The organism is Chryseobacterium indoltheticum (assembly GCF_003815915.1).
In the GTDB taxonomy this organism is placed as follows: domain Bacteria; phylum Bacteroidota; class Bacteroidia; order Flavobacteriales; family Weeksellaceae; genus Chryseobacterium; species Chryseobacterium indoltheticum.
The window spans coordinates 2,594,246-2,709,588 of sequence record NZ_CP033929.1 but is presented as its reverse complement, the minus strand read 5'-3'; the positions used below and the strand labels follow the sequence as shown (position 1 = coordinate 2,709,588).

General features: G+C 33.8%; 108 protein-coding genes (2 of these 108 running past the window's edge). 54 read left to right on the top strand and 54 right to left on the bottom strand.

From position 1 onward, the window contains the following. The 5 genes from EG358_RS12520 to EG358_RS12500 all read right to left on the bottom strand — a co-directional run. Positions 1–188, bottom strand: partial view of a MutS-related protein gene (locus EG358_RS12520; RefSeq protein ID WP_076558589.1) — the 5' end (the start) only. Its footprint begins 1,051 nt before the window's first position; the window shows 188 of its 1,239 coding nt (coding positions 1–188); it begins with the start codon at positions 186–188; its stop codon lies beyond the left edge, outside the window. Between the two features lie 35 nt (positions 189–223). After that, complete coding sequence (locus EG358_RS12515; RefSeq protein ID WP_076558587.1) at positions 224–1,156, bottom strand: NADP-dependent oxidoreductase; 933 nt, start codon at positions 1,154–1,156, stop codon at positions 224–226. A 26-nt stretch (positions 1,157–1,182) separates the two neighbouring features. Further along, complete coding sequence (locus tag EG358_RS12510; RefSeq protein WP_076558585.1) at positions 1,183–1,770, bottom strand: 5'-methylthioadenosine/S-adenosylhomocysteine nucleosidase family protein; 588 nt, start codon at positions 1,768–1,770, stop codon at positions 1,183–1,185. A gap of 12 nt (positions 1,771–1,782) precedes the next feature. Further along, on the bottom strand, positions 1,783–2,481 hold the full coding sequence (locus tag EG358_RS12505; RefSeq protein ID WP_076558825.1) for a DsbA family oxidoreductase: 699 nt from the start codon (positions 2,479–2,481) through the stop codon (positions 1,783–1,785). A gap of 136 nt (positions 2,482–2,617) precedes the next feature. Continuing rightward, positions 2,618–3,784: an MFS transporter gene (locus EG358_RS12500; protein ID WP_076558583.1), complete on the bottom strand. Its 1,167-nt coding sequence runs from the start codon at positions 3,782–3,784 to the stop codon at positions 2,618–2,620. A gap of 154 nt (positions 3,785–3,938) precedes the next feature. On the opposite strand from EG358_RS12500, the gene EG358_RS12495 reads away from it, so the two are divergent. Continuing rightward, entirely contained in the window at positions 3,939–4,334 is a 396-nt protein-coding gene (locus EG358_RS12495; protein WP_076558581.1) for a winged helix-turn-helix transcriptional regulator, read from the top strand. On the opposite strand, the gene EG358_RS12490 is transcribed toward EG358_RS12495, so the two are convergent. Further along, positions 4,331–5,479, bottom strand: coding sequence for an MFS transporter (locus tag EG358_RS12490; protein WP_228421276.1), 1,149 nt, complete (start codon positions 5,477–5,479; stop codon positions 4,331–4,333). The two genes, EG358_RS12495 and EG358_RS12490, sit on opposite strands and share 4 nt — an antisense overlap. Positions 5,480–5,698: 219 nt before the next feature. Here EG358_RS12490 and EG358_RS12485 point away from each other — a divergent pair, with 219 nt between their 5' ends. After that, the gene (locus EG358_RS12485) at positions 5,699–6,742 is read left to right on the top strand and encodes a serine hydrolase domain-containing protein (RefSeq protein ID WP_076558577.1); all 1,044 of its coding nucleotides are present in this window, start codon (positions 5,699–5,701) and stop codon (positions 6,740–6,742) included. 3 nt (positions 6,743–6,745) lie between these two features. Here EG358_RS12485 and EG358_RS12480 read toward each other — a convergent pair whose 3' ends face one another. From EG358_RS12480 to EG358_RS12465, 4 genes are all read right to left on the bottom strand, one after another. Then, complete coding sequence (locus EG358_RS12480; protein WP_076558575.1) at positions 6,746–7,663, bottom strand: helix-turn-helix domain-containing protein; 918 nt, start codon at positions 7,661–7,663, stop codon at positions 6,746–6,748. Between the two features lie 52 nt (positions 7,664–7,715). After that, complete coding sequence (locus tag EG358_RS12475; protein WP_076558573.1) at positions 7,716–8,618, bottom strand: SDR family oxidoreductase; 903 nt, start codon at positions 8,616–8,618, stop codon at positions 7,716–7,718. Positions 8,619–8,719: 101 nt separating this feature from the next. Further along, positions 8,720–9,637, bottom strand: a complete 918-nt coding sequence (locus EG358_RS12470) for a helix-turn-helix domain-containing protein (protein WP_076558571.1) — start codon at positions 9,635–9,637, stop codon at positions 8,720–8,722. Positions 9,638–9,679: 42 nt separating this feature from the next. Continuing rightward, complete coding sequence (locus tag EG358_RS12465; RefSeq protein WP_076558568.1) at positions 9,680–10,519, bottom strand: SDR family NAD(P)-dependent oxidoreductase; 840 nt, start codon at positions 10,517–10,519, stop codon at positions 9,680–9,682. 164 nt (positions 10,520–10,683) lie between these two features. On the opposite strand from EG358_RS12465, the gene EG358_RS12460 reads away from it, so the two are divergent. The 5 genes from EG358_RS12460 to EG358_RS12440 all read left to right on the top strand — a co-directional run bounded on the left by EG358_RS12460 (position 10,684) and on the right by EG358_RS12440 (position 14,369). Then, complete coding sequence (locus tag EG358_RS12460; protein ID WP_083676991.1) at positions 10,684–11,520, top strand: M23 family metallopeptidase; 837 nt, start codon at positions 10,684–10,686, stop codon at positions 11,518–11,520. Positions 11,521–11,533: 13 nt separating this feature from the next. After that, positions 11,534–11,860, top strand: coding sequence for a hypothetical protein (locus tag EG358_RS12455; RefSeq protein ID WP_076558564.1), 327 nt, complete (start codon positions 11,534–11,536; stop codon positions 11,858–11,860). A gap of 86 nt (positions 11,861–11,946) precedes the next feature. After that, positions 11,947–12,297, top strand: a complete 351-nt coding sequence (locus tag EG358_RS12450) for an LptA/OstA family protein (RefSeq protein ID WP_076558562.1) — start codon at positions 11,947–11,949, stop codon at positions 12,295–12,297. A 23-nt stretch (positions 12,298–12,320) separates the two neighbouring features. Then, positions 12,321–13,190 carry a GLPGLI family protein gene (locus EG358_RS12445; RefSeq protein ID WP_076558561.1) on the top strand — a complete coding sequence of 290 codons (870 nt, stop codon included), beginning with the start codon at positions 12,321–12,323 and terminating at the stop codon, positions 13,188–13,190. 165 nt (positions 13,191–13,355) lie between these two features. Then, on the top strand, positions 13,356–14,369 hold the full coding sequence (locus EG358_RS12440; protein WP_076558560.1) for an SDR family NAD(P)-dependent oxidoreductase: 1,014 nt from the start codon (positions 13,356–13,358) through the stop codon (positions 14,367–14,369). A gap of 326 nt (positions 14,370–14,695) precedes the next feature. On the opposite strand, the gene EG358_RS12435 is transcribed toward EG358_RS12440, so the two are convergent. Beyond that, positions 14,696–15,394, bottom strand: a complete 699-nt coding sequence (locus EG358_RS12435) for a DUF6261 family protein (RefSeq protein ID WP_076558558.1) — start codon at positions 15,392–15,394, stop codon at positions 14,696–14,698. A gap of 405 nt (positions 15,395–15,799) precedes the next feature. Between EG358_RS12435 and EG358_RS12430 the strand changes: the two genes are divergently transcribed. Next, positions 15,800–17,227 carry a hypothetical protein gene (locus tag EG358_RS12430; protein WP_076558556.1) on the top strand — a complete coding sequence of 476 codons (1,428 nt, stop codon included), beginning with the start codon at positions 15,800–15,802 and terminating at the stop codon, positions 17,225–17,227. An 84-nt stretch (positions 17,228–17,311) separates the two neighbouring features. On the opposite strand, the gene EG358_RS12425 is transcribed toward EG358_RS12430, so the two are convergent. Beyond that, complete coding sequence (locus EG358_RS12425; protein WP_076558554.1) at positions 17,312–18,733, bottom strand: sugar MFS transporter; 1,422 nt, start codon at positions 18,731–18,733, stop codon at positions 17,312–17,314. A 289-nt stretch (positions 18,734–19,022) separates the two neighbouring features. Between EG358_RS12425 and EG358_RS12420 the strand changes: the two genes are divergently transcribed. Then, complete coding sequence (locus tag EG358_RS12420) at positions 19,023–19,772, top strand: NUDIX hydrolase (RefSeq protein ID WP_076558552.1); 750 nt, start codon at positions 19,023–19,025, stop codon at positions 19,770–19,772. A gap of 266 nt (positions 19,773–20,038) precedes the next feature. Here the strand turns inward: EG358_RS12420 and EG358_RS12415 are convergent, their stop codons facing one another. Continuing rightward, positions 20,039–20,665, bottom strand: coding sequence for a chloramphenicol acetyltransferase (locus EG358_RS12415; protein ID WP_076558550.1), 627 nt, complete (start codon positions 20,663–20,665; stop codon positions 20,039–20,041). Positions 20,666–21,060: 395 nt separating this feature from the next. On the opposite strand from EG358_RS12415, the gene EG358_RS12410 reads away from it, so the two are divergent. The 7 genes from EG358_RS12410 (at position 21,061) to EG358_RS12380 (ending at position 26,148) form a co-directional block, all read left to right on the top strand. Then, positions 21,061–22,044, top strand: a complete 984-nt coding sequence (locus EG358_RS12410) for an aldo/keto reductase (protein WP_076558548.1) — start codon at positions 21,061–21,063, stop codon at positions 22,042–22,044. A 29-nt stretch (positions 22,045–22,073) separates the two neighbouring features. Continuing rightward, on the top strand, positions 22,074–23,195 hold the full coding sequence (locus EG358_RS12405; protein WP_076558546.1) for an aldo/keto reductase: 1,122 nt from the start codon (positions 22,074–22,076) through the stop codon (positions 23,193–23,195). Positions 23,196–23,198: 3 nt separating this feature from the next. Continuing rightward, positions 23,199–23,489 (top strand): DUF3861 domain-containing protein, encoded by a 291-nt coding sequence (locus EG358_RS12400; protein WP_066678299.1) that lies wholly within the window; start codon positions 23,199–23,201, stop codon positions 23,487–23,489. Positions 23,490–23,492: 3 nt separating this feature from the next. After that, positions 23,493–23,888 (top strand): MauE/DoxX family redox-associated membrane protein, encoded by a 396-nt coding sequence (locus EG358_RS12395; protein WP_076558544.1) that lies wholly within the window; start codon positions 23,493–23,495, stop codon positions 23,886–23,888. Between the two features lie 6 nt (positions 23,889–23,894). Next, on the top strand, positions 23,895–24,365 hold the full coding sequence (locus EG358_RS12390; RefSeq protein WP_076558542.1) for a PPC domain-containing DNA-binding protein: 471 nt from the start codon (positions 23,895–23,897) through the stop codon (positions 24,363–24,365). Between the two features lie 114 nt (positions 24,366–24,479). Beyond that, positions 24,480–24,968, top strand: coding sequence for a Crp/Fnr family transcriptional regulator (locus EG358_RS12385; RefSeq protein ID WP_262487801.1), 489 nt, complete (start codon positions 24,480–24,482; stop codon positions 24,966–24,968). 103 nt (positions 24,969–25,071) lie between these two features. Continuing rightward, positions 25,072–26,148 carry an SDR family oxidoreductase gene (locus EG358_RS12380; RefSeq protein WP_076558538.1) on the top strand — a complete coding sequence of 359 codons (1,077 nt, stop codon included), beginning with the start codon at positions 25,072–25,074 and terminating at the stop codon, positions 26,146–26,148. Between the two features lie 279 nt (positions 26,149–26,427). Here EG358_RS12380 and EG358_RS12375 read toward each other — a convergent pair whose 3' ends face one another. Together EG358_RS12375 and EG358_RS12370 are read right to left on the bottom strand one after the other, a co-directional pair. Beyond that, entirely contained in the window at positions 26,428–27,252 is an 825-nt protein-coding gene (locus tag EG358_RS12375; RefSeq protein WP_159436356.1) for a tyrosine-protein phosphatase, read from the bottom strand. A gap of 10 nt (positions 27,253–27,262) precedes the next feature. After that, complete coding sequence (locus tag EG358_RS12370; protein ID WP_076558534.1) at positions 27,263–30,178, bottom strand: TonB-dependent receptor; 2,916 nt, start codon at positions 30,176–30,178, stop codon at positions 27,263–27,265. A gap of 259 nt (positions 30,179–30,437) precedes the next feature. Here EG358_RS12370 and EG358_RS12365 point away from each other — a divergent pair, with 259 nt between their 5' ends. From EG358_RS12365 to pdeM, 5 genes are all read left to right on the top strand, one after another. Continuing rightward, on the top strand, positions 30,438–31,577 hold the full coding sequence (locus tag EG358_RS12365) for a helix-turn-helix domain-containing protein (RefSeq protein ID WP_076558532.1): 1,140 nt from the start codon (positions 30,438–30,440) through the stop codon (positions 31,575–31,577). 80 nt (positions 31,578–31,657) lie between these two features. Continuing rightward, a complete protein-coding gene (locus EG358_RS12360) occupies positions 31,658–32,686 on the top strand; it encodes a ligase-associated DNA damage response exonuclease (RefSeq protein ID WP_076558530.1) in 1,029 nt (342 codons plus the stop codon). 272 nt (positions 32,687–32,958) lie between these two features. Further along, a complete protein-coding gene (locus tag EG358_RS12355) occupies positions 32,959–34,539 on the top strand; it encodes an ATP-dependent DNA ligase (RefSeq protein ID WP_076558528.1) in 1,581 nt (526 codons plus the stop codon). 267 nt (positions 34,540–34,806) lie between these two features. Continuing rightward, positions 34,807–37,209, top strand: a complete 2,403-nt coding sequence (locus EG358_RS12350) for a ligase-associated DNA damage response DEXH box helicase (protein ID WP_076558822.1) — start codon at positions 34,807–34,809, stop codon at positions 37,207–37,209. A 124-nt stretch (positions 37,210–37,333) separates the two neighbouring features. Beyond that, positions 37,334–37,978, top strand: a complete 645-nt coding sequence (gene pdeM, locus EG358_RS12345; RefSeq protein WP_076558526.1) for a ligase-associated DNA damage response endonuclease PdeM — start codon at positions 37,334–37,336, stop codon at positions 37,976–37,978. A gap of 3 nt (positions 37,979–37,981) precedes the next feature. On the opposite strand, the gene EG358_RS12340 is transcribed toward pdeM, so the two are convergent. Continuing rightward, positions 37,982–38,329: a helix-turn-helix domain-containing protein gene (locus EG358_RS12340; protein ID WP_076558524.1), complete on the bottom strand. Its 348-nt coding sequence runs from the start codon at positions 38,327–38,329 to the stop codon at positions 37,982–37,984. A gap of 461 nt (positions 38,330–38,790) precedes the next feature. Here EG358_RS12340 and EG358_RS12335 point away from each other — a divergent pair, with 461 nt between their 5' ends. After that, the gene (locus EG358_RS12335) at positions 38,791–39,384 is read left to right on the top strand and encodes a Crp/Fnr family transcriptional regulator (RefSeq protein WP_076558522.1); all 594 of its coding nucleotides are present in this window, start codon (positions 38,791–38,793) and stop codon (positions 39,382–39,384) included. A gap of 36 nt (positions 39,385–39,420) precedes the next feature. Here EG358_RS12335 and EG358_RS12330 read toward each other — a convergent pair whose 3' ends face one another. The 4 genes from EG358_RS12330 to EG358_RS19670 form a co-directional block, all read right to left on the bottom strand. Next, positions 39,421–39,921, bottom strand: coding sequence for a CinA family protein (locus tag EG358_RS12330; protein ID WP_076558520.1), 501 nt, complete (start codon positions 39,919–39,921; stop codon positions 39,421–39,423). Positions 39,922–40,289: 368 nt separating this feature from the next. Further along, entirely contained in the window at positions 40,290–40,904 is a 615-nt protein-coding gene (locus tag EG358_RS12325) for a Crp/Fnr family transcriptional regulator (RefSeq protein ID WP_228421272.1), read from the bottom strand. Positions 40,905–41,065: 161 nt separating this feature from the next. Beyond that, the gene (locus EG358_RS20040; RefSeq protein WP_076558516.1) at positions 41,066–41,251 is read right to left on the bottom strand and encodes a cyclic nucleotide-binding domain-containing protein; all 186 of its coding nucleotides are present in this window, start codon (positions 41,249–41,251) and stop codon (positions 41,066–41,068) included. After that, a complete protein-coding gene (locus EG358_RS19670) occupies positions 41,248–41,424 on the bottom strand; it encodes a cyclic nucleotide-binding domain-containing protein (RefSeq protein WP_159436355.1) in 177 nt (58 codons plus the stop codon). Before EG358_RS19670 ends, EG358_RS20040 begins: the two co-directional genes overlap by 4 nt. 461 nt (positions 41,425–41,885) lie before the next feature. Between EG358_RS19670 and EG358_RS12315 the strand changes: the two genes are divergently transcribed. Both EG358_RS12315 and EG358_RS12310 read left to right on the top strand, forming a co-directional pair. Next, the gene (locus EG358_RS12315) at positions 41,886–42,392 is read left to right on the top strand and encodes a pyridoxamine 5'-phosphate oxidase family protein (protein ID WP_076558514.1); all 507 of its coding nucleotides are present in this window, start codon (positions 41,886–41,888) and stop codon (positions 42,390–42,392) included. A gap of 36 nt (positions 42,393–42,428) precedes the next feature. Continuing rightward, a complete protein-coding gene (locus EG358_RS12310; protein WP_076558512.1) occupies positions 42,429–42,779 on the top strand; it encodes a hypothetical protein in 351 nt (116 codons plus the stop codon). A gap of 40 nt (positions 42,780–42,819) precedes the next feature. On the opposite strand, the gene EG358_RS12305 is transcribed toward EG358_RS12310, so the two are convergent. The 5 genes from EG358_RS12305 to EG358_RS12285 form a co-directional block, all read right to left on the bottom strand. Then, positions 42,820–43,413: a Crp/Fnr family transcriptional regulator gene (locus EG358_RS12305; protein WP_076558510.1), complete on the bottom strand. Its 594-nt coding sequence runs from the start codon at positions 43,411–43,413 to the stop codon at positions 42,820–42,822. Then, positions 43,410–43,790 carry a bacillithiol system redox-active protein YtxJ gene (gene ytxJ, locus EG358_RS12300; RefSeq protein WP_076558508.1) on the bottom strand — a complete coding sequence of 127 codons (381 nt, stop codon included), beginning with the start codon at positions 43,788–43,790 and terminating at the stop codon, positions 43,410–43,412. The genes EG358_RS12305 and ytxJ overlap by 4 nt, the downstream gene beginning before the upstream one ends. After that, positions 43,787–44,242, bottom strand: a complete 456-nt coding sequence (locus tag EG358_RS12295; protein ID WP_076558820.1) for a DUF1569 domain-containing protein — start codon at positions 44,240–44,242, stop codon at positions 43,787–43,789. Before EG358_RS12295 ends, ytxJ begins: the two co-directional genes overlap by 4 nt. Next, positions 44,239–44,778: a YfiT family bacillithiol transferase gene (locus EG358_RS12290; RefSeq protein ID WP_076558506.1), complete on the bottom strand. Its 540-nt coding sequence runs from the start codon at positions 44,776–44,778 to the stop codon at positions 44,239–44,241. The genes EG358_RS12295 and EG358_RS12290 overlap by 4 nt, the downstream gene beginning before the upstream one ends. A gap of 131 nt (positions 44,779–44,909) precedes the next feature. Continuing rightward, entirely contained in the window at positions 44,910–46,052 is a 1,143-nt protein-coding gene (locus tag EG358_RS12285; protein ID WP_076558504.1) for a DEAD/DEAH box helicase, read from the bottom strand. Positions 46,053–46,297: 245 nt separating this feature from the next. Between EG358_RS12285 and pncA the strand changes: the two genes are divergently transcribed. Then, positions 46,298–46,903 (top strand): bifunctional nicotinamidase/pyrazinamidase, encoded by a 606-nt coding sequence (pncA, locus tag EG358_RS12280; protein ID WP_076558502.1) that lies wholly within the window; start codon positions 46,298–46,300, stop codon positions 46,901–46,903. 76 nt (positions 46,904–46,979) lie between these two features. Here the strand turns inward: pncA and EG358_RS12275 are convergent, their stop codons facing one another. The 3 genes from EG358_RS12275 to pdhA all read right to left on the bottom strand — a co-directional run bounded on the left by EG358_RS12275 (position 46,980) and on the right by pdhA (position 50,687). Further along, positions 46,980–47,825, bottom strand: coding sequence for a GLPGLI family protein (locus tag EG358_RS12275; protein WP_076558500.1), 846 nt, complete (start codon positions 47,823–47,825; stop codon positions 46,980–46,982). 157 nt (positions 47,826–47,982) lie between these two features. Beyond that, positions 47,983–49,599 carry a pyruvate dehydrogenase complex dihydrolipoamide acetyltransferase gene (locus tag EG358_RS12270; protein ID WP_076558498.1) on the bottom strand — a complete coding sequence of 539 codons (1,617 nt, stop codon included), beginning with the start codon at positions 49,597–49,599 and terminating at the stop codon, positions 47,983–47,985. A gap of 86 nt (positions 49,600–49,685) precedes the next feature. Further along, positions 49,686–50,687 carry a pyruvate dehydrogenase (acetyl-transferring) E1 component subunit alpha gene (gene pdhA / locus EG358_RS12265; RefSeq protein WP_076558496.1) on the bottom strand — a complete coding sequence of 334 codons (1,002 nt, stop codon included), beginning with the start codon at positions 50,685–50,687 and terminating at the stop codon, positions 49,686–49,688. Between the two features lie 125 nt (positions 50,688–50,812). Here pdhA and EG358_RS12260 point away from each other — a divergent pair, with 125 nt between their 5' ends. Together EG358_RS12260 and EG358_RS12255 are read left to right on the top strand one after the other, a co-directional pair. Continuing rightward, the gene (locus tag EG358_RS12260) at positions 50,813–51,460 is read left to right on the top strand and encodes a phosphatase PAP2 family protein (RefSeq protein ID WP_076558494.1); all 648 of its coding nucleotides are present in this window, start codon (positions 50,813–50,815) and stop codon (positions 51,458–51,460) included. 51 nt (positions 51,461–51,511) lie between these two features. Then, positions 51,512–51,985, top strand: a complete 474-nt coding sequence (locus EG358_RS12255; RefSeq protein WP_076558489.1) for a BlaI/MecI/CopY family transcriptional regulator — start codon at positions 51,512–51,514, stop codon at positions 51,983–51,985. A 116-nt stretch (positions 51,986–52,101) separates the two neighbouring features. On the opposite strand, the gene EG358_RS12250 is transcribed toward EG358_RS12255, so the two are convergent. Continuing rightward, entirely contained in the window at positions 52,102–52,482 is a 381-nt protein-coding gene (locus EG358_RS12250; protein WP_066680485.1) for an RNA recognition motif domain-containing protein, read from the bottom strand. A 260-nt stretch (positions 52,483–52,742) separates the two neighbouring features. Here EG358_RS12250 and EG358_RS12245 point away from each other — a divergent pair, with 260 nt between their 5' ends. The 3 genes from EG358_RS12245 (at position 52,743) to EG358_RS12235 (ending at position 56,567) form a co-directional block, all read left to right on the top strand. Beyond that, positions 52,743–53,138 carry an acyl-CoA thioesterase gene (locus EG358_RS12245; protein ID WP_076558487.1) on the top strand — a complete coding sequence of 132 codons (396 nt, stop codon included), beginning with the start codon at positions 52,743–52,745 and terminating at the stop codon, positions 53,136–53,138. Further along, on the top strand, positions 53,135–53,695 hold the full coding sequence (locus EG358_RS12240; protein WP_076558485.1) for a helix-turn-helix domain-containing protein: 561 nt from the start codon (positions 53,135–53,137) through the stop codon (positions 53,693–53,695). Before EG358_RS12245 ends, EG358_RS12240 begins: the two co-directional genes overlap by 4 nt. Before the next feature lie 118 nt (positions 53,696–53,813). Then, a complete protein-coding gene (locus tag EG358_RS12235) occupies positions 53,814–56,567 on the top strand; it encodes a heavy metal translocating P-type ATPase (protein WP_076558483.1) in 2,754 nt (917 codons plus the stop codon). A gap of 39 nt (positions 56,568–56,606) precedes the next feature. On the opposite strand, the gene EG358_RS12230 is transcribed toward EG358_RS12235, so the two are convergent. Further along, entirely contained in the window at positions 56,607–57,845 is a 1,239-nt protein-coding gene (locus tag EG358_RS12230; protein WP_076558481.1) for a DUF4331 family protein, read from the bottom strand. A 418-nt stretch (positions 57,846–58,263) separates the two neighbouring features. Here EG358_RS12230 and EG358_RS12225 point away from each other — a divergent pair, with 418 nt between their 5' ends. From EG358_RS12225 to EG358_RS12205, 5 genes are all read left to right on the top strand, one after another. Next, positions 58,264–58,995, top strand: coding sequence for a DUF72 domain-containing protein (locus EG358_RS12225; RefSeq protein ID WP_076558479.1), 732 nt, complete (start codon positions 58,264–58,266; stop codon positions 58,993–58,995). A gap of 114 nt (positions 58,996–59,109) precedes the next feature. Next, positions 59,110–59,973, top strand: coding sequence for a polysaccharide deacetylase family protein (locus EG358_RS12220; RefSeq protein ID WP_076558477.1), 864 nt, complete (start codon positions 59,110–59,112; stop codon positions 59,971–59,973). A gap of 236 nt (positions 59,974–60,209) precedes the next feature. After that, on the top strand, positions 60,210–60,869 hold the full coding sequence (locus EG358_RS12215) for a YggS family pyridoxal phosphate-dependent enzyme (protein ID WP_076558476.1): 660 nt from the start codon (positions 60,210–60,212) through the stop codon (positions 60,867–60,869). A 56-nt stretch (positions 60,870–60,925) separates the two neighbouring features. Beyond that, positions 60,926–62,110 carry a sigma-54-dependent transcriptional regulator gene (locus EG358_RS12210; RefSeq protein ID WP_076558474.1) on the top strand — a complete coding sequence of 395 codons (1,185 nt, stop codon included), beginning with the start codon at positions 60,926–60,928 and terminating at the stop codon, positions 62,108–62,110. Between the two features lie 69 nt (positions 62,111–62,179). Next, positions 62,180–63,544 (top strand): MATE family efflux transporter, encoded by a 1,365-nt coding sequence (locus EG358_RS12205; protein ID WP_076558472.1) that lies wholly within the window; start codon positions 62,180–62,182, stop codon positions 63,542–63,544. Positions 63,545–63,868: 324 nt separating this feature from the next. Here EG358_RS12205 and EG358_RS12200 read toward each other — a convergent pair whose 3' ends face one another. From EG358_RS12200 to EG358_RS12180, 5 genes are all read right to left on the bottom strand, one after another. Beyond that, complete coding sequence (locus EG358_RS12200) at positions 63,869–66,271, bottom strand: prolyl oligopeptidase family serine peptidase (RefSeq protein ID WP_076558470.1); 2,403 nt, start codon at positions 66,269–66,271, stop codon at positions 63,869–63,871. A gap of 164 nt (positions 66,272–66,435) precedes the next feature. Continuing rightward, positions 66,436–67,614 carry an aminotransferase class V-fold PLP-dependent enzyme gene (locus EG358_RS12195; RefSeq protein ID WP_076558469.1) on the bottom strand — a complete coding sequence of 393 codons (1,179 nt, stop codon included), beginning with the start codon at positions 67,612–67,614 and terminating at the stop codon, positions 66,436–66,438. Positions 67,615–67,853: 239 nt separating this feature from the next. Further along, the gene (locus EG358_RS12190) at positions 67,854–68,999 is read right to left on the bottom strand and encodes a hypothetical protein (RefSeq protein ID WP_076558468.1); all 1,146 of its coding nucleotides are present in this window, start codon (positions 68,997–68,999) and stop codon (positions 67,854–67,856) included. Positions 69,000–69,030: 31 nt separating this feature from the next. Next, the gene (locus tag EG358_RS12185; protein ID WP_076558467.1) at positions 69,031–69,924 is read right to left on the bottom strand and encodes a TssN family type VI secretion system protein; all 894 of its coding nucleotides are present in this window, start codon (positions 69,922–69,924) and stop codon (positions 69,031–69,033) included. A gap of 54 nt (positions 69,925–69,978) precedes the next feature. Further along, positions 69,979–70,920, bottom strand: coding sequence for a type VI secretion system baseplate subunit TssG (locus EG358_RS12180; protein WP_076558465.1), 942 nt, complete (start codon positions 70,918–70,920; stop codon positions 69,979–69,981). A 293-nt stretch (positions 70,921–71,213) separates the two neighbouring features. Between EG358_RS12180 and EG358_RS12175 the strand changes: the two genes are divergently transcribed. The 5 genes from EG358_RS12175 to EG358_RS12160 all read left to right on the top strand — a co-directional run bounded on the left by EG358_RS12175 (position 71,214) and on the right by EG358_RS12160 (position 75,320). Beyond that, on the top strand, positions 71,214–72,005 hold the full coding sequence (locus EG358_RS12175) for a S1/P1 nuclease (RefSeq protein ID WP_076558463.1): 792 nt from the start codon (positions 71,214–71,216) through the stop codon (positions 72,003–72,005). 469 nt (positions 72,006–72,474) lie between these two features. Further along, a complete protein-coding gene (locus tag EG358_RS12170) occupies positions 72,475–73,341 on the top strand; it encodes a sigma-70 family RNA polymerase sigma factor (RefSeq protein ID WP_027385416.1) in 867 nt (288 codons plus the stop codon). Positions 73,342–73,542: 201 nt separating this feature from the next. After that, positions 73,543–73,974, top strand: coding sequence for a hypothetical protein (locus EG358_RS12165; RefSeq protein WP_076558461.1), 432 nt, complete (start codon positions 73,543–73,545; stop codon positions 73,972–73,974). Beyond that, on the top strand, positions 73,971–74,120 hold the full coding sequence (locus EG358_RS19665; protein ID WP_159436354.1) for a hypothetical protein: 150 nt from the start codon (positions 73,971–73,973) through the stop codon (positions 74,118–74,120). The genes EG358_RS12165 and EG358_RS19665 overlap by 4 nt, the downstream gene beginning before the upstream one ends. 81 nt (positions 74,121–74,201) lie before the next feature. Next, the gene (locus EG358_RS12160) at positions 74,202–75,320 is read left to right on the top strand and encodes an FAD-dependent monooxygenase (protein WP_076558459.1); all 1,119 of its coding nucleotides are present in this window, start codon (positions 74,202–74,204) and stop codon (positions 75,318–75,320) included. Between the two features lie 32 nt (positions 75,321–75,352). Here the strand turns inward: EG358_RS12160 and EG358_RS12155 are convergent, their stop codons facing one another. The 6 genes from EG358_RS12155 to EG358_RS12130 form a co-directional block, all read right to left on the bottom strand. Beyond that, a complete protein-coding gene (locus EG358_RS12155) occupies positions 75,353–75,826 on the bottom strand; it encodes a DUF3347 domain-containing protein (RefSeq protein WP_076558457.1) in 474 nt (157 codons plus the stop codon). Positions 75,827–75,938: 112 nt separating this feature from the next. Further along, on the bottom strand, positions 75,939–78,167 hold the full coding sequence (locus tag EG358_RS12150) for a TonB-dependent receptor plug domain-containing protein (RefSeq protein ID WP_076558455.1): 2,229 nt from the start codon (positions 78,165–78,167) through the stop codon (positions 75,939–75,941). A gap of 43 nt (positions 78,168–78,210) precedes the next feature. Next, positions 78,211–79,020 (bottom strand): 3-deoxy-8-phosphooctulonate synthase, encoded by an 810-nt coding sequence (gene kdsA / locus EG358_RS12145; RefSeq protein ID WP_076558453.1) that lies wholly within the window; start codon positions 79,018–79,020, stop codon positions 78,211–78,213. Positions 79,021–79,180: 160 nt separating this feature from the next. After that, a complete protein-coding gene (locus tag EG358_RS12140; RefSeq protein WP_076558451.1) occupies positions 79,181–79,705 on the bottom strand; it encodes a DUF1697 domain-containing protein in 525 nt (174 codons plus the stop codon). A 108-nt stretch (positions 79,706–79,813) separates the two neighbouring features. Next, a complete protein-coding gene (locus tag EG358_RS12135; protein WP_076558449.1) occupies positions 79,814–81,304 on the bottom strand; it encodes an LTA synthase family protein in 1,491 nt (496 codons plus the stop codon). Positions 81,305–81,395: 91 nt separating this feature from the next. Further along, entirely contained in the window at positions 81,396–84,881 is a 3,486-nt protein-coding gene (locus tag EG358_RS12130; protein WP_076558447.1) for a glycosyltransferase family 117 protein, read from the bottom strand. A gap of 223 nt (positions 84,882–85,104) precedes the next feature. On the opposite strand from EG358_RS12130, the gene EG358_RS12125 reads away from it, so the two are divergent. The 3 genes from EG358_RS12125 (at position 85,105) to EG358_RS12115 (ending at position 89,956) form a co-directional block, all read left to right on the top strand. Continuing rightward, positions 85,105–86,142 (top strand): PLP-dependent cysteine synthase family protein, encoded by a 1,038-nt coding sequence (locus tag EG358_RS12125; protein WP_076558445.1) that lies wholly within the window; start codon positions 85,105–85,107, stop codon positions 86,140–86,142. Positions 86,143–86,216: 74 nt separating this feature from the next. After that, the gene (locus EG358_RS12120) at positions 86,217–87,479 is read left to right on the top strand and encodes an aminotransferase class I/II-fold pyridoxal phosphate-dependent enzyme (protein WP_076558443.1); all 1,263 of its coding nucleotides are present in this window, start codon (positions 86,217–86,219) and stop codon (positions 87,477–87,479) included. Positions 87,480–87,760: 281 nt separating this feature from the next. After that, on the top strand, positions 87,761–89,956 hold the full coding sequence (locus EG358_RS12115) for a B12-binding domain-containing radical SAM protein (RefSeq protein ID WP_076558441.1): 2,196 nt from the start codon (positions 87,761–87,763) through the stop codon (positions 89,954–89,956). Between the two features lie 200 nt (positions 89,957–90,156). On the opposite strand, the gene EG358_RS12110 is transcribed toward EG358_RS12115, so the two are convergent. The 3 genes from EG358_RS12110 to atpD all read right to left on the bottom strand — a co-directional run bounded on the left by EG358_RS12110 (position 90,157) and on the right by atpD (position 92,943). Beyond that, positions 90,157–90,987: a hypothetical protein gene (locus EG358_RS12110; RefSeq protein ID WP_076558439.1), complete on the bottom strand. Its 831-nt coding sequence runs from the start codon at positions 90,985–90,987 to the stop codon at positions 90,157–90,159. Between the two features lie 80 nt (positions 90,988–91,067). Further along, complete coding sequence (locus EG358_RS12105; RefSeq protein WP_076558437.1) at positions 91,068–91,352, bottom strand: FoF1 ATP synthase subunit delta/epsilon; 285 nt, start codon at positions 91,350–91,352, stop codon at positions 91,068–91,070. A gap of 82 nt (positions 91,353–91,434) precedes the next feature. Beyond that, on the bottom strand, positions 91,435–92,943 hold the full coding sequence (gene atpD / locus EG358_RS12100) for a F0F1 ATP synthase subunit beta (protein WP_076558435.1): 1,509 nt from the start codon (positions 92,941–92,943) through the stop codon (positions 91,435–91,437). Positions 92,944–93,171: 228 nt separating this feature from the next. On the opposite strand from atpD, the gene EG358_RS12095 reads away from it, so the two are divergent. Beyond that, the gene (locus EG358_RS12095) at positions 93,172–94,092 is read left to right on the top strand and encodes a bifunctional riboflavin kinase/FAD synthetase (protein ID WP_076558433.1); all 921 of its coding nucleotides are present in this window, start codon (positions 93,172–93,174) and stop codon (positions 94,090–94,092) included. A gap of 12 nt (positions 94,093–94,104) precedes the next feature. On the opposite strand, the gene EG358_RS12090 is transcribed toward EG358_RS12095, so the two are convergent. The 3 genes from EG358_RS12090 to EG358_RS12080 form a co-directional block, all read right to left on the bottom strand. After that, positions 94,105–94,488 carry a GLPGLI family protein gene (locus EG358_RS12090; protein WP_076558431.1) on the bottom strand — a complete coding sequence of 128 codons (384 nt, stop codon included), beginning with the start codon at positions 94,486–94,488 and terminating at the stop codon, positions 94,105–94,107. Between the two features lie 349 nt (positions 94,489–94,837). After that, on the bottom strand, positions 94,838–95,683 hold the full coding sequence (locus EG358_RS12085; protein WP_076558430.1) for a hypothetical protein: 846 nt from the start codon (positions 95,681–95,683) through the stop codon (positions 94,838–94,840). 230 nt (positions 95,684–95,913) lie between these two features. Beyond that, entirely contained in the window at positions 95,914–96,273 is a 360-nt protein-coding gene (locus EG358_RS12080; protein ID WP_076558428.1) for an MmcQ/YjbR family DNA-binding protein, read from the bottom strand. 173 nt (positions 96,274–96,446) lie between these two features. Here EG358_RS12080 and EG358_RS12075 point away from each other — a divergent pair, with 173 nt between their 5' ends. Further along, on the top strand, positions 96,447–97,103 hold the full coding sequence (locus tag EG358_RS12075) for an NAD(P)H-binding protein (RefSeq protein ID WP_076558426.1): 657 nt from the start codon (positions 96,447–96,449) through the stop codon (positions 97,101–97,103). Positions 97,104–97,750: 647 nt separating this feature from the next. On the opposite strand, the gene EG358_RS12070 is transcribed toward EG358_RS12075, so the two are convergent. Next, positions 97,751–98,902 (bottom strand): pseudouridine synthase, encoded by a 1,152-nt coding sequence (locus tag EG358_RS12070; protein ID WP_228421271.1) that lies wholly within the window; start codon positions 98,900–98,902, stop codon positions 97,751–97,753. A 100-nt stretch (positions 98,903–99,002) separates the two neighbouring features. On the opposite strand from EG358_RS12070, the gene aroB reads away from it, so the two are divergent. Together aroB and EG358_RS12060 are read left to right on the top strand one after the other, a co-directional pair. Continuing rightward, a complete protein-coding gene (aroB, locus tag EG358_RS12065) occupies positions 99,003–100,049 on the top strand; it encodes a 3-dehydroquinate synthase (protein ID WP_076558423.1) in 1,047 nt (348 codons plus the stop codon). A gap of 248 nt (positions 100,050–100,297) precedes the next feature. After that, a complete protein-coding gene (locus EG358_RS12060; RefSeq protein WP_076558421.1) occupies positions 100,298–100,948 on the top strand; it encodes a porin family protein in 651 nt (216 codons plus the stop codon). Positions 100,949–101,027: 79 nt separating this feature from the next. On the opposite strand, the gene purF is transcribed toward EG358_RS12060, so the two are convergent. The 6 genes from purF to EG358_RS12030 all read right to left on the bottom strand — a co-directional run bounded on the left by purF (position 101,028) and on the right by EG358_RS12030 (position 107,102). Then, on the bottom strand, positions 101,028–102,527 hold the full coding sequence (purF, locus tag EG358_RS12055; RefSeq protein ID WP_076558420.1) for an amidophosphoribosyltransferase: 1,500 nt from the start codon (positions 102,525–102,527) through the stop codon (positions 101,028–101,030). A 64-nt stretch (positions 102,528–102,591) separates the two neighbouring features. Continuing rightward, positions 102,592–102,951, bottom strand: coding sequence for a four helix bundle protein (locus tag EG358_RS12050; RefSeq protein ID WP_076558418.1), 360 nt, complete (start codon positions 102,949–102,951; stop codon positions 102,592–102,594). A gap of 37 nt (positions 102,952–102,988) precedes the next feature. Then, the gene (purC, locus tag EG358_RS12045) at positions 102,989–103,711 is read right to left on the bottom strand and encodes a phosphoribosylaminoimidazolesuccinocarboxamide synthase (RefSeq protein ID WP_076558416.1); all 723 of its coding nucleotides are present in this window, start codon (positions 103,709–103,711) and stop codon (positions 102,989–102,991) included. A gap of 68 nt (positions 103,712–103,779) precedes the next feature. Beyond that, positions 103,780–104,475 carry a DUF3307 domain-containing protein gene (locus EG358_RS12040; protein WP_076558414.1) on the bottom strand — a complete coding sequence of 232 codons (696 nt, stop codon included), beginning with the start codon at positions 104,473–104,475 and terminating at the stop codon, positions 103,780–103,782. 2 nt (positions 104,476–104,477) lie between these two features. After that, positions 104,478–105,083 carry a SatD family protein gene (locus EG358_RS12035; protein WP_076558412.1) on the bottom strand — a complete coding sequence of 202 codons (606 nt, stop codon included), beginning with the start codon at positions 105,081–105,083 and terminating at the stop codon, positions 104,478–104,480. 153 nt (positions 105,084–105,236) lie between these two features. Then, positions 105,237–107,102 carry an endonuclease gene (locus EG358_RS12030; RefSeq protein WP_076558410.1) on the bottom strand — a complete coding sequence of 622 codons (1,866 nt, stop codon included), beginning with the start codon at positions 107,100–107,102 and terminating at the stop codon, positions 105,237–105,239. Positions 107,103–107,294: 192 nt separating this feature from the next. On the opposite strand from EG358_RS12030, the gene EG358_RS12025 reads away from it, so the two are divergent. The 7 genes from EG358_RS12025 to thrS all read left to right on the top strand — a co-directional run. Next, on the top strand, positions 107,295–108,434 hold the full coding sequence (locus tag EG358_RS12025; RefSeq protein ID WP_076558408.1) for an acyl-CoA dehydrogenase family protein: 1,140 nt from the start codon (positions 107,295–107,297) through the stop codon (positions 108,432–108,434). A 221-nt stretch (positions 108,435–108,655) separates the two neighbouring features. Beyond that, positions 108,656–111,586, top strand: a complete 2,931-nt coding sequence (locus tag EG358_RS12020; RefSeq protein ID WP_076558405.1) for a zinc-dependent metalloprotease — start codon at positions 108,656–108,658, stop codon at positions 111,584–111,586. A 212-nt stretch (positions 111,587–111,798) separates the two neighbouring features. Next, a complete protein-coding gene (locus EG358_RS12015) occupies positions 111,799–112,266 on the top strand; it encodes a pyrophosphohydrolase domain-containing protein (RefSeq protein WP_076558403.1) in 468 nt (155 codons plus the stop codon). Positions 112,267–112,292: 26 nt separating this feature from the next. Continuing rightward, positions 112,293–112,889: a TlpA family protein disulfide reductase gene (locus EG358_RS12010; protein ID WP_228421270.1), complete on the top strand. Its 597-nt coding sequence runs from the start codon at positions 112,293–112,295 to the stop codon at positions 112,887–112,889. Next, on the top strand, positions 112,886–113,491 hold the full coding sequence (locus tag EG358_RS12005; protein ID WP_076558401.1) for a DUF4230 domain-containing protein: 606 nt from the start codon (positions 112,886–112,888) through the stop codon (positions 113,489–113,491). The genes EG358_RS12010 and EG358_RS12005 overlap by 4 nt, the downstream gene beginning before the upstream one ends. A 12-nt stretch (positions 113,492–113,503) precedes the next feature. Further along, positions 113,504–113,689: a hypothetical protein gene (locus tag EG358_RS12000; RefSeq protein WP_076558398.1), complete on the top strand. Its 186-nt coding sequence runs from the start codon at positions 113,504–113,506 to the stop codon at positions 113,687–113,689. 305 nt (positions 113,690–113,994) lie between these two features. Continuing rightward, positions 113,995–115,343: the 5' portion of a threonine--tRNA ligase gene (gene thrS, locus EG358_RS11995; RefSeq protein ID WP_076558396.1), read on the top strand. Its footprint extends 589 nt past the window's final position; the window shows 1,349 of its 1,938 coding nt (coding positions 1–1,349); its start codon is at positions 113,995–113,997; its stop codon lies beyond the right edge, outside the window.

The following is a 115,343-nucleotide window of genomic DNA, read 5'->3' as shown; positions in this document are numbered from 1 at the left end:
ATATTTTCACTACTCTTATAATCATTGATAAGCTGGAAGTTTTCTAAAAACATCTTCAGCTTTTGCTGAGTGTATAAAGTTTGATTTTTGTTAAAGCTTTTTTGATTGAAAAATGATGCTAAATACTGTTTAGATTTTCTGGTTTGGGTAAAATTAAAATGCGATATTATCTCAGAAATATTTTCCATAATTCATTTGTGTTGATCGATTTAATCTTTTATTTCTAAAAATTTACCACAATTTTCCCTACCGTTCTCCCCTTTTCCAATTCTTCATGAGCATCAGACATTTCTTTGAAGTGATATGTTTTATAAATATGAGGCTTTAAAAATCCTTTTTCTAACAGTTCAGCGAGTTTTTGCATATCATTTCCATCAGATTGAACTATCATTTTAAATCCTTTTCCTTTTACAGAAGCTGCTTTTTCTTCAACATCTTCATTCAAGCCACTTGGAATACTAATCAGAATCCCTCCTTCTTTCAGAACTTTCACAGAATAATCAATATTTTCACCACCGATAGTATCTAAAATAAAATCAAACTTTTCTTCGGAATTTTCCCAATCATAATTTTTATAATCAATATGTTGATCTGCTCCTAAACTCAAAACAAATTCTTTGTTTTTGGCAGATGAAGTTCCAGTTACAGAAGCTCCCAAATATTTTGCGATCTGAACTGCAAAATGCCCGACTCCACCCGATCCTGCATGAATCAAAACGTTTTGACCTTCTTTCAGTTCAGCTTTTTCAATTGCCTGAAAAGCGGTTAACGCTGCTAAACTTGTTGCTGCAGCTTCTTCAAAATTGATGTTTTTTGGTTTAAAAAAAATATGATTTTCAGAAGCAGTGGCAAACTGAGAATAGGCTTTTCCATGTCCGGGAAAATTAATCATTCCAAAAACTTCGTCATTCATTTTAAACTTCGAAGAATTGGTTTCAACTACAATTCCAGATATATCCCAACCTAAAATCAAAGGATTTTCGTCTTTCAATTTTTGAAAAGCTCCTTTGCCTGAACGGGTTTTTACGTCTATTGGATTGATACTTATTGATTTTACTTCAACTAAAACTTCACCTTGTTTAATAGTTGGTTTTTCTATTCCCGTAAGTTTTAAATTTTCTGTTCCGCCTGCATTTTCTAAAATAATTGCTTTCATATTTTAATTTTAGATTGGTTTAAATTTTATACTTCTGTAAATAATATGTGCTTAAATGCTTCTGAAGCAAGATGTACCTGAACCGACCAATCATCTGCTGCATCGCTTCCTGCATCATCCGAAATATATTTTAAACATAGAAAAGGTATGTTTTCCTGCATCGCAATCAACGATAAAGGATAAGCTTCCATATCGATAACATTGTATTCTGTATTGATGTGATTCATCTCAAAACTGTCACCACTTCCACAAATTCCTTCTTTCAGATGATCCATTTTCAGTCCGTTTTCCAAAATTATAGGAATACCTGAAAGTGGAGTCTCAAATTTCTTGAAACCTAAACCTTGGGCATCCATGTCTCTCTGGATAAATTTGGTACAGCAAATTACGTCTCCTTTTTTAAAGCCGTAACCGCCTGCTGAACCAAGATTGACAATCAGTTTTGGTTTTTTTTCGTGAATTGCTTTTGTTAATGCAATGGCTGCATTTACTTTTCCTATTCCGGTAATTGATTTTCGGGTGTGATCAAATACTTTTCCTGCTTCTGAATCTAATGCAAAAACAAAAAGAGTTTCGGAAATTGGATAGCTCAATTCTTTATTTAATGTAATCATGACTATATTATGTTAAATTGAACAACCATCTGCATCACAAGAAAGATTGTTTTGCGTATTATCTTTAAAAGGAACAACCGTTTCTTCGTAAGTTTGTGTCAGGGCATTTTTTAAAACTTCTGCAGGTTGTGCGCCCGACACGCCATATTTACCATTCAAAATAAAAAATGGAACTCCAGAAATCCCATTGTTTCTGGCTTCCAAAATATCCTGATTGATTTCGTAATCAAATTCTTCAGACTGTAAAGATCTTTTTGATTCTTCAGCGTCAATGCCCAAAGAAACGGCCAAAGAAACAAGCGTATCAATGTCGCCCACATTTTTCCCATCCAGAAAATGAGCTTTAAACAACTCCTCCTCCATTTCTGAAGATTTGTTATATTTTTTAGCTAAATGAAGAAGTTTATGAGCAGTAAACGTATTGGTAATCAAAGCTTTTTCGAAATTAAAATCAATTCCTGAAGCTTTTCCCATCTGTATTACCTGATTAGTCATTTGTTTTGCCTGCTCTTCCGGGAAACCTTTTTTCTCTCTGAAATATTCTGCCGTTGTTTTTGTTTCAGAATGCTCTAAAGTTGGGTCAAGCTGAAAGCTCTTCCACTCTACTTTTACTTCATCTTTGAAGGGCAAATTTTCTAAAGCCTGTTCAAAATTTTTCTTTCCAATATAGCAAAACGGACACATCACATCTGACCAGATTTCTATTTTCATATTTTTAAATTTTAATAAATTAATAATAATGATTCTTTTTTTTACCAAGAAAAACATGAGTTAAAAAATTGAATTATCAAAATCATTAGCTTGTCAAAGTTAGCCTATCTGCCGGATTGTAAAAAATTAAGCCGATTTATTCTTTGCATAATTGTAATGTTTTGTGTTTTTTCTCTACTATTTTTCTTAAAATTATCATTAAGAAAGCAAGAACTCCAAAAACAAGACTTATCCAGGGATTATATTCAACGCCTTTATTTACAATCATAAATCCACCTAAAGTCGTTCCTAATGTAACACCTAAATTTCCGAATGATGTAGCGAGACTGTTGGCAAATTCCATAGATTGAGGAACAGACGAAATCATGTAGGTTGAAGCGTTGAGAAAACTCGGAGAATAGAGAAAGCCCCATATTCCGATCACAAGAATATTGGCAACGAAGTTTTCTTCTGAAAAATACAACAAAACAGGTATTAAAATAGTTCCTGAAAGAAAAAAAGCTGTTGTTTTCACGATGCTTTTCCCTAGCATTTTCCCGGCAACCCAATTGGCAAATACTCCGATAATTCCAAATAAAAAGAGCATATAACTTATCATGGTCATATCCATTCCTTTGGCTTTATTAAGGTAATCTGCAAAATAACTGTATGTGGAAAACCATGCTGTGATCATGAAAAAATTCATTGCCGTACTGATAATAAATGTTGGCTGTACTAATATTGTTAACTGACTTCCGTATGATTTCTTTTCTTTTACCGGAATGGGTGGTAATGAAAAGTAAATAACAAATAAAGCAATTAGGCTTACAATTGTCTGAACGATGAATGAAGATTCCCACGAATATAAGCTTGAAAGCCAGGTGGCAAAAGGAACTGTGGTAACCATCGCAATTGCAACACCGCTAAAAACAATACTCATCATTTGATTTTCATATTTTTTATCAACTTTAGATATGGCAACAGACAAAGCGGTAGCAATATAAACCGGCTGCAAAAATGCAGGAAGTATTCTCACAATCATTAAAAGCCAAAAAGGTGGTGATAATGAAGAGACAATTCCTGTAATCAAAAAAATGGAAATTGCTGTGAGCATTACTTTTCTGCGATCGAATCCGGAGGTAAGTAATGTCATGAAAGGTCCGGTAAGGGCAATAATCAAGGCAAAAGCACTTAATAAATATCCGGCTTTGTCGATACTGATTTTGTAATGTTCGGCAATTTGAGGTAAAATTCCTATTACGCCAAACTCGGTTGTAATGACTGCTATAAATCCTAAACATCCTATGTATGCAAACTTCTTCATATAGGTTTTTATTTTTGTAAATCTTTAGTTATAAATTCAGCGATTTCTATTGGCGCCAAGTGTTTCAGGTAAAATTAATGACACAAAATTAATCTGAAACCCTAACTTTGCACTTTACACAGCTAATTGTTTGGTACTAACAAATTTGTAAGTAATGGGAACAAAAAAAGAAAACTCAACGAATAGTATTAATGCTCAATATCTTACGCAAGAATGTGATTTGACGTATGCAGTATGTAAAATCGGTGGCAGATGGAAGCTTTTGATTTTATGTAAACTTGAAAATGGAAAACTGCGTTTCAGTGAAATTCGTAGAAGAATCCCAGGAATAACCGAAAGAATGCTTACCCTTCAGTTGAGAGAAATGGAAAAAGATGGATTGGTCAAAAGAACCGTCTATGCTGAAGTTCCTCCAAGAGTTGATTATGAATTAACAGAAATCGCAGAAGAGCTGGTTCCCATTTGGAAACAACTAGATCAATGGGGGAAAAAGCACAGAGAACTTATTCAGAGCCAAATAGTACCAGTTGAATGTAATCATGAAAATTAAATAATTTTAGATTTTAAACTTACTTTTCTACTGAAAATTATATGTGCAATTAATGCCAGCAATCCCATTGTAATCCCTACAAGACAAACACCTTCCCATTGTGCATATTGCCACGCCAGAGAAGCGAAAAAAGTCCCAAGCGAACCACCAATAAAATAAGAAACCATATAAACAGTATTCAAACGATTTACGGCATTCGTTTTCAATAAGAAATAATTGGTTTGATTCATAATGTGACTAGATTGTACGCCAAGATCAATCAAAATTACGCCGATAATTAATCCCCAATATGTATTTCCTGCAAAATAAGTGAATCCCCAACTTCCGATCAGGATTAAAAGAGCATATAAAATAATACGGTTGATACTCATTTTATTTTGTAAGCTTCCCACTTTTGCGGCTGCCAAAGCTCCTACAGCTCCTGCCAATCCAAAACTTCCTACAACAGAAGCTCCGACCTCAAAAGGCGGTCTTTCCATATGAAAAACCAAGGTTGTGAACAATGCGCACATCGATCCGAATGCCATCGCGCCACGAAAAGATGCCAATTGCAAAACAGGTTGTGTTTTTGCCAATTGCAGTACAGAATTCATCAGTTCAAGATAAGTTCCTTTGAAATTTGGTTGTAATTCCGGAAGCATTTTATACACAAAAACCCAGACCAAAAGCATTAAACCTGCAGCAATTCCAAACATAGATCTCCAGCCCCAAAGTTCACCTACGATTCCACCTACAAAACGGGAAAGTAAAATTCCTAATAACAATCCCGAAACAACCAATCCGATATTGGCTGCTTTGTCTTTTTCTGAAGATAATTCGGCAGCGATGGGAACAAATAATTGAGGAATTACCGAAGTCGTTCCGATCAATAAACTTGCAGCGTACAGCATCCACAATTCTGTGGCAAATGTCATCCACAAAAGTGCAGCGAAAACTAAAACCAGATCAATTAAAATTAATTTTTTCCTTAGAAATTTGTCTCCTAAAGGAACAATTAGCAGTAAACCAAAAGCGTAACCGAGCTGTGTAAGCACAGAGATTTTTCCTGCCGCACTTTCACTCACTGAAAAATCTTTTGCAATAAGTCCCAACAACGGTTGGTTATAATAATTATTGGCAACGACAAGGCCTGAAATAATTGACATTGACCAAATTACAGTTTTGGAAATGCCTGATTGAGTAGAATTGAGCATGAAAATTTAAGTTTGAAAATCTCCTTTAATGAGAAAACTTAAGTAAAGATAGTGATTAACAGATTATTTCTAATAGGTGCGTATTAAAAAAATATTAAATGTAAAAGATTTTAATAGCAATAAAAAACATTCAAAAATGTATATTTGAAATTCTAAAAAATTCACAGAATAATGATTTCAAAAAAGATAATTTCTGCATTTCTTATTTTTTCTTTTACCACCAATATTTTTTCACAAACTCATAAAAACTGGCAAAATAAAATTGACAGTATTATACAGATTGAGACACCTGTACATTTTAACGGAGTCATTCTGATTAATAAAAAGGGGAAAACGGTTTATTCTAAAGCTTTCGGATTTTCAGAAATTGAAAATAAAACTCCGATCAAAATGAATGACCAGTTTGAAATCATGTCAAATACAAAACAAATAACATCTGTTTTAGTTTTAAAAGAAGTGGAAAAAGGAAAAATTAACCTTCACGCTCCTATCAAAAAATATTTACCTTTTTTGAAGCAAACCTGGGCAGATTCTGTAACGGTTCATCAGCTTCTGAATCATACTCACGGAATCGTGGATGTTGAAAAACCATTGGTTTTCAAGCCTGGAACTGATTTTAAATATGGAAATCTTTCGAATATACTTTTGGGAAAAATCGTTGAAAATGTATCCAAAAAAACATACCGAGAATTAGCTGCGAAATTGTTTAAACAACTTAAAATGAATGATACGTTCTGTTATTCTGCATCGGATAAACGGAATCTGGTTTTTGGCTACATCAATAAAGAAAATAAATTTTCGAAAGTAGAAAACTCGATGATCAATGACGAAAATTTACCCGCAGACGGAGTTATTTCTACTGCACATGATTTAGTAATTTGGAATAACCAACTTCATAAAGGTAAAATTTTAAGTGCTGCATCTTATCGATTGATGGTCTCAGAATCTGCAAAATCACAGCACGATGTTTTTGGAAAAGAGAAAATGGGTTATGGTTACAATATCAGAATTGCTGAAACCAATGGAATACAATATCTTGGTCACACAGGATTAGGCGACGGTTTTTCTTCGCTGAATATTTATATTCCCAAAGCAGATTTACATATTATTGTTCTTGAAAATCAGATGAATGATAACAGCGATTTGTTTTATTATACTGAAAAATTAATTAAAGATATTATTTTTGAGACTGAACTTGTAAAGTCTTCCCGCTAAAATTTAATTGAAAGATTTCCTAAATTCTAAAGGCGAAATATCAGTTTTGGATTTAAATAATTTATTAAAAGATTGTGAATGTTCAAAGCCCAATTCGTAAGCAATTTCGCTTACAGTAAGATCGGTTGTTGACAATTTTTCTTTTGCTTTTTCTATCAGTTTTTCGTGAATAATCTGTTGTGTAGTTTGTCCGGTTAATGATTTCAGAAGACTACGCATATATTGAGGCGACATATTCAGCTTTTCTGAGAGAAACTGAACACTTGGCAACACTTGCTCTTTTATATCATCACTTTCAAAATAATCATTAAGAAGATTTTCCAGTTTTTCTAAAAACTGATGATGCGCTTTTTGGCGTGTAATAAACTGACGCTGATAAAAACGTTCAGAATAGTTGAGAAGTGTTTCGAGTTGGGAAATTATAATATTCTGACTGAATTTATCAATATTTGTCTGATATTCCTGCTTGATATTCTCGATAATCTGCTGAATTTTCACTTCTTCATCTTCTGATAAAAACAAAGCTTCATTTACAGAATAATCAAAGAACTCATATTTTTTGATCGCAGAAGCCATGGGTGTATTCCAAAGAAAATCCGGATGAATCATCAGCATCCATCCGGAAGGGTTTTTACCTTGTTCTTCTCTTATTACACTTAAAATTTGATGTGGCGCCATACAAAACATTACACCTTCATCGAAATCATAATCCTGTTGCCCATATCTGTATTTGTGAGTCATATCTCTTTTTACAGAAACCATATAAAAATCAAACATTAAATTTTGTCTGCCAATCACTGAAGTTTCTGCCATATCTTCAAAATTGATCACGCTGATTAATGGATGCTTTGGTTTTGGTAAACCTCGCAAAGTATGAAATTCGGAAATGGTTTTTAATCTTATCGGTTGATTATCAGACATGATTGTAAGTTTTTTAGATTAAATCAAATTTTAAGAATAATAAAGATACAAATTATTGATGTTCATTAAAATAAACTGAACCCTGCAAATCTTCCAGTAACGTTGGATGTTCAGGATTCCAGCCTAACGATCTTTTTGTTTCTTCGCTTGATGTTTTATTATCTAACTTAGCAAAATGCGTAAACCATGAAAAATGTTCTGCTGCTTCTTCAGAATTAAGAGAAACAATTGGAATATTCAATCGATCTGCAATTTGTGTGGCAATTGTTTTAAAAGGAATTCCCTGTTCTGCGACAGCGTGATATCTTGTTCCTTTTTCAAATGGTTTTTCTAAAGCAAAACGGTATAATTTTGCAGCGTCTAATCTGTGAACAGCCGGCCAAAGATTATTTCCATCATTAATAACAGCCGAAACTCCTTTTTCTTTCGCAATTTTAATCAATAACGGAACAAATCCGATTACATCTCCTTTTCCGTGAACAGACGGAGATAATCTTACAACGGCAACTTTTACACCTTTTGCAGCTACAGCATCTGCTGCAATTTCTGTTGCAATTCTTGGATGCGGGTTGTTTGCTGAAAGATCATTTTCTGTGGTAATCCCATCTTTTGAAAAAAGAGCTGTACCGGAAGTAATGATAAAAGGACGATCGGTTCCCACTAAAGTATCACCAATAGTTTCAATCACTTTTTTATCGAAAGCGCACATTTCTTCAAAACGGGTAAAATCGTGGACAAATCCTAAATGGATCACCGCATCTGAAACGGAAGCTCCTGATTTCAGACTTTCAAAATCAGTTAAGTCTCCACGGTGCACTTCTGCGCCCGCTTCAGTTAATTTTTTTGCTGATTCTTCAGATCTCGCTAATCCTAAAACCTGATGACCAGCTGCTAATAATTCCTGTACTACAGCAGTTCCTACGAAACCTGTAGCGCCTGTAACAAATACTTTCATTTTTTGACTATTATTTATGATGCAAAGTTCAGTTTTCATCTGATGATCGATGTATCCAAAAAGTAGTTTGTTGTAGCCGAATAAATTTTAAACTTAAAATTTTAATTAAATGATTTTCTGAATTCTAAAGGTGAAAGATCAGTTTTAGCTTTAAATAATTTACTGAAAGACTGTGAATGCTCAAATCCTAATTCATAAGCAATTTCACTTACAGAAAGTTCGGTTGTAGACAGTTTTTCTTTGGCTTTTTCGATCAGTTTTCCGTGGATGTGCTGCTGTGTTGTCTGTCCGGTAAGAGATTTGAGTAAACTGCTTAAATAATTGGTCGAAATATTTAACTGTTCAGCGATCAATTGCGCACTTGGAAGTCCGTTATTGATGATATTTTCACTTGTAAAATACTCTTCAAGAAAGATTTCAAGTTTATCTAAAATCTGATGATTGGTTTTCTTTCTGGTAATAAACTGCCGCTGATAAAAACGTTCACAATAATTGAGCAAAACTTCAATCTGGGAAATGATGATATTCTGTGTAAACTGATCAATGCCAGACTGATATTCTTGTTTTATACTTTGAAAAATCCCAATCAGGATTTGTTCTTCTTTTTCTGAAAGAAATAAGGCTTCATTTACTTTATATCCGAAAAAATCATAATTGTGAATCTTTTTTGCCAAATCAGTATTCCACAAAAAATCGGGATGAAAAGCTAGAATATAACCGGAAGGTTTCTTCTCTTGACGACTGATGTCTAAACCGACGAGTTGTCTCGGAGCAATAAAAGACACCAATCCGCCATCGTAATCATATTTTCCTTGTCCGTAGGTCATTTTTCCGTGAAGGTCACGTTTCAAACCGATAAAATATAAATCCTGAATCCAGTTAATTTCCGGTTCGTCGATCTGATAATTCACCAGACTGTAATCAACAAGGCTGATTAGAGGATGTTCCGGTTGCGATAATCCTGAAATTTTATGCAGTTCAGATATCGTATCGATGGTGTATAATTTTCTTTTATTCATAATTGAAAAATGAGGCAGCAGAAAACTACTGCCTCTACAAATTTAGTAATCTGTTGATATACTCAGGTTTTTAAATTCTGAAATTTCCTTTTGAAGTGCATCCAATTTATTTCCTGCAAACTGAAACGCATCTGAACCCAACATTAAATGCACTGGCGGATTTTTCACTGAAGCAAGCTCTATCAAAACAGTTGCTGCTTTTTCAGGATCTCCAGGCTGATTTCCGTTGATTTCTTTTTCGTGAACGGTTTGTAGCTGTCTTGCTGCGGTGTATTCTTCAATTTCATTTTCAGGAGTTCCTAATGAACCGCCTGTAAGGAAATTAGTTCGGAAGTATCCGGGATAAACAACGGTTGCATGAAGACCAAACTCTTTTATTTCTGCCGCTAAGGCTTCTGTGAAACCCACAACCGCAAATTTGGTAGAACAGTAAATTCCCCAACCTGCAAAATCTCCCGTTAGTCCGGCAATCGAAGCGATATTAATGATACGTCCGCTTTTCTGAGCTCTTAAATAAGGCATTGCTTTTCTGATGACATTGAGTGAGCCGAAAACATTGGTGTCAAAATTTTTACGGCTTTCCTCATCTGTTAATTCTTCTAAAGTTCCCAACTGACCGTATCCTGCGTTGTTGACAATTACATCGATTTTGCCAAAATTTTCAACGGTTTTCTGGATGGCTTCAGCAACATTGTTTTCATTAATTAAATCCATTTCTAAGGGAAGAAAAGATTCACTTTCAGAATTGACTGCCGTTTTTAGTTCAGCAAGATTTCTTGAAGTTGCGGCTACAGAATATCCTTCATTCAGTAATCTTTTTACTAAGGTTAATCCTAAACCTTTTGACGCTCCGGTTACAAACCATACTTTTTGTGTGTCCATTTTTTGATTGTTTTAATTGATTAATTTCTATACTGCAAAGTTGGAAAATGATGAAAAGACCGATGTGACCGAATCAAAGATTGTTGTAGTCAAAACTAAGATGAGAAAAGTTTAATTTTCAAATATTTGTGATAAAATGTTTATTTTTGATAAAATTCAGCCGCATGAAATTCTCCAAAGTTATTTCTCTTCTTTTATTTTTTTGCTTTTTCTTTTGCAATGCGCAGGAACTTCCAAAGGTGAAATTGAATCAGTTTAGAAATAGTTATAAACAAGATTATCGCAACGATACACTTTTTCTTAAAATTGATAATCCATTGGCTTGCCCTTTGAGAATTAAAATTTTTTCGGACTATTTAAAAAGTAAAAATTTAATTGATGATACTTTGAAAGTGATGGCCTATGAAAATTCTTTTGCTGAAATAAAGATATTCGCTAAAAATATCGATGTTGAAAAATTAGAACTCAATATAAATCAGGCATTTGGTGATAACGATAAAATTATTAAACAAAATAATCTTGCACTCCCCTTTCCGAAAGGTAAAACATACCATATTATGCAATCCAATAAAGGAAGCTTTAGTCACGATAATGATTATAGCAGGTATGCCGTAGATTTTGATATGAAAACCGGTGATACCATCACAAGTGCCGATGATGGTTTTGTAGTTGGTGTTATTAAAGATTATGAATATGGCGGAAACGATAGAAAATGGATTCCTTATGCCAATTACATCACTATTTATCATCCTCACAGCGGGTTATTTACGCAATATGTACATTTAAAAAAAGACGGAAGCCTGGTGAAAGTAGGTGATGCAGTTGAAAGAAATCAACCGATTGGTTTGAGTGGAATGACTGGTTTTGCTTCCGGTGAGCATTTGCATTTTAATGTCTTAATTCCGGAGAAAGGAAAGACTTTAAAGTCAGTTCCGTTCACTTTTGAAAATGATCTTTCTTCACAAAGTTTAAAAAAGAATATGAAAGTGACAAACAAATAATTAATTTAAATCTATGAAAATTACCAAACACATTATCATAAGAATTTTGGCTATAGCAATCCCTTTGCTCTTATTATATTTCTATTCTGAAATGGCTTTCGAAGCCAATCGTCAACGTGAGCATCGTACTGATGCCGGTTTGGGTATTGCATTTCTGCTTGTATTTGTTTTGATTATTCTAATGGTGGGTTTTATTACAGATTCTATTGTCAGGATTTATAAGAAACAATATTCTATTGCTTTGATTAATGTTCCTTTTCTGCTTTTATTTTTAATTCCGGTTTTGTATATCTCTTGTCTTTTTTCGCGTGAAGCTTTTTACTGTCAATGTTTTAGTTAAAAAATTCTTAGAAATCATAAATAATATTAAATTTTCCACAGCATTGAGAATTAAGTGTATTTTCGTTTTTATAAAATTGAATATATATGAAAAGACTTTTTACAATCTCAGGAATTTTCACACTCCTTTTGTTTTCTCAAAATACTTTTGCGCAGGAAGTACAATCTGAACTTACAATGACCTATAAAGGAGATAACATCAAAAAAAATACTCAAGAACGCACAATTATTCTAAACGGAAATGTAATGTTAAAAACAAAAAACATTTCTTTGGTAAATGCTGAAAAAGTAACGATAGACGAGAAAAACAATACGGTTACCATTTACAATCCAAAAGATTTTAAACTACTTTATGCGAAAACGATATCAAAAAAAGGAGAAAGCAACAAAAATATAATCGTATATAATACCAAAGAAGAAAGTATCACCTTTCAATAATTAATTTTAACAAAATTCACAGTATGAAAATAAAATTATCTCTTCTGTTATTAATGATGACAGCCTTATATTTCGCACAATCTAACCAGTTCATTTACGAATACACTTTCAAAATAGATTCACTGAACCGCGATAAATCAGATACTGAAAACATGGTTTTGCAGACTACACCTAAAGGATCGAAATTTTACAGTCAGGTAAAAGCTGTTTATGATTCTACCATGACTGCAGCATTTAAAGATGCACGGACAACGCAGAAGGTGCATTTTGATTTTACGAGTTTGAAGCAAGCTAAAGTAAATACAGAAGTTATAAAAACATATCCTGATTATAAGCGTACTTTGAAAAAAGAAATTAGTTCAAACGACTTATTGATTAATAATGATAAAAAACTTGATTGGAAAATAAGCAACGAAAAATCTAAGGTTTTAGGATATGATGTTCAAAAAGCGACAACAACTTTGTATGGAAGAAAATGGAATGTTTGGTTTGCTCCCGAAATCCCAATTCAGGACGGTCCGCACGAATTTTGTGGTCTTCCGGGTTTAATTGTAAAAGCCGAAGATGCTAAAGGTGACCATAGTTTTACACTTATTGGAACAAGAAAAATAGAAGTGAGTCCGGATGAAATTTTAAATAAAAAAGCAAGGGAAATAGTCATCAACGAAGAAAAATTCAGAAAACTTTGGAGTGATTACAAAAAAGATCCTGCAAAAAATCTGCGACAAACTTCAGGTTCCACAAGTATTTCAGCCCCTGTATCCGTTTCAGCATCAATTACTTTCGATGGTAAAACATATTCTCAGGATGAGATGCTAAAATTAATTGAAAAAGAAAGAAAAGAAGAACTTCAAAAAAACAACAATTTCCTAGAACTCGATTTATACAGATAAAAACATTCGATTTAAATATTATTTCAAAAATAGCACGGACAATAAGTCCGTGTTTTTTGTTTTATAATGAGTAGGTTTAAAATTAATGTCTCCAAAATCCTTATTTGGTGTAAAAATAGATACGTAACAGATAACACTTTGTCTCAATATAAAATATATCACAATATGAAATCACAAAACAGTTTAGAAAAAAGAAGCCTTCGAGGTAAAACTGTCGTAGTCACAGGAGGAACCAGCGGAGTCGGAAGAGCTGCCGTTGAAGCCTTTGCCTTTGAAGGCTGCAATATCGTTATCGCAGCAAGAGGTCAGGAAGCTTTAGATGAAACATTAAATATTTGCAAAGATTTAGGCGTAAATGCCATTGCCGTTTCCACGGATGTTTCAAAAGCTGAAGAGGTAGAAAATCTTGTAAAAGCTGCCGTACAGGAATTTGGAAGAATCGACATCTGGGTTAACAATGCCGGAGTAATGGCAAGTGGAAAATTTGAAGAAATACCGATGGATCTTCACGAGCAGGTCATTAAAACCAATCTTTTCGGATATATGCACGGAGCATATTCGGTTTTACCGCTTTTCAAGGAACAGAATGAGGGAATTCTTATCAATAATGTTTCAATTGGCGGATTTATGCCCGCTCCTTACAGTGCTGTTTATTCGGCAACAAAATTCGGAATCCGTGGAATGATGGAATGTCTTCATGGCGAAATTTCAGATTATCCCGACATTCATATAGCCAATCTTTATCCGCAAATCCAAAGATCTACTGGAAATATGCATTCTGCAAAGTTTTCAGGACTTGATTTTAAAATCCCACCGTTTGCATCAGACCCAAGAGATACCGCTGAAAAAATTGTACAGTTGGCAAAAGAGCCACAGAAAGATCTCTTCCCAGATTTTAGATCACGGGCTTTAGTAAATCTTTACGAGATGTTTCCAAAAATCATTATCAATACCGCTTCAGCAGGAATGCGATTAATGATGAAACTTAAAAATGCTCCATCCGACTCCGGAAATGTACTTGAACCTTCATCAGAACCTCATCAAATTTATGGAGAAACCATTCTTCCTGTTCCCGGAAAGAAAACCAAAATTGCTTTGGTTGCCGGACTTGGATTAGGACTAGCTTTTATGCTACTAAAATCAAGAAAAGCAGATAAAGAAATTTATCTTGAGGATTAATGATCATCCCCGTCAGTTCGAGTAAAATTCTGAAAGAATTTGTATCGAGAACATTACTTACAACCCAAAACGAGAACCTGTTACAGGTTCTTGTTTTTTATTATCAAGTATACGTCTCCGAAAAGCCGTCACTTCGAGTAGCTTTTGCAAAAAAGCGTATCGAGAAGTTTTATGGAAACAGGTTTTGTGCTTCCGTTCATTGATTCTTGATACATCCCTATTGCATCGGCACACTCGAATTGACGTTGGTCTACCTTTATGTAACCACCCCGTCAAAAATTCTTTGAATTTTCGCCATCCCTCCAAAGGACGGAAATTTTTTATGCTTATTGTATGTTATCGTTGGGTTTATTTAGCGTGGAATTTTTTGCAGCTTTTACCAGTTCATTCATATCTGCATACAACAGTCTCCAATCGTGAATGTCTTTCATGGCGGCAATCATGTACAGAAAAGATTTTAAGATTCTCTCGAGATCTCTGCGTATTGCCGATGCATTTTTCATTTGTCTGAGATTGGCATTTGCTCCTGCCTGTTCTGCAAATAACAATTCGAAAGCCTCATGTTTAGCTTTCATTTCATTAAAAGATGGAAGTAATAACAGTGCATTGAGCTTTTGAACATTTTCCGAAGTTTCAAGCTCTTCAATGAGCTTTTTCATCTGTGCGGTTTGGGATGAATAGCTCATTTTGTCAAGATTGAGACTGTAGGTTTTAAAAATCTCAAATAAATCTTCACCAAGATGATAATTGGGCATGTTAGCCATTTTCCGGTATCCGTTCAGGAAGTTTTTTAAGCTTCTGAAAGCAATGTCCCTATTTCTGTCTGCGCCCGCAACATCTCCGCCTCTACCACTGAATGTTTCTTTGGCGTAAACAGCATCGTAACCTGCATAGTTTGTTTTGAGCTCTGTAAGAAGCGGATGGTTGGTAATAACTCCATAAGTACCGGAATCCGATGTATTGATAATACGTTGTGTAAGTGTAGCCAAGTCTTTCGTACTCAGCCTTGTCAATGAAATTTTCATAATCAAGTGTGTTTTTGTTAGAAATTATCTTAAATATTTCAAGTATGAAGATACTCATTTTTTCATTTGAGTAAAACAGTTGGTTTAAACTTTTTGCAGTGTGAAGAAGAGTTTATTCTGGTGAATTAGATATTCTGTAGGTGTGCAGAGGTTTTAAACTATCGGTTTAAAGGTTTTGTGGGTGTACGGAATGCTTGATTTGTTGGTTTATACTTATTGTAGGTTGTGTTTTATTTTAATCTTTAATATGCATATAATATTTTATTTCAGTAGAAATACGGAAGATTTTGAATTTATTAGGATTTATTTTTGGAATTACGGAAATCCGTATTATTTGAAATAAATGATTCTTTATATTCGAATAATATTCTTCTTAGCAAGAAAAAAATAATAAAAAGCATATTTATGAAATTCTCAACTATTTTTAACATAACTCGTGATTTGGATGATAAATGGTTTGATCCAATTTTAAAGCGTGATACAAAATTATTTATAGATCCATTTCTGTTGTTTAAGGCTGAAGATGAATTATTTGGAAAGTCATATGATAATACAATATCTTTTTTTAATAAAGCATTTGAAATAGCAGCTGTTTCTAAAAAAAATAATTCTGACATGAGATACAAACAGCTTCTGAGAATGATGAGTTTTCCTGAGGTTTCTGAAATCTGTTTAGGCTATGCAGAAAGTGATACAGGAGGATCAGGATCTGGTGGTAGTTTTTCTAAAATAATTGTTGATTCTATTTTTGATTCTATTGAAATGGGAGTTACGAATTACAATTTTTTTGAAGAAATAGGATTGTTTAATTTAGGTTTTGGGTGCGATAGAATAAGTGATATGACTGCTACTTTGGTAAAAAAGGAATTAATAGAATACACTCAACGTATTTGCAAAAAACATGGTGTAAAAACAGATATTATAAAAATTAAGCAATATGAATTTAATAATAGATTTAATAGATGGGAGTCTAGAGAAGTCAGCTTACCAATAAATCCATATAATAAAGAAGCTATAATATTAGTACCACAAAAGTTTTTAAGAGAACTTCCAACTATAAATGCTAGTGATTTTTGGGATTACTGTTGGGATAATTTGAATGAAGAAATTAGAGAACAGTATAGTTTAGAAATAAAAGGAAATTTAAAAAAATCAGATTTAATTCAGATTGCCAGACAAAATAGACAATGGGTTAATAATTTTGAAGATTTTTTAAAAAGAACAGGTTCGAATCCATACGATATAGTAAAAGATGCTAGTGGATTATATCAATGGATAAATACTACAGAAGAATTTACTAAAGAGCATCAAATAAAAAATTTAGATGTTATTTCAGATAAAGATTTTGAAAATTTTGTTCATACTGTTGTAAATAATTTTGTTCATTTTTTAGAAAATAATTCGGGATATAAATTGCTTTGGAATGATAATAAAAAACATAAAAAAGAGGAAGCTGTTCAATTAATTTTTTATGGAATTGTTGTTCATTACTGCGAAGCTAATAATATTGATCTGAACAGAGAGGTAAATTTAGGAAGAGGTCCAGTAGATTTCAAATTCAGCAGCGGATATAATAATAAATTTTTAATAGAAATAAAGCAAGCAAATAATTCTAAATTCTGGAATGGCCTTGAAGTTCAACTTGTAAAATATTTGGAAGTTGAAAAAAATAAAAATGGAATATTTATTGCTGTCTGTTACAGTGAAAAAGAATTAAATAATGTATCAAATATTCAAAAAAATGTTGATTTATTAAATAAGAAATTAGGAACAAATATTCATTCTTATGTTATCGATGCAACACCAGAGAAACCTTCAGCCTCGAAATTGTAAAAGTAATTTTTTGATTATAAATTTGATAACAAATAAAAAAAACCTGCTTCAAAGCAGGTTTTTCTATATATAAAATTAAAAATATTAATGTCCAGATTTTGCATCAGCATCTTGTTTCACATGGCTTAAATATTTAGTACAATACGCACCAAAAATTAAGATGGCAATATAACAGAACACAGGAATAATAAATGATTGCTGTACTCCGAAAACATCTGCTAAATAACCCTGGAAAATAGGAACAATCGCACCTCCTAAAATAGCCATTACGACCAATGAAGATCCTTGACTTGTATATTTTCCTAATCCTGAAATAGCGAGTGTATAAATATTAGAGAACATAATCGAGTTGAAAATTCCGATTCCTAAAATGCTGTACATTGCCAGTTCGCCGTGATTTAACATCGCTGAGATCAATAATAAAACGTTGATTCCTGCAAAGATCGATAACGTTCTTGCCGGAGCAGACTTCCCTACAAAGAATGCCACAAAATTTAAAGCAATAAATACCAGGAAGAAACTTATTTGTGAAAACGTAAGATCAACAATGCTGAAGATCACAAGGAAAACCGCAGCTGCCGCTCCCAACATATATAATGCTTTCTTCCCCTGACTGATCGAATGATTTAACGAAATAGCACCTAAGAAGCGCCCGATCATTGCACCACCCCAATATAGAGAAAGATAGTTTTTACTTACTACTTCAGAAAGATTCATGATCTGAGGCTGCTCCAGAAAGCTGATGATAAAACTTCCTACCGCTACTTCCCCACCTACATAACAGAACATCGCAAAAACTCCGAACTTTAAGTGATTAAACTTAAAAGCTCCAAAGCCTTTTTCGATTTCTTCTTCCGCAGTTTGGAAAGATGGCAACTTTACTCTTGAAATCAATAAAGCCACCAATAATAAAATTCCGGCAAAAATTAAATAAGGAATTCTTGTTGCGACAGCAGAGAATGAACCGTCTGCTGCAGAGAAGAATTCAAAAATTAAATGTCCGCCCAAAACCGGAGCGATCGTTGTTCCGAATGCATTGAAAGCCTGCGTCATATTCAATCGGCTTGATGCAGAATCTTCCGAACCTAAAAGCGAAACATAAGCGTTTGCAGTAATCTGAAGAACGGTAAAGCCTAATCCAAGAACAAATAAAGCGCCTAAAAACAATCCGTAAGAAGAGAATGTTGCCGCCGGATAAAATAAAATACATCCGAAAGCTGCAAGAAAAATCCCAAAAAGAATTCCTTTTTTGTAACCTACTTTGTTGATGGGATCTCCGCTTGATGTGGAAACCAAAAAGTAAATTAGCGAACCTATAAAATAAGCTCCAAAGAAACAGAACTGAACTAACATCGATTCGAAAAAGGTCAGTTTGAAAAGCTGTTTCAGGTATGGAATAAGGATGTCATTCATACAGGTGATGAATCCCCACATAAAAAATAAAAGCGTAATGGTAATCAGAGGAATGGTATAATTCCTTTTAGATTTTACTTCATTATTTATCATATACATTAAAATTAAGAGGCTAAGATAATCTCTTTTACTGATAATCTCTTAATTTGAGACAATAATTTTATCTGAGATTATCGCTTTTAAGGATAGCATTAAATAAAATCACTTAATTAAATAATTGATTTTAATTGACTTACACTTATTTTGAGAACAAAAACATCATTGCTTCATTATGAACTTTATTTAAAGATAAAACCAAAAAAACAGCTTGTAAATGGCATTATTAAGTTAATATTAAATTTTAATCTTAAATTTGTCGCAATAAGTATTCACAAATAGTTTTATGGATTCACAACAACAATTTTTAAAGAAATCTGAGGAGGCAAAAGATCTTTTTCTTCCACACCTTTCTGCAGACCCTGTCGTTTTTGGCTTTGATCAAAGTGAATTAAAGGTTCTTCTCCTTCAGATGACCTATAGAAAGCAATGGCTTTTACCAGGCGGTTACGTAAAAAAAGAAGAAGATTTAGACGATGCCGCTAAGCGCGTTTTAAAAGAAAGAGCAGGAATTTCAGATGTATATTTGGAAGAGTTTGCCGTTTTTGGTAAAAATAAAAGAAGCGAAGTTTATTTTGAAGATTTCGATGAATCTCTGTGGCAGAAACAACGTTTTGTTTCTATAGGTTATTATGCGTTATACAATCCCGATAATGCAAATCTTGTTGTGGATGAGCTTAGTGACAAATGTGAATGGGTTTATCTCAGCCAGCTCAAAGACATAGACTTGGCAATGGATCATCGTGAAATTATAGAAAAAGCTTTATTAACGCTTAGAGAAAGAATTTCGTATAAACCGATTGGCTACAATTTGTTACCGGAAAAATTTACACTTTCAGAACTACAGAAACTTTATGAAACTATTTTAGGAAAAGAGCTTAACCGTGGAAATTTCTACAGAAAAATAAAGAATCTCGGTATTCTTAGAAAATTAGACGAGCAACGTCGTGGCGGTGCCCACAAATCTCCTGACCTCTACTCTTTTGATGAAGAAAACTATAAAAAAGCATTAGAAAACGGACTGAATAATTGGTAATAAAATCCTGAGAAATCAGGATTTTTCTTTGTACTTTTTTGAAAATATATTACCGCAAAAGGTTCAAAAGAAATGATTGAAAAATAGAAATTCAAAAGTTTACAAAATCTAAAAAAGACTGAATAGCCAATCGTTTTGCAAGCTTTTGAATAACTCAATCCTAGGACAATCTTTTGATTCTTTTCCGGTTGAAAAAAGAATATATTTTTAGTTTAAAGTATTTTGAACTCTAATCCATAAACAATCAACTAAAAAATCATCAACCGCTATAAGCTTAATTGTCTTTCAAATTCTTCTATATATTTTGCTAAATGAATTCCGTCTGCTAATCCGTGGTGAGCTTCAATAGAGACAGGAAGATACTTTTTGCCATCACGAATACTGAATTTCCCAAATGTAATCTTCGGAATACATTCTTTAGGATCGAAATTGGTAGGATGAAGCAAAGCTGAGAAAGATCTCCATGGGATTGTGGTGTGTCTGATGTGATTAATTGGTAGCACATCATTGCTTATTCCTAAACCAGTAGAATTTTGCACCGATTTAATTTCTTTTTGAAGTCCTTCGTTAAAAGTCTCAAAATCATCAGAATAATGAAAAAATGAAAATCCAAAAGTTCCGTCCGCTCTGCCAATTGTGCTTCCCCCATGTACCTCATCGAATAAAATAATTTGATTGTCAACAATTCTCAATTTCAATTCGTCTACAGAATTTACAGCAACCATCGATTTATGAAGATAATAGGCAAAAAAAGAAATGCCATTTTCTTTGGCTGTGTTGTAAGCTTTGGTACATTCAACTTCTGTTGTAAACCCAAAATACGGGCTCGCCATTTTTGAAAAAAACTCATAATGCTCTTTTCTGTTCCAGCTTTCAATATCTATAATCTTCATTGATTTATTTTTTGCAAATTTCCGTAAGATTTATCAATTCTAAAGTGACTAAAAACAGAAATTTTATATTTTGTGAGAATTGCCTTCATAAAGATATTTTATCTTTCGTCAAATCTTGGCTTGTCTTCTTTAAAGAAAGGGTTTCGCTGTTAACACAGGTGAATACATGTATCCGGAGAAAGGTTCTTCTAAAAAATTAAATAGTTGTCGTCATATTTTATGAAATATAATTTGGTTGATTTTTTGATGTCAAAAAATGTTCGTAATACCCAAAGATTAAGAATAGGATTGAGATTTATGGGATTAAGAGTGTTTTAAAGCTTTTTTAAAAATTTGTAAAGCTTATTCTGCATCTTTCATTATTCAGAATTCATCATAAAAAATAATATACAGCAATGCAATACAGAAAATTAGGAAACAGCGATTTAGAAATTTCAGCAATCACCTTTGGAGCTTGGGCTGCAGGAGGTTGGATGTGGGGAAGTACAGATAGAAATGACGCTATTGAAGCGATAAAAGCTTCTTACGATGTTGGTGTGAGTTCTATTGATACGGCTCCTATTTACGGACAGGGAACAAGTGAAGAAATAGTGGGTGAAGCCATCAAAGGTATTTCACGTGATAAAGTACAGATTCTTACTAAATTCGGAATGCGTTGGGATTTGGCGAAAGGAGATTTTGCAATGCACAGCAAAAATAATGACGGACAAGATATTGATGTCTATAAATATGCAGGGAAAGAGAGCATCATCTATGAATGCGAACAAAGTTTAAAAAGATTAGGCACAGACTACATAGATCTATATCAAATTCACTGGCCCAATTCTACCACGCCGATTGATGAGACTTTTGAAGCCGTTTCAAGATTGATCGATCAGGGAAAGGTTCGTTTTGCCGGAGTTTGTAATTATAATGCTCAGCAAATGGCAGAGGCAGAAAAAACGTTGAATTTAGTTTCCAACCAGATTCCGTTTAGTATGGTTAATCGTGGAATTGAGGAAGAGACAGTTCCTTACTGTATAGATCACAATAAATCTATTTTGGCATACAGTCCTTTAGAAAGAGGTTTGCTGACAGGAAAAATAACTACAGATTACAAATTTCAGGAAGGAGATCATCGAGCAAAACTACCACACTTCCAGCCAGAGTTTATTGAAAAAACAAATCAGCTTTTAGATAAAATAAAACCAATTGCAGAAAATCATAATGCAAGTTTAGGGCAACTTGTTTTAAGATGGACGATAGAAAGACCTGGAATTACTATCGCTTTGGCAGGAGCCAGAAATGCGGAACAGGCTGTACAAAATGCAAAAGCAATTGATATTAGCTTAAGCAAAGAAGAATTGAAAACTATTGACGATCTGGTCAATGCTTTTTAAATTTTAAAATCACCACTCACAATAATAAAATGGAAAGAAGAACTTTCTTAAAAAACAGCGGACTCGCAGCTGCAGGATTAATGGCATCATCTGCCGTTCCTGCTTTTGCATCCCAATTATTAAAAGAAAATAGTATGGAACAATTTGATAATTCAGGGCTTGGAAAAAGATTCAGACCAAAAAATAAATCAGGCTTTGGCGGGGTTGCTTTAGGAAACGGATTTAATGCCAATCCGGATATTGAATGTCTGCAATCCATTGAAGCAGCATGGAACGCCGGAGTTCGTTATTTTGACACTTCGCCTTGGTATGGTTTAGGTCTTAGCGAACACAGAATGGGATTATTTTTGAAAGATAAAAAACGTGACGAATTTACACTCTCCTCAAAAATCGGAAGAATTCTGAAGCCTCACGATGATTTCAAATTAGACGGCTTATGGAAAGGAAAACTCAATTTTTCTTATGACTACGATTATTCTGCTGCAGGAGCCAGAAAAAGTGTAGAAGATAGCTTGCAAAGATTGGGCGTTGCTTCATTAGACATTGTTTTCATTCATGATCTGTCTCCTGATAACAAAGATATGAAAGGCGATTGGGAAAAATATTTCGATATTGCCGCAAAAGGAGCGATGCCCGAATTGATCAAAATGCGTGAAGAAGGTTTGATTAAAGGCTGGGGATTTGGCGTAAACACGATTGAACCTATTTTAAAAGCCATCGAAGTTTCAGATCCCGATGTTTTCTTATCTGCTTGTCAGTATTCATTGATTCATCACAAAGATGATTTGAATAAAGTTTTCCCGAAAGCTGCTGAAAAAGATATTTCAATTGTTGTCGGTGCACCTTTGTGTGCAGGCTTTTTGTCCGGTAAAGACCGTTATTTATATAATGGAGACTTTCCAGCCGGAGTTAAAGAAAAACTAGCGTCTTTACAGCGTGTTGCCAATAATCATAAAGTAGATATAAGAACGGCTGCTCTTCAGTTTGCAGCTGCTCCGGACGTGGTTTCAGGAGTGATTCCGGGAGCTCACACCGTTAAACAGGCTCAGGAAAATGCAGCTTCATTTAAAGTGAAAATTCCTGCAGGTTTCTGGGCAGAATTAAAGAAAGAAAAGTTAATAGAAGAAAATGCACCCGTTCCAAAAGGATAAATTATGGAAAAAAGAAATAATAAATACCAACTTCAACTGAATGAACTGTCTCTTAAAGATGGTTCTTCAGCTGAAAAAAAACTAAGTTTTGAATTTGAAAATCATGATGACCTTTTTAAAATTTTTGAGGTGATAAAATCTAAAAATATTTTTGAGGATGAAAATACCGCAAACGAATTTAGTTTAGGGCTAAAGCTTTTCACAGAAGTGATGCTAAAAAACAAGCAACATCCTTTATTTGAAGACTTGCGACCTGCCATCACAGAATTTATGAAAAAACTGAAAAGTCAGTAAACAATGAAAGATTTTAAAACCATATTTTTCTTTTTAAGACTTCCAATTGCCATTTCGTTAGCAGGACACGGATTGGTAAGATTACCAAAATTACAGACCTTCACCGAAGGAATGGTAAAGTCTATGGAGAAATCGGCAATTCCTGAAGCGTTGATTACCCCTTTCGGATATGTTTTGCCATTCTTAGAAGCGATTATAGGAATTTCTCTTTTAATTGGTTTTAAACCTAAACTAACGATATATTCTGCAATTGCCTTGATGAGTATTTTGATTTTGGGAAGCAGTTCTATTGAAAATTGGTCAGCTATTGAAGCGCAACTACTCCATTGTTTGTATCTGTTTGCGCTTTTGTGGTTTTATTTAAAATACAGTTCTGAAGAAAATCAACCATTAATTTAATAAGCTATGAACGAACGAATTTTAGAAGGCGAATTTTGGACCGCCAAAAAAGTTGAAAACAATTATATTGTTAGTATTAAAGACAAATCTAGCATTTTACAAGCTTTGAATGATTTTGTACTAAATCAGAATATCAAATCTGGTCAGATAACAGGAATTGGTGCGGTAAGTGAAGCAACGTTGAGGTTTTTTGACTTCTCGACGAAAGATTATGTCGATAAGAAGTTTGATGAACAAATGGAAGTTACCAATATTTCAGGAAATGTTTCTGTACTTGACGAAAAACCGTTGCTTCATCTTCACATTACTTTAGGACGACAGGATTATTCTGCAATTGCCGGACATTTGCAAGATGCAAAAATTCGGGGCGCAGGAGAATTCTTTTTCTATCCTTTGGAAACAGCGATATATAAAACTAAAAATGAAGAAGTAGGAATCAATTTGTACAATTTTGAAAAGTCTAACGAGAAACCTTAATTTTGTTTTATATTTTTTCAAATGTTTGACATCCTTATTTCTCATATTCAAAACAAAGTCAGTTTAACTGAAGAAGAAAAAAGTGAACTGCAGTCTTTTTTTTCGGTTAAAAAATTGAAGAAAAAACAATATTTGTTGCAGGAAGGCGATGTTTGTAAATGCCTTTCTTTTGTTAATAAAGGTTTGCTAAAATCTTATTTTACTGATGAAAAAGGTGGTGAAAACATCAATATGTTTGCATTTGAAGGTTGGTGGATTTCAGATTTTAAGAGTTTTATCAATCAGGAAAAAGCGGTTTTGAATATCGATGCAGTTGAAGAAACAGAATTGCTCATGATCACTCTTGAAGATTATGATAAACTAATGCTGAAGATTCCAGTGATGGATCGTTACTTTAGGATTTTATACCAAAATAGTTTGGTGACGAAAGATTATCGTTTAATAGCTTCAAACAGTTATACAGCTGAGGAAAAATATCTTCAGTTAGTTCAAAAAAATCCCGGAATGATCAAAAGAGTCCCACATAATCTGATTGCATCCTATCTTGGTTTGGCTCCGGAAACGATCAGCCGAATTCGTAAGAAAATTTTGTTGAAAGGTTAATGCTTACTGAATGTAAACTTGACTGAGGTCAACCGAAACTCATGATGTAGATCAAGTGTTTTCGCTGGTCACCACCATAATTTTGTAGAAGAAATTTTACATTATGGAAAACAATAAAAATATTGCCTTAGTTGTCGGTGCAACTGGAATTACGGGAAGCAATCTCGCTCAGGAACTTATATCTCAAGGCTGGACAACTTACGGAATATCCAGAAATACAAACACTAATATCGAAAGATTAATCCCGGTAAAAGCTGATTTACTAGACGTACAAAGTTTAGAAACAGCATTGGAAAATATTTCTCCTACTCACATTTTTTTCACAACCTGGATGCGAAATGATACAGAAGAGGAAAACATTCGTGTAAACAGCGCCTTGATTAGAAATCTGTTAAATGTTTTGTCTCCCAAAAAATCTGTAAAACATGTTGCTTTGGTTACAGGATTAAAGCATTATTTAGGACCATTCGAAGCCTATGCAAAGGAAGGAAAATTACCTGAAACTCCTGTGAGAGAAGAGCAACCCAGACTTCCGCTTCCCAATTTTTATTACGCTCAGGAAGATGAGGTTTACTCGGCTTCTGAGAGAGATGGTTTTACCTGGAGCATTCACAGACCGCATACTGTAATTGGCTATGCAGTAGGAAATGCGATGAATATGGGAACTACTTTGGCGGTTAATGCAAGTATTTGCAAAGAAACAGGTAATAAATTTATCTGGCCGGGATCTGCTGCACAATGGAACGGAATTTCTGATGTGACAGACGCAAGAATTTTGGCAAAACAATTGGTTTGGGCATCAACTTCAGAGGAAGCTAAAAATAAAGCATTTAATATCTCAAACGGTGATGTATTTCGCTGGAAATGGCTTTGGAAAAGACTTGCAGATTGGTTTGAAATAGAGGCTGTCGGTTTTGAAAACGAAATTAAACCTCTTGAAAAAGAAATGCAGAACAATCATGAGATCTGGAAAACAATTGCTGAAAAATATGGTTTAATAGAAAACAATTTAGACCGTTTATCTTCAGCGTGGCATACCGATTTAGATTTAGGAAGACCTCTGGAAGTAATGACTGACATGAGCAACAGTAGAAAATCCGGTTTTCTGGAATATCAAAACACGGAAGAATCTTTTATTGATTTGTTTAAAAAATTAAAGCAAGAAAATCTGATTCCTTAGATCGTTAATATAAAAGAGTTGTTGTAAAGCATCTCTTTTTTTTTATTAATAAAGGTTTTTTAGAATGTTGTCCCGACTTTTCGTTAATGATGAATTTTGTACACTCTCATTTATTTTTAGCAAAAATAAGCCATCTCAAATTTGAGACAGCTTATTCTAAATTTAATTCTAACTGATTTCTTATAAATAAATCGTCAATTTTGCTTTGTAAGTCAGCAATGAATTTTGAAAGTAATTTTAAAAATTGACAAGCAAAGCAAATTGACCATTCACAATTGACTATTTTGTATATTTCTGCTTTAAAACAGCAATTTCACGTGGTCCGATTCCAATTTCAACCTGAAAGAAATTTTCTACGCTTCCATATTTTTTGTTGATGGCTCCGAAGAAATTTCTGATGAGTTCAGGTCTCAGTTCCATTTGGGTTTTGATCTCAGCTTCGCTCATTCCTGCCATTTTTGAAAGTCCGGAATACATATTTTTCATGGTAGGATTTTTTGCCAGATAAAAATTGGAAGCAACATAATCATCTTCAATTACCTCTTGCGGAACTCCTAATATTTTCAGGAATAAAGCCGATGCCATTCCCGTTCTGTCACGACCACCTGTACAATGAAAAAGTAAGGCTTCATCGGGCTTTAAAGTCAATAACTGAACGAATAACGATCTGTACCTTTCTCCGAAATAAGGAAGTCCACCTTCTCCGTACATATCAAACAAGAAGTTTTTATCCTTCAAAAATTTCACCATATCCTGAGCAGTCGGAAGGTTGTTGCTTCCTGCAGGACACAAAAGATAATTGGTATTTTGGGGTAAACGATCCTGAGCTTTTTTAGCTTCTTCCACCCCTCTGAAATCGACAACAGTTGTAATTTTTCTGTCTTTGAAAGTTTTCAGATCTTTATCAGAAAGCTTATCGATGGCATCACTTCTGAAAACTTTTCCGAGAACCACTTCTTTTCCGTCAGTAGTTTTATAGCCACCAGTATCTCTGAAGTTATAGGCATTTTCCATTTTTACGACACGTTTCAAACTGTCTTTAATCTGCGCATTTGCAGTTGTTCCAAAGGCAATTACTGCCAATGTAAATACTATTTTTTTCATATAAATTAAATTAAAATATTTGCCAGCGAACTCCCAGTTGCCCTCTGCTTCCGTACCATTCATTTGAGGTAACTCTCTTTTTATTGTCTCCCATATAAAGTCGTAAACTTTCGTTGCTTAAATTATTTAGCTCAACAAAGATTTTAAGCTTTTTAGTAATGTCATAACTTGCAGAAAAGTCAACTGTAAAATTTTTGTCGGACCAGATGTAATATTGCGGACCGAGTTTTTGGTTGATGGTTTCAACTGATTTCCCTCTGTAATTTCCTGCAAGACGAACCATTATTTTGTTGCCTTCGTAATATAAAATGACGTTGAAAAGATTTTTAGATTGGTTGGGAAGTGATGTTTTGTCAAAATACTGTATTCCGTTTGAGTCGGTACGCGGAACCTCAACTTTAGAATCGATGAAGGTATAATTAAACTCAACCCCGAAACCATTCCAAAAACCCGGTAAAAAATCGAGACGTTTGTTGATGCCTGCTTCAAAACCTATTAAGTTTGAATCCTGCAGGTTTTTTGCCTGCGTTATATTGTAGTTTGTTCCGCCAATATTGAGTATAGATGTATCTGAAAATACGATATCCGATATTTTTTTATAAAAAACTCCACCTGAAAGTATCCCGATATTATTGAAATAATATTCACCCATTACATCAAAGTTGTGACTGAAAGTAGGTTTCAAATCCGGATTTCCTCTTGTAATTGTGAAAGGAGTTGAAGTGTTGTCGATACTCGAGCCCGGTGACAAGTCACCAAAATTGGGTCTGATGAAAGATTTTGTATAGGCAAATCTTATGTTTGCTTTTGGCGAAATATTATATCGCAAATGAAGCATCGGAAGAAAGGCGTTGTAATTACTTTCTACAATAGATTCACTGATAACGGTGGTTGCAGGAGTTCCTTCTTTGGTAGCTTTTGAACCGTTCAGAGTCATTCTTGTGGATTCGTTTCTGAAACCTCCAACAATCTTGAATTTATCGCTTGCTTTTATCTCTGCCATCGCATAGGCTGCAAAAACAGATTCTTCACCTGTATAAACGCTTGTTGCATTGGTTTCGGCACTCGAAAAATCTCTGAAACCATTCTGTTGCAAAAATTCTGGAGAAAACATCTGAAAAAGTTGGTCTTTAGTTGGCGGATTCATAATATAAGAATCATAATTTCCGTTCATCCCTCCCAGAAAGGCAGTTCCGCTTGGCGCATCTGTAGTTGCCAATTGTGACAAGGTAAGCAGTGCAGGCGAATTTGGGATCCCCAAAGAAGCTCCCGGAAGGTAAACTGTATTGTATCCGTAAGTACTGGTACGGTCTTTATCACGATATTTAGCTCCTACTTTTATTGAAATATTAGGATTCACATCATATTTTAAATTTACCCGTGCAATTTTATCTCTTTCGTTATTATCTAATTTGGCGATGACCAATTGTGAAAGAAGCAGTTTGTCGGCACTTAGCCTGTCGTTCTGGCTGCTTATATCTGAGCTGTAATCCATATATTCGCCACCAATTCCGTCTGGCGAATCAAATCCCCAATATCGGTTTCCGTCACTGGAAAGATTATTGAATCCGCCGGTTATTTTCTGTCTGAAAGTTGCGATAGGAAGACCTTTGGTAGAATTGGTAGGCGGAGTATCAAGAAAATATTTTGCCTGATAATCGCTTAGCATCCAATCTAAATTTAATTTTGAAGAAAGGCTGTGCTCACCACCCAATTCCATCCCGTAAAGCTCGGTTTGATAATGTGAATATCTGAAATTGTATTGATAACGCTTGTTTGTATAATCTACATACGTTTCATAAACAGGGCGAATGTCATCAAATTTATTAAACATTCCTCTGAAGTAGATTTTGTTGTCTGCATTGAATTTGTATTCCAATCCGCCATTCAGACCAATGGTTCTTCTCGTTCCCATGTACCTTTTCATCATTACCGAATTGATAGATTTTCTTTGGATATCATTTGCTGCGCTTGTATTGTAAGTCACATCAAAAGAATCTGCACCCCATTGTCTGTCCCAAATTGCGCCCGACAAAAGCACGCCCAATTTCTTTTTGAAAAAACGGTCGCCATACACAATTGATGCATTATACGTTCCGTCCTGAGAAAATGTATTGTAACCTCCTGCCCCGCTTACGCTCAATGTTTTCTTTGCGGGAGCAGTTCTTGTAATAAAATTGATACTTCCACCAATCGCATCACCGTCCATATCGGGAGTTATTGCTTTAGAAACCTGCACAAACTGAATCAATTCTGAAGGAACAACATCCAAAACGAAACACCTGTTTCCTAAAACATTTGCGCTTGGTAAACGATTTCCATTGAACAAAGCCGAGGTCCATGCAAAAGGAGTTCCTCTTACCGTTGCCTGGTCGGCTTCACCGTGATATCTTGCAACAGCAACACCTTGAACTCTTTGCACCGCTTCAGCAGCATTTCTGTCCGGCAGCTTTCCGATTGCATCGGCTGCAATGACTTCCATGATGGCGTTGCTGTTCTTTTTAATTTCGTAGGCTTTCGCCTGGGTTAAAGCATTGGGTCTTGAAACCATTACTTCCTGAATGTCGGTTAATTTATTTGAAATCAGTTTTTCTTCAGGTACAATGGTGATATATCCTATATCGTTTGTCCCTTCTTTTATGGTATACGGAAAAACCTGGGTTTCGTACCCTATATATTCAATTTTAAGAGTTACTTCTCCTAATTTTGGTGAAAGCAGATGAAAATCTCCGTCTAAAGATGAAACGGCTTTTGCATCGGCATCTACAATAGAGATATTGGCTCCGGGAAGTGCGCCGTTTGTTTTTCCTACAATAGTTCCCTTTACAGTTTGTGCATGGATGGTTCCAAAAGAAGCGAACAAGAAAAAAGCAGATACCTGTATAATTCTCGATTTATGCTTTAAAAAACCAGTAGAATTTTTCATTGATTTATTTTTTCTGCAAAACTGCACAGAATGATGTACCGATTCGTCCTTACAAAAAAATCAAAATAAAAAACGTATCACTCGTTGTCTTGACATTTTTAAAGGATTGATTAATAGTATTTTACATTGAATAAACTATTTATTATTTATTTATGAACAGAATATTAATAGGAAAAATAAATTTTTAACAGATATATAATCGAATTGAAGATTGCAGAATACCAATTTTGAATTTACTTTGTACAAACCTAAAGCTAGAATGCAATATATCATTATTATCGGGGCTTTTCAGGCGGTTGTCGCACTCTGGTTATTACAGTTCAGAGAGAGAAAAACCTCTTCCAATTATCTTTTTATATTTCTTATTTCTGCCATTGCGGTGCATCTGACGATCAAGTTTGTTATTTTCACATTCGTTCCAGACCAAAGTATCAGATTGCAAATGAATACGTTTATCTCGGTCTGTTATGGCCCGCTGATTTACTTATATACCTTGAGTAAAACCAAAAAGAGTTTTTCAGTAGGCAGAAAATGGTATCTTTTTATTCCGTTATTTATTTTAATGATTGCGTATTTTACAGTTTCATGCGTGTTTATAATTCTAAACCGTGTTGATGAAAAGCTTCTATATCTGTACAATACCTCAAGTCTAGTTTTACTTTTTGCCATCAATTTATATTATCCTTTAAAAAGTATTTTAATAATTAATAAAAGCAAAAGCCTTGAAAGAATTGAGTTTAATATCATTAAAAGAATTTCTGTCTGTATTCTTATGATGGAATGTATTCTTGTTTTCACAAAAATAGCCCTGTTTTTTTATCCTGAAAAAATACAGGAAATCAATGTATTGATAAGAAGTGTTTCCTATTTTCTCCTGCTTGTTATCTGTCTTTTGATCATTAAAAAAAATATTAGTACAGAATTAAGAAAAGTACCGGAAAATACCACTAAAAAAACGCTAGAAAGCGGGTATATTGATATTGACACCGAAACTCGTTTTTTGAATACAATGGATTATGAATTGAAATTTGGTGAATTGTGGCAAAAAATGGACGAAATCGTAAAGCAGCAACAATTGTTCAGAAATTGTGATTTGAATCTCGATGAATTGGCCTCAAAAACTAAAATCAATAAATACCAGATCAGCGAAATGCTGAACGGCTACAAAAACAAACCTTTCTACCGATACATCAACGAATATCGAATAGAATATTTCAAAAACAGGGTAGAAAATACTATTCAGAAAAACGAAAATATCAATTTTTTATCATTGGCTTATGAAGCAGGTTTCAAATCAAAATCTTCTTTTAACCGTTATTTTAAAGAAATAATTGGCAAAACTCCTTCAGAATATTATAAAACTTCGTTGAAAAATTCATTGAAGCTTCAGGTGGATTAAACTTCTGTATTTGTTTTTCGATTTTATAATTAAAATGGTTAGGTTTTTGAATATTCAAAAATACACTAATCATCACACTTTTGAAACTCATTATATTTACAAACAAAGGTATTTACTGTCCGCAGGGAAAATTTTATATTGATCCTTGGCGGCCTGTTGATTTTGCAGTCATCACTCATGGTCACGCTGATCACGCTCGGTGGGGAATGAAAAAATATCTTTGTCATCACTTTACAAAACCTATTTTACATCAAAGAATTTCTCCGGATATTGAATGCCAGACTTTGCAGTATGGTGAAGTTTTAGATATCAATGGCGTTAAACTTTCGCTTCATCCGGCCGGTCATATTATTGGTTCGGCGCAGATTCGTCTCGAATATAAAGGTTATGTAAGTGTTATTTCGGGAGATTATAAAGTACAGGATGATGGTTTGAGCACTCCTTTTGAAGTGGTAAAATGTAATGAATTTGTTAGTGAAAGTACTTTCGGGCTTCCGATTTACAACTGGTTGGAAGTTCCTGATCTCAATAAAAGACTTCAAAATTGGGTTCTCAGAAATCAGGAAAATCAAAAAACTTCTGTTTTCATCGGATATTCTTTGGGTAAAGCGCAAAGGATTATGAAAGCGGTTGAAGGAATGGGAAAAATTCACGTTCATTATTCGATCGGAAAACTCAATAAAGCCTTTGAAGAAGTTGGTATCGTTCTTCCTGATTATGAAGTTCCTGATTTTAGGGAAAGTATTAAACACGTTGCGGGCGATATTGTGATCGTGCCTCCTGCTTTGTTAGACAGCAATGTGATTAAGAAAATTCCGGATGCGGCAACAGCGATTTGTTCAGGTTGGATGCAGGTTCGTGGCGCAAGAAGATGGCGAAGTATGGACGCAGGTTTTCCAATGAGTGACCACGCAGACTGGAAAGGTCTTTTACAGGCAATAAAAGCTACAGAGGCTGAAATTGTTCACGTAACGCACGGACAAACAGAAGTTTTTTCTAAATATTTAAACGAAATCGGAATTAAATCTGATGTTGTAGAAACCTTATATGGAGACGATGATGATGAAGTCATTGAAAAGGAAGTTGTATCCGATAAAAAAGAAAATTAATTATTAAAATTAAACCTTCGCGGTTTTTTGAAACATTGAAGGTTTTGAAAGCTCCGTAGGAGCGACCTGTTAATAGCAAATCAGAATAAAAATAGCTAAAGCTCCGTAGGAGAGACCTGTTAATTTTTAAACGTCGAATTGCTCGCAGCCCGACTTGAGTGGAAATCCTTTTTTTGCATAAACTGAAACTTCGATTAAAGATAGAACGTCTTGCAAAAAAAGATTGGGAACGGAAGAAGGATTAAGCTGCCCAAATAAAACAAAAGATTAGAATGAAAAATTTCGCAGAACTCATCAACTCTCTCGAAAGCACCAATAAAACCAATGCTAAAATCGATGCCATTGTCGATTATCTTGAACGTGCGCCGGATGATGATAAATTGTGGTTCATCGCTTTATTTACTGGCAAAAGACCGAAGCGAAATGTCAACACCAATTTTATGAAAGAATGGGCGTTGGAAATTACGCAATTACCATTTTGGCTGTTTCAGGAAAGTTATTCTTCGGTAGGAGATTTAGGTGAAACTTTATCGTTAATTCTTCCGCCACCAACCGAAAATATTGAAAAATTACTTTCTGAATGGATGAATGAAATTATCGGATTGAAAACAAAAACCGAAGCCGAAAAAAAAGAATTCGTTCTTAATTCCTGGAATGGTTTAGATTATACGGAACGATTGATTTTCAATAAATTATTAGGTGGAAGCTTTAGAATCGGCGTTTCGTCAAAAACATTAATTAATTCTCTGACAAAATTTTCCGGACAGGAAGCAAGCACTTTGATGCACAGTTTGATGGGAAAATGGCAGCCTGATGAAGTTTCATTTAAAGAATTGATTTCTGCTGAAAATATCAATCCGGACAACTCAAAACCCTACCCTTTTTGCCTCGCGTATCCTTTGGAAAAAGATTTGGAAGATTTGGGAAAACCCGATGAATGGCTCATCGAATATAAATGGGACGGAATTCGCGGGCAAATCATCAGACGAAATGATGAAGTTTTTATCTGGTCACGTGGGGAAGAGTTGGTGACTGAGCAATTTCCGGAGATTGCTGAAACCGTAAAAGCGATGAAAGGTAATTTTGTAATTGATGGAGAAATACTTGCGGTAAAGGAAGGCAACGTACTAAATTTTAATGAATTACAAAAACGACTAAACCGTAAAACATTAACAAAAAAAATGCTCGTTGAAATTCCTATTGAAGTTTTTGCATACGATATTTTAGAGCTGGAAGGAACTGATCTGAGGGAAAAACCCATCTTTGCAAGACGAGCAATGCTGGCAGAATTACTACTAAATGAAGCTCCGGAAAATATAAAAATTTCTCAGGCCATTGATTTTGAAAAGTGGTCACAATTAGATTTAATAAGAGAAAATTCAAGAGAAATTAACAGTGAAGGATTGATGCTGAAACAGAAAAATTCACATTATCATTCAGGACGAAAAAAAGGAGATTGGTGGAAATGGAAAATCAATCCGATGACGATTGATGCTGTTCTCATTTATGCCCAAAAAGGAAGCGGAAGACGAAGCGCTTATTATACCGATTACAGTTTTGCCGTGAAAAGTGGTGACAAGTTAGTTACGATTGCAAAAGCCTATTCGGGATTGACTGATAAAGAAATAATGGAAGTCAGCAAGTTTGTCAACAAAAATGCTATTGAAAAATTCGGCCCCGTGCGTACGGTAAAAGCTGAATTGGTTTTTGAGATTGCTTTTGAAGGAATTGGCTTCAGCAATCGACATAAAAGCGGCGTTGCATTGCGATTTCCCAGAATCTTAAGATGGCGGAAAGATAAAACCGTTGACGAAATTGATGATATTGAAGAGATTAAAAAACTGATACAATAAATTTCTTCAAAACTCCCGAGAAGCTTTATCCGTGTAGAAGAAAAAACATAAACATTGGAGAACGCTGTAGGAGTTCTATCTTATAACTAAATTTAAAAGAAATAACGCTCTTGCGGAGCGCCGCTAATAACATTGATTAAATTACTACACAGATAAAACTGCTCTGCAGTTTTTTTTCTAAATCAGTAGATTTAATATTATTTAATTTATAAAAACAATTTGAGCAACTACGAAAATAAGGAAGGATTCAAAATCATCCAAAACTGGATGATGGAAAAAGGCAATTCTCCATTTAAATTTCAGATTGATACCTGGAAAAAATTTGGCAGTGGCTACAGCGGAATGGTTGTAGCTCCGACGGGTTTCGGGAAAACATTTTCGGTTTTTTTAGCATTAATTTCAGACTTTCTCACTTATCCAAACAAGTATAAGAAAGGTCTGAAAATGATTTGGATTACACCACTTCGTTCGCTTTCAAAAGACATCGCAAAAGCAATGCAGGAAGCGATTGATGAGATTGGTCTGGATTGGGCAGTTGGGGTGAGAAATGGCGACACCGATCCTAAAGTGCGTCAACAGCAGGTCAAAAATATGCCTGAAATTTTAGTGGTAACTCCCGAAAGTTTGCACTTGCTTTTAGGTCAAAAAAATCATCAGCGATTCTTCAATAATATGCATTGTGTGGTCGTAGATGAATGGCACGAATTGCTAGGCTCAAAACGTGGCGTAATGGTGGAGTTGGCGATTTCCCAGCTCTTTCACTATGTTCCGAAACTTAAAATTTGGGGAATTACAGCAACCATTGGGAATCTTGATGAAGCGCAGGATGTTTTGATTCCTTACGATATCAAAAAAACAAAAATCACGGCTAAAGAGCTTAAGAAAATTGATATTATTTCAGTTTTTCCAGATGAAGTTGAGCTTTTGCCTTGGGCAGGACATCTCGGTCAAAAATTAGCGGATAAAGTGGTTCCTATTATTTTGGAATCTAAATCGACCATTGTCTTTACCAATACCCGAAGCCAAAGTGAAATGTGGTATCAATTGTTACTCAATGCTTATCCTGATTTTGCGGGACAAATCGCTATTCATCACAGCTCAATCGATGCACATTTAAGAATCTGGATTGAAGAAAACTTAAGTTCAGGAAAATTAAAAGCTGTTGTCTCGACCTCATCTTTAGATTTAGGAATCGATTTTAAACCTGTTGATACGGTTATACAAATTGGTTCTGCAAAAGGTGTTGCAAGGTTTCTACAACGGGCGGGACGAAGTGGCCACTCCCCTTTTGAGACTTCCAAAATTTTCTGTGTTCCTACGCATTCTTTAGAGCTGATTGAAGTAGCAGCTTTAAAAGAAGCCGTAAAACAAAAAGTAATAGAACCACGCGAGCCGCAGGTTTTATGCTTTGATGTATTGGTGCAATTTCTGATGACTTTAGCGGTCGGTGACGGTTTTTTTCCTAATGAAATTTACGAAAGAATTAAAAAAATATATACGTTTCAGGAAATCAGAGATGAAGAATGGAAGGAGATCGTTGACTTTCTGACAATCGGTGGAAGTGCGTTGAAAAACTACGAAGAATATCACAAAGTTGTCATAATGGAAGACGGTTTACACAAAGTCACTTCAAGAAAAATCGCAATGCTTCACCGAATGAATATGGGAGCGATTGTAAGCGATGCAATGTTGAAGGTGAAATTTATTTCCGGCGGATATATAGGAATGGTTGGGGAATATTTTATTTCGAGACTGAAAAAAGAAGAGAAATTTATTCTTGCCGGTCGTGTTTTGGAAGTGGCAATGATAAAGGATATGACGGTTTTTGTACGTGCATCTAAAGGAAAAGCGATGGCGCCAAGTTATCTGGGCGGAAGGTTACCTTTAAGTTCAAATTTGGGGCATTTTTTACGAGAAAAATTATCAGGAGCATTAAACCCGAAAGCATCTGAAAAGGAACTGAAATTCTTACATCCCTTATTAATCAACCAGGAAGAGCGCTCACACATTCCGAAGGAGGATGAATTTTTGGTTGAATTAATTAAAAACCGTGAAGGCTATCATCTTTTTATGTATCCTTTTGAGGGCCGATTGGTACACGAAGTAATGGCTGCTTTGATTGCTTATCGAATTTCAAAATTGGCGCCTATTTCTTTTTCGATGGCGATGAACGATTATGGTTTTGAATTATTCAGCGATAAAGAAATACCGTTGAATGAAGATAATTTAGAGAAAATATTGACGAGAGAAAATCTGATGATTGATGTGATTTCCAGTATTAATTCTGCTGAAATGGCAAGACGGAAATTCAGGGATATTGCCGTAATTTCAGGAATGGTTGTACAGAATTTCCCCGGACAACAACGGTCAAATAAAGCATTGCAAAGTTCTGCAGGTTTGATTTTTAAAGTATTGGAAGATTACGATCCCAATCATTTTCTAGTGAGACAGGCATATACAGAAGTTTTCAATATGCAATTGCAGGAGCAGCGCTTGGTAGAAGCTTTTAAACGAATTGAAAAATCAAAGCTTATTTTAAAATATTCAAATAAATTTACGCCTTTGAGTTTCCCGATAAAAGTTGACAGCTTACGACAAACATTAACGAGTGAAAATCTGGATGCGAGGATTCAGAAATTGATTAAACAATCGGGAAGAAATATAAAATGAATCGTCAATAAGTCAATTGAAAATTATTAAAACTTTTTGTCATTCTGAACGGAACTAAAGTGCAGTGGAGAATCTATTCTTTATAAAAACATCTTAGTCTGATATTGACAAGCAAAATATTAAAATGAAAATAGTAACTAAGAATATCAATATTAACAACGAAACTCTTACTTTAACCAATCAGCGTGCACTATTCTGGAAAAAAGAAAAAGCATTGATTTTTTCGGATTTACACATCGGTAAAACGGCACATTTTCGTAAAAACGGAATTGCTCTGGCGAGTCATATTATGAAAAATGATCTTGAAAGGCTTTCGGTTTTAATAGAATATTTCCAGCCTGAAAAATTTATTATCGTCGGCGACTTGCTTCATGCCGGAAACAATTCTGATGTAGACGAATTTTGCATTTGGAAAAATCAATATTCAGACATTAAATTCTGTTTGGTAGAAGGTAATCATGATAAGATTTCAAAAACTTTAGAGAAGAAATTATGTTTAGATTCACGATCTGATTCTCTGGAAATTGATGGTATTTCTTTTGTGCATGATTTCGATAAAAATATAGAAAAGTTTCAGATTACTGGACACATTCACCCAGGTTTTGTGATTAATTCTTTGGTTAAAAAAATAAAGCTTCCGTGTTTTGTGCTCACTGAAAACCAACTATTGCTTCCGGCCTTCAGCGAATTTACCGGTTTGGATACAAAAAATCTCCCTCAAAAAGGAAGATTCTATGTTTTTACAGATGCCGAAATCTATGAGATCTGATTTTTAAAGCTGATCAAACCATTTATAAATATCGGTGTCTGAAGAAATTTTAAGTTTTTTTCGTAATCGGTTTTTTCTATTCTGAATTGCCTTTGGTGTTACAAATGTGTAAGTTGCAATTTCTTTTGTACTCAATCTCAACTTGAGATAGATACAAAAAATAATTTCAGAATTTTGCAAATTTCCATTAATTAAGGCAAGGTGCTCAAAAAATTCGGGATATGCAGATTTAAATTTACTTAAAAGACGCGGTGAATTTTGTTTAGCAAGCCTGATTATTTCTTCGTCAGCCAAAATTTTTGCGGTGTGTTCTGCGTTAAAGTCTTGCGTGTTGTCTCTATTATTATTCATTATGGGCAGAATTTTTCTCTATCATAATCAAAGATGTAATCCTCAATATGATTAACGTTCTTATTATCAGTTTTTTTATTAATGCGGTTTAAAGCGCAAAATTTAGCCTCAATAATATTTTATTTATTATCAAATGACACATTAAATTTCGCCAAACCTTTCTCTCGTTAAGTTCTTGATTCAAATGTATCGGAATTTTCATATTTCTTTTTATGATTCTAATCAACAAATAAAGATTATATTTTTTTTGATTTATTAATTCAAACTGAGCAATAATATTTTATTAAAAATTTATTTTCTGCAAAAATTTTGGTATTTAATCAGTAATGTGGTATCTGTGTGGTAGCGAATTAATTCACTTTTGCATAAAATTATTCTTTCTTTACAGGTCTAAAAATCCGAGCATTGTTATGTTTGGTAGCATAAACAGGTGGTTTTTAGTTTCAATTAATCCCTATAATATGATAAATGAAGATATTTTATTTTCTTTTGGAGCAGATTTAAGAACTTATGACCCTGATGATTTTATATTTTCTGAAGGTGAAGTTCCCAGCTTTTTTTTCCTGATCTCAAGTGGAAAAGTAAAATTAAATAATTATAATGAAGGAGGTAAAGAATTTATTCAAGGAATATTCTCAAGCGGCAATGGTGTCGGTATATCGTCACTTTTTACAGAAAAATCGTATCCTGTAAATGCCGTTGCAGTAGAAGAATCTGAAATTATAAGATTACCAAAAGCACAATATTTACAGCTTTTGCAGGAAAACCCTGACAATTATTTCACAACGATACAGAGTCTTTCTGAGCATATGCATTACAAGTTTTTGATGGCAGAAAGCATTGCATTTCAAAATCCTGCTCAAAAACTTTTAACGTTGATGAATTATCTTAAAGATCATCACCATGATCAGTCAAAATACGCGTTGCAAATTCTTTTAACCAGACAGCAACTCGCTTCTCTTACCGGATTGAGTGTAGAAACTGTCATCCGGGTTATAAAAAATATGGAGAAAGAAGGAATTTTAAAAATCAAAAACAGAAAGATTTTTTATTAACTTCTAGTTGATATATTAAATCAGATGAAATAATTTTTATTTTAGTATCAAAAGCTTATTGATCTCACTTTTGAAACATCCCAAAATAAATTCTGTATAATATTGCTGTGCTCCCAATGCCTGTGTTTTAGGATGAAGTTCAAGTTTTCTGGATAAAATTACTTCACCTTTGTAGGCAAAAGAATAATATGAAAATATTTTGTACGTAGAGCTCCTGATCGGGTTGGCATAGCCCGTAACAGCAATAGACCAGTCGGTGTCGAATAATTTGGCTACGCTGAGTGCCATTGTTTCAGCAATTTGCTCAGAAACGCAGTCACATGCATTACCTTCATCATAATCTACGTTTAAAATTTTTACTTTTTGTTCTAATGCATATGCGGTAATTCCCCCTTTGTAGAACATTGCAGCATTTGGCATTTGTGAAAAAGCAAGCTGAAAAAGGCCTGAAGTTACACTTTCAGCGATAGAAATGGTTTCATTAGTTGTAATTAATGCTTCGCTGATATAATTGAGTAAGTTTTGTTGAAATTCCATAAGATTTGTTTTTAATGAGGTTGTGATTTGTATTTTCTCGATACATCATTTTTGATCTAATAAAAAGCATCAGCTATTTTATATGCGTTGATAATATCCTGACCGTCGAATTTTGCATCACTCCTCCAACTTTTACAAAGAATATAATGGAGAAGAGATTACTGATAAAGACATACTTTACAGTTTAAATCTGAGATATACAACTGCAAATTTCAAAATCTTATTGGGTAAAATAGAATGATTGTGTTTTCATATCGATATATTTATTTAGGTGATTGGTGGTGTTTTCTTTTATACTAATTATTAAAAGTAAAAGAGGTCAAATATACTCTGTAACAGATTTTTTAATTTATGATTTCAGTCATATTTTAGTAGTATATCTTACGATCTTTAATTTTTACCAGATTTTCATTTTCCATTTTCTTAATGGTTCTGATGATTGTTTCTACACGTAAACCTGTAAGATCAGCAATTTGTTGCCTTGTAAGCTTTACATTAAAAGAATGTTGATCTTCACAATCGGTATAACTTCTAAGATAATTGAAGAGACCAAGAATTCTTGCAGATGGATGCTGTGAGACCATATCATGTATCATTTTCATTTTGAAATAAAGACGATGTGATAAGCAGGCATTTATTTCCAGAGAAACATGAGGATTTTCTTTGACAAGATTGATGAAATTTTTTCTGGGCAACATTATTACTGTCGTAGGAACAAGAGCATATGCGTTTACAGAATATTTTTTTTCAATAAAAAGATGAGCATCTCCGAAGCTTTGTCCTTTTTCTAAAATATTATGTATAAACTCCTTCCCTTCTTCATTAAAATTATTCACTTTCACAGCACCTTCTATAATCTGGTAATAAAAAGCCGGAGACTCTCCTTCTCTAAAAATAAGTTCTCTTTTTTTGTAAGTTTTAATTTCCGCACTGTACGATTTTAGCAATTGCTCATCGATCTTCATGCAACTTATTGTTTTCATGGTATAAAAAATTTTCTTTAATACAGTAATTACCATTTATTTCTCATTGCATAGGCTGAATAACGAATGTTTTTTGGCGTCTAAAAATTCTTCAGATAATCTTTAAGAATTGCAAGTTTTTACTGTCACATTTGGTGAACACATTTTATGCCATTATTTGTTTAAAACGCTGTTTTTGAGAGCCACTTATTCATTTCAAAACATAATTTTGGATTTTGCTGTATCAAATTAAAAAATAAAGTCTTTTTCAGGATTAAAACTTCACACATAGTAATCGCAATTGCATTCATAGAATATTTGTGATCTATAAAAAGCAGTGATTCACCAAAGCATTCTCCGTCTTTCAAAAAATCTGAATATATTCTCTGCCCGACTCGTCATAATTATTCATTTTTACACTTCCCGAAACAATCTGAAAGTAATATTGAGCAGAATCTCCTTTTGTGAAAATCTTTTCCTTGGGTTGATACTTTTTAATGATTGCTCCTGCAGATTTCAGGATTTGTTGATGTATTACCATAGCTTCTTACTGTGTGATGATGACTTGTGATGGTAATCTTCACAAAAGATATGAGTAAATATTAGAAGGTGACAAAGTTTAAACGAATAAGTAGTTTACGTCTAAAATAATATCAATAATTAAATATTTTACTGAATTAAGTATTTAGTATTGTAAATAGCAAAATCTTTCACAATTGTACGATGTGAATGATGATAGTTTAAGGCAATTTTTAAAAAGCATAATCTATCATTTAACTAAAATCAAATGTACAACAAAAGTAATTGTGTTTTTATGATTTCGATCACAAATTTCTTTCACGGTTGTCAGATTTATATTTATAATGTATGTTTTTAACCTCTTTTTACGAAAAATTAATTATTTTTAAATGATTTTAGATTTTTGGTTAGATTTTTGAAGCGACCAATAATCATAGAATTTCTTATTCTAAAGATAACACCACAACCATAAATTATTTTATTATGTCAACAGAAAATTTAAGCCAAGCAGAAGCGGCAAAAAAAATTAAAGAACTTTCAGAAAAAGCTAAAATCTGTATGTTTTGCACAAATCTGGAAAGTTTACCAATCAATACTCGCCCGATGAGCCTTCAGGAAACAGACGAAAGCGGAAATCTTTGGTTTATCAGCAGTGACACCAGCAACAAAAATTTTGAAATAAAAGACGACAAAAGAGTGCAGCTTTTATTTATGAACAATTCAGATTCAGAATATCTTTCTGTATTTGGCGAAGCTGCGATCTACAAAGACAGATCAACCATTGAAGACAAATGGTCTGCAATGGCAAATGCATGGTTTGACGGAAAAGATGACCCGAATGTTTCGATCATCCGTGTAACGCCTACAGATACATACTATTGGGATACCAAAGCTGGCAAATTGGTAAGTCTTATTACCTTTGTAGCTGCTGCGGTTACAGGAAATAAAACCGACAATTCTGACGGTGTAGAAGGTAAAGCTTCAGTTTAAATTTAGACCATTTTCTTACTTTAAAACTATAAGACCATGATATTTGAAGATGACCCGCACGCTGTTGTTCACGAAACGAATAACAAACCATTGAGCAATTTTGCAATGATTACTCAGGTAATTCAATTCAGTGGAGATAAATCTTTTATATTGAATTCTCTTCAGAAAATCAAGAACAGCACTATTTGCGAAATAAAAAGGAAAGTGATAGAAAAGTTTATTCATGAATATACTTTAAACTTTACGGGATATGTGGAAAACGACATCTATCAGCTTCAGACCGACGGTTATCAGTTGTCACCTTCTTATGCGAAACAGTCTTATGAAAAAGTTTTGAGAGAACAGGAATATCTTAACAGAATAATCACCACACTAAACAATGATTAATTGTTTGGTGCGGTGATTTTAATTTATTTTAAAACGACGATTATTTATCGGTAACAAAATTCTTTTTTGCCAGCTCTTTTCTTACGCGGCTTAAACTTTCAGGAGTTATTCCGAGATATGAAGCGATCATCCATTGCGGAACTCTAAGTAAAAGATCAGGATACATTTTAATAAACTTTAGATAACGCTCTTCTGCCGTTTCTCCCAATAAAGAGTTAATTCTATCCTGCAGACTTTTTACATGTTTCTGGATAATCAGATCATTTTTTTCGATCGTATTGGGAAATTCTTCAATAAGTTTACTAAAAAAATCCGGTTGCAAAAATAACACTTCAGAATCCTCAACAGCTTCAATGTAGTATCGGGATTTTTCATTAAAATAAAGACTGCTGCGATCGCCAATCAGCCAATTTTCAGGAGCAAATTGTATCACATGCTCTTTCCCGTTTTTATCAATAGAATACATTCTGAGAAGCCCTTTTTCGACAAAAAAAGTATTTCTGCAAACTTCGCCTTCCTGTAAAAGCATTTCGTGCTTTCCTACTTTTTTCAATTCATACTGAATACTGCATAAATTTACTTTTTCGGCAGGAACTTCAAAAACCTTTGCCAGATAATTATTTATATTACTCATACAATCTGGCTTAAAGAAATATCCTGATGGGATGCGTTATTGATCGCTTTGCCATTTTCTAGAACAATCAGCTGCGGGCTTTCGTGACGAATCGCAAAATCTTCAGCAATTTTGTTTGAAATAGGTCTGAATGCCAAAAGATCCAGAAAATAAAAACTTACATTTTGATTATCTGAATTTTCTATCTCTTTCTCAAAATTTTTCAAAACCGTTTTACTAATAAAGCAACTTGTAGAATGTTTGAAGATTGCTACTCTATTTTCATAAGATTGCTTAACAGCATTTTCCAGATCTTCTTCAGATCTTATCGTTTTCCAGAAAGATTTTGTCTCTCCCGGCTCCTGTTTTCCGCCAAATATTTTATCTAAGAAACTCATACATTAAATTGTTTTAAATGGTGATCGAGATGCTTATACTCCATAAATCCCCAATCTTTTTCTTTCATTTCACCAAAAAGCTCATGGAAGCTCGGTAAAAGATTGTTTTTGTAAGCAAAATAATACTCGTCTAGCCTTTGTAAAAGATTATTTTTTGCTTCTCCGAAGTTACACTCAAAATTAACGATTACTTTTTTAAAAGTAGGCATATTTCGGGGAATTCCGTTATTGAAAATTCGCATTTCTATTTTTGTGAAATTTCCTATTGATTTGAAAAAGAAATTAATCTTTGGAAGAGTAAGTTTCTTTAATGCAATCTGTAAAATCAAATCACAATGAACGAGCATTTGCGAAATATTCATACTTCCCCATTTTCTTTCAGAATTTTCTGAGAGCTGAGCAATTCTATGCTTTATTTCGTTAAAATCATTTTCGTTATGAAGACTTTTCACTGCCAATTTTTCTCTTTCTTCAGATTTTCAATATGGGCAAAATGGTGGTTACAATGCCAGACATAATGCGCAAGATAAACCCGAAGGTCTTGGTTTTCGTTGTGTTCGGGATGATGAAAAGTTCTTTCAAACTGTTTATTGGTCATTGATTTTAAAAGAGCCGTCCAACGTTGATGCGTTCCTTTTATCATTCTCATTGCAGGCTTTACAGGCATATCAACACTGTCTCGAAGTTCTGCCCATTTGGCTTCGTCATACGGCTTTATCGTGGGATTGTCTTCGGTAAGTGCAAGCTTTAGACGAATGAGACTGTTCATATGACTGTCTGCAATGTGATTTACAAGTTGTCTTACCGTCCAGCCACCTTCCCTGTATTGTGTATCTAATTGTTCATCGCTAAAATCCGCAATTAGATTTTTTAATTTATCAGGAAAATCTTTAATGACTTTAATGTATTCGTTGAGTTTGATGTCGCATATATTTTCAGGAATTTCAAAGCGACCGATTGGAAATTTTTTATGTTCTAAACTGTCCATTTTTAATGATAAATATATAATTCTTGTAAAAATATTTACTATGATGTTTATTACTGAAAGTTTGAAATTGAGCTGCTTATTACAAATTAAAAATAATTAAATCAGCATCATTAAAAAAAATATTTTAAATATTAATAGCCATGTAAATTAATATCCTCTGTTCTTTGCAAAGTCACTTTCTTACCCATTTTCTTTTGAATGACTCTGAAATGCTGCAATTCATCATCTGTTAAAATCGAAATGGCAGTTCCTTTTTCGCCGGCACGGCCTGTTCTACCAATTCTGTGAATGTAATCTAAAGGCGATCGAGGTAATTCATAATTGATAACACAAGGCAGAGATTCGATGTGAATACCACGACCAATTAAGTCAGTTGCGACCAAAATCTGAGCTCCGTTCACTTTAAATTCTTCCAGATTATTTCTACGTGCCCCTTGCGATTTTTGACTGTGAATCGCAACAGCTTTTATTTTATTTTTCTTCAGTTTTTCAACTAAATTATCTGCCGATCTTGTAGACGAAACAAATATTAAAGCTTTTTCAACCTTTTTTTCTTTAATTAAATAGCGTAAAAAAGGGCCTTTATTTTCCGGAGAAACATGATAAGCCAACTGCTCGATATTATCAATTTCCACTTCCTCTTTTTTGATTTCTATCATCACAGGATTGATGGATAAACGCTCTTTTATTTCAGAAACTTTATCATTTAAAGTAGCAGAAAATAAGGTAGTCTGTTTCGCCACCGGCATCATGGTAAAAAGTTTATTCATCTCTTCACCAAAACCTAATTGAAACATTTTATCTGCTTCATCTACCACCAAATGCTGAATGCCGGATATGCTCAGTGCATTATGATCAATAAGATCTAATAAACGTCCAGGTGTTGCGATAAGAATTTCTACACCATACATCCCCTTCATCTGCGGGTTGATAGAAACACCACCATAAACAGCCATTGTACGAATCTCACGTTTTAGATTATCTTTAAAAGCCTGAAAAACCTCATCAATCTGAATGGCCAGTTCACGGGTAGGAACCAAGATCAGCACCTGTATATTACGGTCTTTTTTACTTTCTGCGTTTTGTAATTTTTCTAATATCGGCATTACAAAACAAGCGGTTTTTCCGGAGCCTGTTTGTGCAATTCCCATCAAATCTTTACCCTCCAAAATAACAGGTACAGCCTGTTCCTGAATTGGAAACGGCTTTAGATAACCTAGTTTTTTAACAGAATGAATAATATTGTGTGATAATCCTAGCGATTCGAATGACATAAAACTATATATTTAGTGCAAAGATAAACTATTAAGACACTATTGATGTTGAATCTATCTTCTGATGATCATTTTTATTATAAAATGCCGTTTTGTCAGATATTCCTGTTTTGGATTTATATTTGACATTTAGTTTTTGTAAATTTATCAGAATACAAAAAAAATACATGAATCGCTATAAATAGGCACTTTACGGAACTATTATAAAAGAGGTTCTCTATTAAATTAAAAAATATAAACTAGATATGAAAAAGGCATTAATAATAGTAGATGTACAGAATGATTTTTGTGAAGGCGGAGCACTGGCTGTTCCCGGAGCAAATGAGATCATTCCCTATATCAATCTTCTAATGGAAGAAAACCAATACGACCAAATAATTCTTACTCAGGACTGGCATCCTGCCAATCACAAAAGTTTTGCAAGCAACAACAACAGAAAAGTTGGCGAAAGCATTATACTAAATGGTGTTCCGCAGTTTATGTGGCCAGATCACTGTGTAGAAGGAACTTTCGGTGCAGAATTTCATAAAGATTTAAACAGAGAAAAAGTAACTCACATTATTCAGAAAGGTAAAAATACTGAGATTGATGCTTACAGCGGTTTTCAGGATAACAATCATTTTATGAAAACCGGATTGGATGATTTTTTAAAATATCACGAAATTCAATTGGTTGAAATCGTAGGTTTAGCAATGGATTACTGCGTGAAATTCACCTGTACAGATGCCGTTGCCAACGGATATATAACTTGCCTTCACTTCAACGGAACCCGTGCTGTTAATGTAAAACCAGATAACGGTAAAGATGCAATTTTTGAAATGTTGCAGAAAGGAGTTACTGTTTTAGGATAATATTTTATAATTCTTAAAAGAGAAGTCCATATAAAAAGTAACCTGTTGATCGTACAACAGGTTACTTTTTTTAGAATTATTTCAACAAATCTAATTCTAACAAATTATTATTCTTTGCATTATTTGCTTTAGCATCTCTTTCACGGTCTCGTAACATTTTTTCGATATCCAATGGCTTTCCATTTTCATCCATCATCATCACTTTAGTGTTTCCGGACATCATTTGGCGCATACCTTTTGTAGGGTTATTTCTAAAATCTATAACTTGTTTTTTGTATTTTTCCTGATCAATAGCAATGATACTGCCGAAAGTTTTTTTCTCACTGTCACTCACCCATTCCTGATCAGAAGTAAGTTTTTTAATCTCTTTTAAAACAAAAGAGTGTGATTTTGTCTTATCTTCAATTTTGACAATTAATCCTGGTAAACCATGAAACTTGTATGGACCATCTTGTATGGGAATGTCTGAAACAAACCATGCTGTCCAGATTCTGCCGGCAAAATTGAGGGAAGCTTTTTGAGTATCAAATTCGCCAATTTTTTCTTTCTGCGGTAAAATTTTCCAATCCATTTTTCTGTTGTCAGAAACCTTGTATTTATTCATGTCGAGATTGTTGAAAAAATCTATTTTGAAATCGGGATAAGATTTTTCTACGACGTAAGGCACCAAACCATAATCAATACCCGTAAAGTCTCTGGTTCTTTTTTTCACTCGATCCTGATGAATTGAATCAGCAATATTATTCTTTTGACTATAAAATTTTGAGCCTTTTTTAGCTATATCAAGATACATGAGCTCAGAATTAACATCATCAATTTTAGTGGAATCTGTTATAAATTTATACTCATATGCAAAACGTTGATTCTGAGCCAAAAGTGTAATATTTAAAAAGCAAAAGACTCCAATAATAATTCTCTTCATTTAGATATTTTTTTACTAAAGTAGAATTTTATTTTTGACCAACAAAGTTTTTAAACTTAGAAATAATTAAAAAAATTAGGAGAAATTTTTTAATAATAATCTAAAAACAAAAAAACCTCTCGAAATGAGAGGTTTTAATAATTTATATTTTAAAAAGTTACAGTAACAAAGTTAAAGGACTTTCTAAATATGTTTTAAGTGTCTGCAGGAATTGAGCTCCCGTTGCTCCATCTACAACTCTGTGATCACATGCTAACGAAAGCTTCATGATATTTCCGACAACGATCTGACCGTTCTTTACGATTGGTTTTTCGATAATTGCACCTACTGAAAGAATTGCAGCATTTGGTTGGTTAATGATACTTGTGAAAGTTTCAATTCCGAACATACCCAAGTTTGAGATCGAGAAAGTAGAACCTTCCATTTCATTTGCTTTAAGACCTTTAGATTTTGCTCTTCCGGCCATATCTTTTACAGCAGCAGAAATCTGAGTATAATTCATCTGATCTGTATTCTTCAGAACCGGAACTACCAATCCGTCAGGAATTGCAACTGCTACTCCAACGTTGATATTACCTCTGTGAATCACCTTATCACCTGCCCAGCTAGAATTTACCTGCGGATGTTTTCTTAAAGCAACTGCTGTCGCCTTAATGATCATATCATTGAAAGAAATTTTAGTATCAGGTAAAGAATTGATTTCTTTTCTTGCTTCAATCGCTTTATCCATGTTGATTTCAACCATCAGATAATAATGCGGCGCAGAGAATTTACTTTCAGAAAGACGTTTTGCAATAATATTTCTTACCTGAGAGTTTGGCGTTTCTGTATCTTCTCCCTGTACAAAGCTTAAAGCAACCTGAGCTGCTGCAGTGTTTTGTGCCGGAGCAGCAGATTCTGCCTTTTGAGATGGCTGATAATTTTCAATATCTTTTTTAACGATTCTACCGTTTTCTCCAGAACCTTGTACGCTGTTGATATCAACACCTTTTTCCTGAGCCATTTTTTTAGCTAAAGGAGAAATTGCAACTCTGTCTGAAGATGAGTTTTCAGTTGATGCAACCGATTTCTCTTCTGTTTTCGCTTCAGATTTTTGTTCAGCTGGCTTATCTGCTGATTTTGTAGCTGGCTGTGCAGCACCAACATTAGAAACATCAGTTCCTTCAGGTCCGATGATCGCTAAAACGGTATCAACCGGAGCAGCACCACCTTCTTCAACACCTTGCTTTAGAAGAATACCATTAAATTCAGATTCAAAATCCTGAACAGCTTTATCGGTTTCTATCTCAGCAAGAAGATCTCCTTCTTTTACGGTGTCACCTACATTTTTATGCCATTTTGCTACTTTACCTTCTGTCATTGTATCAGAAAGTCTTGGCATCGTAATTACTTCTACTCCTGCAGGAACTTCTACCGAAGTTTGCTCAACGCTTGTAGTTTCGTTTTCAGTTTTAGATTCTTCTTCAGATTTTTTTTCTTCAGAAGCTCCTTCAGCTGCCGGAGCACTTCCTCCTTTCAGAGAAGAAATATCTTCGCCTTCTTTACCGATAATTGCCAATATAGAATCTACTGCAGCACCAGAACCTTCTTCAACACCAACGTATAAAAGAGTTCCTTCAATTTCAGATTCAAAATCCTGTACTGCTTTATCAGTTTCGATTTCGGCTAAAATATCTCCTTCTTTTACCTTATCTCCTACTTTTTTATGCCATTTAGCCACTTTTCCTTCCGTCATTGTATCGGAAAGACGTGGCATTGTAATCACTTCTGCCATAATTTATATTGATTTGAGATTCGAGATTCGAGATTTGAGATTAGGGAAACTCAAATACGAATATCAAATTAATTATTATTATTTTTTTAATTTTCTAATTTATCTAAAAATGGGTAGTTTTCTTGAGCATAAACATACTCATAAACTTTTTCTGCGTCAGGATACGGAGAGTTTTCCATAAACTCGATACATTCTTCTACGAAATCTCTAGATTTGTTATCCATAGCTTCCAATTCTTCCTCGGTTGCCCAGCTGTTTGCTAAGATTCTCTCCTTGATCAATTCAATCGGGTCGTCTTTCTTATGAATAGCAACTTCGTCTTTAGATCTGTATGGTTCAGCATCAGACATTGAGTGTCCTCTGAAACGGTAAGTTCTAGCTTCAATAAAAGTAGGCCCATCACCTCTTCTTGCTCTTTCAATAGCCTCGTAAGCAGCTTCAGCCACTTTCTCAGGATCCATTGCATCTACAGCAAGACATGGCATTTCGTATCCTAAACCTAATTTATAGATATCTTCATGGTTAGCTGTTCTTTTTACAGAAGTTCCCATTGCATACTGATTGTTCTCAACGACAAATACTACAGGAAGTTTCCAGTTCATTGCCATGTTGAAAGTTTCGTGAAGAGATCCTTGTCTTGCAGCACCGTCTCCGAAGAAACAAATGTTTACAGCTTTTCTGTCAAAAAATTTATCTGCAAAAGCAATACCTGCTCCCAAAGGAATCTGACCTCCTACAATACCGTGTCCCCCATAAAATCTGTGTTCTTTACTGAAAATGTGCATAGATCCACCCATACCACCTGAAGTACCTGTAGCTTTACCACAAAGCTCTGCCATGATTCTCTTAGGGTCTACTCCCATTGCCATCGGATGAATGTGACATCTGTAAGCAGTGATCATACTGTCTTTGGTTAAATCCATTGCATGCGTAAAACCTGCAGGAATAGCTTCCTGACCGTTGTACAAATGTAAAAAACCTCTGATTTTTTGTTTTAGATAAAGAGAACGGCATTTGTCTTCAAACCTTCTCCACATTGTCATATCTTCATACCACTTCAGGTATATCTCTTTAGAAAATTCTTTCATGTGCTAGCCTTTGCTTATTTATTATGAAATAGTTGAGCAAAAATATAAAAAAAACTTTGTTTTTTATTACATGCACAGCAATTGTTTTTTACTTATAATGTTATATTTACATTTCAAACTTAATTATGCAAGAAAAAAAGACCTCTTTATTACACATTATTTCAAGAATTATCTCAGACTTTTTCAATCCTTTAGTTTCTTTGGTTATTTATTTTGTGTATTTCAGCATTCAGAATTATACTTTTAAAGAGGCCTTCACACACTTTTTGCCCATTTTACTTATTACCATTCTTCCGGTAATTATCTGGATTGTCTGGAATGTAAAAACAGGGCGATACACGAATATGGATGTGTCAAACAGGGTTCAAAGAAAAACACTGTATATCTTCATCGCGGTGTGTATTGTTTCTTATTTAACATTCAACTATATTAAAAATGGATTCATCGACTTTGTGATGTTGTTTATTTTAATTCTCCTTTTCGCTTTACAATTCAGTAATTTATATATTAAAAGCTCGATGCATACAGCATTCAATGTTTTGGTCTCTGCCCTATTCTTTGCTTTTGATGTGAAAATCGGTTTTGCATGGCTTGGGATTGCTATTTTGGTGGGAATTACAAGAATTATTCTGAAAAGACATACCGTAAAAGAAGTATTTATGGGTGCAGGCATCGCGGTTTTGGTTTCTTTTATTTATCTTTATTGCAACAATAAGTATCAGCGCAATGATTTACCAACGGAAGTGATTCCGGTGGAAACTACAATTAAGTAACATTATTGTGTAAATAGTAAGCTTATTACTTTTTAAAATTTAAATTCAAATATGAAAATAAATCATCTTACCTCTGCTGAAGAAAATCTAATGAAGTTATTCTGGAAACTCCAAAGCTTTTATCTAAAGGAAGTTATGGAGCATCACCCGGAACCAAAACCTCATCAGAATACGGTCTCAACTTACCTGAAGATACTTGTTGAAAAAGGATATTTGTCTACCGAAAAAGAAGGCCGAATTTTCAGATACTCTGTAATTGTCCCCCTTGAAGATTATAAAAAGTTTTTGCTTAAAGAACTTTCACTTAATTTCTTTAACAATTCGGGAAAAGAAATTTTGGAATTCTTATTTAATGAAAATCTGATTTCACAAAATGATCTTAAAACTTATTTTGACCTTAAGATTGAAATGAAACCTGTAAAAATAAAGCAACCTAAATTGGAGTATGCTGAAGAAATCCTAAACCCTAAAAAAGACAAGAAAGGAAAGGATAAGAAAAAGAAGAAAAAGAAGAATGAAAATTAGTGGATAGTTGTTGGTTTTTAGTTAATTGATGTAACAACAAAACTGAAAAATAACTTTAAACTAATTCTTTAAAAATAAAGACATAAAAAAAGCGGCTTAAAAGCCGCTTCAATTTTTTACCAACGACTTCCGCCGCCTCCGTTACCTCCACGGTTGTTGTTGCTTCCGTAACCACCTCCAGAGTTACCTCCTCCACGGTTGTTACCATAACTTCCACCACCGCTTCTGTTATTATCAAAACTTCTTCTTGGTTTTTCTTCTCTTGGCTTAGCCTCAGATACGTTAAGAATTTTTCCGTTAAATTCTTTCTGGTTAAGAGCTTCAATAGCTTGACCTCCTTCTTCGTCCCCCATTTCGATAAAACCGAAACCTCTAGAACGACCAGTTTCTCTGTCTGTTACAATTTTAGCTGATGATACATCGCCAAATTCTGCGAATAAATCGTGCAACTCATATTCTTTAGTTGCGTAATTGATGTTTGAAACAAAAATGTTCATTTTAAAAAAAAATTAAAAATTAATATATAAGATTGGTATATAAATAGAAAAGCAACATAATAATGAACATGATATTGATTCCAAATATAAACAGGTGCAAGATACAATTAAAAACTACAAATCAAAACTTTTTAATAGATTAATTCACTTGTAACATAAACTTGTAATAATATCGCAAATAACTCATGAATTTTTCATTAAATAATCTTTTGAAAAACTTATTTTTAAAACTAAATTTGTACTGAAAACAATCATAAAAAATGAATTACCATACCAGAAAATGGGTAAAACCGGAAGATCTTAATCCCAATCAATCACTATTCGGAGGAAAACTTTTGCAATGGATTGATGAGGAAGCTGCATTATACGCAGTCATTCAGCTAGAAAACAAAAAAGTAGTCACTAAGTTTATTTCAGAAATAAATTTTGTAAGCTCAGCAAAACAGGGCGACATTATCGAAATCGGAATCGAAGTTTTATCTTTTGGATCTACTTCTCTCACGCTGAAATGTGATGTGAGAAACAAAATGACCCATCAAACCATCATTACTGTTGATAAGATTGTAATGGTAAACCTTGATGAAAACGGAAATCCTGCAGCACACGGAAAAACAAAAGTAGAGTTTGTAAAAGACAGATTGAGCAATTTGCTATGAAAATTTTCATAAAAAATATGGTTTGTGGAAGGTGTATTGCAGCTGTTTCAACCATTTTTGAAGAATTTAATATAAAAATCACTCAAATCGCTTTAGGTGAGGTAGAAACTGAGGCTGAAATTTCAAAAACAGACATTCAGCTCATTGAAAATCGTTTAAAAGAAACCGGTTTTGAAAGAATAAAAGATGCGACTCATCAATTGGTTGATAAAATTAAAAATCTTATCATTATTAAAATTGGAAAGCTTGATATTGATGAAAACTTTTTACTGTCAAAATTTTTAAGTTCTGAGCTTCACAAAGATTACAGTTCACTATCAAAAACCTTTTCACAAAATGAAAATATCACAGTTGAGCAGTTTTTTATTCTTCAGAAAATTGAAAAAGTAAAAGAGCTGCTTCTTTATAATGAATTTACCTTAACTGAAATTGCCGGAAAACTGGGCTACAAAAGTGTGCAGCACTTATCATCACAATTCAGAAATAGTACAGGCTTCACGCCTACCGAATTTAAAAAACTTAAAGTTCACAACAGAAAATCCTTGGATAAAGTGTAATATTATTTTCGACTTTTCATTTTCAAAATCTTAACCGCCAAATTTTATAACAATTATCCTTAAATCTATAACAGCCTCTCTCTATATTTTTGGAAATTTGTAACATAAATTTAGAATTATGTACCAACAATATAAAGTTTTGGGGATGACCTGTTCGGGCTGCCAAAAAAAGATTTCAGAAAAACTGAATAGTTTAGACCATATTTCAGCAAAAGTAAATCTTGAAAACAGCTCTGTTGAAATCACTTCTGATAAAGAAATTAACCTGAATGATCTCAATAAAGCACTTTCAGAAATAGGAAATTACAAACTGGAAGATCCAAATAAGCCAGAAAATACTTTTGTAAAGCCTCAAGATCGTGTTTCTCCATCCTCAGTTTATCACTGCCCGATGGAATGCGAAGGTGATAAAGTATATTTTCAACAGGGAAAAAGATGTCCTGATTGCAATATGTATCTGGTTCCGATTGAGGAAAAATTAGCAAAAGATCCCAATCATAAACCGACCTATTCTTCAACTAATTTACCAGAAAGTTTCAAAGATAATATCGGAAATTATTATTGTCCGATGTTCTGTGAAGGTGATAAAACGTATGACGAAAAAACAGATTGCCCGGTTTGTCACATGCATCTCGAAGAAATTACAGAAGATTTGGTTGAAAATTCTGGCTCCCACTCCCATCAACACCACAATCATCAACATCACGAAACCCCAAAAGTTACGGATGATATGGCCGGAAGATATTATTGCCCGATGTTCTGCGAAGGCGATAAAACTTACGACAGTAATGTTGGCTGCCCTGTTTGCGGAATGGATCTGGTAAAATATCCCGAAAAAGGCGAAGAAGAAACTGATGATACCTATCTTATTTTAAAAAGAAAATTCATTATTTCTTTAGCTTTCACCATTCCTGTTTTTATTCTTTCAATGGGTGGAATGCTGATTGATTTTCCTTTCTCACATAATATACAGGCGATTTTTGAATTGATTTTGACACTTCCCGTATTATTTTATTCCGGATGGTTTTTGATGAAAAGAGGCTGGGTTTCATTTAAAACATGGAACCTGAATATGTTCAGTTTAATTGCTTTAGGTGTTGCTGCGGCATTTATTTTCAGCATCATTGCTTTAGCTTTTCCAGATCTGCTTCCACATGAAGTCCGTGGTCACAATCATGAAATTCCTTTATATTTTGAAGCGGTTTGCGTGATTATGACATTGGTTATTTTAGGTCAGCTGATGGAAGCTTTAGCTCACAAAAAAACAGGAAATGCCATCAAAGAACTGATGAATCTTTCACCTGATGAAGCCAATCTAATGGTTAATAATGAAGAAAAAAGAGTTCCGCTTTCGGAAGTGAAAATTGGAAATATACTGAAAGTAAAACCAGGCGAAAAAATTCCCGTTGACGGAAAAATAATCGAAGGGAATTCTGTAGTTGACGAAAGTATGATTACCGGGGAACCCATCCCTGTTGAGAAAAATATTGATGATCAGGTAACTTCAGGAACGATTAACGGAAATCAGGTTTTTCTGATGAAAGCCGAAAAAGTAGGCGATGAAACGTTGCTTTCGAAGATTATAAAAATGGTAAATGACGCAAGCAGAAGTCGTGCTCCAATCCAGAAGCTGACCGATAAAGTGGCTAAAGTTTTTGTCCCGACCGTTATTGTTGTTGCTGTCATTACTTTTATTTTATGGCAGGTTTTCGGCCCGGAAGGTCAGAAAACTTTATTTGCTTTTATCAATGCAGTTGCCGTTCTTATTGTCGCTTGTCCGTGTGCTTTAGGTTTGGCAACTCCAATGTCTCTGATGGTGGGAATTGGTAAAGGTGCCAAAAACGGAATCCTTATAAAAAATGCAGAAGCTCTTGAATTAATGCATAAAGTAAACGTTCTGATCACCGATAAAACAGGAACTTTAACCGAAGGTAAACCATCTTTAGAACATATCGAAACCGTTAATAATTCTTCTGAAAAGGAAATTTTAAAACTGGCTTATTCATTAAATCAAAATTCAGAACATCCTTTATCAAGTGCTGTGATCAAGAAAGCGAAAACTGATCATATTTCAGCCGAAAAAGTGGAAAAATTTGAAAATATTTCCGGTAAAGGCGTGAAAGGAATCATCAATGGTAAAACTGTTTATCTAGGAAACGAAAATCTTTTAGTTTCTAATGGAATACAAATTCCGCAAGATCTAAAATTAAAAGCGAAGGAAATTCAATCAAAGGCGCATACAATCTCTTTTATTGCTCAGGAAAATGAAGCTTTAGGGTTTATAAGTTTTAGCGATAAGATTAAAGAAAGCTCAAAAAAAGCTGTTCAGCATTTAATCAATGAAGGAATTGAAGTAATTATGATGACCGGTGATAATGAAAATACAGCAAAAGCTGTAGCAGATGAATTAGGAATTAAAAAATACAAGGCCAGCTGTCTTCCTGAAGATAAATTAAATGAAGTAAAAAAACTTCAGGAACAGGGAAAAATCGTTGCCATGACCGGAGACGGAATCAACGACTCCCCTGCTTTAGCGCAATCTAATGTCGGAATTGCCATGGGAACCGGAACCGATGTAGCTATAGAAACGGCAGAAATTACATTACTTAAAGGTGATATTTTAGGAATTGCCAAAGCAAAAATATTAAGCGAAAAACTATTGAGAAATATCAAAGAAAACTTGTTCTTTGCTTTTATTTATAATGTTTTGGGAATCCCTGTTGCAGCAGGATTGTTGTATCCATTTTTTGGAATTTTGTTATCACCAATGATTGCGGCAGCGGCAATGAGCCTTAGTTCTTTATCGGTAATTTTAAATTCGTTACGTCTTAATTCTGTGGATTTAAATATAACAGCTTCTCATTCTGATTAGAATGAGAAGTTGTTAATTTAGCTATTAAAATATTTTATATTATTTCTTTTTTCTTGTAAAAAAATAGATAAGCAATACGATAAACAAACCACCTACAATATAATATATCCAATTATTAATAGGAGTTTGAGGAGTTTTTGTATTTTGAGTATTTTTCTTTTTGGCTCCGATTTGATTTTCTACATTTATCGTAACCGATTTTTGTGAAGCTTTTAAATAATCATCATCAATTGGAATGGTAAACGGAAAGTTTGGTTGATATCTTTCGGGCTTTATACTCACCTGATCGTCTAAAGCAGTTTCGGAACCCACCAAAAGTCCTAAAGATACATTCATCGCATCATCAAGCAATGGTCTTCCGTTAAATTTATCTACTGTGTAAGATGCTTTAGTGCCCACTTCATAAGGAACTACGTCGGGATAAACGCGCTCTGTCAATTTTGCTACATAGGCTTTTGGATCTTTTTGAATTCCAGCAGTCGTAACATATTTAGTAAGATTATTGATAACATTTTGCTTTATTTCATCATCTTCCACCGCTCCTTGAGAACCGTATTTACTTCTCAATTTGTTGTCGTAGCCCATGTAAAAATGGGGAAATAATACATTGGCAATATGATTTACCTGATGCCAATGATTAGCATCTTCCTCAAAAGCAGTGGATGCATAATAAAATATATTATCTGATAAAAGCTCATTAGGAACCTCAAAAACTATAACCGAAGATTTTCCTATTCCAAAATAATTCCCTTTTTCTCCTACATCAAAGGCAGATAAGTCATATACGCCTTCGTCTAGTACTTTATGCTTGAAAAGCTCAGCTCCTACGGCATTTCCCTGAAAATTATCTTGAGTAGTTCCCGTCCAGATTTTAATACCGTTGTTGAGTTCCAAAATACGATTTACAGGACCTTGTGCTATAAGCGTACCGGTCTGACTTAATTCGTTTTCAGGATTTCCATCCCAATAAAATTGCACTTTATTGTCCTTAAAAGTAAAACTAAAAGTTTGTCCTTCAGTAAAAGCTTTATTATTGGCTACATGAAATTTATAAATTCCATTGGGAGAAAAATTAAAACTATCTTTTTTTGATTGTGGATTTGTATCCAAAAGGAAAACAGTTTTATTTGGTTGATTCGATTCGAATACAAATAAATCCGTTAAATCCATTTGAGGATATTGTTTCGCAAGATCAGTTTCAAAATGATGTCCCGAAGTCGAAATAACAAGAGCAACAGGCACAAATAATAAGAATAGACTTTTTTTCAAAATTTTCATATTTTATAATTTTAGTAATGTGCTATTTTAAAATATACTATAATGATGTATATTTATTTTATTATAATCTTTCAAAGAAAATAACTTTAAACGCTTTGTGTAAACAGTAAGTTTACGATTTAGAAATATTTAGTTCAGCGTAGTAAAAGGATCTAAATAAATTTTGTAGAGATGCTCCAATATAAAAGATTTGATTTTATTATTTTAAATATTTAATAAAGGAACCCAAATCTCTCTAAAGTACATTAATAGAAACAATTTTGAATTTTTGTATCATAAGTGTTTTTGTTTGACATTTCTAAATGTACGGATTATTTTATTGAATGTGTGACTATTTCAGGTAAATAACTGATTTTAAAGTAAAAAATAATTTATTTGAACATAAATAAATCAACAACTTAAAAACTCTAAGTAAACTATGAAAAAAGGAAATCTCTATATCGGCTGTTCAGGATTCTACAATAACGACTGGAAAGGTTCGCTATACCCGGAAGATGCCAAAAGTAAAGACTTTTTAGTTTTATATTCGAAGGAATTTAATGCTGTTGAGATTAATTCCACATTTTACAGAAAACCAACTGCAAAAACACTCCAAAAATGGTTTGACGAAACGCCTGATGATTTTCGATTTTTTATTAAAATTCCTAAAACGATCTCTCACGAAAAACGATTGAAAGATTGCAAAGAGGAAATTGCAGAATTCTGTTTGCATATTCAAAATAACTTAGGTAAAAAGTTATCAGGATTTCTGTATCAGTTTCCGCCATCGTTTAAAAATACAGAAGAGAATCTGGATTTAATTTTAAATAATGTAGATTTTAAGTATTTAAATGTTATTGAATTCCGTCATGACACTTGGTGGCGTGAAGAAATTTACAACATTTTAAGTTCAAAAAACATCATCTTTTCCGGAGTAAGTTTTCCTGGAAACCTTCCTGACAATTTCATCCTCAATCACCTTGAATTATTCTATTACCGACTTCACGGAAAACCGATACTCTATAAATCTGAATATTCGGAAGATGAAATAAAATCTTTAAGTGAAAACATCTTAAAATCAGGAAAAAAAGGTTTTGTATTTTTTAATAATACCTGGGGAAATGCAGCGATCAAAAATGCTATTGAGCTTAAAAAATATTTAGATAAATAATTTTAATTAAAAAATCCTTAAAAAGTGATATTTATAGTAAAATTGGCATTACCTTTGTTAACTAAAATTTGTAAAACTTAACATTTTTTAACAATTTAATTCCCATTAATCTTTATGAAAAAAACTTTTGCGGAAAAGTCTATTAATAAGACTTTTCTAAGGATGGTTACAGTATTGACTGTAACATCAACATTATTTACAGGATGCAATCAGAAAAGTGAAGTAAAAGAAACCGAAAAAATTCTTACCAAGCTGCCTCCCGTCGCAAAAGTCGCTCAAATAGATGATGAGAATGTACCCACCGATAAAAGAGTAATATATCTTACCTTCGACGATGGCCCTAATCGTGGCACTGAAAATCTATTAAAAATATTACACAAAAGAAATGTTTGTGCAACGGCTTTTGTTGTAGGAAAACATGCATCAGACAGTAAAAGACAAAAAGAAGATTTCGAAAAGATGAGAAGAGACCATTTGATTGAGCTTGCCAATCACAGTCATACTCACGCTCACAACAGGTATTCAGATTTTTACAAAAATCCTGAGGCAGTCGTTAATGATTTTAATATTGCTAAAGACAGCTTAAAACTTCCTGGAAAAATTGCAAGAACACCAGGAAGAAATATTTGGAGGCTTAATAATATTAATGTTACCGATATTAAAAGTTCTTCTGAAGCAGCAAACAGATTAAAAAAAGCAGGCTACAAGGTAATAGGTTGGGATCTGGAATGGAAACCGACCAATAAAATGACTTTAAAAGGAAATCATGAAGCGATGCTAAAAAAAGTAGACAGTATTTTCTTTAATGATCTTGAAAAAACATCAAGACATTTGGTTTTGCTTACCCACGATCAATATCTTAACGATTCAGATTCGATTAACGAGCTGGATTTATTTATCGAAAAACTACAGAAATCAAACCGGTTTGTTTTCAGAAAAGTTTCGGCTTATCCGAAGATCAATGAGATTTTAAATTAATCTTTTTTCACTTATAATATATGTTTCGACTCCGCTTAGCATGACATCTTTAATAATAACTTTTAAAATTGAACCATTAAGGAAATTTAAGAAGTTAAGCATCATTAAGAAAAATCAAATAGATTTTTAAAGAGCAAAGCTCAACTTAATATTCTTAACTCCTTAATAAAACCTTAATGGTTTAAAAAATTATTTAAATCCTTAAAATTTATTTTAAAATTCAGAAATTTGCAATTATGAGTATTCAGGAAAATTACAACGATATAAAAAGACGTCTTCCGGAAAATGTCGAATTGGTTGCAGTTTCAAAAACGCATCCCACTTCTACTATTCAGGAGGTTTACGATTTGGGGCAGAAAGTTTTTGGTGAAAATAAAGTTCAGGAATTGGTTGAGAAATACCCTCTCCTTCCGAAAGATATTCAATGGCATATCATCGGGCATCTTCAGACTAATAAGGTTAAATATATTGCCGAATTTGTTGACACCATACAAAGTGTAGATTCTGAAAAGCTTCTGAAAGAAATTAATAAAGAAGCCGGAAAGTACAACCGTACAATAAAAGTTCTACTTCAGGTGAAAATTGCCGAAGAAGATACAAAATTCGGGTTGGAAATAGAAGAAGCCAAACCTTTATTTGAAAAATTTGTCAACGGAGAATTCGAAAATATTGCAATCACAGGATTGATGGGAATGGCAACTTTCACCGAAGATGAAAATCAAATCAAAAAAGAATTTTCAGTTTTAAAAAATCTGTTTGATGAACTAAGCCAGATCAAAAAACTCGAAACGTTATCAATGGGAATGAGTGATGACTTCCCTATTGCTATTGAGTGTGGTGCCAATTCTGTACGCGTAGGTTCTGCAATTTTTGGGCGAAGAGATTACTCAAAATAGACTTTTGGGAATGATTTTTGCTAATACTCAAGCAAAAAATACTTAAATTTGCAACTATGCAAAAAATCCTTATTGTAGAAGACGAAAAAGCAATCTCCGGAGTACTTCACAGTATCCTTTCGGATGAACTAACTGACTATGAATTTGTCATTGCCGACGATGGTTTGGAAGGCTATAAACAAATAGAGAAAGAAGATTTCGCATTGGTGATCTCAGACATCAAAATGCCAAAACTTTCAGGAACTGAGCTTTTAAAGCAAAGTTTAGCTCTAAAGCCAGAATCCACTTTTATCATGATTTCCGGGCACGCCGACATCGATTCTGCAGTTTCTTGCTTAAAGGACGGGGCATACGATTTTATTTCTAAACCAATTGATATCAATAGATTGATTACAAGTGTGAAGAACGCTTTGGTGAAAGAAACATTAAAAAAAGAAAATAAAAATCTTCAGACCGAAAATAAAACCCTGAAAAAGAAAGTCAACAAAAAATACCAAATGATTGGTGAATCTGCGGCTTTAAAGAAAATTCAGGAAATGATTGAAAAAGTAGCTGTTTCTGATGCTAGAGTTTTAATTACCGGACCCAATGGAGCAGGAAAAGAGTTGGTAGCGCATGCTATTCACAATTTAAGTGAGAGATCGAGAGGACCAATGGTGGAAGTAAACTGTGCGGCAATACCTTCTGAATTGATCGAATCTGAACTTTTTGGTCACGTAAAAGGATCATTTACAGGAGCAATCAAAGATAAGCAAGGGAAATTTGAGCAGGCAAACGGCGGAACTATTTTCTTAGACGAAATTGGAGACATGAGCTTAATTGCTCAGGCAAAAGTTTTGAGAGCACTACAGGAAAGCAAAGTTTCTCCGGTAGGAAGCGACAAAGAAATAAAAGTTGATGTAAGAGTTTTGGCTGCAACCAACAAAAATATGCAGACAGAGATTGAGGCTGGAAGATTCAGAGAAGATTTGTATCACAGACTTTCTGTAATTGAAATATATGTACCGCCTTTGGATGACAGAAAAGAAGATATCAATCTTTTAGTGAATCACTTTTCGGGACTGATTGCTGATGAACACGGTACTGCGTTGAAAAAATTTGATGATTCTGCGATTGATGCATTAAAAGCACTTTCATGGACCGGAAATATCAGAGAGCTGAGAAATGTTGTTGAAAGATTAATTATTCTTGGAGGAGCTACGGTTTCCGAAGAGGACGTTGCAAGTTTTGTTAGAAAATAATTTAATTATTAATTAAAATACATTATAAAAATTTGCAGTAACTATACTGCAAATTTTTTTTGAACTATTATGAGCTTTTTAAATAAAAATTACACGAAAGAAGCCTTAACGCTGGCTCTTCCGGTAATGCTTACGCAGGTTGGGCAGGTGTCTGTCAACCTTTTTGATAATATCATTGTAGGTAAACTCTTGGGAGCAGATGCTTTGGCGTCGGTATCTTTGGGGAATGCCGTATTTTTTTCGATGTTTGTTTTGGCGCTTGGTTTTTCTTTTGCCATTCCGCCATTGGTTTCTGAGGCACACTCTAAAAATGACCACAAAACCATTAATTCTGTTTTCAGTCACGGTTTTATCATCAATATGTCAGTTGGAATTATTCTGATGATTATCTTATTTTTGGGATTACCTCTACTCTATCACTCTGGCCAGCCGGCAAAAATTATTCCCGACACCGTAGATTTTTTATGGATTATGGCCATCAGCATTGTTCCGTTTATGGCATTTCAAACTTTAAGAGAAGTTTCTGAAGGATTATCTTATACGATTGGAGTGACCAAAGCTACCATCATTGCCAATGTGATTAATATTGTACTGAATTACGTATTAATTGAAGGAATTTGGATTTTCCCTGAAATGGGTGTAAAAGGTTCTGCCTTAGCAAGTTTAATCGCCAGAATTTTCATGGTTGTCTTTCTTTATTTTGTTTTAATGAAAGAACCAAAAACCAAACAGTACATCAAAGATTTTTCATTAAAAATGCAGGTTTTTTCTAAGAAAATGTTTGAAAAAATGGTAAGATTAGGCTTCCCTACTGCATTACAAATGTTTTTTGAAGTAACCGCTTTTGCAGGAGCAGCGTTTATCTGCGGATTAATTTCATCGCACGATATTGCTTCACACCAGATCGCTTTAAGTATGGCATCATTTACCTTTAATTTATGCATCGGTTTCAGTGTCGCTTCAACGGTTATGATTGGTAGAAAATTGGGTGAGCAAAATTTTGTGGAATTAAGAAAAATAGGAATCAACAATTTAAAAATTGCTTTTCTTTTTATGTGTCTTTGTGGAGTTATATTTATTTTAGGGCGAAATATTTTACCTACATTTTTCACAAAACCCGAAGAAGTAGAAGTAATTATGTTAGCTTCAAAACTAATGATTATTGCAGCTTTATTCCAGCTTTCTGATGGAATTCAGGTAACAGCTTTAGGAATGTTGAGAGGTTTACAGGATGTGAAAATCCCGTCAATCATTACATTTATTGCGTATTGGCTTATTACAATTCCTTTAGGATATTTCCTTTGTGTAACCTTAGAAATGGGCGCTTTCGGAATGTGGATCGCACTTGGATTAGGATTAACGATTTCAGCTTTTATGCTGGTGAAACGTTTTCTCGATATGTCTGCCCGAAGAATTAAAGCAAACAAAATATAATATTGAAAGCGGTCTTTGGATCGCTTTTTTTATTTAGCTGCCGTTTTAGGATCAAAATAATTATTTTCAAAGATTAAAAAGCTAAGTAAACAATTTTAAAAAGCAGGCGAGCTTTTCAAAATTGCACGCTTGCTTTTTCTAAAAGCTCCTGTGGATTTGTATAAGTCGACGGGAGCTTTTGTTATAATTGTCAATAGGATTTTGGAAAATGCTTTAAATCAATTAAAACCCAGAGTTTTTACGGTTTAAAATATTTGATTTAAAAAATAACACACCAAAAAAGTAAACAAAAAACCTCGCTTTTTTCGGGCGAGGTTTTATCATTTATTTCTTCAAACATTTTTCCAAGAACTGATCCTGTTCCCAAAGCAAATGCAGAATATTTTCTTTGGCAGCATAGCCATGAGATTCTTTTGGAAGAAGAACCATTTTCACAGGTGCTCCGAGGTTTTTCAAAGCCTGAAAATATCTTTCGGTCTGTAAAGTAAAAGTTCCCGGATTATTGTCGGCATCACCATGAACCAATAACAGTGGCGTTTTCATTTTATCAGCATTCATAAATGGCGACATCGTGTTGTAAATTTCCGGAACATCCCAATAATTTCTCTGCTCACTCTGGAAACCAAAAGGCGTCAACGTTCTGTTATAAGCTCCACTTCTTGCAATTCCGCAGGCATAATCTTTAGAGTGTGTCAAAAGATTCGCCGTCATAAAAGCTCCGTAAGAATGTCCTCCAACTGCAACTTTTGTTCTGTCGATATATCCTAATTGATCTACCGCATCAATCGCAGCTTTTCCGTTGGCAACCAGTTGGGGAATGAAAGTATCATTCGGCTCTGTTTTTCCTTCACCGATAATTGGGAATGCAGCATCATCAAGTACGGCATATCCTTTCGCCGTCCAATACACAAAAGAACCGTAATACGGGAATGTAAAATCGTTCGGGTTCTGAGTATTTTGTCCTGCTGTATTCTTGTCTTTATATTCTGTAGGATAAGCCCAGATTAATAACGGAAGTTTTTCTTTTTTAGCTTTTCTGTCATAGTTTGCCGGTAAATAAAGCGTTCCTGTCAAAGTAACTCCGTCATTTCTTTTGTAGGTAATCACTTCTTTATAAACATCTTTGATGCTTTCAAAAGGATTGGCAAAATTGGTTACTGCTTCAGATTTATTAGATTTAATATTTTTCTTAAAATAATTTGGATACTGACTTGCCGACTGCTGAATCGTCAATACTTCTCCTTTTTTAGGATCAATAATATCGATTATTTCCTCTTTGGTATTTTTAAGATTTGAGGTATAAAGTCTTTTCTTTTTTAAAGATTTCATATCCATTTCATCGATAAAAGGATGCTGACCATCTTTTGTAAATCCGTCTCCAATTAGATAAGATTTCTCCCCTTTCATATCTACAACATATCTTCCGAAGTCATTTTTTGTCGTGTTAAAATTTCCTGGATCACTGTAAACATCTTGGTAATTTCTATCTTCTATTACTTCAGATTTACCTGTATTTAAATCAACTAAATAAGATTTTGTGTTTCTTGTATCGTACCAGCTTTCACCAACGATAGCATAATGATTGTTTGTCCAGCTTACACCACCATATCTTTGTTTTGTTTTAAAGAAAGATTTTGGCTGAGCCGTAAACGGAGCTTCCAAAGTGAAAACTTCATCTCTGAAATCAACAGTTTTCGATTGATCTCCACCATCCAAAGCTTCAGCGTAAACCAAAGTTGCAGGTTGATCAGATCTCCATCCCATATCTCTTTTTCCGGTTCTTACAGATGAAAATCCTTTCGGCATAATTTCATTTAAAGGAACTTCATTCACCGTTTTTACTACATTTCCTTTTGCATCATAAACCGTAGTGGTCATTGGAAATCTGTTTAGCGGAACGATATATGAAAAAGGCTTTTTAATCGTAGTCAGCATCAGGTAATTTCCATCGGGAGAATAGCTTATTCCGGAATATAAATCCTGATCTTTTATCTTTTTTAAGCCTCCGTTTAGATCTACATTATATAATTCGGAAGCAGTAAGAATTTCAAAATTCTTCTCGTCTTGTGGATTTTTAAGTAAATCCTGATATGTTCTGTTTTGAGAAACTTTTCCATCTGCTGTTGAAACAATTGGCCCTGTAGGAAGGTCTTTTGAAGAATCTGTTAGTTTAGGTCTGTTTTCAGGAAGAACTTTAATCAAGAAACTCTGAGAATCTTTCATCCAGCTGTAAGGACTTCCTAAATTGGCATTCAGATTATCTTTAGTAATTTTTTTTGCGGTTGCCGTTTCAAGATCAAGGACCCAAAGTTCAACTCCTTTATCTGTAGTATGTGTAAAAGCTAATTTCTTCTCGTCCGGTGAAAATGATGTATTGCTGATTTTCGGATTTGCAGGCAAATTTTTAACCTGAACTTCCGTTTTATCGTTCATTTTACGCACTTTCAAATTGTTGGAATACGTAACAGAGCTCGAAATATTGGTCACAGGATTAATTCTTAATCCTCCCAATTTCATTTCCTGCTGATTGAGATCATCTAAAGTTTTATAGGTTGGTCGGTATACAAAAACAACCCAGTCCTTTTTAGAATTGGTCAAAACACTTGGCGGTCGGTCGTAATCTGCAAGCTTTAAAATTTCGGCAGATGGTTTCTGATACGTTATATTTTCCTGAGCTTCATAGAAATTAAGAAACGCAAGAAGACAGATGGTTAATTTAATCTTCATTATCTTTTTGATTTTTTACGAATTTAATGAAAAGTAATTAAAGTTTTTGGTGCATCATAATGATCCCAAATTTTAACGCCAAGTGCGCAAAGGTTTCTCTTTGTGCAGTTCAATGTTTTTTAGTTCGCAAGGGCGTTTCACTCAGCGAAGACCGAATAATTTACTTATAATAAACTATTTCTAAGGACTTCAGAAACTTTTTCGACTTCTTCTAAAGTATTAAAATAATGAGGCGAAAGTCTTACCGCACCGTCAACTTTTTTATCCGTAAAGTCAATTAATGCTGAATTTTTATAGCTTACCGAAAAGAAAACATTGTTTTCTCTCAACACTTTCTGAATATTTTCCAGATCATTATCCGGTCCGCAGAAAGTTACAATACTGCTCAGGTTTTTTCCGATATCTAAAACTTTAAAACTACTGTTTTTAAGGTTTGTTCTAAGCGTTTCAGCTAATTTTCTGTTGTAGTTTTCAATAGTATTCAGACCAATCGTATTGGCATATTTTACAGCTTCCATCATCCCTAAAACTGCAGCGTAAGAAACTTCCCAATGCTCAAATCTTTTAGCCGTCTTAAACAATTCGTAATTATCGTATTCCGACCAATGTGCGCCTCTCATATCCAACAAAATCGGAGCATAATCTTGCTCTAAAACTCTGTCTGAAACATATAAAAAACCACTTCCTCTTGGCCCTCTCATAAACTTTCTTCCTGTTGCCGTTAAAAAATCACAACCAATTTTATCGACATCAACAACCATTTGCCCAACCGATTGACAACAATCTGCCAAATATAAAACATCATATTGTCGGCAGATTTTTCCTACTGCTTCAATATCCTGAATCAATCCTGAATTGGTCGGAATATGGGTAACCGCCACCAGTTTCGGGTGATGTTCTTTGATTAAGTTTTCAAGTTCTTCTAAATCAAGTTCGTTATTCTCTAGTTTTTTAATTCGGAGTAAGTTTATATTCAGTCTTTTCTGAAGCGAAATAAATGTAATCTGATTAGAAATATAATCATCAACTGTTGTAATAATCGTATCTCCTTCTTCAAAAATAATACTCGAAAGCGCTTTCGCAAATGCTTCTGTAGCACTTGTCATAAAAGCGATATTTGAAGGTTTACAATTGATCAGTCTTGCAGTTTCAGCATAGCAATTATCAAGTAATTCTGCATTTCTATTGGCCACTTCATAGCCACCCAACTGTTCTTCCTGTCGCAAATAATCGATCATTGAATCTACTACAATGTTTGGCATTAACGAAGAACCTGCATTATTGAAGAATAATTTTCCGTCTGATAAACCTCTTATTTCCTGTCTTATTTTATCTGTATTCATTTTTTACATTTAATTTTGAATGATTGTGCTGTAATTTATTTACACTTCTTATCCGCCAAGTTTGTCAATCCATAGGAATCTAAATCTATTTGTATAAATATAATCTTAAAATCTTTGCTTAGATTCTTGCGGAATGACAAAATCGTGTTTACTTTTTCTTCTTATTAGACATGACAATTTTATACAATAAATCCCGAATTTGAAGTATCGGGATTTATTTATTTTAAAAATGATTTTTGTTAATCTAAAACACTCCAACCTCTTTTTGGATTGGTGTTTGAAGAAACTTCCTGTTCATTAACAATGATATTTTCTTTTCTCTGTCCGATGTAATCCAGTTCGCTCAGTTTTGAGAAAATAGTTTCCAGGCTTTTCAGCATCTGACTGATGTATAAAAGCGGTTCTCCGGAATTGTGATGGTCATAATTGGTTTCTGCAACAGTAGAAAGCTGATTTAATAAAGTGTGCGGCGCAATTTCGCTCCATTCTAAGCTGTAATTAAGCATTTCTTCCAATTCTCCGGGAACTAAAATCTGCGTTGAATTGTACATTCTTAAAGCTAATGTGGCAAAAGTTTCGATCAAGAAAACCGGTGGTTGATACGGAATAATGTTCCTGAACTGAAAATACATGTCTCCAAAAGTATTGACCAACACATTACACAAAGCTTTTACATTCAATGCTAAAGCTGTATTCTGGTTTTTATGCGAAGCTTTCTGAATGATTTTGAAAGCATATTGCTGTAAATTTCCAATAGATTTTGCATATCCGTTGTAATAATCAATCAAAACCGGATGGCTCTGAATCGAAGTGCACGGCGGAATAAAATTGGTGTTTACCTGAGCAATATTGCCTTTGAAATCAACTTTTCCCACTACCAAATAATTTCCTCCCGAATGATTGCTGTTCAGTGAACTTACCGGAAGCAATTCGATATGATAATTGGCGTGTGAATTCGGATGTCTTGGCGGAATTTCTTCAGGATCAATATCTCCAAAAGGTACTTTATCAAACGGATTTACGGATATTAAAATATAATATTCTCCATCCATCTGGTTTTCATCAAGATTTAAAGATTTAGCCAAAGATTTTACGCTCACTCTCCTGTCTTTCAATTCCAATCTATAGCCTGCCAACGTTACAGCACTGCAATTTTTAATAAACAATTGCACATCGTTGGTTGCTGTATTGTGAACATCGAAAATAGTTTTATCGGTAAACTCATTCGAAAGAGGCAGCAAACCGTAGTTATAATTGGTAATCCCAAGCGAATTACCATCTCTTATCGTATCTATTAAAAAATTATCCTGGTCGTTGAGATGTTTCTGCGAAACTTTCATTCCATCAACCCAGTTGATAGCAAAATGTTTTATGGGCTGTATCATATTGTAATATTGTTATTTGTGTGATTTTTATTTATTTTTTTCCTTCTTCTTCGTGCTGAATAACTCTTTTACAAATTACCACTTCGTTTTCCGAAATAGTATTCGTTGTAATATCCAAATCGAAATCGATGTATTTTCTAAAACTGAAAAACGATTTTTTAGTATAGAATATCCAGTAATAAGGTTGTCTTTGCTCATCTGTAAGATGAATAATTGATTTAGGGTTTTTGTGATTGTAATCGTCAACAACACGGAAAAACCAGTCTCCAAAAGTTACTCCGGTCGGTAAAGTTTTAGCTTTAATTCTAAAACGGTTTGCATCTTCAAGATTTTTGCTCAATTCAACATTTAAAACCATTAAACGGTCAAAGTCTGCTCCGTCAAAATCGGGTGGTTTCTGATCCGGAGAGTATCTCCATGTTTTATAAATATCAACAGGAATACTGATAAACTGAATGTAGCAATAATAGAATACCAACGGCACAAAAAATATAAGTACACTGGTTGCAGACATTACAGGATATCCTGCTCCTTTACTGATCAATCCGAAAATAAGAACAAAAAGATAAGCCCCCACAAGAGCACAGGTTACCGACAATATAGACTCGAAAGTAATGCTTGTAGTCTGCGACTGAAAGTGCTTTCTGAAAAACGTATGCATCAAATTGACATGAATAATCCCGAAAATAAGATAAATTATCTGAGAAATAAGATACCAATACGGATTAAACGAATTTCCTGAAAAGCCGAAAAGACCAGGCAGAGCAAGACACAAACTGCACAAGAGTACATAAACAATAATAACTCTGATTTTTATTGCAGGTTTGTTTTTTCTGATGACCCCCAAAATTACCATCATGATAACAGCAATAAGCGGGACCAAAATATACCTTAAAAATATACCTTTTACTGAAGAAATTTCCATTTATTTCTTTTAATATTTAGTTTGATTGATGAATGTAAATATAATTAAAATATTTTACAGAAAAGTAGAATAACCAAGCCTGTTTGTATTTCTTTGATCGTCTTCCAACACAAAAGAATAATCTCTTTTTTCTGTGATAAAATTTTCTTCAATATCTACAGAAACAGGAAGGCAATAATCGTACAAAGCCTGTAAAACTTTTCTAAAAGGATGACCGGGAATATAATTTTTCATCTCGTCATACGGGATCGGGCCTATATTTACAATCCAGTTTCTTTCGCCATCCATATGTTTTCCGCTCGCAATGAACGTGACACCCAATCTTGAATTTCCCAGAAGTATTGATGAATCGTCTTCTTTCATTCTATCGATTTCATTGGGCGTAAAAGTAATCTCAACGGGAACTTTCAGAAACGCAGTCATGCAACGTTCAAACCATTTTTTGTCACCTCTGATCTGGTGGAAAAATGGCAAAACATGAAGAAAAATGTACGCATTCTGCTTGTCCAGCATTTTAATGATTGGCCAAAGTTCACTGAAGATATTAAGAAGCGAATCGGTATCACTCGCCAGATCGAAATCATATTCTTTGAGTAAAGCACTTATTTCAGTGAAAAAAATTTCTAATTCAAAAGGCCTGAAAAACTTTCGCGCATCGTCTTCTATCCGTTTCTGTTTACGGATTTCTTTTACAACACCTTCTACATTTTTTCTTGATGTATTGAGTGACGGCGGATGAAAAACACCTTCCGGAAGATAATCGTAAATACCTTCGCGATACGTTTTAATATTGAGAACTTCCTCGTCAAAACCTAAGTAATGACTTGAAATACTTTTAATGTCTTTAAGATAAGCTCTGTCGTTTATTCCTATTCTGTCAATAAAAATATTGCTTACAGATCTGTGATATTTTAAGAGATTTACAGCAACTGCTTCAGCTTTAAAATCTGTCTGCAGCTTGTTGTAATGCATATCTATCGTGCTGTTATCGTACATATTTTTTTCCTGTGATCATGTTTGGTATCGTAAAGATAAAATATCTCTTTATATTGAAAAAGTATTTATCTCAAATTTTTATGTTTAATGATGTAATTTAATATAAATTATTGATTTCCTTATGTATTAATCTTTATTAAAATAGAAATGTTTTAAACTTAATGGAAATTCCGGCGATATTTGGAAATATACTTTACGTAAAATTAACAGTTCCCCAACCAACAAAAAATCATTTTAAAGCTAAATTTCCATGTGGCTGACTTATATTTGCAACTCGAAAATTAATTAAAGAAATGAAAAGTATTTATTCTAAAATTTTGCTTTTGGCATTCGTTGCAAGTTCAGTTTATTCTTATGCATGGGGATTAACGGGTCATCGAGTGATTGCGGAGATTGCAGAAAATCATCTTTCGGGAAAAGCAAAGAGAGAAATCAGAAAAATGTTGGGGCAAGAAAGAATGGCGTATTGGGCAAACTGGCCGGATTTTATTAAATCTGATACCACCGGTGCTTGGAAACAGGCTTCAGCATGGCATTATGTAAACATTGATCCACAAACAGATTTTACAGCGTTTGAAAAAGATTTGAAAGCTCAGGCCGGAGCCAATCTTTATTCGCAGATCAAAGTATTATCGAGTCAGATCAAGGATGAAAAAACTTCTGAAAAAGACAGAAAAATTGCTTTGATATTCCTTATTCATATGATGGGAGACTTGGCACAGCCAATGCACACCGGAAGATCTGAAGATTTGGGTGGAAACAAAATCAACGTTACTTATTTTGGTGATAAAACAAATCTTCATTCAGTTTGGGACGGAAAATTAGTAGATTCACAAAAATACAGCTACACAGAATATGCAAAGCTTTTAGATATTAAATCTAAAGATGAAGTAAAACAAATTCAATCCGGGACTTTAGAAAACTGGTTGTACGATTCTCATCAGATTGCCAATAAAATCTATGCTCAAACGCCGGACGGATCAAAATTGTCTTATGATTATCAGTATAAATTTAATGATACCATGGAAAGACAACTTCTTTACGGAGGTTTAAGATTGGCGAAATTGTTGAATGATTTATTCTAAAAAAGTGAATAGTCAATGGTGAATTTTAAAAGTCAATTTTTATTTTTACCTTAAATTATAGAGCGGAACTTCGGTTTCGCTTTTTTGTTTTAAATGTAATAATTTATCATACTTTGTCATGCTGGAAGCATCTCAATATAATATTAGAAAAAGAATGAAAACATTCAAGTTTAGATCCTTTCAGGATGACAAACTATGCGGATATTTTTCCGAATGTTGAATTTATGACTACAACCATAGCCCCGATAGTAACGACATCCTTTTTGGTGGCGGACGTAGCGAAGCGGAGATCGGTACCAAAAAGATACAGTGGATAGCGGGAAAAAGCTCTTTATAAAAATTTCAGATAATCTACAACTAAATTCTCAACATTATCTTAACTGAATAAAAAATTATTGTAACTTGTGTAACCTTTTTAATGTTTCGAACGTATAATGTAATAGCAACTCTATTTTTGAGCATAAAATAAATGAGACAATTAAAAATAACCAAGCAGGTTACCAACAGGGAAACCGCTTCACTAGACAAGTATTTGCAGGAAATTGGTAAAGTAGAACTAATTACGGCAGACGAAGAGGTAGATTTGGCGCAGAGAATTCGTGCAGGTGACAGAGCCGCATTGGAAAAATTAATCAAAGCCAACCTTCGTTTCGTAGTTTCTGTATCTAAGCAGTACCAAAACCAAGGTCTTTCTTTGCCCGATTTAATTAATGAAGGGAATTTAGGATTAATGAAAGCTGCAAAAAGATATGATGAAACAAGAGGTTTCAAATTTATCTCTTATGCAGTTTGGTGGATTCGTCAGTCGATTTTACAGGCTTTGGCAGAGCAATCGAGAATTGTAAGATTGCCATTGAACAAAATTGGATCGATCAACAAAATCAACAAAGCTTACGCTCACCTTGAGCAGGAAAACGAAAGACCACCTTCTCCGGAAGAATTGGCTGAAGTTCTTGACATGAGCGAGGAAGATATCAAAGAATCTATGAAAAACTCCGGAAGACATTTGTCTATGGATGCGCCTTTGGTAGAAGGTGAAGATTCTAACCTTTATGACGTTTTACGTTCTGGAGAATCTCCAAGCCCGGATAAAGATTTGATGCTTGAATCTCTTCAAATTGAGATTGAAAGAGCATTAAACACTCTAACACCGAGAGAGGCAGATTTGGTAAGATTGTATTTCGGATTGAACGGAAAACATCCAATGACTTTGGAGGAAATCGGTGAAACTTTTGATCTTACCAGAGAAAGAGTTCGTCAGATTAAAGAAAAAGCAATTAAAAGACTAAAACACAATACCAGAAGTAAGATTTTGAAATCTTATTTAGGTAAATAATTTTTAGTTTACATAATTATTAGCGGAGTTTGATTTTTCAGACTCCGTTTTTTTGTGACAATTTTTGAGTATCTTCAACTCATTAAGATAATGAATTAACCATAACGTCTGTCATTCAGAATGAAGCTTAGCGGAGTGAAGAATCTCTACAATAAATAGAAGATTAAGAGATTTCAAATAAAACCCAATAAAAAAACATATATGAAAAAAATACTTATTACTTGTACTCTATTTTTATTAATAGTTTCTTGTTCAAAAAAATCAGACAACACTACTATTATTGAAAATGCAGCAGAAAATACAACATCAAGTTTTCCTATTAAAAGAATGGGAAATTCTGAAGCTATCGTAGATGGAATTTTCAACGAACAAATTAAGAAAGATGAAAAGTTAAAGAAGTTTCATGAGAAATTTTTAGCATTACAGAATGACACAAGAGTTGTGAATAATATTTATAATGATATAATTAGTAATTCTGAGAGCTATTATAACGATGCACAAATTCGAGCAAAAAACATCCATGATTCTTTACTAAAAAAACAACTTTTAGCCCTTGTTTTAAACAGTTCTGAAAAATATGATTTAAAAGTAAGAAATATTGAAAAATTAAAAATCCAAACTAATCAAAATTGAATTCACTCTACAATGCTTTCAAAATCAAAAAAACGCTTCCTGAAATTGAAAAATATCAAAACGCTCATCCTTTGAAAACGGACAGCTTAAATAATTTTATCAACAAGCAAAATCAATTGTTGAATGAATTGAAAAATTTGAAGTAAATTTTTGCCACGAATGCACGATTTTTTTTTTATATGTAATTTAAAATTATTTGTGAATTCGTGGCTTATAAATAAAGTACAATGAATCAAATCTCAATCATCGGAGCAGGAATCGGCGGCTTAACTCTAGGAAACATTCTTAAGCAACAAAATTTTGATTTTACCATTTACGAATCTGCACCAGAAATAAAACCTGTCGGAGCCGGAATAATGATGGCCGTTAATGCGATGCAGATTTTTGACAAATTAGGCTTAAAAGAGAAAATTGAAAATGCAGGAAATAAAATTCACGGAATCTGTATTACAGATGAAAAACTGAAAACCATTTCTACAACGAATGTTTTGGCTTTAGAAAAGAAATTCAATTCTTGCAATGTTGCGATTCACAGGGCTGAACTTCAAAATATTTTAGCTGAAAATTTAGGGCTCGAAAATATAAAACTCAATCATTCTTTACAACAAATTCAGAAGAAAGAAAATTATCTTTTAGAGTTTGAAAATGGTTTTAAAGCAGAAAGTAATATCGTTTTTGGAACCGATGGAATTCACTCTAAAGTCAGAAATCAGATTTTTAAAACTGGAAATATCAGAAATGCCGGGCAAAAATGTTGGCGTGGCTTAACCAATTTCGAACTTCCCGAAAAATACAACAATCATGCTTTGGAAATCTGGGGAAAAGGAAAACGTTTTGGTTTTGTGAAAATTTCAGAGCAAAAAGTCTATTGGTACGCTTTGGTGAATGAAAATAAATTCAGAGAAAACCTTGATTTAATTGAAACCTTCAAAGATTTTGACTCATTGGTTTTGCAAATTTTAGAAGCAACAAAACCGGAAAATATTATTCTGAATGATATCATCGATCTCACTCCTATTCCGAAATGGTATGCTGAAAATCTTTGTCTCATTGGTGATGCAGCTCATGCAACCACTCCAAATATGGGACAAGGTGCTTGTCAGTCGATTGAAGATGCTTATGTGATTGGAAAATTGTTAGAAAGAAATAGAGATTTTAATTCAGTCTTTGAAGAGTTTCAGAAAATCAGAAGAAAAAAAGTAGATATGATCGTTAAAAACAGCTGGACAATCGGAAAAATTTCTCAGTGGGAAAAAGGAAATCAGATCCGGAATTTTTTGATGCGTTCGATTCCGGAAAGCCTTAATCAGAAAATGGTAGAAAAGATTTTAAAACTGGAGATATAAAAAAAGAAACTCAATTTGAGTTTCTTTTTTTATTATTTTATTTCAGATTTTACGGAACCGCATTTAAGCATTGAGCTTCCATAATAAGGATTGATAATCTGTTTTTCGTTACTCAACCAGCTCCCTTCTGCCATTGGACAATATTGTACAAAAATGGTTTTTTCGGAAATTTTGTTTTCTGTAGCTACCGCAATCATTACTTCAGATAATCTGTAAAATGGTTTTCTCTGTGCATCGATATTTTTTGCAGAAGAAATTATTTTTGCATCAGATTTTAATGAATTCAATTTTTTCTCATCTAAAGATTTTGAATTTATTGAAGATACAGTTTTAAGAAATTCTCCTGCTGCAACTGAAGTTTTCTTAAAATCATCCGAAGCTAAAGCAGATTTTACAGAAATATAATTCTGATATAGTTTTGATAATTGAGGATTTGTTTTCGTTTGCGCGTTTGCAGATAAAAGGGCAAATACTGAAAACAGAAAGGTGACGATATGTTTTTTCATTTTAATTTCACAAATTATGGTTTTAAAAATGCCACGAATGCACGAATCTTTTTTAATAAATTAATTTAACTATAAAATTCGTGTATTCGTGGCAAAAAAACTTTTATATATTTTATTTAAGCTTAAATTCAAGCTTTACATTAAAAAATCTTCCCGTCAAACGTACCGGAACAGGATACATGATACTACTATTCGCATCGGTAATCCATTGATTGGCAATTGTATTATTGATATTAAATGCATTAAAAACCTGAACACCTAAAGTTAATTCATCAAAATTACTCAAGAAACCATAGGTTTGTTTTTTTGCTTCAGCATCTACAAACGCATATGAAAGCCCCAAATCTACCCTTTTATAAGAAGGCAAAGTTTTCTGATACTGATAAGGATCTGTAAAAACCGGCGCTCCGTTTGGTAATCCCATTGCGTAAGTTAAGGTAAGATTCACACGCATTTGTGGAAATTTAGGCATATAATCCTGGTAAAACATCGCAAATCTGAATCTCTGATCTGTTGGTCTCGGAATATTTCCTCTTCCATCAATATTTTCAAAAACTCGTGCATAACTTGCAGAAAGCCAAGAATCTACACCAGGAACAAACTCGCCGAATAATCTTGTATCAATCCCGTAAGCGTAACCTGAAGCATTATTTTGACCAGAATAGCGAATTCTCACATTATCCATATAATACGGAATTACATTATCCATCTTTTTGTAATATAATTCTGTCGTTAATTTAAACGGCCTGTTTTCAAACTCAAACTCGGTTTCATTGGCTAAAATTGCCTGAATAGATCGTTGAGATTTTATATTAGGATTAAAATTACCATTCAGGTCTTTAATTTCTTTATAAAAAGGAGCCTGATAATAAACACCTCCAGAAAGCCTGAACCACATTTCAGTATTCCAATCGGGTTTTATTGCAAACTGAGCTCTTGGTGAGAAAATAGTTTCATCATTGAAACTCCAGTGTGCAACTCTGGCTCCACCATTTACCAAAACTTTACTTGCACCCCAGTAAAACTTCTGAGAATATTGTGCATAAGCCGATAATCTTGTTGGCTGAATATGGTTAGCTCCTGAAATACTGTAAAATAAATCTAAATCTGAAGCATCCGGAAATCTCGGATCATCTACCGGATGCGGAATGCTATACCCTGAAGAGTCCACCAGTTTCCATTCGTTGGTTAAATCCCGAAGATTTTCTTTTTCATATTTAAAACCAAATTCAACGTCCGTATTCACATTCGGTGAAAAACGGGCTCTTAACTGTGTTCCGTATGTTCTTACAAAAAGATCATTTCTTGCATGCTCAATTTGTCCACCCACATCATAAGACGTTATAGGATTTCCTGTGATAGGATCAAAAGTCTGCAGAATATAGCTTGATGCAATAGAATAATATTCTCTTTCACGATTCTGATAAGAAAAACTGTCTAGTGTAAATCTCCATTTATCCGACGGCTTATAGTTTAAAGAAACAGTACCCATCATATTTTTATATTGATCATTTTCTTTACCATTATAAAAAACAGACAGATTAATTGGCTGGTTTATCGTTCCAAAATCTACACTTCTTTCTTTAGGAACCATTTCGTAATCATTCTTAGAATAATATCCGATAAATGAAAGTGAAAGTTTACTGTTAACATGATAATTCAGATATGACTGAAAATCATAGTATGTAGGATTAAAATCGGTGTCTTCATTTAAAGTATTCAGAACCAGATTGGTATTTCTGTATCTTCCCGAAAATAAAGCCGTAAATTTTTTGTTTCCGTTTTCGTCTTCTTTTCCTGATGCAAAACCTGTTGTTAATCTTCCGCCAATTAAACTCGCTTCCCCGGAAAGTTCAAACTTTTTAGGTTCACGATAATAAATATTAAGAGCAGAAGACATCTTATCACCATATCTCGGTTCAAAACCTCCCGCTGAAAAGTTAACTGCCGAAACCATATCTGGATTGATAATACTTAAACCTTCCTGCTGAGAATTTCTAATCAGGAAAGGTCTGTAAATTTCAATATCGTTGATGTAAATAAGGTTTTCGTCATAGTTTCCACCACGCACCATGTATTGTGAAGAAAGCTCAGTGTTTGAATTTACCGACGGGAGTGTTTTTAACATTCCTTCTACACCGCCAGAAATACTTGCGACATTTTTGGCGTCTTTGGCTGAAATTCTTATTGCGGTAACATCGTTGGTTTTCCCGGTAACTTTTTTCTGGAAAACAACTTCCTCAATATTGGTAACCCTTGTCGTCGTGGTATCTCTTTTTCTTGATTGTGAGAATATCAAAACCGGCACCATAAGGCTTAGTGGCAAAACTAGTTTTTTCAAAAGGAATTATTTATAATTTCTAAAATTAAGTATTTTTTAACAATTATAGTATAGATTCTCTTACTCTTGTTAGTTTTTGCAATAAATCTTCTAATAAATCTAGTCTTAACATGTTGGCGCCATCAGAAAGTGCTGTTTCCGGAGTTGGATGGGTTTCAATGAAAAGCCCGTCTGCTCCTACTACAATTCCAGCTTTAGCAATTGTTTCGATAAGATCTGGTCTTCCTCCTGTAACTCCCGAACTTTGATTGGGTTGCTGCAAAGAATGCGTAACATCCAGAATTACCGGTGCATAATTTCTCATGGTAGGAATTCCTCTGTAATCAACGATTAAATCTGAATATCCGAAAGAATTTCCTCTTTCAATGATCGCCACTTTTTCGTTGTTTGAATCTGTAATTTTCTGAACTGCGAATTTCATTGATTCCGGTGAAAGAAATTGCCCTTTTTTCAAAGTAACACACTTTCCTGTTTCAGCTGCTGCAACCAAAAGATCGGTTTGACGAACCAGAAATGCCGGAATCTGAAGAACATCAACATATTGTGCAGCCAGAGCAGCATGCTCATTTTCGTGAATATCAGTTGTTGTAGGAATATTGAACGTCTCTCCTACTTTTTTAAGAATTTCCAAAGATTTCTCTTCACCAATTGTCGTGAAAGAATCGACTCTGCTTCGGTTTGCTTTTTTAAAACTTCCTTTAAAAATATAAGGAATATTGTATTTGTTGGTCAGCTCAATTACTTTTTCGGCAATTCTTAACGCCATATCTTCGCCCTCAATAATACAAGGACCGGCAATCAAGAAAAAGTTTTTAGAATCTTTGTGCTGTATGTTATCTAAATGTTGAATCATTATTTTATTTAAATTAAAGTTCAGTAAAAATACTGAGAAAGTTTTATAATTGGAAATTATTTGTAAACTTAACCTGTAAACGGTTTTTAGGATTAAAAATTACTTTGAAAAATAAAAAATTAAAAGATTGCTTTGTTTCTCGCAATGACAAGAAAAAGTATCAAAATTTCTTAAGGATCTTCTCAAAAGTATTAATATTTCTGCTGGTAAACTGATCTTTCAGACTTTTTTTACCTAAAACTTTTCCAAAGCTTGAATCTAATGTATTTCCTTTTGAAACCTGCCAATAAAATATATTGTTTACAATTTCTGCTTTTTCGTTTTCAGATTTTGAAGCATTTTCAAACTCATTCATTAGTATATTTTCTACATTTTCGCTTCCTACAAAAGCGTATGTATGAAACTCATCATTTTTATCAAACGGATTTTTAGTCCAATAAAACTCTGTTTCTTCTGCTGTCTTTACAAATAAGAATGCTTCGTAATTAAAATATTCAGACATTGCTTTTTCGAGAACCGTTTTAAGCTCATCTTTATTCTTATCTGAGCTAAAAATGATATTTCCTGAAGCAAGAACCGAGTTTACATTTTCCATTCCTGCATTTTTGAAAACCTGGCAGACTTCCGCCATTTTCATATTGGTTCCTTTTACATTGACGCCACGGAGAAAAGCACAATATTGCATAAATTTAGGTTGAGTTTAAGGTTTAGACTTATCTTAGTTTTTTTAAAATGTTGAAAATATACATTAAGTTGTAAACTTTCAATATCCCACATCCAGCTTCCAGCCAAATTACTTTTTTATTTTTTCATACAGATTATAGTCTGTTCCCGACGGTTTCAGCTTATAAATTTTTTCTAAAATAGGATATTCACTTTTCAGATGATTATCTATTCTGAATTCATTCAAAAGACGGTAATGTATTTTATAATATTCTGAATCTTTGCCTTCAAAAAGATTATTGTAGGAAAGTAGATATTTCGGTTTTCTATTTTTAACGGTGTTTAACCAATAATTGGGTTTGTCTTTTTTTATTTCTTCCTGAATTTGTTTGTCAACCAATCCGACTTCATCAATCGTTTTTAAACCAGAAAAATAAGGAACATAGCCAGCTGGTTCTAGCAAAATCCATTGTTTTTTATCTTTCTCGTAAACATTGAGAAACAATCCGATCGTTCTTCTGTAGTTCCATTCGCCATTTCCTGTTGCAATAGAATGTACGGTTTGGAAAGCCAGCATCGGTAAGATATAAATCAAAATCAACAAAGTCAGCCAAAGGTTTCTCTTTATTTTCTGTTCTAAAACAAAGATCAAAACCGGAACAAAAAGTAAGATTTGCGGAACCCAATAATACCAGTCGAACAAGCTTTTTTGTGAAAGAAAAATAATTTGTTTTGTCCATGCGAAAAGAAAAATTATCCAAAGAAAATAATTTCTTTTTTCGCGCTGCCTTATTAAATAAATAAAACAGACAATTTCAAAAAGAGCAATGACAATGGTAATGGGATTAAAATCTCCCGGTAATTTCAGCATTCCCCAAAAGTTCCCGTAGTTTACTCTGAAATATTCTATATTTTGCTGTAAAGTAAATACTTTATCATACGCTAATTTTTTTGCAACAATTGTATTATTGACCAATTCACCGAAATAAAACCAATTGAAAGAAATACAGACAGCAACTCCTAAAAACCCGCCTAAAATATAGCTCCATCTGATTTTTTTGTTCCAAAAACTATCCACTAAAAATACAATTCCGAGAAAAATAACGGTGTCAATTCTTGTGAATAATATGAATGTGGGAAGTAAAATAAAAGCCCATTTTTTTTCTTTTTTAAAACCATAATACAGCAATGCCATTTCAAGGAAGAACAAGATTCCGTATTCCATTCCAAGAATCGAGATTTTTATGGAAGGTGGTAAAATTCCAAATAAAAAGATGAAAATTGCTTTATGCCAATTGTTTTTAAATAAAAGATGTGACAGAAATAAACTTCCAATGGTGAAAAGCGTGGTATTGAAAATAAGCAACGGCTCTATAAAGTTTTCTTTACCGAAAATCAGGTTAAAAATATAGGAAACAAAAACGTACAAATGCGTTGTAGATGCTGAAATTTTTGTAGGTCCGTTGAAGCCGATTACTCCATAATCCATCAGGTTTTGGGCAACTCTCCAGGTGATAAATGCATCTTCCTGAATGTGATGCGTCAGCAAAAAATAAAGCTTTGCAATAATTGCAAAAAATACGGCGTAGATTGGGAGATTCTTGTTTTGAGATTCAGCCATTGCGTTTTTTTAGTTACACAAAGATAATCCTAAATTTCAGGAATATCAAACATAAAAAAACGGAACCGAAGTTCCGTTTTAAGTATTTATTTTACTGAGTTGCTTTAATAATTGCTGTGGTAATCTGATCTTCTTTTTCTTTAGAATAAGTGGAGTCAAATGGTTCCATCACATCAAATAAATATTGATAGAAAGGCGTAATTCTCTGTACTTTTTCAGATTCTTTCATTGCTTTCTCTTTGCCCATTTGCTGAAGATCTTTAATGAATACATTAAATTTCTTATCAATCGGCTCAATAGATTTCACAAGATAATTGTAAGCTTTCTCGTTCTGACCTATTTTTTTGTAAGCATCGGTTACCGAAGTCACAACTAATGAATATTCCATTGGTTTTGATCTCATTGGTCTTCCTACATATCTCTGCTCAGCAGGACTTAAAGATAGATAATAATCGTATTCTTCAAAGATTCCTTTTTTAAGAATTTCAGCCAGTTTTAAGCCTTTTTCTTCCTGTCCTGCAACGATATATCCGTAAACCATTGAGCTTAAAGAACGAGGATCATTGTATTTGTCAGCAGGAATTTCTTTTGCTGCGATATCTAATATTTCTAAAGCTTTTGCTTTTTGTCCAGATAATGCCAAAGCTGCTGCTGCTCTACTTGCAGAGCTTCTGTAGCTCATAATGTTTGAAGTTGCAGTTTCATCAAAATGAACATTCAAATCTTTGAAATTACCCCATCTGTAATTTTTCACTACGTTATATAATGAGTTTGCATCTACTCTTCCCATTTCTCCATCACTGCTTCTCGGTGTATGAATAGGAACCAATCTGTAGCTGAAACCGTCAAACTGTAGATAATCGTCTAAGAAGAAAATATTTTCGCTCTCGTAAACACCTCCGGAAGAGAAGTTAATTGGTCTTTTCCAATCGAAGTTTGCCAAAATATCAAACATCATAAGGTTATTTTTGTACAAAGTTCCCGATTTATAATCAACAATAATCTGGTCTACTGCATTCGGAAGGTCTGAAGCATTGATTATTCCTGCTTTTACAGCATTTGCTTTGTTTACCGGAATGACAAATTTAGTTACCGGAAGAAAATTATATTTTTCGTAACGCTCTTCACCAAAAATCATTTTTAAAACTTCATCTTTTTCAGGAGATTTCATTTTAATAAAATTCATTGCTTCCTTCAAAGTCATAGAATCCTGAACCAAATATTTCTGGAATGGCGCTATTGCACTTTCCGGAGCTCCCGCTTCCTGAAGATTGGAAATAATATTCTTCCAATCGCTCTTTTTCATCAGATAAATCTGGTCATTCACACCATCTCTGTAGTCTTCATGATTAAGCTGGCTAGGAATTGCATTTGCATTGTATGTTTTTCTTTTTACCTGATCGATATTCCAAGGTGTTGAAAGCAAAGTAAAGTTAACCACCTTCACATCATCACGGAATCTTTCAGTTTCCTGCATTGCCCAAACCGGGTACGTGTCATTATCACCATAAACAAATAAAATATCTTCTTTTGGTAATGATTTTAATACTGAATAAGAATAATCGTATGCTGTATATCTGTCGCTTCTGTCGTGTACGTTATAGTTTTGGAAGCCCATCATAAACGGAATTCCTAACAATAATACTCCGAAACCGATATTTGCAGCATTTGATTTTACTTTAGACTGCAGATACCAGAGAATTGCTCCTGCTCCCAAGCCGATCCAGATGGCAAAAGCGTAGAAAGAACCAACCATCGCATAATCTCTTTCTCTTGGCTCGAAAGGTTTTACTCCGGTGTAGAAAATAATTCCGACACTTGTTAAAATAAATAAAGATAATATTGCATAGAATCTTCCGAAGTCTCTGCTAAACTGGAAATAACATCCTAAAATCCCTAATAATAATGGTAAAAAGAAAAATGCTACTGTACTTTCATTTTTGAATTTTGCAGGCATCGCATCCTGATTTCCCCAAAGGGCATTGTCGATCGGTGCAATTCCAGAGATCCAGTTACCCTTTGTATTTTCGCTGTTTCCTTCAAGGTCATTTTGTCTTCCAACGTAGTTCCACATCAGATATCTTAAAAAATAATAACCGTTTTGGAATGAAATAAAATAATCCATATTCTGCATCAAAGATGGCTTTTGAACAGTGATTAAGTTATAAGGTCTTACTTTCAAATAATCTGAAGCGGTGATAGATCCGTCTTCATATTTAGTTCGCAATTCGTCAAAAATTTGCTTTGCTTCCGGGCTGTCTGCAACATCTTCATTTGCATAATTAAATTGAAAATCTGGTGCACCGTACATAGAAATGTAATTGCTCATTACATCTTTATCATCATTAAACATCCTTGGCATTAAACTCACATGCGACTTATCAAAAATATAATTGAATCGCTCACTTGTTTTTCTGTACGTTCCTGTTTTTTCGTCTTTCTCGTAAACTTCGCCTGTTTTTTTAGTTTTAAAACTACCGTCTTCATTCTTCTGAATTCCGTTTGCATCCAAAAATGCAGTATAGTTCTGTCCGTAAATTGTAGGCCAGTCTCCGTATTGCTCTCTGTTGTAATAATCAAGCATACCAATTGCAGTATCAGGATCATTAAGGTTCATTGGCGGGTTTGCATTCGCTCTGATCGGAATCACCATCCAGCAAGAAAAACCAATGATCATATAAACCACTGATAAAGCTACGGTCTGATAAATATTTTTCTTTGATTGTCTGGCATATTTTATAAAGAAATAGCAAAGCGCCACCATAATGATAAAGCCTGCAATCGTTCCGGAGTGGAAAGGCAATCCTAAACCATTCACAAAGAATATTTCAAGTCTTCCGAATAGTGACATGATTACCGGGAAAATAATTTTAAATACTATAATTAAAATTCCTAAAGTAATCAGGTTTGCAAAAATGAAATTCTTCCAGGTAAATTTGTAATTTCTTGCGTAGTAAACCAAACACACCGCAGGAATTGCAAGCATTCCCATCATGTGAACTCCTACTGAAAGCCCTAAAATGAAAAAGATTAAAATAATCCATCTTTCATTGTCTTTCTCAAGATATTCGTTTTCCCACTTTGTAATCAACCAAACTAAAAGTGCAATAAACATAGACGCCATCGAGTATACTTCACCTTCTACTGCAGAAAACCAAAATGTATCTGAAAAAGTAAAACATAAAGCCCCGATAACTCCAGCAAAAAGAATAGAAATTTCCTGATGCTTTGTGATTTCTTCAAAATCTTTATTAAGAAGTCTTCTCACAAAATGAGTGATCGTCCAGAACAGAAACAAAATTGTAAATGCACTGAATAATGCAGACATTGCGTTGATAACGATAGAATAATTTTCACCTTTACCTAAAGCAAAAATGGCAGCTACTGCTCCCACAATCTGAAATAATGCAGCTCCTGGAGCATGTGTTACTTCTAATTTTACTGCTGAAGAAATGTACTCACCACAATCCCAAAAACTAAAATTGGGTTCTATAGTCGATAAGTACGTGAAAAATGCAATAACGAAAGTCACCCATCCGAGGAGGGTGTTCCATTGCCTAAAAGTCCAGTTTTTCATAGTATAAAATCAATTAGTGCGAAAATAAGGTTTTTACTTCATTATCTACAGATTTTAACAAAATTTAAAAGCTGGCTTACTTTTTGACGGCGTTTTGCGACTGTATTTGAAATATTAAGAGAGATAATTTTACTTTCAACACTTATAATTTCTGAAAAGTTTAAAAATTATTTATTTTTTTGTATTTTTGCGGTCAGATTTTATTTGAAAAAAATAACAAATAATGAGTAATGTTTACGATAATATTCTTGGCTTGATTGGGAACACCCCTTTAGTAAAACTTAACACGGTAACTAAAGAGATTCCTGCTAAAGTTTATGCCAAGTTAGAATCATATAATCCTGGACATTCCACAAAAGATAGAATCGCACTTCATATTATTGAAAACGCTGAGAAAAAAGGTTTATTAAAGGAAGATTCTGTAGTTGTAGAAACTACTTCCGGAAATACGGGTTTTTCACTTGCAATGGTTTGCATCATTAAAGGATACAAATGTATTCTTGCGGTAAGTGATAAGACAAAAGCTGAAAAGATAGCTTATCTGAAGGCTCTTGGTGCAACAGTATATATATGTCCTGCGAATGTACCTGCGAATGACCCGAGATCATATTATGAAGTAGCAAAGAGAATTGCTGCCGAAACCCCAAATTCTGTTTATATCAATCAGTATTTTAACGAGTTAAATGTTGATGCCCATTATCAGACAACAGGTCCTGAGATTTGGGAACAGACAGAAGGAAAAATTACTCACCTTTTTGCGTGTACAGGAACTGGCGGAACATTATCCGGTTCTGCAAAATTCTTAAAAGAAAAAAATCCAAACATCAAAATCATCGGTGTGGATGCTGACGGATCTATTCTGAAAAGTTACCACGAGACCGGAGAAATTCATAAAGAGGATGTTCATCCTTACCAGATCGAAGGAATGGGAAAAAATTTAATCCCTTCTGCTCTTCTTTTTGATAAAGTAGATGAATTTGTAAGAGTTAATGACGAAATGTCTGCATACAGAACCCGTGAAATTGCTTTAAAAGAAGCTATAATGGGTGGTTATACAACAGGAGCGGTTACTCAGGGATTAATGCAATATGCACAATCTCACGAACTGACTGAAAATGATCTTGTCGTAATGATTTATCCGGATCATGGTTCGCGTTATATCACAAAAGTATACAGCGATAAATGGATGGAGGAACAGGGTTTCATTAACAATTGTTTCCACAATTACGATGAAGTTTTCAAAACAGAATTCATCAAATAAGAAAAATAAATTAATACAAATCAAGCCTTTTATTACGTTACAAAAGGCTTTTTTACATAAAACATACTCATACAATGGTAGATATTTTTGAAAGAATAAAACAAAATCCGGGACCTTTGGGTCAGTTTGCAGATTATGCAGAAGGATATTTTGTATTCCCAAAATTGGAAGGTCCGATTGGTCCGAGAATGAAATTTCAAGGTAAAGATGTTATTTTCTGGAGCGCAAATGACTATTTAGGTCTTTGTAATCATCCGGAAGTTTTGGAAGCTGATGCAAAAGCTGCTGCAGAATTCGGAATGTTTTATCCGATGGGCGCAAGAGCAATGTCTGGCGAAACTCAGCAACATCAGCAATTGGAAAAAGAATTGGCAGAATTTACTCAGAAAGATGCTGCTTATTTATTGAATTTCGGTTACCAAGGGATGGTTTCTTGTATCGATGCATTGGTGACAAGACATGACGTGATCGTTTATGATGCAGATTCTCACGCTTGTATCGTTGACGGAGTTCGTCTTCACATGGGAAAAAGTTTTACTTTCAAACATAACGATATTGATAGTTTAGAAAAAAACTTAGCTAGAGCGACTAAAGTGGCTGAAGAAAATGGCGGTGGAATTTTAGTGATTACTGAAGGTGTTTTCGGAATGAGAGGAATGCAGGGGAAACTGAAAGAGATTTGTGATTTAAAATCTAAATTCAACTTCAGACTTTTGGTTGATGATGCACACGGTTTCGGAACTTTGGGTAAAACCGGAGCTGGAGCAGGTGAAGAGCAAGGCTGTCAGGATCAAATAGATGTTTACTTCTCTACTTTTGCTAAATCAATGGCTGGTTTTGGGGCATTTCTTTCGGGAGATGAAACGATCATCAGATTCTTGAAATACAATCTTCGTTCTCAGATTTTTGCTAAATCTTTAACAATGCCAATGGTAATCGGAGGTTTGAAAAGATTGGAATTGTTAAGAACACGCCCGGAAATTAAAGATAAATTGTGGGAAAACGTAAATAAACTTCAAAACGGATTGAAAGAAAGAGGTTTCAACCTTGGTAACACAAATACTTGTGTAACACCGGTTTTTATCCAGGGAACTACAATTGAAGCTACTCTTTTAGCAAAAGATTTAAGAGAAAATTACGGTGTATTCACATCTGTTGTAGTATATCCGGTAATTCCAAAAGGAATGATTTTGTTGAGATTAATCCCGACTGCTTCACATACCGATTCAGAAATTAATGAAACTTTGGCTGCTTTTGAAGGTATCAAAGAAAAATTAGAATCCGGAGCTTACGCAGAAATGGAAAAACAAATGAATATCGAGTACAAGCAAATGTAATTTGATTTTCACTTACACATAATTATAACCGTTAGAAAAATTCTAACGGTTTTTTTTATTTTTGCCACGAATACACAAATATTTTCAAGCCTAAATAAAATTCGTGCATTCGTGGCAAAAAATTCAGCAATCAAATAAGTATTAAGAGTTAGCCAATCTAAATGAAATCTTTTGCTTCATAAAATTCGAATCGAAAAAATTTCTTTTTATTTAATTTTTTAAATCAGTCAAAAACTTTCTTTCTTTTCCTTTTAAACCCATAAATTTGCAAAAAATTACTTTTGAAAGATCTTCTTCTTATTACTCCACCTTTCACGCAACTAAATACTCCTTATCCGGCGACCGCTTATATTAAAGGTTTTCTGAATACCAAAAATATTTCGAGTTATCAGATCGATTTGGGAATTGAAGTGATTTTAGAATTATTTTCTAAAAGTGGAATTCAGAAGATTTTTGATACAAAAATTGATTTACAGAATATTTCAGAAAACTCACAGCGAATTTTTGCATTGAGAGATGAATATTTAAAGACAATTGATCAGGTGATTTTATTTCTGCAGAATAAAAATCCTACTCTGGCAAGGCAGATTTGTTCAATGAATTTTCTTCCCGAAGCTTCCCGATTCAATCAGCTCGATGATATGGAATTTGCTTTCGGAAATATGGGACTTCAGGACAAAGCTAAACATCTGGCTACATTGTACTTAGAAGATTTATCAGATTATATTGTTGAGAATGTAGATTCTGATTTTGGGTTCAGCAGATATGCCGAAAGATTAGGTAAAAGTGCCAATTCTTTTGACGAATTATATTCAAAATTAAATTCTGCACAGACATTTATTGATGATTTTACTTTAAAGATCCTTCACGAAAAATTAGAATCGGTTCAGCCAAAATTGGTGTGCTTTTCAATTCCTTTTCCTGGAAATTTATACTCTGCTTTTCGCTCTGCAAAATTTATAAAAGAAAATTATCCTCACATCAAAACTGCGATGGGCGGCGGTTTTCCGAATACTGAATTAAGAGAGATCAAAGACCAAAGAGTTTTTGAATTTTTCGATTTCATTACTTTAGACGACGGTGAAGTTCCGTTGGAATTGGTGTATGAAAGTGTTTGTCATTCTGAACAAAGCAAAGAATCTCAATTCAAAAGAACATTTTTAATTGAAAATCAAGAAGTTACTTATAAAAATAATTCCACCAAACAAGATTACAAACAATCGGAAATAGGAACTCCGGATTATACTGATTTACAGTTAGATAAATATATTTCTGTCATCGAAATTGCCAATCCGATGCATAGTTTATGGAGTGACGGAAGATGGAATAAGTTGACAATGGCGCATGGTTGCTATTGGGGAAAATGTACTTTTTGTGACATTTCTTTAGATTACATTAAAATTTACGAACCCATTTCTGCCAAAATTCTGGTTGACAGAATGGAAGAATTAATTAAGACAACTGGCGAAACCGGATTTCATTTTGTAGACGAAGCTGCTCCTCCCGCTCTGATGCGAGAAGTTGCTTTAGAAATTTTACGAAGAAATTTGGTTGTGACCTGGTGGACAAATATTCGTTTTGAAAAAAGCTTTACTCAGGATTTATGTTTTCTTTTAAAACTTTCGGGTTGTGTTGCGGTTTCGGGTGGACTGGAAGTGGCGAGTGATCGGTTGTTAAAATTAATTGACAAAGGAGTTTCTGTAGAACAGGTGGCAAAAGTTACCAAGAATTTTACCGAAGCGGGAATTATGGTTCACGCCTATTTGATGTATGGCTACCCAACACAAACTGTTCAGGAAACGGTGGATTCTTTGGAAATGGTTCGCCAGCTTTTTGAAATGGGAATTTTGCAAAGTGGTTTTTGGCATCAGTTTGCCATGACCGCACATTCTCCGGTCGGACAAAATCCTGAAGAATTTGGAGTAACACCAATTAAGCAGGAAATTAAGTTTGCCAATAACGATATTGATTTTACAGATAAAACTGGAATCGATCACAGTAAATTTAGTTTTGGGTTGAAAAAATCACTGTTCAATTTCATGCACGGAATTAATTTTGAAATTCCTTTGCAGGATTGGTTTGATTTTAAAATTCCGAAAACAACAATTCATCCGGATTATATTCACGATTGTCTTTTAGAAGAAGATCAATTTAGTTTTAAAGGAAATTCTAAAATTATATTTTTAGCAAAAAATGTAATCGCTGAGAATTACATAAAAACAAAAAAACAAAACTCATGGGCGTACACAAGAATTACGTTCCATTTACGAACCAATATTGTTAAGATAGATTTTGAGCAGGAAAAGGCAGAATGGTTGATTAAAGTTTTGAAAGAAAATACTTTTGAAAACCCTAAACGTATTACGCTTCAACAACTTAAAACTCAATTTGAAGAAAACTTTGAAGATTTTGAATTGTTCTGGTTTTCAAAACCGATGCAGCAGCTAAAAGAGAATGGAATTATTTTGAGTTTGTAAATTTTGAATATTCTTCTTTTACAATTTTAAATATATAAAAATTAAGATCAATTTTGTCATTCTGTGGAAACTAAGCGTTTTTAATATAAAGTAATTGGCCGAGATTCCTACGGAATGACAAACTATAAATAGAGAAAAAATCCTGAAAATTATTTCAGGGTTTTATTTTCGGTTAAGGCCAATATCAATTTCAGAAAAATTTACTTTTTATCTTTTTCAACTCCATCTTTTACCACTTCACCTACAATTATTTTATCCTGAACTTTAATAAAATTAGGATCAAGAATTGCCATTCTCTCTGCAAGTGCTTTGTAAGTAGGAAACTTCAAAATAGAAGCCCGACCCGACATTTCTCTATATAAAGTAAAAACTTTTCCTCCTGCTGTCGTAATTCTTTTCGTCGTGGTACTGTATCTTCCTATTAATTTACTTTTAGCATCATATATCTCAATATCAACAAATGTTTTATCTGAAATTGTATCTTCAGAACCAAAGCTTACAGGTAAATTGGTGAAATATCCAACGGGAACACCATTGCTTAAAATTTCGCCGACATTATTAACGGTAATATTTAATCTGTCAATTTTAGATCTTGTGGTGTAAGCTTCTTTTGTTTTTGTATCGAGTTTGCGTTTAGGCATATTTTTGAAAAGTTCATCAAGATTTTTCACATTGATTCCTCTTTCATCAATAATTTTCAACGCTTTAATACAAGTATAGACAGCAGATCTTTCATCACCGGAAAATGCAGACGGAGAAATATAATCCATATCTAAAGTTTTCTCGCGGTTATATACACGATTCAACTTCACATAACTATCTCGTACAGAATCTACTACGCTTTTATCTACAAACTCCATCGTAAAAATAGGAGTTTCCTTCAAATCCATAAAAGTATATTCTCCGGATTTGCTTGATATTTTCGCAACATGATTTCCGTCTAAACTAACAATGCCTCTTTTCGTTTTAATAATTTGAGCATTTAGAATGAAGCCCAAAACTGTAAAGAACATGATTAAACTGTGTTTCATAAAATCAGATTTTTACAAAGCATAAAAAAAGTGTAACCAAAGTTACACTTTTTTGAAAATATATTTAGCTTCGATTTTAATTATTCGCAAAGGATAATTCCTTTTTCATTATTAAATTCTACAACACCGCTTTTTATAGGATACGTAAAAACTTCGTTTTGATTTTCATTTTCTTTGGTAAAATTTTTAGCATAAGCTTCGTCTACAGACTTAGTAAAAAGCTTTACTTTACCGCCAGATAATGAAGAAACAATTCCTGCGTGGTTTTTCATCAAGTGAAATTCACCATTTTTTCCAGGCAACAATACTGAGTCTACTTCTCCTTCAAAAACTACGTATTCTGGTGTTAAAATTTTTATATTCATTTTTCTCAGATTAAAGAGTAAAGAGAAAAGAAAAAAGAGTGAGAAATGTCTTTACTCTTTTTTCTTTATTCTATATTTCTAATTAAGCGTTATCCGCTAACATTTTTTGTCCGGCTTCGATCGCTTCTTCGATAGTTCCTTTCAAGTTGAAAGCAGCTTCCGGTAAGTGATCCAATTCACCGTCCATAATCATGTTGAATCCTTTGATGGTATCTTTGATATCTACCAATGATCCAGGAATACCTGTAAACTGTTCTGCAACGTGGAAAGGCTGAGATAAGAATCTCTGAACTTTTCTAGCTCTGTAAACTACAGATTTATCTTCTTCAGAAAGTTCTTCCATACCTAAGATTGCGATGATATCTTGCAATGCTTTGTATCTCTGAAGAATTTCTTTTACTCTCTGAGCACAGTTATAATGTTCTTCACCGATAATTTCCGGAGCCAAGATTCTTGACGTAGAAGCCAATGGATCTACTGCAGGATAAATACCCAATGAAGCAATTTTTCTATCTAATACCGTTGTTGCATCTAAGTGAGCAAACGTTGTAGCAGGAGCCGGGTCAGTTAAGTCATCCGCAGGTACGTAAACCGCCTGTACTGAAGTAATAGAACCATTTTTAGTTGAAGTAATTCTTTCCTGCATCGCACCCATTTCAGATGCCAATGTTGGTTGGTAACCTACTGCAGAAGGCATACGACCCAAAAGTGCAGATACCTCAGAACCAGCTTGTGTAAAACGGAAGATATTATCTACGAAGAACAATACGTCTCTCCCTTGTCCTGTTTCACCACCATCTCTGTAGTATTCAGCTAAAGTAAGACCAGAAAGTGCTACTCTTGCTCTTGCTCCAGGTGGCTCGTTCATCTGTCCGAAAACGAATGCAGCTTTAGAATCTTTCATTACTTCTAAATCTACTTTAGAAAGATCCCAACCTCCGTTTTCCATAGAGTGCATAAACTCATCACCGTATTTAATAATACCTGATTCTAGCATCTCTCTCAAAAGGTCATTTCCTTCTCTCGTTCTTTCACCTACTCCGGCAAAAACAGAAAGACCACCGTGTCCTTTTGCAATATTGTTAATCAACTCCTGAATCAATACTGTTTTACCTACACCTGCACCACCGAACAAACCAATTTTACCTCCTTTTGAGTAAGGCTCTACTAGATCGATTACTTTAATACCTGTAAATAAAACTTCTGCAGAAGTTGAAAGTTGATCAAATTTTGGAGCTGGTCTGTGAATAGGAAGACCACCTTCCTTAGAAATATTTTGAAGCCCGTCGATAGCATCCCCAACAACGTTGAATAGTCTTCCGTTTACGGCATCACCGATTGGCATAATAATAGGATTTCCGTATCCAATTACATCCTGGCCTCTTTTAAGCCCATCAGTTGCATCCATTGCGATACATCTTACAGTATCCTGACCAATATGCTGCTCTACTTCTAATACTACTTTTTCACCGTTTTCTTTTGTAATCTCTAAAGCATCATAGATACTAGGAATAGCTTCTACATTATTAAAAACTACGTCGATTACAGGACCAATAATTTGAGAAATTTTTCCTTTAATTTGGTTTGCCATTGCTAAATTTTTTCTTGGTGCAAATATAATGAATCTTCACAAACCTGCAATTGCTAAAAAAAAGATTTTTATCATGCTTTTTTTAACAGATTAGCAATATAACAATCTAGCAATTTACGAAGAAATGACTCAATAAAGTGCCTATTTTTATTGTTACGTTATTACATTGGTAAATTGTTACATTAATAAATACATTATAGCTATATTTGCAGTCAAAATTTTTTCATCTTGAAAGTTTTCAGAAATTTTAGTGATTACCCTTCTCAAAGGCCTCTAGCATTATCATTGGGAATGTTTGACGGAGTTCATCTCGGTCATAAATGCATCATCGACGAACTGAAAAAAGTGGGTTCTGCTCACAATTTGGAAACTGCAATCCTTACTTTCTGGCCACATCCAAGATTTGTTTTTAATCCGAACGAAGATCTTAAGCTTCTTAACACGTTGGACGAAAAAACTTTATTGATGGAAAAGTACGGCATCAATAATTTATTTTTAAAAGAATTTGATGAAGAATTTAGAAACCTTACCGGCGAAGAATTTGTACGTCAGATTTTGTTTGATAAATTGAATGTAAAATATCTAATCATAGGCTACGACCATTCTTTCGGAAAAAATAAAAGTGGGAATTTCGAATTGCTTCAAAAGCTTTCTAAAGAATTAGATTTTGAGGTAGAACAAATGGAAGCTATTAACATCCACGAAAATAATATCAGCTCAACAAAAATCAGAAATGCTTTATTGGCAGGTAATATTTTGGAGGCCAACGAAATGTTGGGTTACTCCTACTCTGTTTCCGGAACGGTTGTGCATGGGAAAAAATTAGGCAGAACGATTGGTTACCCAACCGCAAATATTGAAACTGAAAATATAAAATTACTTCCCAGAAAAGGTGCTTATATTGTTGAAACATTTGTTAATGATCAACTATATAAAGGAATGTTAAGCGTAGGAACAAACCCGACCGTTAATGGTGATAAGTTAACCGTTGAAGTTTATATTCTTGATTTTGAAGGAGATATTTACGATGAAAAAATCACTGTAAAATTCAGAGATTTTCTTCATGAGGAAATTAAGTTTGAAGGTTTAGAAAAATTGATTGAAAGATTGGATGAAGATAAAAGTCTGACTGAGAATTTTATTTTTTAGCCAGGTTTATTTTTAATTTTCTAATTCTAGAGGATTTGCGTATTTTATATTTTCTTCCCTCCTTTTTTCTATTTCCTTTTCTCTTTTCCTTAATATTTCTTTTCCTTCTCCTATAATTACAGTTCCATAACTTGCAAGTACAGCAGCTGCATTGGTATTGGCATTTTCTTGTGCCTTTTTTAGTTTTACCTGTGTAGTTTCTATTGCTTCGGTGTATCTGCTTTTCTTAATATTAAACAATTTTCCTTTTAATTTAGAATCAGATACAGATTTTACCAATTCAAAATCAAAATCACCTTTATCGTCCGTTATTTTGATAATTAATCCTGGTAATCCGCTAAATTTCATCGGACCATAAGGAAATAGGATTTCTGGAGAATATTTAAAATACCACATATATTTAAAATTATCAAAAAAAAGTAAAAATAATTGAATATAAAATACGTTTATGTTCTAAGTAATTGTCTATAATTTTTTTTACTATCTTTTTAAACTACGATCATGACAAAATTAAATCGAAATGATCGTATGATTTTTGAAACAGATAAAAAATCAAAAAAAGAAGAGACTGCCTTTCAGACAGTCTCTTGAAATATTAAATTTTCCTTGGAATATAAAAACTTAAAATACTTGCAAAAAGAGAAATTAATACACTATCAAGAATATCAAATTTTGCCAAATATTTGAATACTAAAAATCCCAGAACAAAAGCCAATACTGGAATGAGAATTTTTTTGTTCATGATTTATATCAATTCTCTAATTCCGGCCATTGCGGATGAATTACAACCATACCCTACAGCTCCGGCTGCTGCACCTACTAATATTCCCGGTCCGGTAGGTGATGCCGTTACCGCTCCTACAATAGCACCTACTCCTGCTCCGTAAGCATCAGCTGTTGCCATTTTTTTGATTGTACTTTTAAACCAGCCCCAATCTCTGCTCGTTGAACTATTGGATTTTAAACCCAATAAAGTATTCCAGTTATCTAAATTATTATTCCAATAACCTGAAGATGATAACCCTGTGCTCAAAAGACTTCTCAAAGCAAAATATTCTACTTCCGGAATGTTATGCTGAGCACCAATCACTTTACTTTGGATATTATTAAGGTCTGAACTAAGAACATTAATGGATTCTGCATCATTAGCAGCCATATAATGATCAAAAGCCAGTTTAAAATCATTCAGGAATGACTTGGAAATATCTGATTTAAAATTGCCGTAAAGCTCATTTTCCAGATAACCGATATCATTTCTGTCATCAATTTTGTCAATAATTTCCGCTTCTACATTAGCAAAATCTTTATCATTGACAATTAAAGAATTAGTCTCGTTAAATATTATTGTTTTTAGCTTTATTGAATCTAAATTTTTTACATTAGCTTCTTTAGAAAGCCTTTTATAGATACCTTCAAGAGCATTATTATGCTTTATACCTATTTGAGAAAAATCATAATCACTGATGGATGATAATTTTGAGGTATTGATGTTTGTGGTTAAATTTTCAGCATTTTCTATTCCTTCGTTTCCTAACTCATTAGAGCATGAAGCTAAAAAGGCCATAGAAACTACAAAAAAGATTTTTTTCATGTTAATAATTTTAAACGTTAAATTTTATAATTTATGTTTAAACGTAATGCGCATTTGGTTTGAACTCTCCAAAGAAAAAGAAAAAAAACAGTTTACACAATAAAAAATAATGTTTTTTTATGAAAATTATATTATTAAAAATAAATTTATAATATATTTTTAATTGGTTCTAATTAAATTAATTATTAAAATAAAATGAATTTTATTAGATCAATTTAACAATTAAGAATTTATAGTTGAAGATTTAGAATTTCTTCCTTCGCCTTCTTCGTCAATGATTTAAAAACCAAATCATAAGACTGATCAATCATTTTTAAAACTAAATCTCTTTTCAAGCCGTCAAGAGAAACAGAATTCCAATGGGTTTTGTTCATGTGAAATGCACCTGTAATTTGTGGATTTTGCTCACGAAGTTCTTCGCTCCATTCGGGATCTGTTTTTACATTGATACTTAAAGGCTGTCTTTCTAAAGACATTAGCAGAAAAATTTTAATTCCTACTTTTAAAACTAAAGTTTCGTTATCAAAAGGAAAACTTTCTGTCACTCCTTTTTTTGCTAGACAATAATCTAAAATCTCGTTGGCATCCATTTCGTATGGTTAATAAGTAATTGGTAATGAATAATAATTGATAAGTGATGAATGATAAGTGATAAATTATAATTAATATTTTAATTTATCTGAAAGATCTTTTATCTTAAAATAATTACCTCAAATTTAGTAAATTTAAAAAAGTAAATGATCATCACGCAAAACTATTTATTATGAAAGCTTTAGTAATCGGCGCTTCAGGTGCCACAGGAAAAGATTTGGTAAATCAACTTTTACACGATAAAGATTTTGAGGAAGTGAATGTTTTTGTAAGAAAACCGTTATCCTTCACCAATGAGAAGTTAAAAACTCACGTCGTTGATTTTGAAAAATATGAAGAATGGAAAAACCTAGTGAAAGGTGATGTCGCATTTTCATGTCTAGGAACAACTCTAAAAGCTGCCGGAAGTAAAGATGGACAGAGAAAAGTTGATTTTGATTATCAATACCAATTTGCAAAAGCAGCGAAAGAAAATAATGTAGAAGATTATATTTTGGTTTCTGCTTATGGAGCTAATCCTAAATCAAAAATATTTTATTCTAAAATGAAAGGTGAATTGGAAGACGCTGTAAAAAAGCTGCATTTTAATAAAATTACTATTTTCAAACCGGGAATGCTCGAAAGAAAAGATTCTGAAAGAACCGGGGAAGTCTTAGGAAGCAGAATTATTAAATTCGCCAATAAACTCGGTCTTTTTGAAAGCCAAAAACCTTTACCTACGGATATTTTAGCTAAAGCAATGATTAATTCTTCTAAAATAAAAAGTAATGGCTATTCTAGCATCAAACTTGGAAATATTTTTTGTTTTGCTGAGAAGAGTAATGCTTAAAGCTGGTTTTAAATTCAATTGGAAATGATTCTTTCACAGATCTGCAGATGATTTTGTTAGCCACGAATACACGAATTCTTTTTGATAGGTATTTTTACTTTGGGACAAATTTATTTTTTAAAGTATAAAACGTGGTAATGTGGTCAAAAAATAGTTCGTGTTTTTTCACAAAAATAATTCGTAATATTTATTGGTTCATTGAAAGAAGAAATAAGCTTGCTTAGGATTAACTCATTAGCATAAATTGAAGCTGTAAACAAGATGTTTTTGCCATCTTTTCTCATTGATTCTTGGAGAGCTAAAAAGCATTCGTCCTTTTTGATTTGCAGAAAAGGTAACCATTGAATAAACTTTTTCTCCGACTGATAATAAAATAGTACAGCAAATTTCATATTTAAAACGATGCTTACCATCTATTCCACCCACAAAAATCGAATTTGGAAGTACAGCCCCAACAATGATTATTTTTAATTTTCAGACATAAAAAAAGGTTTATTGAAACAAATTTCAATAAACCTTCTGTATCATTTAGTGATAATAGACCTTATAAAGAATATTATAAATTATTTTTTGATCATTAAAACTTTATTAATGCTAGATATCAAGGACAAATTAAATTCATAATTTGTCACTAAAACATATCATTTTTAAAGCATTTTAAGATTATTCACTTCCAATTCTGTAAGAATCCTCCAGTGACCTCTTTTGATGTTTTTCTTTGTAAGTCCTGCAAACATTACTCTGTCCAGAGCTTCTACTTCGTATCCTAAACGTTGGAAAATTCTTCTGATGACACGGTTCCAACCGATATGAATTTCGATTCCGATTTCATTTTTAGGTTTTCCTTCAATAAACGAAATTTGATCAACTTCTGCAATACCTTCATCCAAACGAATTCCTTCTGCAATAAGTTTCATGTCTTCGTTCGTTAATTTTTTGTCTAAGGTAACGTGATAAATTTTCTTAGAATCAAAAGATGGATGCGTCAGTTTTTTAGTCATGTGTCCGTCATTGGTCAAAAGAATAACTCCGGTTGTAGAACGGTCTAATCTTCCTACCGGGAAAACTCTGTATGGAGAAGCATTTGCAACCAAATCCATTACCGTTTTTCTTGCTTTGTCATCTTTAGTTGTAGAAATATAACCTTTTGGCTTGTTTAAAAGCACATAAACAGGTTTTTCAGGCGTAATATTTTGTCCGTCAAATACAACCTTGTCAGTCTTCTCAACCTGGTAACCCATTTCTGTTACTACTTTTCCGTTGACTTCCACCAAACCTTGAGTAATCAACTCATCAGCTTCTCTCCTACTGCAAATTCCGGAATTGGCAATGTATTTATTAAGACGAATAGTATCTTTATGAACGTCTTTTTCAACTTTCTTGAATCTTCTTTGCTGTACAAAAGATTTTGCTTTATCCTGATCTTTATCGCTTCCTTCAGTTCCGGGTCTTCTTCCGTATTTCAGGCTGCCTCTTTCGTATTTATCTCTAACGTCAAAACTATTGGGTCTGCTACCTCCTCTTTTGGGAGCAGATTTACCGAAAGTCTTTTTCTCTTCACCTGAACTTGTAATAAATGGTTCTTGTTCAGTTTTTGAATATTTCTTATTCATTCGAGCTTGATAACTTGTATCATCACTTCTTTTAGAATCAGAATTTCTTTCTCCCGCTTTAGGGAATGACTTCTTGAAAGGTTTTGATCCGGAATCTCCAGATTTAAGAGAACGAGGGCTGTCTGAGTTTCTTGTTGAAGATCTAGGTTTTTTAGGTCTCCCTGAATTATTATTGTCTCTGCTCATTCTAAATATTTTTGCAAAGATAGTGATTTAGTTACGAGTTAGAAATTAAGAATCATAACTTTGTAGCTTAGAATAGCTTTAATTATAAAAAAATCATACGATGATTACTTTATTAGACGAAAATTTTTCGCAGCTCAATCAATTTCTGACCGAAAAATCATTCAGCAAAATTTTTATTCTGGTGGATGAAAACACACATGAATATTGCCTTCCTGTATTATTAGGTAATTTGGAAACCGATATTTCTTTTGAAATTCTGGAGATTGAAGCAGGTGAAGAAATGAAAAACATTCAAACTGCCAATCAGCTTTGGGAAATTCTTACAGAAATGCAGACCGACCGAAAAGCTTTAATAATCAATCTTGGTGGCGGCGTGACTACCGATATGGGAGGTTTTGTAGCTTCTACTTATAAAAGAGGAATTCAGTTTATCAATATACCGACGACGCTACTTTCAATGTGTGATGCATCTATCGGTGGTAAAACAGGAATCGATCTGATGCATTATAAAAATATGGTAGGAACATTTTCTTTTCCTGAGCAGATATATGCTTATACGCGATTTTTAGATACTCTTCCCGCAAAAGAACTGAAAAGTGGATTTGCCGAAATGTTAAAACATGGCTTAATTGCAGATAAAAAACATTGGGAAGATTTAATAAAGTTGCAGCATTTAGATCCTGTTGGGATTGAGCCTCTTATTCCGCATTCAATGGAAATTAAGCAAGAAGTTGTGAATGCTGATTTTCATGAGAAAAATGTAAGAAAGACTTTAAACTTTGGTCATACCATAGGCCATGCTATCGAAAGTTTATGCCTTCAAAGTGAAAACCCTATCCTTCATGGTGAAGCGGTTGCTTTGGGGATGATTTGCGAAAGCCATCTTTCTTATCTTGAGGGTTTAATTTCTAAGGAAGATTCAGAATTAATCATAGAAAATATCCAGCGCTATTTCTGTTTTATTGATTTGAGCGGTTTTAAGGATGAAGATATTTTCAATTTATTATTAAATGATAAGAAGAATACTGATGCAAAAATCAATTTTTCTTTGCTTTCAGCAATCGGTTCTTGTATTTATGATCACGAATGCAGTAACGAAAATATTCAAAAATCAATTAATTATTACAAAACATTGAGTGAATTTTAAGTTTAAAACTAAATTTTTAGATTTAAATTTAAATAATTGTTATTTACAGCATATTAATTAGCTTAAATTTAATTAATTCATATTCATTATGTTACGCTTTCAACCATTCATTATTGTGAATGGTTTTTTAATGTTTTGAACATTCTTTACATTTTGGCAAACAATTTGAAAGATACGACTCGTCAAACTCAAAAGTTTGGTAGTAAAATTTAAAATTAGAATTAGTAAAATATTAAAAAATTTAAGTTATGAAAAAGTTAATTTTAGGAATCGCAGTTTTGTCAACATCTTTGGCATTTGCTCAGACTACAACGACAACCACAACTAGATCAATGTCTTCTTCAGATGTAAGATTTGGTATTAAAGCAGGTATGAACGTTTCTTCATTATCAAAAAATGAAACTTTAGAAGATCAAGGATCAAAAATCGGTTTTAATGCAGGTGTATTTGCTAATATCCCGGTTGCAGAATCATTTAGTATTCAGCCAGAGGTTTTATACTCTCAATATGGAGACAAATATGATTATGTAGTAGCAGGAAACAGATATTCTTATGCAAACCACCTAGATTATGTTACAGTTCCAGTAATGTTTCAATACAACTTTATTCCAAATTTATATGTAGAAGCAGGTCCGGAATTTGGTTTCATGGTTAGTGCAAAAAACAAGGCTAAAAACGAAACTAATAATGATGTATTAGCTGAATCAGGAAACTATAAAGATAATTTTAATACATTCAACGTAGGTATTGGTTTAGGTGCTGGATATTATTTCACAGATAATATCGGTATTACAGCAAGATATGTTGCAGGTGTAACAGATATTGCTAAAGACAGACCAGCTAATTCGGATGCTGTAAGAAACAATGCTTTCCAAGTAGGTTTAGCTTACAAATTCTAAGAAAAGAACAATCTTATTTCAATAGAAAAGGTCAGACTTAATTGTAAGTCTGACCTTTTAATATTTAGATATTTAAATCTTAATTAAATAATTCTATTTCTTCTCCTTTTGCTACAGGATATTCTTCAGTAAAACATCCGAAGCAGTGGTTTGAAGAACCTAAAATTTCTTTTAAATTATCAGTACTTAAAAACTCCAAAGAGTCTACTCCCAAATAATCTCTCAACTGTTCTGTTGTCATATTGGCAGAAATCAAATCGTCTTTCGATGGTGTATCTATCCCCAAATAGCAAGGTGCAATAATGGGTGGAGAAACACTTCTGAAGTGAATTTCTTTAACGCCTGCTTCTTTTAAAATTTTAACCAATCTCTTAGAAGTTGTTCCTCGAACGATTGAATCGTCAATGATAACTACTCTTTTGTCTTTGATCTCAGAAATAATAGGATTCAGTTTCAGATTAACAATTCTTTCCCTCATTTCCTGAGTAGGAACGATGAAACTTCTTCCGATATATCTGTTTTTAATCAAAACAGGGCGGAAAGGTATTCCTGAAGCTTTAGAAAAACCAATTGCAGCAGGAACTCCAGAATCTGGAACTCCAATTACGATATCAGCCTCTACAGGAGCCTGTTCCCAGATTTTTTCACCAGATTTTTCTCTGATCTCGTAAACATTAATGTTTTCTAAAGTAGAATCGGGTCTTGCAAAATAAATATATTCAAAAGAACAAATTCTCTGCTTCCCTCTTTCCTCATTTACCATGTAAGAATTTAGTTTTCCAGGTTCGTTTTCATTGGTATAAATGATTTCTCCCGGTAAAATATCTCTTACATATTGAGCTCCCACTGCATCTAAAGCTACAGATTCTGAAGCAACAACATATGTTTTCTCATCAACAGCTCCTAAAACCAAAGGTCTGATTCCGTTGAAATCTCTGAATGCAAAGAATTTGTTTCTTGTCATCCCAACAACAGAATATGCGCCTTCAATTTTCTCCATCGTTGCTTTAATGGCACCACGAAGTCCAAGGTCAAGATTTTTTTGAATTAATCTTAAAATAACCTCAGAATCGGAAGTCGCTCTGAAAACTACACCTTCAGCTTCCAGTTCATTCTTTAATTCTTTCGCATTGGTTAAGTTACCATTGTGAGCGATAGAAAGTATAATCTGGTCATATTCGTTTTTGGCAAAAAATGGCTGGAAATTATACTTCTTTTTATCTCCTGCAGTCGTGTAACGGGTGTGCCCGATTGCAGAATTTCCCATAAAAGTTTCAGGTTCCTGAATCTCTTTATAAACATCCAAAACCAAACCTTCATCTTTCATGTTGGTAATCTTTCCGTCTTTAAGAACAGAAATACCACAAGCTTCCTGACCTCTGTGCTGAAGCGCAAAAAGCCCAAACTGAGAAAGAGAAAACGTATCCAGATCGTTATCAGAATACATCCCAAAGATCCCGCACTCCTCGTTTGGAGCATCCAGTCTTTCTTCTTCCTGCGTTCTGAAAAGATTTCTTCCGTAGGTTTGAGTTTCAAACTGTTTTAAATATTCACTTTTATGAATGTCTAAACTTTTCATTTCTATTTTTTCTAAATTAGAAGTTAGATATTAGATGTTAGAAATTAGTCTAAGTTAACTTCAATTATATTTTTAAACTTGTCTTCAATGAATAAATCATTTTCTGTATCTCAGCTAAAAGTTCTTTTAAAGGAACTATTTTAGTTTCGGAAATAAAATTTAAATCTATTAATAATTGTAACTGAGTTTGTAATTCGTAAGTAGAACCAAACGCAATTCCAAGAAATTGATAAAATTCGTTCTTATTATTTCTTCCTGCTCCTTCTGCAATATTGGAAGGTATCGAAACTGCACATCTTCTGATTTGAGAAAGTAAGCCAAACTTTTCTTCATTTGGCAATTCGGCAGTAACCAGATAAACTTCTTTTACTAAAGCCATTGATTTACTCCAAACTTTCAAATCTTCAATTCGGTGCGATTTCATACTAAATTCTAATATCTAACTTCTAACTTCTCAAACTTTACTTATTAAGTAAAGTTTTCAATCTATTGTAGATCTCAACATAAGCTTCGGTAACCTCACCAAGATCTCTTCTGAATCTGTCTTTATCCAACTTCTTCATCGTGTCTTTGTCCCAAAGTCTGCATGTATCAGGAGAAATTTCGTCAGCAAGAATGATCTCTCCGTCTGAAGTTTTTCCTAATTCTATTTTGAAATCAACCAAAATAATATTCATTTTGTCGAAAAGATCGATCAGAATTTCGTTGATTTTTCCTGTCAATGCATACATTTCGTTTAGTTCTTCATAAGTAGCTGCACCCAAGAAAACTGCATGGTGATCGTTGATTAGTGGATCTCCCAATTCGTCTTTTTTGTAGCAGATATCGAAGATGGTAACCGGAGATTTAATTCCTTCCTCAACTCCTAATCTCTGAGCCATGCTTCCTGCAGAATAGTTTCTTACGACCATTTCCAAAGGAATAATTGATACTTTTTTTACCAATTGCTCTCTTTCGTCTAGTTGTTTGATGAAATGAGTTCTAATTCCTTTTTCATTTAAATATTCAAAAATAAGAGTGGTGATGGCATTGTTCATTTCACCTTTTAAATCTACAGATCCTCTTTTTTGAGCATTAAACGCTGTTGCATCGTCTTTGAAACGTACCACAACTTCTTCAGGATTTTCGGTTGCAAATACTTGTTTTGCTTTACCTTCATACAGCATTTCTAGCTTTTGACTCATAATTTTTACTTTTTTTACTTTAGAAAACCTTGAATCAAAGGTTTTCAGTTAATTAGATTTATATACTTTTACTTAATTAAAATTCCTGCTATAACAGCAGTTCCAAAACTTAATAGTGTACCGATCAATACATATTCTGTCAGTTTTCTTTGTTTTGCCTGTGCGAGATCACTGAATCTGAAAACAGATTTTGCAGCGACCATAAAACCAACTCCTTCCCAATGATTGACTACAATAAATGCGAAAACCAATAACCGTTCTAAAATCCCGATGTATTTTCCGGCACTCGATAAAGATTCGCTTTGCAAATTATTTTCTCCTTCGCTCACGGGAGTCCAAGATGATAACAATAGTTTAATAAAAATTGAAGCTGGCGATGTTAAAAACAAAGCAGCCATTAAAATTTTCAAAAATTCCTGATCTTTTAGAAATTCAAAATTAAATTCACTGAAATAAAGAGAAATTCCTCCGATAACAGCTACATGAAGAGCCTGATCTATAAAGAACCACGCCTTTTTTGTCTGAATATTCTGAAAACTAAGTTTACAGGCATCAATAATGAAATGAGTGATTCCCACTAAAACTGCTACCCACCAAAGTTTAAGATCCCAAAGGAAAATAAAACTTAAAACAGTGTGAATAAGCACATGAAAATATAAATATGAACTTTTCAGTTTACGGTTCTCTTTATCTGCAACCCAAGAATTTGGCTGAAGAATAAAATCTCCGAGTAAATGTGCCAATATGAGTTGAATAAAAATCATGCTTACAGTTCTGAAATTTTCTTTTTAAAATAATGATTGGTTTCTACGATCAGTTCGTAGTTTGCACGCTTCAGCCTTTGGCTGATTGAGGACTGTGAAATGGTAAATTTTTTGGCAAGATCTTCTTGTGTATAATCTTGATTCATTATCATTTCGTGGATAATTTCGGCAGTTGCCATCGTCCAATTATCAAAATCTTTGGATGCCCATTTTAATAAAATATTGAGATCACGGTCTATAGGATCGTTGGAAGTTTTAATGGAAACGGTGTCGCCATCACTCTTCAGATCATTCAATAATCTTCCGGAATTCACGTAAGCGGAACCGTTGGATTCGGTAATTTTTTCGGATGAAAAACTTTCTTCTCCAATTCCAATCGCAATTCTTACATCTAAATTTTCCTGACTTTTTATAAGAGATTTGATAGCTAAGAAATGCCAAAAAACATCATCGATATTACATTTAAATTGAAATTCGTCGCCTCTGTAGATTTCCCATGTTTCAGGAGCACTTCCCCACTTGTCGAGAAGATTTTTAAGCTTGGTAATCCAAACTTCAGTATCTGCATGCTGTGAATTTATAATATCACCGGTAATGACCGCTATCATTTTGCAAATATAATCATTATTACTTATAAATAAAAAATATAAGCAGATTTGATTATAAGTAATAAATATTAGCTTTTTTGCTTATAAATTTTATAAACAAAAAACTTCGCTCAAAGTTGAACGAAGTTGTACAGTTTGTATTTAAATTTAATCCTACTTCTTAATAAACTGATAAGCTTTATCGTCAAGTTTCAACAAGTAAGAACCAGTTTTTAAATTCTGTACAGAAATATTTTTCTTGTTTTTAAATGGCGTTTTCTCGCTATAAATTAATTGCCCTGAATAATCTAGAATTTGAGCATTCTGAACATTTTCAGTTTTTCCACTTACAAAAATGTTTTCATGAACCGGATTCGGATAGATTTTAAACTCTTTTTTAACAAATAATTCGGCTTCAGAAGTAGTTAATGTACCTAGATTTTGGCAGTAATTGCTTGCATAAGAATCCCATTCATTACTATTGAAAGTTGAAGTTGGCTGAGTAACAGTATTTTTTCTATACAGAGAGATGTTTGCATTGGTGTTGCTTGCAAATTTACTTCCTATAGCATCAATTGTCGCCGAATTATAGGCTAACTCTACATATTGAGTTCCGGTAAAAGTTAAAGCTTCTCCTGCAGTAAGAAATAAAGCATCACTGTTTGTAACGCATGACAGCGCAGATTTTGGATTGAGGATGATAAAACTTTCGTTATTCTGAATTTTGCCTTCAAGTTCAAAACTCCCTGCGAAATAATAGGAATCCGTTATGCTGTTATAATACTGTGTTTTGATACTGTAATTGTTTAAATTAACTTCATGACCGGTTTTATTTAAGATCTCCAAAGCTTTATTATTGTCTGTTCCTTCAATATATTTTGTAATTAAAAGATCTTTAGAATTTGAATCTGTTGCAAGAGTAGATACAGTTGCAGTATTGCTGTCTGTAGATTGTAGATAACCCTGATCATAAGCTCGCACAGTAAATAAGTAGGATGTTGCAGGATTTAAATGATCAATAACAAGAGATGTTGATTTTGTAGTTGCTAAAAAAACGCCATTCTGATAAACATGATATCCTATGACGTCTGTACTAGCGCTTGGCGACCATGCAATGTTTGTATAATAAGCACCGGATTGTGTAATAGTTAAATTGGCAGGAGGTTGTGGCGCGACTGCGTCTGGAGTCTGTACCCAAATTGCATTAACCCATTGCGGGTTGTCAATAAAGGGGTTTCTGTTATTCTGAATAGCATATACCGCATTGTTTCTATTGATTTCTCTCTGAGAAACCGGGTCTTGCGTATGCCACTGAATAAGCATCGAAATGTAAGCAGGATCAAATGCACGCTCTGCTGTTCCGTCAAACGGCGAACGATCTATCGCAGGATTAATATTAGTGGAATAATTAAATACCGGCAATTTGCTTTCGTATCTCACTGCAAAATAGAGCAGCATTCTTGCAATATCTCCTTTAAATTCATTTATTGGCTCATAAACCCTATTGGTATATACATAATTCGGAATAGCGCTGTTGGCAATTTTTGATGTATTGCTAAAAGTATAGTGAATGGTGGAGTTCCCAATTCCGTAAGGGTAATTGTTTCTCAACTGATTGATCCTTGCATCTGTAGGAATGACAAAATGCAAGTCTGAATACATCGGATAATTACTGTTAAAAGTGCTTTGTGGTACGGCATGTTCTCTGTTGTACCCTAGCCCCTCGGCGCCTGACGTACTGATCAGGTTTGCAGAAGTATATTCGTAGGCGTCCGGACCTGTCGGGATTTCGGAATACATGTCCAGTAAAACTGTTGTGTTACTAGATCCGTGATCATAATATTGATCTAAATCGGTTTGATTGTACAAATTAGGCAAGTCACTGTAACCCCAGTTGACATTTTTTGTTGCAGTAATTTCATGAAGCTTAGATTTTAAAGCATAACCTGTCAATCCTGTTGTTCCATCATAATATCCCGCCGGAATTTGTGCTGAAACGTAAACAGATATAAAAAATATAGGTAGTAAAAGTTTTTTCATGGGTGAAAAATTGGATAGCTAAAGTAAGAAATAAACATGCGGAATGCTAATTACTGAGATTAATATATTATTAACAATTTAAATTTAATTTACTGACAATTAATTACTTATTTGCTGCAACTTATCTTCAAAACAAAATATTTTCGTATTTCGGCAATTTAAGTATCTTTGGGACATAACTATACATGTAATATGAACACAGAAACGATTAACAACATCAAAATGATCGCGGAAACAGCAAAGGAATTTGCTGAAAAGAATATCAGACCCAATATTATGGAGTGGGACGAAAGTCAGACTTTTCCTAAAGAGCTATTTCACCAGTTAGGTGACATGGGATTTATGGGAATTGTGATTCCTGAAGAATATGGTGGTTCTGGTCTTGGCTATCACGAATATGTTGCTATTCTGGATGAAATTTCTCAGGTAGATCCTTCAATTGGATTATCAGTTGCGGCACACAATTCATTGTGTACCAATCATATCTATGAATTTGGAAATGAAGAACAAAGAAACAAATGGCTTCCACAGTTAGCTACCGGTAAAGTAATAGGAGCTTGGGGGCTTACAGAGCACAATACAGGATCAGATTCTGGAGGGATGTCTACTACAGCTGTAAAAGATGGTGACGAGTGGATAATCAACGGAGCTAAAAACTTTATCACTCATGCAATTTCTGGTGATATCGCTGTTGTAATGACTAGAACTGGAGAAATTGGAGCTAAAAATAATTCTACTGCTTTCGTTTTAGAAAAAGGAATGGCTGGTTTTACTTCAGGTAAAAAAGAAAACAAACTTGGGATGAGAGCTTCAGAAACGGCAGAACTTATTTTTGACAACGTTCGTGTTTCAGATGCGAATCGTTTAGGTGAAGTTGGTGAAGGTTTCAAACAGGCGATGAAAATTCTTGACGGTGGTAGAATTTCTATTGCTGCGTTAAGTTTAGGAACTGCAAGAGGAGCTTATAAAGCGGCATTAAAATATGCTAAAGAAAGAAAACAGTTCGGAAAATCTATTTCAGAATTCCAGGCGATCAACTTTATGTTGGCTGATATGGCAACAGAAATTGATGCAGCAGAATTATTGATCCAGAGAGCTTCTACGCTGAAAAATGCAAAACAGAAAATGACAAAAGAAGGGGCAATGGCAAAATTGTATGCTTCTGAGGCATGTGTTAGAATTTCTAACAATGCAGTTCAGATTTTTGGAGGTTACGGGTATACAAAAGATTTCCCGGCTGAGAAATACTACAGAGATTCTAAGCTTTGTACGATTGGTGAAGGTACTTCAGAAATTCAGAGAATGGTTATCGGTAGAGATATCACAAAATAATTTTTTGGGTTAATTTACCTTAAAATTAATATAAAGGAATAGCATACGTAATTTACGTGTGCTATTTTTATTTTATGTAAGTATTTTCATAATGATATATTGTTTATTCAATGCATTGCATAATTTATTAAATTAAATATCTAAAATTTTCTTAAATAATTTTGTTTTTCATAATATAATTTTTATTAGCTTTGATATTCCAAAATCAAAATAGATAATATATGAAAAAACAACTATTGGTGATTGGAATGCTGGTTTCAGGCATTTCATTCGCTCAGACAGACCGTCTTTGGTCTGAAAGTTCTAAAAAAACAAATTCAGAAATTTTTGAAAACAAATCAACAATCAACAATCCGAAGATCTATAGTTTAGATATTGACGGATTGAAAAATGCTTTGGCAAAAGCTCCAAAAAGATTGGCTGTTGGCGAAAAATCAGACATTATCATTTCTTTCCCAAATTCTGATGGCAAATTGGAACATTTCAAAGTAAGGGAAAATTCCAATTTCGATCCTCAATTGGCTGCGAAGTATCCGGATATCAAATCTTACGTTGGTGAAGGTCTGGGAGATTCAAATTCTACAGTGTATTTCAGTATTTCTCCATTGGGTTTATCTTCTATGGAAATTTACGGTGATAAGTCTGCGGTTTTTATTGAGCCTTATACAAAAGATCTTTCAACCTATGTCGTTTACAGAAAATCGGACAAAAAAGATGATCTTAATAAGTTTGAATGTACAGTAATTGATGTTGCTCAGAAAGGAATTTCGAGCACAGATAATCTTGCAGCAAGACCCAATGCAGATGATGCAAAACTACGAACATTCAGATTAGCTTTGTCTTCCACAGGAGAATACACGACCTATTTTGGAGGGACAAAAGCACTTGCTTTAGCGGCAATGAACAATACAATGACCCGTGTAAACGGAGTTTTTGAAAAAGACTTTTCGGCGAGAATGGTCTTAATTGCCAATAATGACGCTGTAATTTACACCAGCGCTTCTACGGATCCTTATTCTGCAGCTTCAGGAATGAGCAGCTGGAATTCTCAGCTTCAATCGACCTTAACTTCAGTAATTGGTGAAGCTAATTACGATGTTGGGCATTTATTCGGAGCTTCCGGAGGTGGCGGAAATGCAGGCTGCATCGGCTGTGTTTGTGTGAACGGATCAAAAGGAAGTGGTTATACTTCTCCGGCAGATGCAATCCCTTCGGGAGATAATTTTGATATCGATTATGTAGCTCACGAATTGGGTCATCAGTTTGGTGGAAATCATACATTCTCAATGAGTAATGAAGGAACCGGAGTTAATATGGAACCTGGTTCCGGATCGACTATTATGGGATATGCTGGAATTACAAGTCAGGATATTCAGGCGCACTCAGATTCTTTTTTTCATGCAGTAAGTATTCAGCAGATTACAGATAATATTAAGGCTAAAACCTGTCCTACAAGTACGAGTACAGGAAACTCAGTACCAACAGCAAATGCAGGTGCAGATTATACCATTCCGAAAGGAACTCCATTTATGCTAACCGGTGCTGGAACTGATGCAAACGGAGATGCTCTTACTTATATCTGGGAACAGATGAATAATGCATCTTCTTCTCAAACCGGAGCGAGTTCAGCGGCAAGTGCTACAAAAGCAACAGGGCCAACGTTCAGATCGTGGACTCCACAAACAACTCCTACAAGATATTTCCCAAGAATGGCTTCTGTTTTAACGGGTGCGACAACAACAGCTGGCTCAGAAATTACTGTTGAAGCATTATCAAACGTTGCAAGAACTTATAATTTTAGATTCACAGTTCGTGATAACAGAGCTGGAGGTTCTGGAAATAATTCTGATGATGCGGTAATTACTGTTAACGGAACTGCAGGTCCATTCAGTGTAAGTTCTCAAAATACAGCAACAACTTATTCGGGAGGAACTTCTCAAACAATAACCTGGAATGTTGCCGGAACTACAGCAAACGGCGTAAATGCTGCAAACGTAGATATTCTTTGGTCTACAGACAGCGGAAATACATGGACGACTCTACTTTCAGGAACTCCAAACGATGGTTCTCAGGCGGTAGTTATTCCAAATTCGTCTACGACTACAGGAAGAATTATGGTAAAGGGTTCAAATCATATTTTCTTTGATGTAAACAATGCAAATATTACGGTAAATGCAGGTTCAGGAACTTCTGATACTACTCCACCGACGGCTCCAACTTTAGCAGCTTCAGGAACTACTTCTTCAAGCACGAATCTTTCTTGGTCGGGCGCTACAGATAATGTTGCTGTAACAGGTTATGATGTTTATCAGGGTGCTTCATTGGTTGGTTCTACAACTTCTACTTCTTATACCGTAACAAGTTTAACGCCTTCTACGACGTACAGTTTTACCGTTAAAGCTAAAGATGCGGCAGGAAATAATTCTGTTTCAAGCAATACAGTTTCTGTGACAACTCTTGCTGGAAGCTCGGTTACTTATTGTTCGGCAACATCAACCAATACATCGGATGAAAGAATCGGGAATGTAAAATTCGGAACGATTAATAATACTTCAACAGGAACTTCTGGTTACGAAAACTTTACTTCAGTTTCCACCAATGTTACACGAGGTTCAGCTTATACGATTTCTGTAACTCCGGTTTGGACTTCAACTAAATATAACGAAGCTTATGCAGTTTACATTGATTACAATAAAGATGGTGACTTTACAGATAGTGGAGAATTGGCCTGGACGAAAACAGGTTCACAGACAAGTCCGGTAACAGGATCAATTACAATTCCGTCAACAGCAACTCTTGGTAATACGAGAATGAGGGTAATGATGCAATACAGTTCTGTTCCTTCATCTTCTTGCGGTTCTTATACTTACGGACAGGTTGAAGATTATACTTTAAATATTGTTTCATCCGGAAGAGGTGAAGATTTTGACACGAAAGATCTCATGACGGATATTAAATTGTATCCAAATCCTGCAAGAGACATTTTAAATGTTTCAAATACAAATAGTGAAGATTATAAAATCTTCGATATGGGTGGAAAACTAATCAATTCAGGAAAACTCAAAGGAGGCTCAGTGAATGTAAGCGGTCTTGTAAAAGGTGCTTACGTAATTCAGGTGGGCGAAGTTTCTAAGCGATTTATTAAAAACTAACTTCCTCTCAATTAAACTTTAGATCTTTTTAGGCTGCTCGGAAACGGGCGGCCTTTTTTTTATTTAGGATTTCGAGTTTCGGGTTTCGAGATTTAAAACTCGTATTAATCCTATCTCGTATCTCGCAACTTTATTGAGTACGTTAATTTAAACCTCAATCAATCATATTTTCTCATTCCTAATTTTTATATTTGCCCTAAATAAAAAATTTCATGGATAAAATTGACAGCCTGAACCAAGTAGCAGAATTCCACACCACTTTTAAAGCCCCTATTTTAGATACTCCACAAATTCCTTCTCAAGAAAGATGTAATTTGAGAGTTGAACTTTTGCAGGAAGAATTAAATGAATTAAAACAAGCTATTGCCGATAACGATATTGTAGAAATTGCTGATGCTTTGTGTGATTTGCAGTATGTTTTGAGTGGCGCGGTTTTAGAATTCGGATTGGGTGACAAGTTTGTAGAATTATTCAACGAAGTGCAGCGTTCTAATATGTCTAAAGCTTGCGATAATGAAGAACAGGCAAATGAAACAGTAGAATTTTATGCAGCAAAAGATGTCGAATCTTTCTATGAAAAATCCGGAGAAAAATTCAATGTCTACAGAAAAGCAGACCATAAAGTATTGAAAAATAAATACTACTCGCCTGCTGACTTAAAAAAAATTATCGAAAATTAATATGAAATAAAAGATTCACAAATACAATGAAAAATAATAGAAATATGATTTGCAAAAAAATCATCACCAATATTTTTACCTTTTCAGTTCTTACTTTGGCTATGCAGCAGTATAATGCTCAGAAAGTCGTAGTAAACAGAGAGGTGGAAACAACCAATGACGGAAAAATGCTTTTGGGACACCAACTTAAGGATCAGTTTGTGAAAGAGCCGTATTCAGAATGGTATACAAAAGAATTTAATGAATACGCTTTAGATCAAAAAGCTGTTGGAGAACTGAAAAAAAATAATATCAATTCTTATAATCTGATTGTTTTTATCGGAACCTGGTGTGAAGACAGTCATAGAGATTTTCCGAGATTGATGAAAATTTTGGATGAGGTAAAATATCCCGACAACAGATTGACGATCATTGCGGTTAACCGTAAAAAAGAATCTCCTACAGGTGATGAAGTAAAATATAATGTTTCTAAAGTTCCTACAATTATTGTCGAAAAATATGGCAAGGAAATTGGAAGAATGATAGAAATGCCGACGACAGGTTACGTAGAAAGAGACCTTGTAGAAATCTTAAAAAAAGATGACAAGTCGGTAATCAGAGAAATATTTAAAAAAGAAAATTGAGAAATCTAAAATTAATTATTCCATTTGTTGCGGGCATTCTTTTGATGCTGATTCTGTTTTTCAGTTTCAGGTCTTGTTTTAAGGTAAGCGAAAAAACTGAAAAATCCGATTATTATATTCTGACCAATCAGATCTCCAAAATGAATAAAATGGTTGTTTTGGAACAGGATTTTTCCGCCATGCAGAAAACCAAATTCGGCTATGAGTTTTTAGGGAAAGAAATGACGAGTAACAGCGTTATTACTTATACAAAGACCAATGCACAGGTTTCTTATGATCTGAATAAGATGAAAATAGAAGTAGATTCTATTAATAAGAAATTAATTATCAGAGAACTTCCTAATGCTGATATCAGAATTACGCCAAGTGTAGAAATACAGTCGTTAGACGATTCTTTTATCAACAGGATTTCTGAAAAAGATATCAAAAATGTACAGCAAAAAGCAAAGCAAACAGCTGTGAAATCTGTAGATCAGAACAAATTGAGAAGCGAAGGTCATCAACAATTAATGGAAAATCTTAATAGTATTTTCGTTTTGGCAAAGGCTTTGAATTATAAGATAGAAGATCAAACCGGCAAAATCGGTGTTCTTGGACTCTAAAAATTCAAAATTATGGACTCAAAAGACGATAACAAAAAGAAAGAATCTGCTAACTCAGCAGAAACCAAAAAACAAAATGAAGACTTCCGTGATATTCCGGCTTCTTCAGAAAAACAAAATCCATCCGATGTTGATAAGGAAGATGTTCAAAAATCTTCTAAAAACAACCAGTCAGGAAAAACAGATAACATCAAGTGAAAGCTTGGTGTTTTTTTTTTATGGCAGCAATTTCCGCCCACCACTCCCGCTATTTTTTGCATACATTGTAGTCTTAACGGAATTTTTCAGCACACAAAAAATGAGCTTCGTTCAGGTCGGGCTGCAACTTTCAGCAGACTCTCACGATTTCATATCATCGGATAAGACTCCAATGTTTGATTATAGAAAGGAATCGTTAACGTGAAAATTTAAAATAAATTGTATTTTTTGTGAATTATCGTTCTACGATTTCTTAAAGACGTAAAAAAAGCGTATTTTTGCAACTTAAAATTTCTTAGTAAACAATGATAAAAATTACACTTCCAGACAATAGCGTCAGAGAATTTGAAGGAGCAACGACTCCTTTGGATGTGGCAAAATCTATAAGCGAGGGATTGGCTAGAAATACCATTTCCGCAGTTGTAAACGGCACACAAGTCGAAATTACCACGCCTATAACCACAGATTCAAAGGTACAGCTTTTGACATGGAATGATGATCTTGGTAAGAAGGCCTTCTGGCACTCTTCTGCTCACCTTTTGGCGCAGGCTATCCTTGAATTTTATCCTAATGCTAAGTTAACGATTGGTCCTGCAATTGAAAGCGGTTTTTATTATGATGTAGATTTTGGTGACGAAACTTTATCTGAAAAAGATTTTGAAAAAATCGAAAAAAAGGTTTTAGAAAATGCTAAAAAAGGATCAACGTTCTCATTGTATCCTGTTTCTAAAGAAGAAGCTTTAAAAACGTATGCAGACAATCCTTACAAAGTAGAATTGATTTCTAATCTTAATGATGGAGAAATCACTTTTGTGACACACGATAACTTCACAGATCTTTGTCGTGGCGGTCACATTCCAACTACAGGAATTGTGAAAGCAATGAAAATCTTAAATGCTGCAGGAGCATATTGGAGAGGAAATGAGAAAAATCCTCAGTTAACAAGAGTATACGGTATTTCTTTCCCAAAACAGAAAGAACTGACTGAGTATCTTGAGTTATTAGAAGAGGCAAAAAGAAGAGATCACAGAAAATTAGGTAAAGAATTAGGAATTTTTGCTTTCTCAGAAAAAGTAGGTGCGGGTTTACCACTTTGGTTACCAAAAGGTACAGCTTTGAGAAAAAAATTGGAAAATTTCCTTTCTGATGCTCAGAAAAAAGGAGGGTACGAATTTGTAATGTCTCCTCACATCGGAGCTAAAGAATTATATGTAACTTCAGGACACTGGGATAAATATGGAGCAGATAGCTTTCAGCCGATTAAAACTCCGAATGAAGGGGAAGAATTTATGCTGAAGCCAATGAACTGTCCGCATCATTGTGAGATTTACAAAACTTCACAATGGAGCTACAGAGATTTGCCAAAAAGATATGCAGAATTCGGTACGGTTTACAGATATGAGCAAAGTGGTGAACTTCACGGCTTAACGAGAGTTCGTGGGTTTACTCAGGATGATGCACACCTTTTCTGTACTCCGGATCAGTTGATGGATGAGTTTAAGAAAACGATTGATTTGGTTCTTTATGTTTTCGGCTCACTTGGATTTGCAGACTTTACAGCTCAGATATCATTAAGAGATCCTGATAACAAAGAAAAGTATATCGGAACTGATGAAAACTGGGAAAAAGCAGAAAATGCAATCGTAACTGCAGC

Excerpts from the sequence above, each read along its gene's own strand:
- EG358_RS12515 (WP_076558587.1), bottom strand. The coding sequence starts at position 1,156 with ATGAAAGCAATTATTTTAGAAAATGCAGGCGGAACAGAAAATTTAAAA.
- EG358_RS12510 (WP_076558585.1), bottom strand. The coding sequence starts at position 1,770 with ATGATTACATTAAATAAAGAATTGAGCTATCCAATTTCCGAAACTCTT.
- EG358_RS12505 (WP_076558825.1), bottom strand. The coding sequence starts at position 2,481 with ATGAAAATAGAAATCTGGTCAGATGTGATGTGTCCGTTTTGCTATATT.
- EG358_RS12500 (WP_076558583.1), bottom strand. The coding sequence starts at position 3,784 with ATGAAGAAGTTTGCATACATAGGATGTTTAGGATTTATAGCAGTCATT.
- EG358_RS12495 (WP_076558581.1), top strand. The coding sequence starts at position 3,939 with ATGGGAACAAAAAAAGAAAACTCAACGAATAGTATTAATGCTCAATAT.
- EG358_RS12490 (WP_228421276.1), bottom strand. The coding sequence starts at position 5,479 with ATGTCAATTATTTCAGGCCTTGTCGTTGCCAATAATTATTATAACCAA.
- EG358_RS12485 (WP_076558577.1), top strand. The coding sequence starts at position 5,699 with ATGATTTCAAAAAAGATAATTTCTGCATTTCTTATTTTTTCTTTTACC.
- EG358_RS12480 (WP_076558575.1), bottom strand. The coding sequence starts at position 7,663 with ATGTCTGATAATCAACCGATAAGATTAAAAACCATTTCCGAATTTCAT.
- EG358_RS12475 (WP_076558573.1), bottom strand. The coding sequence starts at position 8,618 with ATGAAAGTATTTGTTACAGGCGCTACAGGTTTCGTAGGAACTGCTGTA.
- EG358_RS12470 (WP_076558571.1), bottom strand. The coding sequence starts at position 9,637 with ATGAATAAAAGAAAATTATACACCATCGATACGATATCTGAACTGCAT.
- EG358_RS12465 (WP_076558568.1), bottom strand. The coding sequence starts at position 10,519 with ATGGACACACAAAAAGTATGGTTTGTAACCGGAGCGTCAAAAGGTTTA.
- EG358_RS12460 (WP_083676991.1), top strand. The coding sequence starts at position 10,684 with ATGAAATTCTCCAAAGTTATTTCTCTTCTTTTATTTTTTTGCTTTTTC.
- EG358_RS12455 (WP_076558564.1), top strand. The coding sequence starts at position 11,534 with ATGAAAATTACCAAACACATTATCATAAGAATTTTGGCTATAGCAATC.
- EG358_RS12450 (WP_076558562.1), top strand. The coding sequence starts at position 11,947 with ATGAAAAGACTTTTTACAATCTCAGGAATTTTCACACTCCTTTTGTTT.
- EG358_RS12445 (WP_076558561.1), top strand. The coding sequence starts at position 12,321 with ATGAAAATAAAATTATCTCTTCTGTTATTAATGATGACAGCCTTATAT.
- EG358_RS12440 (WP_076558560.1), top strand. The coding sequence starts at position 13,356 with ATGAAATCACAAAACAGTTTAGAAAAAAGAAGCCTTCGAGGTAAAACT.
- EG358_RS12435 (WP_076558558.1), bottom strand. The coding sequence starts at position 15,394 with ATGAAAATTTCATTGACAAGGCTGAGTACGAAAGACTTGGCTACACTT.
- EG358_RS12430 (WP_076558556.1), top strand. The coding sequence starts at position 15,800 with ATGAAATTCTCAACTATTTTTAACATAACTCGTGATTTGGATGATAAA.
- EG358_RS12425 (WP_076558554.1), bottom strand. The coding sequence starts at position 18,733 with ATGATAAATAATGAAGTAAAATCTAAAAGGAATTATACCATTCCTCTG.
- EG358_RS12420 (WP_076558552.1), top strand. The coding sequence starts at position 19,023 with ATGGATTCACAACAACAATTTTTAAAGAAATCTGAGGAGGCAAAAGAT.
- EG358_RS12415 (WP_076558550.1), bottom strand. The coding sequence starts at position 20,665 with ATGAAGATTATAGATATTGAAAGCTGGAACAGAAAAGAGCATTATGAG.
- EG358_RS12410 (WP_076558548.1), top strand. The coding sequence starts at position 21,061 with ATGCAATACAGAAAATTAGGAAACAGCGATTTAGAAATTTCAGCAATC.
- EG358_RS12405 (WP_076558546.1), top strand. The coding sequence starts at position 22,074 with ATGGAAAGAAGAACTTTCTTAAAAAACAGCGGACTCGCAGCTGCAGGA.
- EG358_RS12400 (WP_066678299.1), top strand. The coding sequence starts at position 23,199 with ATGGAAAAAAGAAATAATAAATACCAACTTCAACTGAATGAACTGTCT.
- EG358_RS12395 (WP_076558544.1), top strand. The coding sequence starts at position 23,493 with ATGAAAGATTTTAAAACCATATTTTTCTTTTTAAGACTTCCAATTGCC.
- EG358_RS12390 (WP_076558542.1), top strand. The coding sequence starts at position 23,895 with ATGAACGAACGAATTTTAGAAGGCGAATTTTGGACCGCCAAAAAAGTT.
- EG358_RS12380 (WP_076558538.1), top strand. The coding sequence starts at position 25,072 with ATGGAAAACAATAAAAATATTGCCTTAGTTGTCGGTGCAACTGGAATT.
- EG358_RS12375 (WP_159436356.1), bottom strand. The coding sequence starts at position 27,252 with ATGAAAAAAATAGTATTTACATTGGCAGTAATTGCCTTTGGAACAACT.
- EG358_RS12370 (WP_076558534.1), bottom strand. The coding sequence starts at position 30,178 with ATGAAAAATTCTACTGGTTTTTTAAAGCATAAATCGAGAATTATACAG.
- EG358_RS12365 (WP_076558532.1), top strand. The coding sequence starts at position 30,438 with ATGCAATATATCATTATTATCGGGGCTTTTCAGGCGGTTGTCGCACTC.
- EG358_RS12355 (WP_076558528.1), top strand. The coding sequence starts at position 32,959 with ATGAAAAATTTCGCAGAACTCATCAACTCTCTCGAAAGCACCAATAAA.
- EG358_RS12350 (WP_076558822.1), top strand. The coding sequence starts at position 34,807 with ATGATGGAAAAAGGCAATTCTCCATTTAAATTTCAGATTGATACCTGG.
- pdeM (WP_076558526.1), top strand. The coding sequence starts at position 37,334 with ATGAAAATAGTAACTAAGAATATCAATATTAACAACGAAACTCTTACT.
- EG358_RS12340 (WP_076558524.1), bottom strand. The coding sequence starts at position 38,329 with ATGAATAATAATAGAGACAACACGCAAGACTTTAACGCAGAACACACC.
- EG358_RS12335 (WP_076558522.1), top strand. The coding sequence starts at position 38,791 with ATGATAAATGAAGATATTTTATTTTCTTTTGGAGCAGATTTAAGAACT.
- EG358_RS12330 (WP_076558520.1), bottom strand. The coding sequence starts at position 39,921 with ATGGAATTTCAACAAAACTTACTCAATTATATCAGCGAAGCATTAATT.
- EG358_RS12325 (WP_228421272.1), bottom strand. The coding sequence starts at position 40,904 with ATGAAAACAATAAGTTGCATGAAGATCGATGAGCAATTGCTAAAATCG.
- EG358_RS19670 (WP_159436355.1), bottom strand. The coding sequence starts at position 41,424 with ATGGTAATACATCAACAAATCCTGAAATCTGCAGGAGCAATCATTAAA.
- EG358_RS12315 (WP_076558514.1), top strand. The coding sequence starts at position 41,886 with ATGTCAACAGAAAATTTAAGCCAAGCAGAAGCGGCAAAAAAAATTAAA.
- EG358_RS12310 (WP_076558512.1), top strand. The coding sequence starts at position 42,429 with ATGATATTTGAAGATGACCCGCACGCTGTTGTTCACGAAACGAATAAC.
- EG358_RS12305 (WP_076558510.1), bottom strand. The coding sequence starts at position 43,413 with ATGAGTAATATAAATAATTATCTGGCAAAGGTTTTTGAAGTTCCTGCC.
- ytxJ (WP_076558508.1), bottom strand. The coding sequence starts at position 43,790 with ATGAGTTTCTTAGATAAAATATTTGGCGGAAAACAGGAGCCGGGAGAG.
- EG358_RS12290 (WP_076558506.1), bottom strand. The coding sequence starts at position 44,778 with ATGGACAGTTTAGAACATAAAAAATTTCCAATCGGTCGCTTTGAAATT.
- EG358_RS12285 (WP_076558504.1), bottom strand. The coding sequence starts at position 46,052 with ATGTCATTCGAATCGCTAGGATTATCACACAATATTATTCATTCTGTT.
- pncA (WP_076558502.1), top strand. The coding sequence starts at position 46,298 with ATGAAAAAGGCATTAATAATAGTAGATGTACAGAATGATTTTTGTGAA.
- EG358_RS12275 (WP_076558500.1), bottom strand. The coding sequence starts at position 47,825 with ATGAAGAGAATTATTATTGGAGTCTTTTGCTTTTTAAATATTACACTT.
- EG358_RS12270 (WP_076558498.1), bottom strand. The coding sequence starts at position 49,599 with ATGGCAGAAGTGATTACAATGCCACGTCTTTCCGATACAATGACGGAA.
- pdhA (WP_076558496.1), bottom strand. The coding sequence starts at position 50,687 with ATGAAAGAATTTTCTAAAGAGATATACCTGAAGTGGTATGAAGATATG.
- EG358_RS12260 (WP_076558494.1), top strand. The coding sequence starts at position 50,813 with ATGCAAGAAAAAAAGACCTCTTTATTACACATTATTTCAAGAATTATC.
- EG358_RS12255 (WP_076558489.1), top strand. The coding sequence starts at position 51,512 with ATGAAAATAAATCATCTTACCTCTGCTGAAGAAAATCTAATGAAGTTA.
- EG358_RS12250 (WP_066680485.1), bottom strand. The coding sequence starts at position 52,482 with ATGAACATTTTTGTTTCAAACATCAATTACGCAACTAAAGAATATGAG.
- EG358_RS12245 (WP_076558487.1), top strand. The coding sequence starts at position 52,743 with ATGAATTACCATACCAGAAAATGGGTAAAACCGGAAGATCTTAATCCC.
- EG358_RS12240 (WP_076558485.1), top strand. The coding sequence starts at position 53,135 with ATGAAAATTTTCATAAAAAATATGGTTTGTGGAAGGTGTATTGCAGCT.
- EG358_RS12235 (WP_076558483.1), top strand. The coding sequence starts at position 53,814 with ATGTACCAACAATATAAAGTTTTGGGGATGACCTGTTCGGGCTGCCAA.
- EG358_RS12230 (WP_076558481.1), bottom strand. The coding sequence starts at position 57,845 with ATGAAAATTTTGAAAAAAAGTCTATTCTTATTATTTGTGCCTGTTGCT.
- EG358_RS12225 (WP_076558479.1), top strand. The coding sequence starts at position 58,264 with ATGAAAAAAGGAAATCTCTATATCGGCTGTTCAGGATTCTACAATAAC.
- EG358_RS12220 (WP_076558477.1), top strand. The coding sequence starts at position 59,110 with ATGAAAAAAACTTTTGCGGAAAAGTCTATTAATAAGACTTTTCTAAGG.
- EG358_RS12215 (WP_076558476.1), top strand. The coding sequence starts at position 60,210 with ATGAGTATTCAGGAAAATTACAACGATATAAAAAGACGTCTTCCGGAA.
- EG358_RS12210 (WP_076558474.1), top strand. The coding sequence starts at position 60,926 with ATGCAAAAAATCCTTATTGTAGAAGACGAAAAAGCAATCTCCGGAGTA.
- EG358_RS12205 (WP_076558472.1), top strand. The coding sequence starts at position 62,180 with ATGAGCTTTTTAAATAAAAATTACACGAAAGAAGCCTTAACGCTGGCT.
- EG358_RS12200 (WP_076558470.1), bottom strand. The coding sequence starts at position 66,271 with ATGAAGATTAAATTAACCATCTGTCTTCTTGCGTTTCTTAATTTCTAT.
- EG358_RS12195 (WP_076558469.1), bottom strand. The coding sequence starts at position 67,614 with ATGAATACAGATAAAATAAGACAGGAAATAAGAGGTTTATCAGACGGA.
- EG358_RS12190 (WP_076558468.1), bottom strand. The coding sequence starts at position 68,999 with ATGATACAGCCCATAAAACATTTTGCTATCAACTGGGTTGATGGAATG.
- EG358_RS12185 (WP_076558467.1), bottom strand. The coding sequence starts at position 69,924 with ATGGAAATTTCTTCAGTAAAAGGTATATTTTTAAGGTATATTTTGGTC.
- EG358_RS12180 (WP_076558465.1), bottom strand. The coding sequence starts at position 70,920 with ATGTACGATAACAGCACGATAGATATGCATTACAACAAGCTGCAGACA.
- EG358_RS12175 (WP_076558463.1), top strand. The coding sequence starts at position 71,214 with ATGAAAAGTATTTATTCTAAAATTTTGCTTTTGGCATTCGTTGCAAGT.
- EG358_RS12170 (WP_027385416.1), top strand. The coding sequence starts at position 72,475 with ATGAGACAATTAAAAATAACCAAGCAGGTTACCAACAGGGAAACCGCT.
- EG358_RS12165 (WP_076558461.1), top strand. The coding sequence starts at position 73,543 with ATGAAAAAAATACTTATTACTTGTACTCTATTTTTATTAATAGTTTCT.
- EG358_RS12160 (WP_076558459.1), top strand. The coding sequence starts at position 74,202 with ATGAATCAAATCTCAATCATCGGAGCAGGAATCGGCGGCTTAACTCTA.
- EG358_RS12155 (WP_076558457.1), bottom strand. The coding sequence starts at position 75,826 with ATGAAAAAACATATCGTCACCTTTCTGTTTTCAGTATTTGCCCTTTTA.
- kdsA (WP_076558453.1), bottom strand. The coding sequence starts at position 79,020 with ATGATTCAACATTTAGATAACATACAGCACAAAGATTCTAAAAACTTT.
- EG358_RS12140 (WP_076558451.1), bottom strand. The coding sequence starts at position 79,705 with ATGCAATATTGTGCTTTTCTCCGTGGCGTCAATGTAAAAGGAACCAAT.
- EG358_RS12135 (WP_076558449.1), bottom strand. The coding sequence starts at position 81,304 with ATGGCTGAATCTCAAAACAAGAATCTCCCAATCTACGCCGTATTTTTT.
- EG358_RS12130 (WP_076558447.1), bottom strand. The coding sequence starts at position 84,881 with ATGAAAAACTGGACTTTTAGGCAATGGAACACCCTCCTCGGATGGGTG.
- EG358_RS12125 (WP_076558445.1), top strand. The coding sequence starts at position 85,105 with ATGAGTAATGTTTACGATAATATTCTTGGCTTGATTGGGAACACCCCT.
- EG358_RS12120 (WP_076558443.1), top strand. The coding sequence starts at position 86,217 with ATGGTAGATATTTTTGAAAGAATAAAACAAAATCCGGGACCTTTGGGT.
- EG358_RS12110 (WP_076558439.1), bottom strand. The coding sequence starts at position 90,987 with ATGAAACACAGTTTAATCATGTTCTTTACAGTTTTGGGCTTCATTCTA.
- EG358_RS12105 (WP_076558437.1), bottom strand. The coding sequence starts at position 91,352 with ATGAATATAAAAATTTTAACACCAGAATACGTAGTTTTTGAAGGAGAA.
- atpD (WP_076558435.1), bottom strand. The coding sequence starts at position 92,943 with ATGGCAAACCAAATTAAAGGAAAAATTTCTCAAATTATTGGTCCTGTA.
- EG358_RS12090 (WP_076558431.1), bottom strand. The coding sequence starts at position 94,488 with ATGTGGTATTTTAAATATTCTCCAGAAATCCTATTTCCTTATGGTCCG.
- EG358_RS12085 (WP_076558430.1), bottom strand. The coding sequence starts at position 95,683 with ATGAAAAAAATCTTTTTTGTAGTTTCTATGGCCTTTTTAGCTTCATGC.
- EG358_RS12080 (WP_076558428.1), bottom strand. The coding sequence starts at position 96,273 with ATGGATGCCAACGAGATTTTAGATTATTGTCTAGCAAAAAAAGGAGTG.
- EG358_RS12075 (WP_076558426.1), top strand. The coding sequence starts at position 96,447 with ATGAAAGCTTTAGTAATCGGCGCTTCAGGTGCCACAGGAAAAGATTTG.
- EG358_RS12070 (WP_228421271.1), bottom strand. The coding sequence starts at position 98,902 with ATGAGCAGAGACAATAATAATTCAGGGAGACCTAAAAAACCTAGATCT.
- aroB (WP_076558423.1), top strand. The coding sequence starts at position 99,003 with ATGATTACTTTATTAGACGAAAATTTTTCGCAGCTCAATCAATTTCTG.
- EG358_RS12060 (WP_076558421.1), top strand. The coding sequence starts at position 100,298 with ATGAAAAAGTTAATTTTAGGAATCGCAGTTTTGTCAACATCTTTGGCA.
- purF (WP_076558420.1), bottom strand. The coding sequence starts at position 102,527 with ATGAAAAGTTTAGACATTCATAAAAGTGAATATTTAAAACAGTTTGAA.
- EG358_RS12050 (WP_076558418.1), bottom strand. The coding sequence starts at position 102,951 with ATGAAATCGCACCGAATTGAAGATTTGAAAGTTTGGAGTAAATCAATG.
- purC (WP_076558416.1), bottom strand. The coding sequence starts at position 103,711 with ATGAGTCAAAAGCTAGAAATGCTGTATGAAGGTAAAGCAAAACAAGTA.
- EG358_RS12040 (WP_076558414.1), bottom strand. The coding sequence starts at position 104,475 with ATGATTTTTATTCAACTCATATTGGCACATTTACTCGGAGATTTTATT.
- EG358_RS12035 (WP_076558412.1), bottom strand. The coding sequence starts at position 105,083 with ATGATAGCGGTCATTACCGGTGATATTATAAATTCACAGCATGCAGAT.
- EG358_RS12030 (WP_076558410.1), bottom strand. The coding sequence starts at position 107,102 with ATGAAAAAACTTTTACTACCTATATTTTTTATATCTGTTTACGTTTCA.
- EG358_RS12025 (WP_076558408.1), top strand. The coding sequence starts at position 107,295 with ATGAACACAGAAACGATTAACAACATCAAAATGATCGCGGAAACAGCA.
- EG358_RS12020 (WP_076558405.1), top strand. The coding sequence starts at position 108,656 with ATGAAAAAACAACTATTGGTGATTGGAATGCTGGTTTCAGGCATTTCA.
- EG358_RS12015 (WP_076558403.1), top strand. The coding sequence starts at position 111,799 with ATGGATAAAATTGACAGCCTGAACCAAGTAGCAGAATTCCACACCACT.
- EG358_RS12010 (WP_228421270.1), top strand. The coding sequence starts at position 112,293 with ATGAAAAATAATAGAAATATGATTTGCAAAAAAATCATCACCAATATT.
- EG358_RS12000 (WP_076558398.1), top strand. The coding sequence starts at position 113,504 with ATGGACTCAAAAGACGATAACAAAAAGAAAGAATCTGCTAACTCAGCA.